Annotated in this window: 104 protein-coding genes, 3 tRNA genes and 1 pseudogene (2 of these 108 only partly in view); 69 read left to right on the top strand and 39 right to left on the bottom strand. The window is 69.6% G+C overall.

The features are described from left to right. Positions 1-251, top strand: partial view of a quinone-dependent dihydroorotate dehydrogenase gene (locus ACYQ1L_RS12175; RefSeq protein ID WP_460004371.1) — the 3' portion only. 772 nt of this gene lie to the left of the window's left edge; only the last 251 of its 1,023 coding nucleotides appear in the window; the start codon falls outside the window, past its left edge; the stop codon is at positions 249-251. Positions 252-340: 89 nt separating this feature from the next. Here ACYQ1L_RS12175 and ACYQ1L_RS12170 read toward each other — a convergent pair whose 3' ends face one another. Beyond that, positions 341-904 (bottom strand): DUF3043 domain-containing protein, encoded by a 564-nt coding sequence (locus ACYQ1L_RS12170; protein WP_460004370.1) that lies wholly within the window; start codon positions 902-904, stop codon positions 341-343. Between the two features lie 55 nt (positions 905-959). Between ACYQ1L_RS12170 and ACYQ1L_RS12165 the strand changes: the two genes are divergently transcribed. The 6 genes from ACYQ1L_RS12165 (at position 960) to ACYQ1L_RS12140 (ending at position 6,424) form a co-directional block, all read left to right on the top strand. Further along, the gene (locus tag ACYQ1L_RS12165) at positions 960-2,375 is read left to right on the top strand and encodes a dipeptidase (RefSeq protein WP_460004369.1); all 1,416 of its coding nucleotides are present in this window, start codon (positions 960-962) and stop codon (positions 2,373-2,375) included. Between the two features lie 78 nt (positions 2,376-2,453). Beyond that, positions 2,454-2,816, top strand: a complete 363-nt coding sequence (gene erpA, locus ACYQ1L_RS12160) for an iron-sulfur cluster insertion protein ErpA (protein WP_159575690.1) — start codon at positions 2,454-2,456, stop codon at positions 2,814-2,816. A 122-nt stretch (positions 2,817-2,938) separates the two neighbouring features. Then, complete coding sequence (ctaC, locus tag ACYQ1L_RS12155; protein WP_159575691.1) at positions 2,939-3,835, top strand: aa3-type cytochrome oxidase subunit II; 897 nt, start codon at positions 2,939-2,941, stop codon at positions 3,833-3,835. A gap of 5 nt (positions 3,836-3,840) precedes the next feature. Next, entirely contained in the window at positions 3,841-5,568 is a 1,728-nt protein-coding gene (gene ctaD / locus ACYQ1L_RS12150) for an aa3-type cytochrome oxidase subunit I (protein WP_460004368.1), read from the top strand. A gap of 3 nt (positions 5,569-5,571) precedes the next feature. Next, a complete protein-coding gene (gene ctaF, locus ACYQ1L_RS12145) occupies positions 5,572-6,006 on the top strand; it encodes an aa3-type cytochrome oxidase subunit IV (RefSeq protein ID WP_460004367.1) in 435 nt (144 codons plus the stop codon). Between the two features lie 184 nt (positions 6,007-6,190). Then, complete coding sequence (locus ACYQ1L_RS12140; protein WP_460004366.1) at positions 6,191-6,424, top strand: histidine ammonia-lyase; 234 nt, start codon at positions 6,191-6,193, stop codon at positions 6,422-6,424. Between the two features lie 13 nt (positions 6,425-6,437). Here ACYQ1L_RS12140 and ACYQ1L_RS12135 read toward each other — a convergent pair whose 3' ends face one another. From ACYQ1L_RS12135 to ctaE, 5 genes are all read right to left on the bottom strand, one after another. Next, a complete protein-coding gene (locus tag ACYQ1L_RS12135; protein ID WP_460004365.1) occupies positions 6,438-6,857 on the bottom strand; it encodes a rhodanese-like domain-containing protein in 420 nt (139 codons plus the stop codon). 90 nt (positions 6,858-6,947) lie between these two features. After that, positions 6,948-8,753: a cytochrome bc1 complex cytochrome b subunit gene (gene qcrB / locus ACYQ1L_RS12130; protein ID WP_460004364.1), complete on the bottom strand. Its 1,806-nt coding sequence runs from the start codon at positions 8,751-8,753 to the stop codon at positions 6,948-6,950. Next, positions 8,750-9,823 carry a cytochrome bc1 complex Rieske iron-sulfur subunit gene (gene qcrA / locus ACYQ1L_RS12125; RefSeq protein WP_460004363.1) on the bottom strand — a complete coding sequence of 358 codons (1,074 nt, stop codon included), beginning with the start codon at positions 9,821-9,823 and terminating at the stop codon, positions 8,750-8,752. The genes qcrB and qcrA overlap by 4 nt, the downstream gene beginning before the upstream one ends. Before the next feature lie 33 nt (positions 9,824-9,856). Then, positions 9,857-10,654, bottom strand: coding sequence for a cytochrome bc1 complex diheme cytochrome c subunit (qcrC, locus tag ACYQ1L_RS12120; protein WP_159575697.1), 798 nt, complete (start codon positions 10,652-10,654; stop codon positions 9,857-9,859). Between the two features lie 22 nt (positions 10,655-10,676). Further along, entirely contained in the window at positions 10,677-11,309 is a 633-nt protein-coding gene (gene ctaE, locus ACYQ1L_RS12115) for an aa3-type cytochrome oxidase subunit III (RefSeq protein ID WP_460004362.1), read from the bottom strand. Positions 11,310-11,490: 181 nt separating this feature from the next. On the opposite strand from ctaE, the gene trpD reads away from it, so the two are divergent. Then, a complete protein-coding gene (trpD, locus tag ACYQ1L_RS12110; RefSeq protein ID WP_460004361.1) occupies positions 11,491-12,555 on the top strand; it encodes an anthranilate phosphoribosyltransferase in 1,065 nt (354 codons plus the stop codon). Between the two features lie 14 nt (positions 12,556-12,569). After that, positions 12,570-13,556, top strand: coding sequence for a PHP domain-containing protein (locus tag ACYQ1L_RS12105; protein ID WP_460004360.1), 987 nt, complete (start codon positions 12,570-12,572; stop codon positions 13,554-13,556). Positions 13,557-13,611: 55 nt separating this feature from the next. On the opposite strand, the gene ACYQ1L_RS12100 is transcribed toward ACYQ1L_RS12105, so the two are convergent. Beyond that, entirely contained in the window at positions 13,612-14,547 is a 936-nt protein-coding gene (locus tag ACYQ1L_RS12100) for a 5'-3' exonuclease (protein WP_460004359.1), read from the bottom strand. A gap of 311 nt (positions 14,548-14,858) precedes the next feature. On the opposite strand from ACYQ1L_RS12100, the gene rpsA reads away from it, so the two are divergent. From rpsA to ACYQ1L_RS12080, 4 genes and pseudogenes are all read left to right on the top strand, one after another. After that, positions 14,859-16,316 (top strand): 30S ribosomal protein S1, encoded by a 1,458-nt coding sequence (rpsA, locus tag ACYQ1L_RS12095; protein ID WP_159575701.1) that lies wholly within the window; start codon positions 14,859-14,861, stop codon positions 16,314-16,316. Between the two features lie 171 nt (positions 16,317-16,487). Next, the gene (locus tag ACYQ1L_RS12090; protein ID WP_460004358.1) at positions 16,488-17,699 is read left to right on the top strand and encodes an MFS transporter; all 1,212 of its coding nucleotides are present in this window, start codon (positions 16,488-16,490) and stop codon (positions 17,697-17,699) included. Positions 17,700-17,759: 60 nt separating this feature from the next. Then, a pseudogene (coaE, locus tag ACYQ1L_RS12085) lies at positions 17,760-18,347 on the top strand (dephospho-CoA kinase); the annotation flags it as partial. A gap of 16 nt (positions 18,348-18,363) precedes the next feature. Continuing rightward, positions 18,364-19,149 carry a GNAT family N-acetyltransferase gene (locus ACYQ1L_RS12080; RefSeq protein WP_460004357.1) on the top strand — a complete coding sequence of 262 codons (786 nt, stop codon included), beginning with the start codon at positions 18,364-18,366 and terminating at the stop codon, positions 19,147-19,149. Here the strand turns inward: ACYQ1L_RS12080 and ACYQ1L_RS12075 are convergent. Then, a complete protein-coding gene (locus ACYQ1L_RS12075) occupies positions 19,146-19,745 on the bottom strand; it encodes a DUF4126 domain-containing protein (RefSeq protein ID WP_460004356.1) in 600 nt (199 codons plus the stop codon). The two genes, ACYQ1L_RS12080 and ACYQ1L_RS12075, sit on opposite strands and share 4 nt — an antisense overlap. 98 nt (positions 19,746-19,843) lie before the next feature. Between ACYQ1L_RS12075 and uvrB the strand changes: the two genes are divergently transcribed. Together uvrB and ACYQ1L_RS12065 are read left to right on the top strand one after the other, a co-directional pair. Beyond that, complete coding sequence (gene uvrB / locus ACYQ1L_RS12070; RefSeq protein WP_460004355.1) at positions 19,844-21,913, top strand: excinuclease ABC subunit UvrB; 2,070 nt, start codon at positions 19,844-19,846, stop codon at positions 21,911-21,913. Between the two features lie 41 nt (positions 21,914-21,954). Then, entirely contained in the window at positions 21,955-22,287 is a 333-nt protein-coding gene (locus ACYQ1L_RS12065) for a TfoX/Sxy family protein (protein WP_460004354.1), read from the top strand. A 71-nt stretch (positions 22,288-22,358) separates the two neighbouring features. Here the strand turns inward: ACYQ1L_RS12065 and ACYQ1L_RS12060 are convergent, their stop codons facing one another. After that, positions 22,359-22,604: a hypothetical protein gene (locus tag ACYQ1L_RS12060; protein WP_460004353.1), complete on the bottom strand. Its 246-nt coding sequence runs from the start codon at positions 22,602-22,604 to the stop codon at positions 22,359-22,361. A 44-nt stretch (positions 22,605-22,648) separates the two neighbouring features. On the opposite strand from ACYQ1L_RS12060, the gene ACYQ1L_RS12055 reads away from it, so the two are divergent. The 11 genes from ACYQ1L_RS12055 (at position 22,649) to ACYQ1L_RS12005 (ending at position 34,734) form a co-directional block, all read left to right on the top strand. Continuing rightward, positions 22,649-23,092 carry a MarR family winged helix-turn-helix transcriptional regulator gene (locus tag ACYQ1L_RS12055; RefSeq protein ID WP_460004352.1) on the top strand — a complete coding sequence of 148 codons (444 nt, stop codon included), beginning with the start codon at positions 22,649-22,651 and terminating at the stop codon, positions 23,090-23,092. A 92-nt stretch (positions 23,093-23,184) separates the two neighbouring features. Continuing rightward, positions 23,185-26,103, top strand: coding sequence for an excinuclease ABC subunit UvrA (gene uvrA, locus ACYQ1L_RS12050; protein ID WP_460004351.1), 2,919 nt, complete (start codon positions 23,185-23,187; stop codon positions 26,101-26,103). Then, positions 26,103-28,079, top strand: coding sequence for an excinuclease ABC subunit UvrC (gene uvrC / locus ACYQ1L_RS12045; RefSeq protein ID WP_460004350.1), 1,977 nt, complete (start codon positions 26,103-26,105; stop codon positions 28,077-28,079). The genes uvrA and uvrC overlap by 1 nt, the downstream gene beginning before the upstream one ends. A 29-nt stretch (positions 28,080-28,108) precedes the next feature. After that, the gene (gene rapZ, locus ACYQ1L_RS12040) at positions 28,109-28,978 is read left to right on the top strand and encodes an RNase adapter RapZ (RefSeq protein WP_460004349.1); all 870 of its coding nucleotides are present in this window, start codon (positions 28,109-28,111) and stop codon (positions 28,976-28,978) included. An 87-nt stretch (positions 28,979-29,065) separates the two neighbouring features. Further along, positions 29,066-30,043 carry a DNA-binding protein WhiA gene (gene whiA / locus ACYQ1L_RS12035; RefSeq protein WP_460004348.1) on the top strand — a complete coding sequence of 326 codons (978 nt, stop codon included), beginning with the start codon at positions 29,066-29,068 and terminating at the stop codon, positions 30,041-30,043. A gap of 197 nt (positions 30,044-30,240) precedes the next feature. After that, entirely contained in the window at positions 30,241-30,867 is a 627-nt protein-coding gene (locus ACYQ1L_RS12030; protein WP_159575712.1) for a superoxide dismutase, read from the top strand. 100 nt (positions 30,868-30,967) lie between these two features. Further along, positions 30,968-31,978: a type I glyceraldehyde-3-phosphate dehydrogenase gene (gene gap, locus ACYQ1L_RS12025; protein ID WP_159575713.1), complete on the top strand. Its 1,011-nt coding sequence runs from the start codon at positions 30,968-30,970 to the stop codon at positions 31,976-31,978. 10 nt (positions 31,979-31,988) lie between these two features. Further along, on the top strand, positions 31,989-33,215 hold the full coding sequence (locus ACYQ1L_RS12020) for a phosphoglycerate kinase (RefSeq protein WP_460004347.1): 1,227 nt from the start codon (positions 31,989-31,991) through the stop codon (positions 33,213-33,215). After that, positions 33,206-34,030 carry a triose-phosphate isomerase gene (gene tpiA, locus ACYQ1L_RS12015; RefSeq protein WP_460004346.1) on the top strand — a complete coding sequence of 275 codons (825 nt, stop codon included), beginning with the start codon at positions 33,206-33,208 and terminating at the stop codon, positions 34,028-34,030. The genes ACYQ1L_RS12020 and tpiA overlap by 10 nt, the downstream gene beginning before the upstream one ends. 99 nt (positions 34,031-34,129) lie before the next feature. Beyond that, positions 34,130-34,378 carry a preprotein translocase subunit SecG gene (gene secG / locus ACYQ1L_RS12010; protein WP_159575716.1) on the top strand — a complete coding sequence of 83 codons (249 nt, stop codon included), beginning with the start codon at positions 34,130-34,132 and terminating at the stop codon, positions 34,376-34,378. Further along, positions 34,378-34,734, top strand: coding sequence for an RNA polymerase-binding protein RbpA (locus ACYQ1L_RS12005; RefSeq protein ID WP_159575717.1), 357 nt, complete (start codon positions 34,378-34,380; stop codon positions 34,732-34,734). The genes secG and ACYQ1L_RS12005 overlap by 1 nt, the downstream gene beginning before the upstream one ends. Before the next feature lie 110 nt (positions 34,735-34,844). On the opposite strand, the gene ACYQ1L_RS12000 is transcribed toward ACYQ1L_RS12005, so the two are convergent. The 3 genes from ACYQ1L_RS12000 to ACYQ1L_RS11990 form a co-directional block, all read right to left on the bottom strand. Next, positions 34,845-36,029 carry a hypothetical protein gene (locus ACYQ1L_RS12000; RefSeq protein WP_460004345.1) on the bottom strand — a complete coding sequence of 395 codons (1,185 nt, stop codon included), beginning with the start codon at positions 36,027-36,029 and terminating at the stop codon, positions 34,845-34,847. A gap of 108 nt (positions 36,030-36,137) precedes the next feature. Beyond that, entirely contained in the window at positions 36,138-36,506 is a 369-nt protein-coding gene (locus ACYQ1L_RS11995) for an A1S_2505 family phage non-structural protein (RefSeq protein ID WP_460004344.1), read from the bottom strand. 50 nt (positions 36,507-36,556) lie between these two features. Then, positions 36,557-36,630 (bottom strand) — tRNA-Gly (locus ACYQ1L_RS11990). Between the two features lie 128 nt (positions 36,631-36,758). On the opposite strand from ACYQ1L_RS11990, the gene ACYQ1L_RS11985 reads away from it, so the two are divergent. From ACYQ1L_RS11985 to clpX, 10 genes are all read left to right on the top strand, one after another. Beyond that, positions 36,759-36,832: transfer RNA gene (locus ACYQ1L_RS11985), tRNA-Pro, on the top strand. A gap of 219 nt (positions 36,833-37,051) precedes the next feature. Further along, the gene (gene tig, locus ACYQ1L_RS11980; protein WP_460004343.1) at positions 37,052-38,524 is read left to right on the top strand and encodes a trigger factor; all 1,473 of its coding nucleotides are present in this window, start codon (positions 37,052-37,054) and stop codon (positions 38,522-38,524) included. A gap of 168 nt (positions 38,525-38,692) precedes the next feature. Continuing rightward, a complete protein-coding gene (locus ACYQ1L_RS11975; RefSeq protein ID WP_159575721.1) occupies positions 38,693-39,292 on the top strand; it encodes an ATP-dependent Clp protease proteolytic subunit in 600 nt (199 codons plus the stop codon). 17 nt (positions 39,293-39,309) lie between these two features. Continuing rightward, complete coding sequence (locus ACYQ1L_RS11970; RefSeq protein WP_460004342.1) at positions 39,310-39,960, top strand: ATP-dependent Clp protease proteolytic subunit; 651 nt, start codon at positions 39,310-39,312, stop codon at positions 39,958-39,960. A gap of 145 nt (positions 39,961-40,105) precedes the next feature. Next, entirely contained in the window at positions 40,106-41,062 is a 957-nt protein-coding gene (locus ACYQ1L_RS11965; protein ID WP_460004341.1) for a sugar-binding transcriptional regulator, read from the top strand. Between the two features lie 41 nt (positions 41,063-41,103). Then, complete coding sequence (gene deoC / locus ACYQ1L_RS11960; protein ID WP_460005813.1) at positions 41,104-42,072, top strand: deoxyribose-phosphate aldolase; 969 nt, start codon at positions 41,104-41,106, stop codon at positions 42,070-42,072. A 13-nt stretch (positions 42,073-42,085) separates the two neighbouring features. Further along, positions 42,086-43,600 carry an aldehyde dehydrogenase family protein gene (locus ACYQ1L_RS11955; RefSeq protein WP_460004340.1) on the top strand — a complete coding sequence of 505 codons (1,515 nt, stop codon included), beginning with the start codon at positions 42,086-42,088 and terminating at the stop codon, positions 43,598-43,600. Beyond that, positions 43,597-44,448, top strand: a complete 852-nt coding sequence (locus tag ACYQ1L_RS11950) for an aldehyde dehydrogenase family protein (protein ID WP_460004339.1) — start codon at positions 43,597-43,599, stop codon at positions 44,446-44,448. Before ACYQ1L_RS11955 ends, ACYQ1L_RS11950 begins: the two co-directional genes overlap by 4 nt. 129 nt (positions 44,449-44,577) lie before the next feature. After that, complete coding sequence (locus ACYQ1L_RS11945; RefSeq protein ID WP_460004338.1) at positions 44,578-45,963, top strand: FG-GAP repeat domain-containing protein; 1,386 nt, start codon at positions 44,578-44,580, stop codon at positions 45,961-45,963. A 171-nt stretch (positions 45,964-46,134) separates the two neighbouring features. Continuing rightward, the gene (clpX, locus tag ACYQ1L_RS11940) at positions 46,135-47,403 is read left to right on the top strand and encodes an ATP-dependent Clp protease ATP-binding subunit ClpX (RefSeq protein ID WP_460004337.1); all 1,269 of its coding nucleotides are present in this window, start codon (positions 46,135-46,137) and stop codon (positions 47,401-47,403) included. A 51-nt stretch (positions 47,404-47,454) separates the two neighbouring features. Here clpX and ACYQ1L_RS11935 read toward each other — a convergent pair whose 3' ends face one another. Together ACYQ1L_RS11935 and ACYQ1L_RS11930 are read right to left on the bottom strand one after the other, a co-directional pair. Then, a complete protein-coding gene (locus ACYQ1L_RS11935; protein ID WP_460004336.1) occupies positions 47,455-49,506 on the bottom strand; it encodes a M3 family metallopeptidase in 2,052 nt (683 codons plus the stop codon). 43 nt (positions 49,507-49,549) lie between these two features. After that, positions 49,550-50,452, bottom strand: a complete 903-nt coding sequence (locus ACYQ1L_RS11930; protein WP_460004335.1) for a LysR family transcriptional regulator — start codon at positions 50,450-50,452, stop codon at positions 49,550-49,552. 87 nt (positions 50,453-50,539) lie between these two features. On the opposite strand from ACYQ1L_RS11930, the gene tdh reads away from it, so the two are divergent. The 4 genes from tdh to ACYQ1L_RS11910 all read left to right on the top strand — a co-directional run bounded on the left by tdh (position 50,540) and on the right by ACYQ1L_RS11910 (position 53,779). Next, positions 50,540-51,583, top strand: coding sequence for an L-threonine 3-dehydrogenase (gene tdh, locus ACYQ1L_RS11925; RefSeq protein ID WP_460004334.1), 1,044 nt, complete (start codon positions 50,540-50,542; stop codon positions 51,581-51,583). 8 nt (positions 51,584-51,591) lie between these two features. Then, positions 51,592-52,770, top strand: coding sequence for a glycine C-acetyltransferase (locus ACYQ1L_RS11920; RefSeq protein ID WP_460004333.1), 1,179 nt, complete (start codon positions 51,592-51,594; stop codon positions 52,768-52,770). A gap of 137 nt (positions 52,771-52,907) precedes the next feature. Beyond that, positions 52,908-53,564, top strand: a complete 657-nt coding sequence (locus tag ACYQ1L_RS11915; RefSeq protein ID WP_460004332.1) for an ArsR/SmtB family transcription factor — start codon at positions 52,908-52,910, stop codon at positions 53,562-53,564. Next, complete coding sequence (locus ACYQ1L_RS11910) at positions 53,561-53,779, top strand: hypothetical protein (RefSeq protein WP_460004331.1); 219 nt, start codon at positions 53,561-53,563, stop codon at positions 53,777-53,779. Before ACYQ1L_RS11915 ends, ACYQ1L_RS11910 begins: the two co-directional genes overlap by 4 nt. A 28-nt stretch (positions 53,780-53,807) precedes the next feature. On the opposite strand, the gene ACYQ1L_RS11905 is transcribed toward ACYQ1L_RS11910, so the two are convergent. From ACYQ1L_RS11905 to ACYQ1L_RS11875, 7 genes are all read right to left on the bottom strand, one after another. Beyond that, entirely contained in the window at positions 53,808-54,068 is a 261-nt protein-coding gene (locus ACYQ1L_RS11905; protein WP_460004330.1) for a hypothetical protein, read from the bottom strand. Beyond that, positions 54,068-56,689 carry a valine--tRNA ligase gene (gene valS, locus ACYQ1L_RS11900; RefSeq protein WP_460004329.1) on the bottom strand — a complete coding sequence of 874 codons (2,622 nt, stop codon included), beginning with the start codon at positions 56,687-56,689 and terminating at the stop codon, positions 54,068-54,070. The genes ACYQ1L_RS11905 and valS overlap by 1 nt, the downstream gene beginning before the upstream one ends. 188 nt (positions 56,690-56,877) lie before the next feature. Further along, positions 56,878-58,569 (bottom strand): phosphoenolpyruvate--protein phosphotransferase, encoded by a 1,692-nt coding sequence (gene ptsP, locus ACYQ1L_RS11895; RefSeq protein ID WP_460004328.1) that lies wholly within the window; start codon positions 58,567-58,569, stop codon positions 56,878-56,880. Between the two features lies 1 nt (position 58,570). After that, a complete protein-coding gene (locus ACYQ1L_RS11890) occupies positions 58,571-58,840 on the bottom strand; it encodes an HPr family phosphocarrier protein (protein ID WP_159575736.1) in 270 nt (89 codons plus the stop codon). A 27-nt stretch (positions 58,841-58,867) separates the two neighbouring features. Then, positions 58,868-60,976 (bottom strand): PTS fructose transporter subunit IIABC, encoded by a 2,109-nt coding sequence (locus tag ACYQ1L_RS11885; protein ID WP_460004327.1) that lies wholly within the window; start codon positions 60,974-60,976, stop codon positions 58,868-58,870. Between the two features lie 25 nt (positions 60,977-61,001). After that, entirely contained in the window at positions 61,002-61,949 is a 948-nt protein-coding gene (pfkB, locus tag ACYQ1L_RS11880; protein ID WP_460004326.1) for a 1-phosphofructokinase, read from the bottom strand. Beyond that, positions 61,946-62,707, bottom strand: a complete 762-nt coding sequence (locus ACYQ1L_RS11875; protein ID WP_460004325.1) for a DeoR/GlpR family DNA-binding transcription regulator — start codon at positions 62,705-62,707, stop codon at positions 61,946-61,948. The genes pfkB and ACYQ1L_RS11875 overlap by 4 nt, the downstream gene beginning before the upstream one ends. A 196-nt stretch (positions 62,708-62,903) precedes the next feature. Here ACYQ1L_RS11875 and ACYQ1L_RS11870 point away from each other — a divergent pair, with 196 nt between their 5' ends. From ACYQ1L_RS11870 to ACYQ1L_RS11840, 7 genes are all read left to right on the top strand, one after another. After that, positions 62,904-64,517, top strand: coding sequence for an ABC transporter substrate-binding protein (locus tag ACYQ1L_RS11870; protein WP_460004324.1), 1,614 nt, complete (start codon positions 62,904-62,906; stop codon positions 64,515-64,517). A 4-nt stretch (positions 64,518-64,521) separates the two neighbouring features. Continuing rightward, positions 64,522-65,496 (top strand): ABC transporter permease, encoded by a 975-nt coding sequence (locus tag ACYQ1L_RS11865; protein WP_460004323.1) that lies wholly within the window; start codon positions 64,522-64,524, stop codon positions 65,494-65,496. Further along, positions 65,493-66,305, top strand: a complete 813-nt coding sequence (locus ACYQ1L_RS11860) for an ABC transporter permease (RefSeq protein ID WP_460004322.1) — start codon at positions 65,493-65,495, stop codon at positions 66,303-66,305. The genes ACYQ1L_RS11865 and ACYQ1L_RS11860 overlap by 4 nt, the downstream gene beginning before the upstream one ends. After that, the gene (locus ACYQ1L_RS11855; protein WP_460004321.1) at positions 66,302-67,822 is read left to right on the top strand and encodes an ATP-binding cassette domain-containing protein; all 1,521 of its coding nucleotides are present in this window, start codon (positions 66,302-66,304) and stop codon (positions 67,820-67,822) included. The genes ACYQ1L_RS11860 and ACYQ1L_RS11855 overlap by 4 nt, the downstream gene beginning before the upstream one ends. A 270-nt stretch (positions 67,823-68,092) precedes the next feature. Next, positions 68,093-69,046 carry a DUF222 domain-containing protein gene (locus tag ACYQ1L_RS11850; RefSeq protein WP_460004320.1) on the top strand — a complete coding sequence of 318 codons (954 nt, stop codon included), beginning with the start codon at positions 68,093-68,095 and terminating at the stop codon, positions 69,044-69,046. Between the two features lie 18 nt (positions 69,047-69,064). Next, entirely contained in the window at positions 69,065-69,559 is a 495-nt protein-coding gene (locus ACYQ1L_RS11845; protein WP_460004319.1) for an HNH endonuclease signature motif containing protein, read from the top strand. Positions 69,560-69,622: 63 nt separating this feature from the next. Then, positions 69,623-69,952, top strand: a complete 330-nt coding sequence (locus ACYQ1L_RS11840; protein WP_026095586.1) for a hypothetical protein — start codon at positions 69,623-69,625, stop codon at positions 69,950-69,952. On the opposite strand, the gene ACYQ1L_RS11835 is transcribed toward ACYQ1L_RS11840, so the two are convergent. Beyond that, a protein-coding gene (locus tag ACYQ1L_RS11835) for an IS5 family transposase (RefSeq protein ID WP_460005812.1) occupies positions 69,933-70,779 on the bottom strand; the annotation gives its coding sequence in 2 pieces (ribosomal slippage) (positions 69,933-70,472 and positions 70,474-70,779; 846 coding nt in all). The two genes, ACYQ1L_RS11840 and ACYQ1L_RS11835, sit on opposite strands and share 20 nt — an antisense overlap. Positions 70,780-70,916: 137 nt before the next feature. Here ACYQ1L_RS11835 and ACYQ1L_RS11830 point away from each other — a divergent pair. Then, positions 70,917-71,811, top strand: a protein-coding gene (locus tag ACYQ1L_RS11830) for an IS5 family transposase (RefSeq protein WP_460003859.1) whose coding sequence is annotated in 2 segments (ribosomal slippage) — positions 70,917-71,273 and positions 71,275-71,811 — 894 coding nt in all. Because the reading frame shifts where the segments join, the coding sequence is not laid out codon by codon here. Positions 71,812-71,900: 89 nt separating this feature from the next. Here the strand turns inward: ACYQ1L_RS11830 and ACYQ1L_RS11825 are convergent. Continuing rightward, the gene (locus ACYQ1L_RS11825; protein WP_460004318.1) at positions 71,901-72,542 is read right to left on the bottom strand and encodes a pentapeptide repeat-containing protein; all 642 of its coding nucleotides are present in this window, start codon (positions 72,540-72,542) and stop codon (positions 71,901-71,903) included. A gap of 312 nt (positions 72,543-72,854) precedes the next feature. Here ACYQ1L_RS11825 and ileS point away from each other — a divergent pair, with 312 nt between their 5' ends. From ileS to ndk, 4 genes are all read left to right on the top strand, one after another. Then, a complete protein-coding gene (ileS, locus tag ACYQ1L_RS11820; RefSeq protein WP_460004317.1) occupies positions 72,855-76,214 on the top strand; it encodes an isoleucine--tRNA ligase in 3,360 nt (1,119 codons plus the stop codon). Next, on the top strand, positions 76,211-77,566 hold the full coding sequence (locus ACYQ1L_RS11815; RefSeq protein ID WP_460004316.1) for a bifunctional folylpolyglutamate synthase/dihydrofolate synthase: 1,356 nt from the start codon (positions 76,211-76,213) through the stop codon (positions 77,564-77,566). The genes ileS and ACYQ1L_RS11815 overlap by 4 nt, the downstream gene beginning before the upstream one ends. A gap of 77 nt (positions 77,567-77,643) precedes the next feature. Continuing rightward, on the top strand, positions 77,644-77,997 hold the full coding sequence (locus ACYQ1L_RS11810) for a DUF4233 domain-containing protein (protein WP_460004315.1): 354 nt from the start codon (positions 77,644-77,646) through the stop codon (positions 77,995-77,997). A gap of 1 nt (position 77,998) precedes the next feature. After that, positions 77,999-78,415, top strand: coding sequence for a nucleoside-diphosphate kinase (ndk, locus tag ACYQ1L_RS11805; protein ID WP_159575748.1), 417 nt, complete (start codon positions 77,999-78,001; stop codon positions 78,413-78,415). A gap of 80 nt (positions 78,416-78,495) precedes the next feature. Here the strand turns inward: ndk and ACYQ1L_RS11800 are convergent, their stop codons facing one another. Further along, positions 78,496-79,122: a vitamin K epoxide reductase family protein gene (locus ACYQ1L_RS11800; protein ID WP_460004314.1), complete on the bottom strand. Its 627-nt coding sequence runs from the start codon at positions 79,120-79,122 to the stop codon at positions 78,496-78,498. A gap of 262 nt (positions 79,123-79,384) precedes the next feature. Here ACYQ1L_RS11800 and ACYQ1L_RS11795 point away from each other — a divergent pair, with 262 nt between their 5' ends. After that, positions 79,385-81,724, top strand: a complete 2,340-nt coding sequence (locus ACYQ1L_RS11795) for an Rne/Rng family ribonuclease (RefSeq protein ID WP_460004313.1) — start codon at positions 79,385-79,387, stop codon at positions 81,722-81,724. A gap of 31 nt (positions 81,725-81,755) precedes the next feature. Here the strand turns inward: ACYQ1L_RS11795 and ACYQ1L_RS11790 are convergent, their stop codons facing one another. Both ACYQ1L_RS11790 and ACYQ1L_RS11785 read right to left on the bottom strand, forming a co-directional pair. Beyond that, entirely contained in the window at positions 81,756-82,376 is a 621-nt protein-coding gene (locus ACYQ1L_RS11790; protein WP_460004312.1) for a TMEM175 family protein, read from the bottom strand. Then, the gene (locus ACYQ1L_RS11785) at positions 82,373-82,669 is read right to left on the bottom strand and encodes a DUF4031 domain-containing protein (protein ID WP_460004311.1); all 297 of its coding nucleotides are present in this window, start codon (positions 82,667-82,669) and stop codon (positions 82,373-82,375) included. Before ACYQ1L_RS11785 ends, ACYQ1L_RS11790 begins: the two co-directional genes overlap by 4 nt. A 268-nt stretch (positions 82,670-82,937) precedes the next feature. Between ACYQ1L_RS11785 and rplU the strand changes: the two genes are divergently transcribed. The 9 genes from rplU to rsfS all read left to right on the top strand — a co-directional run bounded on the left by rplU (position 82,938) and on the right by rsfS (position 89,988). Next, positions 82,938-83,246, top strand: coding sequence for a 50S ribosomal protein L21 (rplU, locus tag ACYQ1L_RS11780; protein WP_201298610.1), 309 nt, complete (start codon positions 82,938-82,940; stop codon positions 83,244-83,246). A gap of 20 nt (positions 83,247-83,266) precedes the next feature. Then, positions 83,267-83,524, top strand: a complete 258-nt coding sequence (gene rpmA / locus ACYQ1L_RS11775) for a 50S ribosomal protein L27 (protein ID WP_159575753.1) — start codon at positions 83,267-83,269, stop codon at positions 83,522-83,524. Between the two features lie 128 nt (positions 83,525-83,652). After that, positions 83,653-85,191, top strand: coding sequence for a GTPase ObgE (obgE, locus tag ACYQ1L_RS11770; RefSeq protein ID WP_460004310.1), 1,539 nt, complete (start codon positions 83,653-83,655; stop codon positions 85,189-85,191). Then, positions 85,188-85,970: a glutamate 5-kinase gene (gene proB, locus ACYQ1L_RS11765; RefSeq protein ID WP_460004309.1), complete on the top strand. Its 783-nt coding sequence runs from the start codon at positions 85,188-85,190 to the stop codon at positions 85,968-85,970. The genes obgE and proB overlap by 4 nt, the downstream gene beginning before the upstream one ends. 48 nt (positions 85,971-86,018) lie before the next feature. Then, on the top strand, positions 86,019-87,317 hold the full coding sequence (locus tag ACYQ1L_RS11760) for a glutamate-5-semialdehyde dehydrogenase (RefSeq protein WP_460004308.1): 1,299 nt from the start codon (positions 86,019-86,021) through the stop codon (positions 87,315-87,317). A gap of 48 nt (positions 87,318-87,365) precedes the next feature. Next, positions 87,366-87,593, top strand: coding sequence for a hypothetical protein (locus tag ACYQ1L_RS11755; protein WP_460004307.1), 228 nt, complete (start codon positions 87,366-87,368; stop codon positions 87,591-87,593). Between the two features lie 9 nt (positions 87,594-87,602). Beyond that, positions 87,603-88,199: a nicotinate-nucleotide adenylyltransferase gene (gene nadD / locus ACYQ1L_RS11750; RefSeq protein WP_159575758.1), complete on the top strand. Its 597-nt coding sequence runs from the start codon at positions 87,603-87,605 to the stop codon at positions 88,197-88,199. Further along, positions 88,196-89,602, top strand: a complete 1,407-nt coding sequence (locus ACYQ1L_RS11745; protein ID WP_460004306.1) for a hypothetical protein — start codon at positions 88,196-88,198, stop codon at positions 89,600-89,602. Before nadD ends, ACYQ1L_RS11745 begins: the two co-directional genes overlap by 4 nt. Beyond that, positions 89,602-89,988 carry a ribosome silencing factor gene (gene rsfS / locus ACYQ1L_RS11740; RefSeq protein ID WP_460004305.1) on the top strand — a complete coding sequence of 129 codons (387 nt, stop codon included), beginning with the start codon at positions 89,602-89,604 and terminating at the stop codon, positions 89,986-89,988. The genes ACYQ1L_RS11745 and rsfS overlap by 1 nt, the downstream gene beginning before the upstream one ends. 25 nt (positions 89,989-90,013) lie before the next feature. Here rsfS and ACYQ1L_RS11735 read toward each other — a convergent pair whose 3' ends face one another. The 4 genes from ACYQ1L_RS11735 to ACYQ1L_RS11720 are packed head-to-tail and all read right to left on the bottom strand — an operon-like array spanning position 90,014 to position 92,829. Continuing rightward, positions 90,014-91,519 carry an alpha-amylase family glycosyl hydrolase gene (locus ACYQ1L_RS11735; RefSeq protein WP_460004304.1) on the bottom strand — a complete coding sequence of 502 codons (1,506 nt, stop codon included), beginning with the start codon at positions 91,517-91,519 and terminating at the stop codon, positions 90,014-90,016. Beyond that, entirely contained in the window at positions 91,516-91,665 is a 150-nt protein-coding gene (locus ACYQ1L_RS11730; RefSeq protein ID WP_460004303.1) for an alpha-amylase family glycosyl hydrolase, read from the bottom strand. Before ACYQ1L_RS11730 ends, ACYQ1L_RS11735 begins: the two co-directional genes overlap by 4 nt. Continuing rightward, positions 91,662-92,618: a TIGR03557 family F420-dependent LLM class oxidoreductase gene (locus ACYQ1L_RS11725; protein ID WP_460004302.1), complete on the bottom strand. Its 957-nt coding sequence runs from the start codon at positions 92,616-92,618 to the stop codon at positions 91,662-91,664. Before ACYQ1L_RS11725 ends, ACYQ1L_RS11730 begins: the two co-directional genes overlap by 4 nt. Positions 92,619-92,628: 10 nt before the next feature. Continuing rightward, positions 92,629-92,829: a hypothetical protein gene (locus ACYQ1L_RS11720; RefSeq protein WP_460004301.1), complete on the bottom strand. Its 201-nt coding sequence runs from the start codon at positions 92,827-92,829 to the stop codon at positions 92,629-92,631. A 126-nt stretch (positions 92,830-92,955) separates the two neighbouring features. On the opposite strand from ACYQ1L_RS11720, the gene fdhD reads away from it, so the two are divergent. Both fdhD and ACYQ1L_RS11710 read left to right on the top strand, forming a co-directional pair. Continuing rightward, positions 92,956-93,846, top strand: a complete 891-nt coding sequence (fdhD, locus tag ACYQ1L_RS11715; protein WP_460004300.1) for a formate dehydrogenase accessory sulfurtransferase FdhD — start codon at positions 92,956-92,958, stop codon at positions 93,844-93,846. After that, entirely contained in the window at positions 93,843-96,224 is a 2,382-nt protein-coding gene (locus tag ACYQ1L_RS11710; protein ID WP_460004299.1) for an FdhF/YdeP family oxidoreductase, read from the top strand. The genes fdhD and ACYQ1L_RS11710 overlap by 4 nt, the downstream gene beginning before the upstream one ends. Before the next feature lie 63 nt (positions 96,225-96,287). Here ACYQ1L_RS11710 and lysA read toward each other — a convergent pair whose 3' ends face one another. The 4 genes from lysA to ACYQ1L_RS11690 all read right to left on the bottom strand — a co-directional run bounded on the left by lysA (position 96,288) and on the right by ACYQ1L_RS11690 (position 101,639). After that, positions 96,288-97,547 (bottom strand): diaminopimelate decarboxylase, encoded by a 1,260-nt coding sequence (gene lysA / locus ACYQ1L_RS11705; RefSeq protein ID WP_460004298.1) that lies wholly within the window; start codon positions 97,545-97,547, stop codon positions 96,288-96,290. Between the two features lie 62 nt (positions 97,548-97,609). After that, the gene (locus ACYQ1L_RS11700; protein WP_460004297.1) at positions 97,610-98,509 is read right to left on the bottom strand and encodes a universal stress protein; all 900 of its coding nucleotides are present in this window, start codon (positions 98,507-98,509) and stop codon (positions 97,610-97,612) included. Beyond that, positions 98,506-100,008 (bottom strand): amino acid permease, encoded by a 1,503-nt coding sequence (locus ACYQ1L_RS11695; RefSeq protein WP_460004296.1) that lies wholly within the window; start codon positions 100,006-100,008, stop codon positions 98,506-98,508. Before ACYQ1L_RS11695 ends, ACYQ1L_RS11700 begins: the two co-directional genes overlap by 4 nt. A 62-nt stretch (positions 100,009-100,070) precedes the next feature. Continuing rightward, on the bottom strand, positions 100,071-101,639 hold the full coding sequence (locus ACYQ1L_RS11690; protein ID WP_460004295.1) for an aminotransferase class I/II-fold pyridoxal phosphate-dependent enzyme: 1,569 nt from the start codon (positions 101,637-101,639) through the stop codon (positions 100,071-100,073). 120 nt (positions 101,640-101,759) lie between these two features. Between ACYQ1L_RS11690 and ACYQ1L_RS11685 the strand changes: the two genes are divergently transcribed. Both ACYQ1L_RS11685 and ACYQ1L_RS11680 read left to right on the top strand, forming a co-directional pair. After that, a complete protein-coding gene (locus ACYQ1L_RS11685) occupies positions 101,760-102,695 on the top strand; it encodes a LysR family transcriptional regulator (protein WP_460004294.1) in 936 nt (311 codons plus the stop codon). A 122-nt stretch (positions 102,696-102,817) separates the two neighbouring features. Beyond that, positions 102,818-102,893 (top strand) — tRNA-Ala (locus tag ACYQ1L_RS11680). A 335-nt stretch (positions 102,894-103,228) separates the two neighbouring features. Here ACYQ1L_RS11680 and ACYQ1L_RS11675 read toward each other — a convergent pair. Next, positions 103,229-103,444 carry an integrase core domain-containing protein gene (locus ACYQ1L_RS11675; protein ID WP_460004293.1) on the bottom strand — a complete coding sequence of 72 codons (216 nt, stop codon included), beginning with the start codon at positions 103,442-103,444 and terminating at the stop codon, positions 103,229-103,231. 87 nt (positions 103,445-103,531) lie between these two features. Here ACYQ1L_RS11675 and istA point away from each other — a divergent pair, with 87 nt between their 5' ends. Together istA and istB are read left to right on the top strand one after the other, a co-directional pair. Beyond that, complete coding sequence (gene istA / locus ACYQ1L_RS11670) at positions 103,532-104,785, top strand: IS21 family transposase (RefSeq protein WP_460004292.1); 1,254 nt, start codon at positions 103,532-103,534, stop codon at positions 104,783-104,785. After that, on the top strand, positions 104,785-105,573 hold the full coding sequence (gene istB, locus ACYQ1L_RS11665; protein WP_460003683.1) for an IS21-like element helper ATPase IstB: 789 nt from the start codon (positions 104,785-104,787) through the stop codon (positions 105,571-105,573). The genes istA and istB overlap by 1 nt, the downstream gene beginning before the upstream one ends. Before the next feature lie 74 nt (positions 105,574-105,647). Here istB and ACYQ1L_RS11660 read toward each other — a convergent pair whose 3' ends face one another. The 4 genes from ACYQ1L_RS11660 to hsdR all read right to left on the bottom strand — a co-directional run bounded on the left by ACYQ1L_RS11660 (position 105,648) and on the right by hsdR (position 112,966). Then, entirely contained in the window at positions 105,648-106,718 is a 1,071-nt protein-coding gene (locus ACYQ1L_RS11660) for an IS110 family RNA-guided transposase (protein WP_460003908.1), read from the bottom strand. Positions 106,719-106,812: 94 nt separating this feature from the next. Beyond that, positions 106,813-107,990 (bottom strand): IS3 family transposase gene (locus tag ACYQ1L_RS11655; RefSeq protein ID WP_460003599.1). Its coding sequence is split into 2 segments (ribosomal slippage): positions 106,813-107,721 and positions 107,724-107,990, totalling 1,176 coding nucleotides; the frame shifts between segments, so codons are not numbered across the junction. 298 nt (positions 107,991-108,288) lie between these two features. Beyond that, positions 108,289-110,547: an N-6 DNA methylase gene (locus ACYQ1L_RS11650; RefSeq protein ID WP_460004291.1), complete on the bottom strand. Its 2,259-nt coding sequence runs from the start codon at positions 110,545-110,547 to the stop codon at positions 108,289-108,291. Positions 110,548-110,593: 46 nt separating this feature from the next. Beyond that, positions 110,594-112,966: an EcoAI/FtnUII family type I restriction enzme subunit R gene (gene hsdR / locus ACYQ1L_RS11645; RefSeq protein ID WP_460004290.1), complete on the bottom strand. Its 2,373-nt coding sequence runs from the start codon at positions 112,964-112,966 to the stop codon at positions 110,594-110,596. Between the two features lie 533 nt (positions 112,967-113,499). Here hsdR and ACYQ1L_RS11640 point away from each other — a divergent pair. Next, positions 113,500-113,612: the beginning of a hypothetical protein gene (locus tag ACYQ1L_RS11640; protein WP_460004289.1), read on the top strand. It continues 361 nt past the right edge of the window; 113 of the gene's 474 nt are visible here — the first part of the coding sequence; its start codon is at positions 113,500-113,502; its stop codon lies off the right edge, out of view.

Here is a 113,612-nt window from a genome sequence, read left to right as displayed (position 1 = left end):
AGGTGGCCGCGGCAGGGGAGGGCGGGCTCTCCGGCGCGCCGCTCAAGGAGCGCTCGCTCGCCGTGCTGCGCCTCGTGCGCGCCGCAGTCCCGGCCGACTTCTGCGTCATCTCGGTCGGCGGTGTCGAGACGGGCGCCGAGGTGCGGGAGCGCCTCGAGGCCGGCGCCACGCTGGTGCAGGGCTACACGGCGTTCCTGTACCGCGGACCGCTGTGGGCGCGGCAGATCCGCGCGGGCCTTCACGCGCGCTGAATCGCGGGCGCGGAGCGCCGCCCAGACGAAGGAAGATCCCGGGCGCCTCGTGCGCGCCGGGATCTTCTCGTCGGTCGGAGGATCCGGGATCAGGCCGGGTACTCGCCGCGCTTGACCTGCGGCTTCGGCAGGCGCATGAAGCGCATCTGCAGGGAGCGCATGGCGGCGTACCACGCCAGGCCGCGCTCGCGCTTGTCCTTGCCGAACTTCTCGGCGATCCGGCGGTTCACCCGGATCCCGAGGAAGACCATGTCGATGATGGCGATCGCGATGAAGCCCCACAGGCCGATGAACGCCCAGTAGGCCACGAGGGTGTTCGGGATCAGGGACACGATGATCACGACGACCATGAGGGCCATGATCCACTCGCTGACGTGCCAGCCGGCGTCGACGTAGTCGCGCACCCAGCGGCGCTGCGGGCCGCGATCGCGGACCGGCAGGTACTTCTCCTCGCCGTTCGCCATGCCGATGCGCTGGCGCTCCTGACGCTGCCGCAGCTCGGCGCGCGCCTGTGCCTTGGCCTCCTTGGTGTCCGGCACCAGCGGACGACGCCGAGCGGCTTCCTGCTCCGCGCGCGTCGGGGTGCGGCGTCCCTTGCCACTCGTCGCCTCTGCGGAGGCGTCGTCGGGTGCGGGGGTGGGAGTGCTGGGCACGAAGGCTCCTGGGTGTCGGGGAAGGCGAAAACGGGTGTTCTCTAAGATTACCTGCATGACTTCTCCCTCCTCCTCGGTCACCGCACCCGGTGACGTCGAAGCCGCCGTCGCCGCCGCCGTCTCCACCGGGATCCCGGCCGCGCTGAGCGACCTCGGAGACCTCGTCCGCATCCCCGGCATCGCCTGGCCGGCGTTCGATCAGACCCAGCTGGTGCGCAGCGCGGCCGCGGTCGCCGAGCTCGCCGAGGGCACGGGCGTGTTCGACAGCGTGCGCGTGCTCCGCTCCGCGATCCCGGGCACCGACGAAGTGGGCCAGCCCGCCGTGCTCGCGCGCCGCGCGGCCCGCAACGGCAAGCCGACGATCCTGCTCTACGCGCACCACGACGTGCAGCCTCCGGGATCCGAGGAGCTGTGGGAGACGCCGCCGTTCGAGCCGACGGTGCGCGATGGCCGGCTCTACGGGCGCGGCGCCGCCGACGACAAGGCCGGCATCATGGCGCACATCGCGTCCATCCGCGCGGTCGCGGAGGCGCTCGGCGACGACCTGGATCTGGGTATCGCGATGTTCATCGAGGGGGAGGAGGAGTACGGCTCGCGCTCCTTCGCCCAGTTCCTCACCGACAACGAGGACGCCCTCCGCGCCGACGCGATCGTCGTCGCCGACTCGGGCAACTGGGACTCCGCCACGCCGGGGCTCACCGTCTCCCTGCGCGGCGCCGTGCGGTTCACGCTGACCGTGCGCACCCTCGACCACGCCTCGCACTCGGGCATGTTCGGGGGAGCGGTTCCCGACGCCATGCTCGCCACGATCCGCCTGCTCGACACGCTCTGGGACGAGAACGGCTCCGTCGCGGTCGAGGGGCTCGCGGTGCGCGACGCGGAGAACCCGCAGTACAGCGAGGCCACGCTGCGGGAGGAGACCGGACTGCTCCCCGGCGTCTCGCCGATCGGCGACGGCACCATCCTCAGCCGCATCTGGAACAAGCCGTCCGTGACCGTGATCGGCATCGACGCGACCCCGGTCGCGGCTGCGTCCAACACGCTCGCCCCGGAGACCACGGTCGTGCTCAGCTGCCGCATCGCTCCGGGGCAGAGCGCCGAGGATGCCTACGCGGCGCTCGAAGCGCACCTGCGGGCGCACGCGCCGTTCGGCGCCGAACTCGCCTTCTCCGACCTGGACCTCGGCAACCCCTTCCTCGTCGACACCACCGGCTGGGCCGTGGGCCTGGCGCGCGGGGCGATGGCGGACGGCTACGGCAAGGAGCCGGTCGACCTCGGCGTCGGGGGATCCATCCCGTTCATCGCCGATCTCGTCGAGCGCTTCCCGGGCGCAGAGATCCTGGTCACCGGCGTCGAGGACCCGCACGCGCGCGCGCACAGCCCGAACGAGTCGCTGCACCTGGAGACGTTCCGGCACGCGGTGGCGACGGAGGCGCTGCTGCTGACGCGGATGAACGAGATCACGCTCTGACTCGATGCCACCCGTGTCCGCGGCGGTAGAATCGAGGGACGGAAACCGTGCCGACGCACGGCCGATCCAAGGAGCGACATGAGCGACATCACCCTTACCCCCGAGACCACCACCGCGCACGGTGTGAAGCTCACCGACGCCGCTGCGGCCAAGGTGAAGAGCCTGCTGGAGCAGGAGGGCCGCGACGACCTCCGCCTGCGCGTCGCCGTGCAGCCCGGCGGCTGCTCCGGCCTGATCTACCAGCTCTACTTCGACGAGCGCTATCTCGAAGGCGACGCCACCGTCGATTTCGACGGTGTCGAAGTGATCGTCGACAACATGAGCGTGCCGTATCTCGACGGCGCCTCGATCGACTTCAAGGACACCATCTCGGAGCAGGGATTCACCATCGACAACCCCAACGCGCAGGGCTCCTGCGCCTGCGGCGACAGCTTCCACTGACCCGCGGAATCACTCTCTCCCACCCCTGCGCGATCCACGCCCAACCTGCGTGGATGGCGTGAATCGGGTGTGAGGTTGCCCTAGACTGAGGTAGCCCACGTCCGTGATCTGAAAGGTGCATCGTGCCCTCGAAACGCCGCCTTCGTTGGGCCGCACTCCCCTTGGGAGTCGCGGCAGCCGTGGCCCTCTCGGGATGTACCCCGCTCATGGAGCGCGGTTTCCTGCCCGGCTTCGATGACGGCTCGCACGCGACGAACCAGACCGAGCGTGTCACGTCCCTCTGGGTCAACTCCTGGATCGTCCTCCTCGCCGTCGGCCTCATCACCTGGGGCCTCATGGGCTGGGCCGCGATCGCGTACCGCCGCCGCAAGGGCCAGACCGGCCTTCCGGTGCAGCTGCGCTACAACATGCCGATCGAGATCTTCTACACGATCGTGCCGCTGATCCTCATCTTCGGGATGTTCGCCTTCACGGCGCGCGACCAGACGATCATCGAGACCCAGTACGACAAGCCCGATGTGTCGATCACCGCGATCGGCAAGCAGTGGGCCTGGGACTTCCAGTACGACGGCACCGAGAAGGACAACTCGGACGCCGTGTGGACCATGGGCGTCCAGGCTCAGCCCGACAAGGCCGGCAACGTCGACCAGTCCGCCCTTCCGACGCTGTACCTGCCGGTGAACAAGAAGGTGCACATCACGCTGCAATCGCGTGACGTGATCCACTCCTTCTGGATCATCGACTTCCTCTACAAGAAGGACATGTACATCGGCAAGGACAACTCCTGGTCCTTCACGCCGACCCGCGAGGGCACCTATCAGGGCAAGTGCGCCGAGCTCTGCGGCGAGTACCACTCGATGATGCTCTTCAACGTGAAGGTCGTCAGCGACGCCGAGTACCAGGCCTACCTGACCAAGCTGAAGGACGAGGGCAACACGGGCGACATCACGGACGCCTATGACCGCCTCACCAACTTCCCCGGCACCGGGAAGCCCACGACCGACTCGGAAGCGAAGTAAGCAGAATGACGAGCACTCTTCCCGACACGTCTGAGGTCGGCGCGCGTCCGACGACGATCCCTCCGCGCCAGGCGGCGCTACTCAGCTCGACCCGCGTCGAGCAGAAGGGCAACATCGTCGTCAAGTGGATCACCTCCACCGACCACAAGACGATCGGGTACATGTACCTGATCGCCTCGGTGCTGTTCTTCCTCCTCGGCGGTGTGATGGCCCTCATCATCCGCGCCGAGCTGTTCTCGCCGGGCATGCAGATCATCCCGACGAAGGAGCAGTACAACCAGCTGTTCACGATGCACGGCACGATCATGCTGCTGATGTTCGCGACGCCGCTCTTCGCGGGCTTCGCGAACGCGGTGCTGCCGCTGCAGATCGGTGCTCCGGACGTCGCGTTCCCGCGTCTGAACGCCTTCGCCTTCTGGCTCTTCCTGTTCGGATCCACCATCGCGGTCGCCGGCTTCCTCACCCCGCAGGGTGCGGCCTCGTTCGGCTGGTTCGCGTACCAGCCGCTCGCGAGTGCCTCCTTCACCCCGGGTGCGGGCGGCAATCTCTGGATGCTCGGCCTCGGCATGTCCGGTTTCGGCACGATCCTCGGTGCGGTGAACTTCATCACCACCGTCATCACCATGCGCGCGCCCGGCATGACCATGTGGCGCATGCCGATCTTCTCGTGGAACACGCTCATCACGAGCCTGCTGATCCTGATGGCCTTCCCGGTGCTCGCGGCGGCCATGCTGGCCGCAGCTGCGGACCGCGTGCTCGGCGCGCACATCTACGACCCGGCCAACGGCGGCGTGCTCCTCTGGCAGCACCTGTTCTGGTTCTTCGGTCACCCCGAGGTGTACATCATCGCGCTGCCGTTCTTCGGCATCGTGTCGGAGATCTTCCCGGTGTTCAGCCGCAAGCCGATCTTCGGGTACAAGACCCTCGTCTACGCGACGATCGCGATCGCGGCCCTGTCCGTGGCCGTGTGGGCGCACCACATGTACGTCACCGGCGGTGTGCTGCTGCCGTTCTTCGCGCTCATGACGATGCTCATCGCCGTTCCCACCGGTGTGAAGATCTTCAACTGGATCGGAACCCTGTGGCGCGGTTCGGTGACGTTCGAGACGCCCATGGTGTTCGCGCTCGGCTTCCTCGTCTCGTTCGTCTTCGGCGGTCTGACCGGTGTCATCCTGGCCTCCCCGCCGCTGGACTTCTTCCTGTCCGACTCGTACTTCGTCGTGGCGCACTTCCACTACGTCGTGTTCGGCACCGTCGTCTTCGCGATGTTCGCAGGCTTCTACTTCTGGTGGCCGAAGTGGACCGGACGGATGCTCAACGAGCGCCTCGGCTACGTGCACTTCTGGATGCTGTTCATCGGCTTCCACATGACGTTCCTCATCCAGCACTGGCTGGGCGTCGACGGCATGCCGCGTCGTTACGCCGACTACTCGGCCTACGACAACTGGACCTGGGAGAACCAGGTGTCCACGATCGGTGCCATCATCCTCGGCGCCTCGATGCTGCCCTTCTTCCTGAACGTGTGGCTGACCGCTCGCAAGGCGCCGAAGGTGACCGTGAACGACCCGTGGGGATACGGAGCCTCTCTCGAGTGGGCGACGTCGTGCCCGCCGCCGCGGCACAACTTCACGTCGATCCCGCGGATCCGCAGCGAGCGCCCGGCATTCGACCTCAACCACCCGGAGGCCGCGGAGCACCCGATTGCCGTGACCGTCGATGGAAAGGCCCACTGACCCATGCGCGACAACATCGTCATCTGGTGGATCCTGACCGGCTTCTTCGTCCTCATGGGCGTGACGTACACGACCTGGAACCTCGTCGCTCACGCCGGCGAGCCGCCCGTGAACGCGATCGAGTGGGTCGGCACCGTCGCCCTGTTCTTCGCGGCCTTCATGGCTGCGATGATCGCGTTCTACCTCGACCGCACGCACAAGGCCCAGGGCGGGACGCTTCCGGAGGACATCCTCACGAGCGACATCGATGACGGCGACCCCGAGCTGGGCGAGTTCAGCCCGTGGTCCTGGTGGCCCATCGTGCTGGCCGGAGCTGCTGCCGTGGGCATGATCGCCCTGGCGGTGGGAGTGTTCCTCTTCCCGATCGCGCTGGCCATCTTCGTGGTTGCGATCGTCGGCTGGGTCTACGAGTACTACCGCGGCCACTTCGCCCGCTGAGCGGAGTTCCGCGAAAGAAGGCCCTGGAGCGCTGCTCCAGGGCCTTCTTTCGATCTTCCCGACGTTCCGCTCTGCCGGTCTCGGCGGGTGGGCGCGTCGCGCGCTCCGCATAGCGCTACTCTGAGGGCAGTCTTCTCAGGTGCGGACCGTGTGCACGGTCGGCCCCCGCGCGAGGAGGAGAACGATGGGCGTGTTATTCCCGGAGGGGGCCGTCTCGATCACGACAGCGGATGGTGACGCGGTGATCCTGCGCATCTGCGACCTGTGCGGCGCGGCCGTCGTGGAGGCCGAGGGAACCGACCTCGCATTCCACAAGCGCTGGCATCGGATGACCGGGACCGGCGACTGGCTCGATCCGGTGACAGGTCATCGCACCGGTCGCAGGAGTCCCTTCTCCTCGACCGACACCTCCGCGTGAGACAGCCGCGGTGTCAGGCGCGGGTGCGGATGCGCGGAACCCCGGTGAGGGGATCGACCGGCCGCCGGTGCACGCCGTCGGCGTCCTCGACGGGATAGCCCTCGCGCGCCCAGTACTCGAAGCCGCCGATCATGAGGCGCACGTCGTAGCCCAGCTTGGCGAACTCGAGGGCGCCCTTGTCGCCGGCGTTGCAGCCGGGGCTCCAGCAGTACACGACGACCGGTGTGTCCAGGGGGATCTCCTGCGGCGCGCGTGTGGCGATCTCGCTGTAGTGCATGTGGATCGCGTCGACGACACGGCCCTGCGCCCAGGCCTCGTCGCTGCGGACGTCGACGACGGCGATCCGCTCACCGGCCTTGCGCGCGGCGTGCACATCGCTGGCGTCGGTCTCGAAGGCGAGCTTGGCGGCGAAGTGTTCGGCTGCGGAGATCATGATGCCAGGCTACCCCGCAACGCGAGGGGGTACGACGAAGGCCCCGTCGTGTGACGGGGCCTTCGATCGTATTCGGGGGAGTGCTCCGCGCTACTCGCCCTTCTTCGACAGCGACTCCGGCGCGAGCGCGGAGCTCGGCGTGTTCGGGGTCTCGCTGACGTGGGAGGTGTCGGCCGGGGCGATCTGGTCCTCGCTCACGCCCGCGCGCGTGTGCGAGGCGACGATCTCCTCGTGCGCGGCCTCGTCCGTGTCATGCAGCACGTGACGCTGGTGTGCATCGGCGGCGGCGATCTCGGCCTGAGTGAGCGGGGAGAGGCGATCCTCGAAGAACCAGCGCGACAGCGAAGAGCGCAGGTTCTCCGTCCACGGGATACGGCCCTTGGCGTTGGGACGCACCACCAGCGGCTCGTACACCTCGGTGTCGACGAGCTTCCAGCGGTCGTACACATCGACCGGCTTGTGCACCTCGATGTACTCGCCACCCGGGAGGCGGACGATCCGGCCCGACTCGTAGCCGTGCAGGACGATCTCGCGGTCCTTCTTCTGCAGGGCGATGCAGATCCGCTTCGTGACGAAGTAGCCGAGCACCGGGCCGAGGAAGAGCGTCACCTGAAGCGTGTGGATGACACCCTCCATCGTGAGCGAGAAGTGCGTCGCGATGAGGTCGGACGACGCCGCTGCCCAGAGCGTGGCGTAGAAGATCACGCCGGCGACGCCGATCGCGGTGCGGGTCGCCGAGGTCCGCGGACGCTGAGCGATGTGGTGCTCGCGCTTGTCGCCGGTGATCCAGGCCTCGATGAACGGGTACACCGCCACGAGCACGATGAACAGGCCCAGGACCAGCACGGGGATGATGATCCCGAACGACCAGGTGTGGTCGAGGAACACGACGTCGAGGTTCGACGGAGCCAGACGCAGCGCGCCGTCGGCGAAGCCGATGTACCAGTCGGGCTGGGTGCCCGCCGACACGGGGGAGGGGTCGTACGGTCCGTAGTTCCAGATCGGGTTGATCTGGAACAGCGAGGCGATCAGGACCACCACGCCGAACGTGATGAACAGGAAGCCGCCCATCTTCGACATGTAGATCGGCATCATCGGGTAGCCGACGACGTTGTCCTCCTCGCGACCGGGGCCGGCGAACTGCGTGTGCTTGTTGATGACCATGAGCATCAGGTGCAGCACGACCAGGCCGATGACGAGCAGCGGGAGGATGAGGATGTGCAGCGTGTACAGACGTCCCACGATCTGGTCACCCGGGAACTCGCCGCCGAAGAGCATGAACGAGGTCCAGGTGCCGATCAGGGGGAGGCCCTTGATCATGCCGTCGATGATGCGCAGACCGTTGCCCGAGAGCAGGTCGTCGGGGAGCGAGTAACCCGTGAATCCCTCGGCCATCGCCAGGACGAAGAGGACGAATCCGATGACCCAGTTGAGCTCGCGCGGCTTGCGGAACGCACCGGTGAAGAACACGCGGAGCATGTGCACGCCGATGCCGGCCACGAACGTCAGCGCAGCCCAGTGGTGGATCTGGCGGACGAGCAGCCCACCGCGGATGTCGAAGGAGATCCGCAGCGTGGAGTCGAGGGCCGCGGACATCTCGACGCCGCGCATCGGGGGGTAGGCGCCGGTATAGTGCGTCGGCACCATCGAGGCCTGGAAGAAGAACGTCAGGAACGTGCCGGACAGGAGCACGACGACGAAGCTCCACAGCGCGATCTCGCCGAGCATGAACGACCAGTGATCCGGGAAGATCTTCCGGCCGAGCTCCTTGACGAAGCCGGACAGGCTCGTCCGCTCATCGATGTAGTTGGAGAGGCCGCCGACGAATCGGCCGCCCAGGGGCGCCTCCGAGGGCTTCTCCGAGGACTTCGGCTCGGTAACAGTTGCGGTGCTCAATGACGCTCCCAGAAGCTCGGACCGACGGGTTCGTGGAAATCGCTCTGCGCGATGAGGTAGCCCTCATCGTCGACCGTGATCGGCAGCTGCGGCAGCGGGCGCGCGGCCGGGCCGAAGATGACCTTGGCGTGCTCCGTGACGTCGAACTGCGACTGGTGGCACGGGCAGAGCAGGTGATGGGTCTGCTGCTCGTAGAGCGCGACCGGGCAGCCGACGTGGGTGCAGACCTTGGAGTACGCGACGATGCCGTCGTACGACCAGCTCTTGCGCTCCTCGCTCTCGATGAGCTGCTCGGGGAGCAGGCGCATGAGCAGGACGATGGCCTTGGCCTTCTGCTCGAGGTAGCCCTCCTCGTGGCCGAGCTTGCTGAGCTCCTCCGGGATCACGTGGACGGCCGAGCCGATCGTGATGTCCGCCGCGCGGATCGGGGTGCCGTCGGGGTCGTGCGCCAGGCGCATGCCCTTCTTCCACATGGTGTGCTGGAGCAGCTTGACCGGCTGGCCCGCGATGGGGTCCTCGGGGGTGTCCTGCGGGGCGAGCCCGCGGAACAGAGCGAGTCCGGGGACCACGGAGGCCACGACGGCGGCGATCAGGGAGTTGCGGATCATCACACGACGACCGAATCCGGACTCCTCGTTCGCGTCGGCGAAGGCCTTGATGGCGGCCTCGCGGGTCGAGTCGCGGCCCCGGGTGGGGTGGCGGTACTCGACGTGCTCGTGGTCGGCCATGATGGCCTTCGACCAGTGGATCGCACCGAGACCGAGGGCGAGCAGGGCGAGGGCGATGCCGAGGCCGATGAACAGGTTGTTGTACCGCACATCGACGAGCGAGCCGCTCTCGATCGGGAAGAGCATGTAGGCGGCGACCGCCCAGATGCTGCCCGCGAGGGAGAGGTAGAAGAGCGTGTAGACCGTGCGGACGGCGGCCTTCATGGCCTTCGGATCCTGGTCGGTGATGCGCTCGCGGTGCGGGGGCAGCCCCGGGTTCTGCGCGGGGTCGCTGACGTCGACGCTCAGCCCGGCCGGTGCCTGATAGGTCCGGTCAAGAGCGTGCGGGTCGTCGTGTGCCATGGTTCTCCTCGTACGTTCTTCGATATGCCGGCGTCAGTTGGACTTCGCCGTGATCCACACGGTGATGGCGACGAGTGCGCCGATGCCGAAGATCCAGATGAACAGGCCCTCCGAGACAGGGCCGAGGGATCCGAGATCCATGCCGCCCACCTGAGTCGCCTTCTGCTGGAAGAGCAGCGCGGAGATGATGTCGCGCTTGTCCTCGGGCGTCAGGTTCATGTTGCCGAAGACCGGCATGTTCTGAGGACCGGTGACCATGGCCGCGTACATGTGCAGGGCGCTGGTCTTCATCAGACCGGGGGCGTACTTGCCCTCGGTCAGGGCGCCACCGGCGCCGGCCACGTTGTGGCACATCGCGCAGTTGATCCGGAATAGCTCGGCGCCGTGCGCCACGTCGCCCTTGCCATCGAGGATCTTCTCCTCGGGGTAGGTCGGGCCGGGGGCCACGGACTGCACCCAGGCGGCGACGTTCTTGATCTGCTCCTCGGTGAACTGCGGGTGCTTCTGGGGGGCCTGCGGTCCCTGCATCTGCAGCGGCATGCGTCCCGTGGACATCTGGAACTCCACGGCCAGCTCGCCGACGCCGTAGAGGCTCGGGCCGGTCGAGGTGCCCTGCAGGTTCATGCCGTGGCATGTCGCGCAGTTCGCCTGGAACAGCTTCTGGCCGTCCTCGGTCGAGACCTCGGCGGTGACGGACGCCGGCTGGGTGGCGGCGAACGCCGCGCTCGCACCCGCGTACACACCGCCGGTGATCATCAGGCCTGCGCCGATCAGTGCGGCCGCGGCCAGGGGGCTGCGACGGCCGGTACGGCGCTTCTTCTCACGTGCCATGTCGGGAATCCGCTCCGCTTTCTTACTTGAGGAAATAGATGACGAAGAACAGCACGATCCAGACGACGTCGACGAAGTGCCAGTAGTAGGACACCACGATCGCGGTCGTCGCCTCCTTGTGCGTGAAGTTCTTGACGGCGAAGGCGCGGCCGAGGGTCAGCAGGAACGCGACCAGACCGCCGGTGACGTGCAGGGCGTGGAAGCCGGTGGTGATGTAGAACGCCGACGCGTACGAGTCGGCCGAGATCGGCATGCCCTCGGCGACGAGCTGCGAGTACTCCCACACCTGGCCGGACACGAAGAACGCGCCCATGGCGAACGTCAGCCAGAACCACGGGACCATGCCCCAGCGCTTGCGGCCCTTGTCGTTCACCGCGGTGTACGGCTGCATGCGCTCCGCGGCGAACACGCCCATCTGGCAGGTGAACGAGGACGCCACCAGGACCAGGGTGTTGATCGCGGCGAACGGCACGTTCAGGTGCTCGGTGCGCGAGGCCCAGAGCTCCGGAGATGTGCTGCGCAGGGTGAAGTAGATCGCGAAGAGTCCCGCGAAGAACATCACCTCACTGCCGAGCCAGACAATGGTTCCCACAGCCACCGGGTTGGGGCGCTTGATCGTTCTCGCCGCCGGGGCATACGTCGCTGAGGTCGTCACCCGTCCATTATGGCCGATCCGCGGCGGCGATTGTCGCACCGGCCGCGGCGGTTCAGTCCGTGCCAGGCTCGGTGCGACCTCGGAACCCGCCGCGAATCCCCTGAGAGCCGCGGGGTTGCGCGGGAGCGGCGGCATCCGGTCGCGGCGGTCACGACTGCATCACATCGATAGGATCGCTGGCATGGCGGAAGCTCTGACCTGGCCCGATGTCCTCTCCACCCTGCTCGCCGGACGCGATCTGAGCGTCTACGAGTCCACGTGGGCGATGCGTCAGGTGATGCGCGGGCAGGCGACCGATGCCCAGCTGGCCGGGTTCCTCGTCGGCCTCCGTGCGAAGGGCGAGACCATCGACGAGGTCGTCGGATTCCGCGATGCGATCCTCGAAGCCGCGGTGCCGCTGCCCGTCTCCGCGGACGTGCTCGACATCGTCGGCACCGGCGGCGACCGAGTCGGCACGGTGAACGTGTCGACGACCGCCGCGATCATCATCGGCGCGACCGGGATCCCCGTCGTCAAGCACGGCAACCGCGCGGCGAGCTCCTCCTCGGGCTCCTCGGACGTGCTCGGAGCCCTCGGGCTGCAGCTCACGCTGGATCCGCAGGCCGTCGCGGAGATCCTCGACCGCACCGGCATCACGTTCGCCTGGGCCGGCGCGTTCCACCCCGGGTTCAAGAACGCGGCCGCGGTCCGCGGCGAGCTCGGCGTGCCGACGGTGTTCAACATGCTCGGCCCCCTCTGCAACCCCGCGCGCGCCGAGGCGAACGCGGTCGGCGTCGCTCAGCTCGATCGGGTGCCCCTCATCACGGGCGTGTTCCGCACGCGTGGCGCCACGGCGCTCGTGTTCCGCGGGGACGACGGCCTCGACGAGCTGACCACCACCGGTCACAGTCGCATCTGGGAGGTCACCCGCGGTGACATCCACGAGCACGATCTGGATCCGCGCGACCTCGGCATCCCGCTCGCGGACCTCGGCGACCTCATCGGCGGGTCGCCCGAGCACAACGCCGGCGTGCTGCGTCGCACACTGGAGGGCGAGCGGGGAGCGGTGCGCGACATCGTGCTGCTCAACGCGGCGGCGGGCATCGTCGCCTACGAGCTGTCGCACGACGCGGCACAGGCTCAGGTGCCCATCGTGCAGCGCCTGCGTGACGCGCTCGCACGCGCCGAGGCCGCCGTGGACGACGGGAGCGCCCTGGGGAAGCTGGACGCCTGGGTGGCCGCCTCCCGGGAGCTCGCCGCGAGCTGAGGTCGGAGGCCGGCATGGACCCGCGGGAGGCGCTGCTCGAGATCGCGCGACTGCTCGAGCGCGAACGCGCGTCGAGGTATCGGGCCAAGGCGTTCCGCACGGCGGCGGCCGCGTACGAGGGCCTTCCGGAGGATGCCCGGAAGGATCTGGGGCGGATCCAGCAGGCGAAGGGCATCGGCGCGTCGACGTTCGAGGTGATCCGGCAGGCGCTCGCGGGCGAGACGCCGTCGTACCTCGTCGAGCTGCGCGGCGAGGTCGAGCCGGAGATCGTCTCGGAGCTGCGCTCGCGCCTGCGCGGCGATCTGCATGCCCACACGGAGTGGTCGGACGGGACGACCCCGATCGCGGCGATGGCGGATGCGGCGCGCGCCCTGGGGCACGAGTACCTCGCCATCACCGACCACTCGCCGCGACTCCGGGTCGCGCGCGGGCTGAGCCCGGAGCGGCTGCGCACCCAGATCCCGGAGGTGCGCGCGCTCGGCGGCGACGGGCTGACTCTGCTCGCGGGGATCGAGGTGGACATCCTCGAGGACGGGCGCCTCGATCAGGAGGACGAACTGCTCGCGGAGCTCGACGTCGTGGTCGCCTCCGTGCATTCGAAGCTGAGCATGGAGCCGGGGCCGATGACGAAGCGCATGATCAGGGCCGTCTCGGATCCGCGGGTGAGCGTGCTCGGTCACGTGACCGGACGGCTGGTCCAGGGGAAGCGGGGAACACGGCCTCCGTCGAGGTTCGACGCGCGCGCGGTGTTCGATGCCTGCGCCGAGCACGGGGTCGCCGTCGAGATCAACTCCCGACCGGAGCGTCAGGATCCGCCCGACGAGCTCATCGCGGTCGCGCTCGAGGCGGGCTGCCTCTTCTCGATCGACTCGGACGCGCACGCACCAGGACAGCTGTCGCTGCTGGACCACGGGGCGCTGCGCGCGGAGCGCGCCGGGGTGCCGGCCGAGCGGATCGTCACGACCTGGGGGCTGGAGAGGCTGCTGCGCTGGGCCGGTTGAGCCGCTGCCGGCATGCCGGATCGGCGCGCTCGACGGGCGGAGCCGCCGGGAGTGCTCAGGCCGTGCGGTTCAGCACCTCGAGCGCCCGGGCCATGGAGGTGCCGAGATTCCAGCGCTCGGAGACGGCCACGGCCGCGGCCGTCTCCGCGGCGTCGAGAGGGCGCAGGCGCTGCTCGGGGACGGCGATGGGCAGGCCCGTCGCGACCCGCACCACCGTGGGTGCCACATCGAGGTAGTCGCCCGCCGCGAGGATCTTGTTCGCGACGCCCGCCGACATGCCCGCCGCGGTCGCGGCGGCCGTGCGGATCGCCGGCAGGTCGCCGTGCACCGCGAGGAGATTCGCGGCTGTCTTCTCGCCGACGCCGGCGACGCCCGGCAGCCCGTCCGACGCATCGCCGCGCATGGTCGCGAAGTCGGCGTACTGGCTCGGCAGCACGCCGTACTTCGCGACGACGGTCTCGTCGGTGACGGTCTCGAGGTTGCTCATCCCGCGCGCCGTGTAGATGACGCGGACGCTATGGCTGTCGTCGACGAGCTGGAAGAGGTCGCGGTCGCCCGTGACGATGTCGACCGGCATCTCGGCGATGGTGGCGAGCGTGCCGATCACATCGTCGGCCTCGTGCTCGGCGACGCCGATGATCGGGATCCGCAGCGCGCCGAGCGCCTCGCGGATGATCGGGATCTGCGTCTCGAGCGGATCCGGGACCTCCTCGATGTCCGCCCCGCCCGGCACGACCTCGACGACCCGATGCGCCTTGTAGCTCGGGATGAGGTCGACGCGCCACTGCGGGCGCCAGTCGTCGTCCCAGCACGCCACGAGATGGGTCGGGCGGTACGCGCCGACGAGCTTCGCGATCATGTCGAGCAGGCCGCGGGCCGCGTTCACGGAGGTGCCGTCCGGGGCCTTCACCGTGTCGGGCACTCCGTAGAAAGCGCGGAAGTACAGGCTGGCGGTGTCGAGCAGGAGCAGCTTCGGCGCGGCGTCGGTCATGCGCTCAGTCTGCCAGGCGAGGGCGGTGCAGCAGGCGAGCCGGTCCCCAGGGCGGCGTCCGCGACCGGGAACATCGGTCGGGGCGCCGATGTTGCAGTGAAGGTGCTGCCCGCATCGGGAGCGTCCGGATCGCCGTGCAGATGCGGTTTCCGGCGCTCTCGGCGACCTGATAGCATGAAGTGTCACCCGTGGGGGCTTCCTCGCGCGTGCGTGACGAACAACACACATCCATTTCGCCGCGATGCGATCCTGTGCTCCGCGAGGAGCGCGCGTCGCGGCCCGAGTATCCATCAACAAGGACAACCCACTACATGACTACCGCAACGGCCGCCCCGGCCACCAAGCAGGTCGCGATCAACGACATCGGATCTGCCGAGGACTTCCTGGCTGCGGTCGAGAAGACCCTGAAGTTCTTCAACGACGGCGACATCATCGAGGGCACGATCGTCAAGATCGACCGCGACGAGGTGCTGCTCGACGTCGGCTACAAGACCGAGGGCGTCATCCCCTCGCGCGAGCTGAGCATCAAGCACGACGTCGACCCCAACGAGGTCGTCTCCGTCGGCGACCAGGTCGAGGCCCTCGTTCTCCAGAAGGAGGACAAGGAAGGCCGTCTGATCCTGTCCAAGAAGCGCGCCCAGTACGAGCGCGCCTGGGGCGACGTGGAGAAGATCAAGGAGAACGACGGCGTCGTCACCGGTCAGGTCATCGAGGTCGTCAAGGGTGGACTCATCGTCGACATCGGCCTCCGCGGCTTCCTGCCGGCCTCGCTCATCGAGCTGCGCCGCGTCCGCGACCTCACGCCGTACCTCGGCCAGGAGCTCGAGGCCAAGATCCTCGAGCTCGACAAGAACCGCAACAACGTGGTCCTCTCGCGCCGCGCCCTGCTCGAGCAGACGCAGTCCGAGTCGCGCACCACGTTCCTCAACAACCTGCACAAGGGCCAGGTCCGCAAGGGCGTCGTGTCCTCGATCGTCAACTTCGGTGCGTTCGTCGACCTCGGCGGCGTGGACGGCCTCGTGCACGTCTCCGAGCTGTCCTGGAAGCACATCGAGCACGCCTCCGAGGTCGTCGAGGTGGGCCAGGAGGTCACCGTCGAGATCCTCGAAGTCGACCTCGACCGCGAGCGCGTCTCCCTGTCGCTGAAGGCGACGCAGGAGGACCCGTGGCAGGTCTTCGCCCGCACCCACGCCATCGGCCAGGTCACCCCGGGCAAGGTCACCAAGCTCGTTCCGTTCGGCGCGTTCGTCCGCGTCGCGGACGGCATCGAGGGCCTCGTGCACATCTCCGAGCTGTCGAGCAAGCACGTCGAGCTGGCCGAGCAGGTCGTCTCGGTGGGCGAAGAGGTGTTCGTCAAGGTCATCGACATCGACCTCGAGCGTCGCCGCATCTCGCTCTCGCTGAAGCAGGCCAACGAGTCGGTCGACCCGTACGGCACCGAGTTCGACCCGGCTCTGTACGGCATGCTCGCCGAGTACGACGAGAACGGCGAGTACAAGTACCCGGAGGGCTTCGACGCCGAGACCGGTGCGTGGAAGGAAGGCTTCGACGCCCAGCGCGAGGCTTGGGAGCAGGAGTACGCCGCTGCCCAGGCTCGCTGGGAGGCGCACAAGGCTCAGGTGCTCAAGGCCGCCGAGGCCGAGGCCGCCGCAGGCGACGACTTCGCGGGTGCGCAGTCGTTCTCGAGCGACTCCGCCGGTGCCGGCACGCTGGCCGACGACGAGGCTCTCGCCGCTCTGCGCGAGAAGCTCTCGGGCGGCAACGCGTAAGCAGCGCTTGACAGAACGGGCCGTCACCTCGCCTTCGGGCAGGGTGGCGGCCCGTTCCGCGTCTGCGCCGTCCTCCCGCGCGGGCAGGGGCTGCGGACGTGTGAGGATGGGAGACATGGATCCGCTCCGCCCGCGTCCCCGTCCAGGCAGGCGCGCTCGGACCCCGGCCCCGTGAGCTTCACCGGCCACGTGCCCGGTTCCGCGGAGTACCGGCGACTCATCCTCGGCCTGTTCTTCGCCGGGGTCGCCACGTTCGCGCAGCTGTACGCGCCGCAGGCCGTGCTGCCGCCGCTGGCCCGTGACCTGGCGGTCTCGCCGGCGACGGCGGCGCTGAGCGTCTCCGCCGCGACGCTGGGCCTCGCCGCCTCGGTCATCGGCTGGTCGGTCGTCGCCGACCGCATCGGACGGGTGCCGGCGATGGCCGTGGGGGTGATCGCGGCGACCGCGCTGGGGCTGCTCGCGCCGTTCGCCGGCCGCATCGTGCCCCTGCTCGCGCTCCGCGGTGCGGAGGGCGTCGCGCTCGGCGCGGTCCCCGCCGTGGCTCTGGCGTACCTCGCCGAGGAGGTGGGGCCGCGCCACGCCGCCGCGGCAGCCGGCAGCTACATCGCCGGGACCACGGTCGGCGGGCTCGCCGGCCGGATCGTGGCCGGGCTCGTGGCGGAGGGTGCGGGGTGGCGGGCCGGCGTGTGGACGGCGACCGCGCTCTGCGCCGTGGCAGCGGCGCTGTTCCTCTGGCTCGCACCGCGGTCGCGGGGATTCGTGCCGCTGCGCACTCGGGGCAGCAACGGCGCCGGGGTCCCGGCACGCCTGCTGCGGTTGCTGCGCTCGCCTCGCCAGCTCGCGCTCTACGCGCAGGCGTTCCTGCTGATGGGCGCCTTCGTCGCGGTCTACAACTACCTGGGCTTCCACCTCGCCGCACCGCCGTTCGCGCTGCCGGCGTGGCTCGTGACGCTGCTGTTCCTCGCCTATCTCGCGGGCACGGCGTCGTCGCCGTGGGCAGGGGTGCTCGCCTCCCGCGCGGGGCGGTATCCGGTGCTGCTGTCGGCGATCGCCGTGATGGCCGGGGGCGCGCTGCTCCTGCTGACGGCGAGCACCATCGCCGTGCTCGCCGGCCTGCTGCTGTTCACGGCGGGCTTCTTCGGGGCGCATGCTGTGGCATCGGGGTGGACGCCGGTCGCGTGCGAGCCGGAGAGTCGGGCCCAGGCCTCCTCGCTCTACTACTTCGCGTACTACGCCGGCTCCAGCCTGTTCGGGTGGGCGCTGGGGGTGGTGTTCGGCGCCTGGGGCTGGACCTGGTTCGCCCTGATCGTGATCGGGATGTGCGCCCTGGCTGCGCTGGCCGCCGGGATCGCGCTGCGCGGAGCGGATCCGTCCCGGGCCTGAGGCCGGGAGCCGCGCCGGGTCGGCGCGGAGCACCTTCGGAGTGCGTGCAAGACTGACACCATGCCCCTCATCGCACTCACCGGCGGAATCGCGTCGGGCAAGTCCACGGTCGCCGCCCGGCTCGCCGAGCACGGCGCCGTCATCATCGACGCGGACAGGATCGTGCGGGACGTGCAGGTGGCCGGCTCGCCCGTGCTCGACCGCATCGCCGCGGAGTTCGGTACCGACGTGCTCCGCCCCGACGGGGAGCTGGATCGCGCCGCACTCGCCGCGAGGGTGTTCGGCGATCCGGAGGCGCTCGGCCGCCTGAACGCGATCGTGCACCCTGCGGTCAAGGCCGAGTCCCAGCGTCGCTTCGTGGCAGCGCTCGACGCGGACCCGACGGCCGTGGTCGTCTACGACGTCCCCCTGCTGGTGGAGGCGCGCGTGGACGACCCCTGGGATCTCATCGTGGTGGCGGATGCGCCCGTCGCGGTCCGGGAGGAGCGGCTGGTGCGGGAGCGCGGCCTCGACCGGGAGGAGGCGCGCAAGCGCATCGCCTCTCAGGTGCCGGATGAGCAGCGCCGCGCCATCGCCGACGTGGTCATCGACACCTCCGGAAGCCTCGACGAGACCCTCCGGCAGACCGACGACCTCTGGCGGCGCCTGCGGTCCGGGGAGCCCGGTGACGGACCTGCTGGCCGCGTACGACGCACAGCTGCGCGGGGCGGCCGAGCTGCGGGGTGCGCGGGACGTGCGCGAGATCGGCCCGGTGGCGGTGGGCGTGTTCCCCGGCGGTGCGGGCTTCGCGAGCTACCGTGATCTCGCCGGTCTGGGAGGGCGGCGGATCCGCTCGCTCGTGAGTCAGGTGCGGGCGCATTTCGCGGCGATCCCGGACGTGCGCACGGCGGAGTGGAAGACCCGCGGGCACGACATCGCACCGGGTCTCGAGCCCGCGCTGCGGGACGCCGGGTTCGAGCCGGAGGAGAGGGAGTCCGTGATGCTCGGCGACGCCGCGCTCCTGGCGTCGGACGTGCCGCTGCCGGACGGCGTCGCGCTGCGTGAGATCCGCGAGGCGCAGGACATCCGGGCGATGAAGCGCATGCAGGCCGCGGTGTTCGGACACGACGACGGCGACGCCAGAGCGGAGCGCACGATCGCGCGGGTGGCGGCGGGCGACGACGTGCTCCTGTGGGTGGCTGAGGCAGAAGGCCGCGTGATCAGCGCAGGGCGCCTGGAGCCCGTCGCCGGCACGGAGTTCGCGGGGATCTGGGGTGGTGCGACCGTTCCGGAATGGCGAGGGCGCGGCGTCTATCGCGCTCTCACGGCACGGCGTGCTCAGGCCGCGCTGGCCCGGGGGCTGCGCTATCTGCACTCCGACTCGACCGAGTTCTCCCGGCCGATCCTGGAGCGCGCCGGCATGCTGCGGGCCACCACGACCACGCCGTACGTCTGGACTGCGAGGGCCTAGTCCACGGGGGATGCCGCCCGCCGGCGTCGGGCGCGCCGACGCACCATCGAGACCACGGCGACGACCAGTCCGAGCAGGAGAGCCGCAGCGACGAGGGGCACCACGATCGCCGTCGCGGCGAGCACGAACGAGGCCACGTCCTCGGCGGTGCTGAGGGCAGGCGCTGCCATTCCGGCGGTGGCCGTGTTCGCGGCGACCCGGCCGGTCGCCTTGACGACGTGAACCGCCAGCGCGATCAGGATCCCCGCCGCGATCGGGATCCAGGCGTGCGTCGAGAAGAACGTTCCCGGATCGTCGACCGCGACTGTCCTCGCGCTCGCGCCCGCGCCGAACGCGATGCCGCCGGCGGCCGGCCGCACCACGCTGTGCACGATGTCATTCAGCGAATCGAGAGCGGCGATCTTGTCGGCGACGATCTCCAGCACCAGCAGGATGCCGATGACCCAGAGCGCGAGGTCGCTGCTCAGCCAGGTCCAGCCCGTGGGGAGGGCGACGGCCGGAAGCAGCCGGGCGGCCAGGCCGAGCAGGAACAGCGGGATCCATGCGTTCAGACCTGCGGCGGCCGCGAGGCTGGATCCGATCACGAACTCGATCACGGCACCACTGTAGGGCGCGGGGGCGGAGGCGGACCCCGCTGTCCGCACCGCGGCCGGATCCGAGCCCGATGTCCGTACCCCCGCCTACGCTGGTAACCATGCAACCCACACGTTCGGTCCGGCCGTTCGAGGTCGTCTCGGAGTACGCGCCCGCGGGCGACCAGCCGCAGGCGATCGCGGAGCTCGCCGCCCGCATCAACGCGGGCGAGACCGACGTGGTGCTGCTCGGCGCCACGGGAACCGGAAAGTCGGCCACCACCGCCTGGCTCATCGAGCAGGTGCAGCGGCCCACGCTCGTGCTCGCCCACAACAAGACGCTCGCCGCCCAGCTCGCGAACGAGTTCCGCGAGCTCCTGCCGAACAACGCGGTCGAATACTTCGTCTCGTACTACGACTACTACCAGCCCGAGGCCTACGTGCCGCAGACGGACACCTTCATCGAGAAGGACTCCTCGGTCAACGCCGAGGTCGAGCGCCTGCGCCATTCCACGACGAACTCGCTGCTCAGCCGTCGTGACGTCGTGGTGGTCTCGACGGTGTCCTGCATCTACGGCCTCGGCGCGCCCGAGGAGTACCTGCGTGCGATGGTGGCGCTGCAGGTGGGGGAGCGGTACGACCGCGACGCACTCATCCGGCAGTTCATCGCCATGCAGTACAACCGCAACGACGTCGACTTCTCGCGCGGCAATTTCCGGGTGCGCGGCGACACCATCGAGATCATCCCCGTGTACGAGGAGCACGCGATCCGCATCGAGTTGTTCGGGGACGAGATCGAGGCGCTGTACTCGCTGCATCCGCTCACCGGCGAGGTGATCGCGAAGCTCGACTCCGTCCCGATCTTCCCCGCCTCGCACTACGTCGCCGGCACCGATGTCGTGCAGCGGGCGATCGGCCAGATCGAGGAGGAGCTCGCGGAGCGGCTCGCCGAGCTCGAGCGCCAGGGCAAGCTGCTCGAGGCGCAGCGGCTGCGGATGCGCACCACGTTCGACCTCGAGATGCTGCAGCAGCTCGGATTCTGCTCGGGCATCGAGAACTACTCGCGGCACATGGACGGCCGCCAGGCCGGCGAGCCGCCGCACACGCTGCTGGACTTCTTCCCCGACGACTTCCTGCTGGTCATCGACGAGTCGCACGTGACGGTGCCGCAGATCGGCGCCATGTACGAGGGCGACGCCTCCCGCAAGCGCACGCTCGTCGATCACGGCTTCCGGCTGCCGAGCGCTCTCGACAACCGTCCGCTCCGCTGGGACGAGTTCACCAAGCGGATCGGTCAGACCGTCTACCTCTCCGCCACCCCGGGCAAGTACGAGATGGGCATCGCGGACGGGGTCGTCGAGCAGATCATCCGCCCGACGGGCCTGGTGGATCCCGAGATCGTCGTGAAGCCGTCGAAGGGCCAGATCGACGACCTGCTCGAGGAGATCCGGATCCGCGGGGCCCGCGACGAGCGCGTGCTGGTCACCACGCTCACGAAGAAGATGGCAGAAGAGCTCACCGACTTCCTCGGGGAGCACGGCGTCAAGGTGCGCTATCTGCACTCGGACGTCGACACGCTGCGCCGCGTCGAACTGCTGACGGAGCTCCGCGCCGGTGTGTACGACGTCCTCGTGGGCATCAACCTGCTCCGCGAGGGTCTGGACCTTCCGGAGGTCTCGCTGGTCGCGATCCTCGACGCCGACAAGGAGGGCTTCCTGCGCAGCGGCACCTCCCTCATCCAGACGATCGGGCGCGCGGCGCGCAACGTCTCGGGTCAGGTGCACATGTACGCCGACACGGTCACCGACTCGATGGCGAAGGCGATCGAGGAGACTGAGCGTCGCCGCGAGAAGCAGATCGCGTACAACACTGCGAACGGGATCGATCCGCAGCCGCTGCGCAAGCGGATCGCGGACATCACCGATGTGCTCGCGCGCGAGGGCGCCGACACCGCGGAGCTGCTGGCCAAGCGCACGAGGTCGGGGCGCGGCAAGTCGCCGACGCCGAACCTCCGCCGTGAGGGCATCGCCGCGGAGGGCGCCGTCCAGCTCGAGGAGACGATCGCGGACCTGTCGGCGCAGATGCTCGCGGCGGCCGGGGAGCTGAAGTTCGAGCTGGCGGCCAGACTGCGGGATGAGGTGCAGGACCTGAAGAAGGAACTGCGGGCGATGGAGCGCGCCGGACACGCCTGAGGCGTGCCGTCCGAGCTGCGGCCGAGGAAGCGGGAGAGGACATGGCGGACGCATCCGTGGTCGAGCTGGCGGATCGGATCCGTGCGCTGCTCGGCGGCGAGGGCGAGATCGAGGAGCGCGCCATGTTCGGCAGCCGGGCATTCCTCAGTGACGGGCGGATCCTGGTCGGCGCGCGCAAGGGCGGAACGCTGCTCGTGCGGGTCGCGGCGGAGCGTGCCGCGGCGCTGCTCACGGAGCCTGGCGTGTCCCGCGCGGTGATGGGCGCGCGGACGATGAGCGACAACTGGCTCGACGTCGCCGCCGACGCGGTCGCCGATGATGCGGTCCTGATGGAGTGGATCGACATCGCCCGGGAGGACGCGGACGCCGTCTGACCGCACCGTTCCCGCCGGGCGCGGTCTGGAGCGTGCCGGACGCGCCGCGTGCGTGCCACGAGCGCGAGCCCTCAAGGGCAGTGCACGAGCGGCTTCGGGCCGCTGCGGTCGATCTCGTGCGCCGTCATCGGGGCACCGCAGAGCGGACACCCGCGCCGGGCCCGCTCGGCCGCGGACGGCGGGGGCGTCGACTCGTACGGGCCGACGGACGCGGGACCCGCGAACCGGATGAGGTTCGTGTTGATCCAGGCGTAGAGTCCGCCTGCCTCGCGGATGCGCTGACGGAGCGAGCGGCGCTCTGCGGATGCGTTCACCATGATTCTTAGTGTACTAACGATTAGGGCATTGATAACATCGGCATGTGAGTGAGACCTCCGCCGACGACCTGCTCCGCTTGGACAAGCAGCTGTGCTTCGCACTGGTGACGGCCGCGCGCAACGTCGTGGCCGTCTATCGCCCGATCCTCGAACCGCTCGGGCTCACCCATCCGCAGTACCTCGCCATGCTGGCGCTGTGGGAGCAGTCGCCGCGCTCGCTCGGCGACCTCGCCGCCGCACTGGCCATGGAGCCGGCGACCGCGTCGCCCCTGGTGAAGCGGCTCGAGGGGGACGGGCTGATCGAGCGGCGCCGCAGCGCCGCAGACGAGCGCCGGCTGGACATCGCGCTGACCGCGAAGGGCGCCGATCTGCGCGAGGCGGCGCTCGACGTGCCCCGGCAGGTGATGGCGCACCTCGGCATGAGCGTGCCGGAGGTGGAAGCCGTCCGGGACTCCCTGACCCGGTTCGCCGGCGCCGTCGACCTCTGACCCCGGCGATGTACGCCGCCGGCGAGCGTGAGGAGAGCGATGCGGAGCCGGCGTCCGGAGCCAATGTCCGAGGCCGCTTCTAGACTTGACGGGTGCCGATCGTACCCGTAACCAGCCCCGGAAGACTCAGCGTCCGAGGCGCTCGTGTCCACAACCTCCGCAACGTCGACCTCGAGATCCCGCGCGACTCCCTCGTCGTCTTCACCGGGCTCTCCGGTTCCGGCAAGTCCAGCCTCGCGTTCGACACGATCTTCGCCGAGGGCCAGCGCCGCTACGTCGAATCGCTGAGCGCCTACGCACGTCAGTTCCTCGGGCAGGTCGACCGTCCGGACGTCGATTTCATCGAGGGGCTGAGTCCCGCGGTCTCGATCGACCAGAAGTCGACGAACCGCAACCCGCGCTCCACCGTGGGCACGATCACCGAGATCTACGACTACATGCGCCTGCTCTGGGCGCGCATCGGCGTCCCGCACTGCCCGCAGTGCGGAGAGCGGATCCAGCGTCAGACGGTGCAGCAGATCGCGGATCAGCTCATGGAGCTGCCCGAGCGCACTCGGTATCAGATCGTCGCACCGGTCGTCACGCAGAAGAAGGGCGAGTTCGTCGACCTCTTCCGCGAACTCGGCGCGAAGGGCTATGCGCGCGCGATCGTGGACGGCGAGCTGATCCAGCTCGCCGAGCCGCCGGTGCTGAAGAAGAGCTACAAGCACGACATCGGCGTGGTGGTGGACCGCCTCGTGGCGGCGCCCGACATCCTCGGTCGCGTCACCGACTCCGTCGAGACCGCGCTGGGCCTCGCCGGCGGCGTCGTGCAGGTGAACTTCGTGGACGAGGAAGGGGACGACGCCTGGCAGTCGTTCTCGGAGAAGCTGGCGTGCCCCAACGGGCATCCCATCACGCTCACCGAGATCGAGCCGCGCACCTTCTCGTTCAACGCGCCGTTCGGCGCGTGTCCCGCCTGCTCCGGTCTCGGCACCCGGATGTCGGTGGACGTCGATCTCATGCTGGGCGATGAGACGCTGTCGATCCGCGAGGGTGCGATCATCCCGTGGACCACCCAGGGCAAGGGGCTGTTCCAGTACTACGAGCGCCTGCTCGAGGGGCTTGCAGCAGACCTCGACTTCTCTCTCGACACCCCGTGGCAGGACCTGCACTCCGACGTGAAGCAGGCGGTGCTGCACGGGGAGAACTACAAGGTCACGGTCAAGTGGAAGAACCGGCACGGCCGCGAGATGCGGTACTCGTCCGGCTTCGAGGGCGTCGTGCCCTACATCGAGCGCCAGTACCAGCAGGCCGAGAGCGACACCCAGCGCAGCCGCTGGGGCGAGTACCTGCGCGAGGTGCCGTGCCCCATGTGCAACGGCGACCGCCTGAAGCCCGAGGTGCTCGCGGTGCGCGTGCACGGGCATTCGATCGCCGAGGTCTCGCACCTGAGCCTCGCGCAGGCGCAGGACTTCATGCAGCGCCTCGAGCTCAGCCCGCGCGAGGCCAAGATCGCGGCGCAGGTGCTCCGCGAGATCCGGCTGCGCCTCGACTTCCTGCTGCAGGTCGGCCTGTCCTACCTGAACCTCAGCCGCTCCGCCGGCTCGCTCTCCGGCGGCGAGGCGCAGCGCATCCGCCTCGCGACCCAGATCGGATCCGGGCTCACCGGCGTGCTGTACGTGCTCGACGAGCCCTCGATCGGCCTCCACCAGCGCGACAACCGCCGCCTCATCGAGACGCTGCTCACGCTGCGCGACCTCGGCAACACCCTGATCGTCGTCGAGCACGACGAGGAGACCATCGAGGCGGCGGACTGGGTGGTCGACATCGGCCCCGGCGCCGGCGTCAACGGCGGCCTCGTCGTGCACTCCGGTCCCTATGACGCCCTGCTGCGTGAGAAGGGGTCGATGACGGGCGACTATCTCGCCGGCCGTCGCGAGATCGTCACGCCGAAGAAGCGCCGGCGGATCGACCGCAAGCGCATGCTCAGCGTCGTCGGGGCGAAGGAGAACAACCTCCGCAACGTCACCGCCGAGTTCCCGCTCGGGGTCCTCACCGCCGTCACCGGTGTGAGCGGATCCGGCAAGTCCTCGCTCGTGAACGACATCCTGTACCGGGTGCTCGCGCAGCGGCTCAACGGCGCACGCACCGTTCCCGGCAAGCACACGAGGGTCACCGGACTGGACAACCTCGACAAGGTCGTGCACGTCGACCAGGCGCCGATCGGCCGCACGCCGCGCTCGAACCCGGCGACCTACACGGGCGTGTTCGACCGGATCCGCACGCTGTTCAGCGAGACCCCCGAGGCGAAGGTCCGCGGCTACCAGCCCGGGCGCTTCAGCTTCAACGTCAAGGGCGGACGCTGCGAGGCGTGCTCCGGAGACGGCACGATCAAGATCGAGATGAACTTCCTGCCTGACGTGTACGTGGACTGCGAGGTCTGCCACGGCAAGCGCTACAACCGCGACACCCTCGCGGTGCACTACAAGGGCAAGAACATCGCCGAGGTGCTGGAGATGCCGATCGAGGAGGCTGCGGAGTTCTTCGAGCCGATCCAGGCGATCCACCGCTACATGAAGACGCTCGTCGACGTCGGGCTCGGCTACGTCCGGCTCGGACAGTCGGCGACCACCCTGTCCGGCGGTGAGGCGCAGCGCGTCAAGCTCGCCACGGAGCTTCAGCGCCGCAGCAACGGCCGTTCCATCTACGTGCTCGACGAGCCGACCACCGGCCTGCACTTCGAGGACGTCCGCAAGCTCCTCGAAGTGCTGAACGGGCTCGTCGACAAGGGCAACACCGTGATCGTGATCGAGCACAACCTCGACGTCATCAAGTCCGCCGACTGGGTGATCGACCTCGGTCCCGAGGGTGGATCCGGCGGAGGCCAGATCATCGCCACCGGCACCCCCGAGCAGGTCGCGCGCAATGCCGACAGCCACACCGGGGCGTTCCTGGCGGAGATCCTGGGAACCGCTCCCGCGGGGGCGCGACCTGGCGCGCGGCGGGTGCTCGAGCGCAAGGCGGGTTGATGGCCGAAGAACTTCCGTACAAGCCGAGGCCGGGGGAGATCCCCACCGACCCCGGGGTGTACCGGTTCCGCGATGCGCAGGGCCGGGTGCTCTACGTCGGCAAGGCGAAGAACCTGCGGCAGCGGCTCTCGAACTACTTCGCCCCGCTGCGCACGCTGCACGAGCGCACCCGTCGGATGGTGACGACGGCGGCGTCCGTGGAGTGGACCGTGGTGCCGACCGATGTTGACTCGCTCCAACTCGAGTACATGTGGATCAAGGAGTTCGATCCGCCGTTCAACGTGCGCTACAAGGACGACAAGTCGTACCCGTTCATGGCGATCACGCTCGCCGACGAGGCCCCGCGGGTGATCGTCACCCGCAACCGGCGGATCCCCGGTGCGAAGTACTTCGGCCCGTACCCCAAGGTGTGGACCGTCCACGACACGATCGATCAGATGATCAAGGTGTTCCCGATCCGCACGTGCAGCGACGCGAGCTACCGCAAGGCGATGGCGACCGGACGACCGTGCTTCCCCGGCCAGATCGGCAAGTGCGGCGGACCCTGCTCGATGACGGTGACGATCGCTGAGCACCGTGCCATGGTCGACGACTTCATCGCGTTCATGGAGGGCGGCGACGAGCGGTTCACGCGCGAGCTGACCCGCCGGATGCGCGAGGCCTCGGCGGCGATGGACTACGAGAGCGCCGCGAAGTACCGCGACCGGCTGGCGTCGATCGACGCGGTGCTGGGCCGCAGCGCCCTGGTGCTGCCGCAGGACGAGGACGCGGATCTGTTCGGCATCGCCGAGGACGAGCTCTCGGCGGCGATCCAGCACTTCGTGATCCGGGGCGGGCGGGTGCGGGGCGTCCGGGCCTCCACCCTCGACAAGGAGATCGACATCTCCGGCGCAGACCTGGTCGACCAGATCCTGCAGCGTGTGTACGGCGAGGCGAGCGGCGACCAGGTGCCGCGCCGCGTGCTCGTGCCCTCCCTGCCCGAGGACTCCGCCGAACTGGAGCAGTGGCTGCGGGATCGCCGCGGCAAGAAGGTCGAGATCGCGGTCGCCCAGCGCGGGCAGCGGGCCGAGCTCATGCGCACCGCCACGCTGAACGCCCAGCAGGCGCTCATCCGGCACAAGACGCGGCGGTCGAGCGACTACACCACGCGCACGCAGGCGCTCACCGACCTTCAGGACGCGCTCGGCCTCGACGAGGCCCCGCTGCGGATCGAGTGCTACGACATCTCGCACCTGGGCGGCACGAACGTGGTCGCCTCGATGGTGGTCTTCGAGGACGGCCTGCCGCGCAAGGATCAGTACCGCTCCTTCAACATCGCCGAGACCACCGACGACACGGACTCGATGTACCAGGTGCTGCGCCGGCGCCTGGCGCACATCGATGCTCCGGAGGCGGAGGAGGAGCCGCTGCTCGGCGAGGACGGCGAGGAGCTGGTCGTGACCGAGCGGCGCAGGCCGCGCTTCGCGTACCCGCCGCAGCTGCTGATCGTCGACGGCGGCAAGCCCCAGGTCGAGGCGGCGGCACGCGCCCTCCGCGACGCGGGACGCGCGGACATCGCCCTGTGCGGCATCGCGAAGCGGCTCGAGGAACTGTGGCTCCCGGGTGAGGAGTACCCGGTCATCCTGCCGCGGACGAGCGAGGCGCTGTACCTTGTGCAACGACTGCGCGACGAGGCGCATCGGTTCGCGATCACGCACCAGCGCAAGCGGCGCAAGCGCGACATCGCCTCGGTCCTGGGCGAGGTGCCGGGACTCGGCGCGGCGCGCATCAAGGCGCTGCTGCGGCACTTCGGATCCGTGGCCGCGCTGCGGCGCGCCACTGCCGAGGAGATCCAGGAGGTGCAGGGGATCGGCCCCGCGCTCGCCGAGGCCATCCGGGTCCATCTCGCCGGTGCGGCAGGGGAGTCCGCGCCGGCGCCGGTCGCGGTGGTCGCCGGATCCGATTCCGGTGCTTCGGCATCCCCTCCTTCTGGCTAGGCTGGACGCGAGCGAGGAGGAGAGCAGACATGAGCGCCGACCAGGGTGAGTTCCTGATCGTCACCGGGATGTCGGGCGCGGGTCGCTCGACCGTCGCGAACGCGCTCGAGGATCTGGGCTGGTACGTCGTGGACAACCTGCCCCCGCAGATGCTCCGGCCGCTGCTCGATCTCGCCAATCTCGGCGGGGCCGCGCTGCCGAAGGTGGCCGCGGTCGTCGACGTGCGCGGTCGCGACCTGTTCGATGGCTTCCCCGGTGTGGCACGAGCGCTGCGCGAGCATGGATCCGTGCAGGTCGTGTTCCTCGACGCCTCAGACGACGTGCTCGTGCGCCGCTTCGAGTCGGTGCGGCGCCCGCACCCGCTGCAGGGTGACGGCACCCTGCTCGACGGCATCCGCACCGAGCGCACCAGGGTCGCACCGCTGCGCGAAGCGGCCGACATCGTCATCGACACGTCGGGCTTCAACGTGCACCAGCTCGCCACGAAGGTCAACGAGGTGTTCGCCGAGGAGGGCGCGGCGCGGCACAAGGTCACCGTGATGAGCTTCGGGTTCAAATACGGGCTGCCCTCGGACGCCGATCTCGTGGCGGACATGCGCTTCCTGCCCAATCCGTTCTGGATCGACGAGCTGCGCGGATCCACCGGCCTGGACGCGGAGGTGCGCGACTACGTGCTCACCAGGGAGGGCGCGCAGGAGTTCCTGGACGCGTACACCACGGCGCTCCGGCCCGTGCTGGAGGGATACCAGCGCGAGAACAAGAGCCACTCCACCGTCGCGATCGGCTGCACCGGCGGCAAGCACCGCTCCGTCGCGATGGTGGAGGAACTCGCGGCGCGTCTCGGGCAGATCCCCGGTGTCGCCGTGACCGTGCGGCACCGCGACCTCGGCCGCGAGTGAGACGCTCCCCGGCGGGTGCACCGCGCATCGGCCGGGTAAGCTGATCCCTTGCGCCGAGATCCGGCGCCGCCCGTGAGAAGGAGACCCGTGGCACTCACCACCGACGTCAAGGCCGAGCTCGTCAGCATCCGGAACGCACCGCCCTCGGTGCGCGTCGCGGAGGTGACGGCGGTGCTGAGGTTCGCCGGGGGGCTGCACCAGATCGCCAACCGCATCGCGGTCGAGGCCGAGGTCGACGCGGAGCTCCTCGCGCGCCGGGTGGCGCGCGATCTCGCGGAACTGTTCGGCGTCCGCCCGGAGATCGCCCCGATCCAGGGTGCGTCCAGCCACGACGGCGCCAAGTACGCGGTCCGCGTGATCGCCGCGGGGGAGACCCTCGCCCGTCAGACCGGTCTGCTCGACCAGCGCCGTCGCCCCGTGCGCGGCCTGCCGAACCGTCTCACCACCGGGTCCCGTGAGGAGCTCGCCGGCCTCTGGCGCGGTGCTTTCCTCGCCGCCGGATCGCTGAGCGAGCCGGGCCGCTCGGCCGTGCTCGAGGTGGCGTGCCCGTCGTCCGAGACCGCCATGGCCCTCGTCGGCGCAGCGCACCGGATCGGCATCGCCGCGAAGGCCCGCGAGGTGCGCGGCATGCCCCGCGTGGTGATCCGCGAGCCCGAGGGCATCCGCACCGTGCTCAGCCTCATGGGTGCGACGAAGACGGCCGCCGCCTGGGAGGAGATGCGCCAGCGCCGCGAGGTGCGAGCGGGCGTGAACCGTCTGGTCAACTTCGACGACGCCAACCTGCGCCGCTCCGCGCAGGCCGCGGTCGCCGCCTGCGCGCGCGTCGAGCGGGCGCTGGAGATCCTCGGCGACGACGTCCCCGAGCACCTGCGCACCGCGGGTGCGCTCCGCCTCGCGCACCGCGATGCGAGCCTCGACGAGCTCGGTCACCACGCCGACCCGCCCCTCACCAAGGACGCCGTGGCCGGCCGGATCCGCCGTCTGCTCGCGATGGCGGACAAGCGCGCCCAGGCGGAGGGCATCCCCGGCACCGAGGCGGCCGTTCCCGCCGGTCTCGACGTCTGACCCCCTCCTTCGCGGGCTTTCGTTCCAGCACGTGGAAACACGCCGGGGCGGGGCCCGCGAAGCCGTCATATCCGGAAGGATCCAGACGATCCGCGCGTTGCCGTCACTAGGATGAATGACGTCCGCCCCGTGTGCACCACCGAGCCTCGGGGGACCGGCAAGCGCCGCGAGCGCGGCGCGGATTGGATGACATCGACATGGCGATCTACACGCTGCCCGACCTTCCCTACGACTACGCGGCGCTCGAGCCGCACATCAGCGGCAAGATCATGGAGCTGCACCATGACAAGCACCATGCCACCTACGTCGCCGGAGCGAACGCGGCGCTCGAGGCGCTCGCCGAGGCCCGTGAATCCGGCAACCTCGCCAACGTGAACAAGCTCGAGAAGGACCTCGCGTTCAACCTCGGCGGCCACGTGAACCACTCGATCTTCTGGACCAACCTGTCGCCGAACGGCGGCGGCCAGCCCGAGGGCGAGCTGAAGGCGGCCATCGACGAGTTCTTCGGCTCCTTCGAGAAGTTCCAGGCGCACTTCACCGCCAACGCCCTGGGCATCCAGGGGTCGGGCTGGTCGGTGCTGAGCTGGGACCCGATCGGCGCCCGCCTGATCATCCAGCAGCTCTTCGACCAGCAGGGCAACACCGCGCAGGGCACCGTGCCGCTGTTCCAGCTGGACATGTGGGAGCACGCCTTCTACCTGGACTACCTGAACGTGAAGGCCGACTACGTCAAGGCCGCGTGGAACATCGCCAACTGGGAGAACGTGGCTCAGCGCTTCGCTGCAGCGCGCGAAAAGACGGACGGACTGCTGGTACTGTCGTAAAAGATGGGCGTCCTGATGGGCGAAAAACCCATCAGGACGCCGTTGTCCGCGTTATCTGCAAGAATCACGCACTTCCTTGAGTAAGAACCAGGAGACTTTCGTGTCTGTCAAGATCGGTATCAACGGCTTCGGCCGCATCGGACGCAATTACTTCCGCGCAGCGCTGGAGCAGGGCGCGGACCTCGAGATCGTCGCGGTCAACGACCTCACCGACAACAAGACTCTCGCGCATCTGCTGAAGTACGACTCCGTGGGCGGCGTGCTCAACGCGGACGTGAGCTACGACGAGGAGAGCATCACCGTCGACGGCCACCACATCAAGGCCTTCGCCGAGCGCGATCCCGCGAACCTGCCCTGGGGCGAGCTGGGTGTCGACATCGTCATCGAGTCGACCGGCTTCTTCACCAACGCCGACCTGGCGCGCAAGCACATCGAGGCCGGCGCCAAGAAGGTGCTGATCTCCGCTCCCGCCACCGGTGACGACGCCACCATCGTCATGGGCGTCAACGAGGAGACCTACAACCCGGAGACGGACCACATCATCTCCAACGCCTCCTGCACCACGAACTGCCTGGCGCCGCTGGCCAAGGTGTTCAACGACGAGTTCGGCATCGTCCGCGGCTTCATGATGACCGCGCACGCCTACACCGCCGACCAGAACCTGCAGGACGGCCCGCACAAGGATCTGCGTCGCGCCCGCGCCGCCGCGATCAACATCGTTCCGGCCTCGACCGGTGCCGCCAAGGCCATCGGCCTGGTCCTGCCGGAGCTGAACGGCAAGCTCAGCGGCTCGTCGTACCGCGTCCCGGTGCCCACGGGCTCGATCGTCGACCTCACCCTCATCACCGACCGCGACGACCTCACGGTCGACGAGGTCAACGCGGCGTACGCGAAGGCCGCCGCCGAGGGCCGCCTGAACGGCTACCTGCAGTACAACGACGACGAGATCGTCTCGAGCGACATCCAGGGCAACCCGTTCTCGTCGATCTTCGACTCGACCCTCACCAACGTCTCGGGCAACCTCGTCAAGGTGTCCAGCTGGTACGACAACGAGTGGGGCTACTCGAACCGTCTGGTCGACCTCACCGAGTACGTGGCCGAGCGCCTCTAAGCTCGTACCCATGACTCTGCGCACCCTCGATTCCCTGACGGAATCGGTCGGTTCGCTCGACGGAACGCGCGTCATCGTCCGTTGTGACCTCAACGTCCCCCTTCGGGACGGGGTCATCACGGACGATGGCCGCGTTCGCGCGTCGGTGCCGACCCTCAAAGCACTCATCGATCAGGGGGCGCGCGTGATCGTGTGCTCCCACCTCGGCCGCCCCGACGGGGCGCCGGACCCGCAGTACAGCCTGGCGCCGGTCGCGACCCGTCTCGGCGAGCTGCTCGGGCAGCCCGTGGCGTTCGCGACCGACACCGTCGGCGCCTCGGCGCAGGAGGCGGTCGCCGACCTGCAGCCGGGCGGCGTCCTCGTATTGGAGAACCTCCGCTTCAACCCGGGCGAGACCGCGAAGGACGACGCCGAGCGCCGCGCGTTCGCGGAGCTGCTCGCCGCATTGGGCGATGCCATGGTGTCCGACGGCTTCGGCGTCGTGCACCGCAAGCAGGCCAGCGTCTACGAGCTCGCCCAGATCCTGCCGTCCGCGGCCGGGCTCCTCATCGAGGCCGAGCTGGATGTGCTGGACCGGCTCACGGAGAACCCGGAGCGTCCGTACACGGTCGTGCTCGGCGGATCCAAGGTCTCCGACAAGCTGGGCGTGATCTCGCACCTGCTGCCGCGCGTCGATCGCCTGCTGATCGGCGGCGGCATGCTGTTCACCTTCCTCAAGGCACAGGGGCACCCGGTCGCCTCAAGCCTGCTCGAGGAGGACCAGCTGGACACCGTGCGGGGCTACATCGCGGAGGCGCAGGAGCGCGGCGTCGAGCTCGTGCTCCCCACGGATGTCGTGGTCGCCGCCTCCTTCTCCGCGGACGCGGCGCACGAGACGACGGCGGCCGACGCGATCGAGGACACCGCGTTCGGTGCGGCGGGCATCGGCCTGGACATCGGCCCGGAGACGGCAGCGCGCTTCGCCGAGGCGATCCGCGGATCCAAGACGGTGTTCTGGAACGGCCCCATGGGCGTGTTCGAGTTCCCGGCCTTCGCCGCCGGAACCCGTGCCGTGGCCGAGGCGCTGACCCAGACCGATGGGCTGAGCGTCGTCGGGGGTGGCGACTCCGCCGCGGCCGTGCGCCAGCTCGGCTTCGCGGACGACCAGTTCGGCCACATCTCGACGGGCGGAGGCGCGAGCCTCGAGTTCCTGGAAGGCAAGAAGCTCCCCGGACTGGAGGTCCTCGGATGGCAGTAGGTGTTGGTTCCGGATCGTCGGCTACGCCGAACAGGAGCCGGACCCCGCTGATCGCGGGCAACTGGAAGATGAACCTCGACCACCTGCAGGCGGTCGCGTTCGTGCAGAAGCTGCATTGGACGCTCAAGGACGCCAAGCATGAGGACGGCACGGTCGAGGTGGCGGTCTTCCCGCCGTTCACCGATCTGCGCAGCGTGCAGACCCTCATCGACGCCGACAAGATCCCGTTCGCCTTCGGCGCCCAGGACCTGTCGCAGCACGACGCGGGTGCGTACACCGGGGAGATCTCGGGCGCGTTCCTCGCCAAGCTCGACGCGAAGTACGTCATCATCGGGCACTCCGAGCGTCGCGAGTACCACTCGGAGAGCGATGAGATCGTCGCGGCGAAGACGAAGGCCGCGATCAAGCACGGCCTGGTGCCGGTGATCTGCGTCGGCGAGACCGCCGAGGACCTGGAGAAGCACGGCGCCAGCGCCGTGCCGGCCGGTCAGCTCGAGGTCGCGCTGCAGGGGCTGGACGCGAAGGCGGACATCGTCGTCGCGTACGAGCCGGTCTGGGCCATCGGCTCCGGCCAGGCGGCCACGCCGCAGCAGGCGCAGGACGTCTGCGCGGTGCTGCGCGGCGTGATCGCGAAGGCCCTCGGCGACGAGGCGGCTGCACGCACCCGGATCCTCTACGGCGGATCGGTGAAGTCGGCGAACATCGCCGGGTTCATGCGCGAGCCCGATGTGGACGGTGCCCTGGTCGGCGGCGCGAGCCTCGTGGTCGACGAGTTCGCCGCGATCGTGCGCTACCAGAAGCACGTCGGGGTGTGACACGCGTCCCCGCCCGAAGGGGCGGGGACGTCTCGACGTATAATTGACCGTTACCCGGGATCCCGCACGCCCGTGCGGGCCCGAGCGAAAGGCCGATCCGTGGATATTCTCCAGTTCATCCTGCAGGTGCTGCTGGGCATCACCAGTGTCCTGCTGACCCTCCTGATCCTGCTCCACAAGGGGCGTGGCGGAGGCCTGTCTGACATGTTCGGCGGCGGCATGTCGTCGGCCGTCGGATCCAGCGGACTCGCCGAGCGCAACCTGAACCGGTTCACGGTGGTCCTGGCCCTGGTCTGGTTCGTCGCGATCGTCGGACTCGGCCTCATCACGAAGTTCGAGGCGATCTGATGGCTACCGGCGGCAACGCGATCCGAGGGACGAGGGTCGGGTCCGGCCCGATGGGCGAGCAGGACCACGGCTACCACGCCGACCGCATCGCGGTCTCGTACTGGGACGGGCTCGGGAACGAGACCGTGCGGTACTTCGCGGCGGGTCTGCCCGAGGAGGAGATCCCGGACATCATCGACCACCCGCACTCCGGCCTGCCGGCCGGACGGGACAAGAACAACCCGCCGGAGATCGCGAAGGCGGAGCCCTACAAGACGCACCTCGCGTACGTGAAGGAGCGTCGCACCGACGAGGAGGCCGAGCAGCTGCTCGGCGACGCCCTCGCCCAGCTGCGGGAGCGTCGAGGCCAGGCCTGAGCCGTTCCGCATCCACGAGAGCCCCTGCGCACGCAGGGGCTCTCGTCATGTCCGGACCGTTCGATGCGGCGCTCTGGTCGGTGCGGGCCGGATGGCGCCGCGTCTGCGGGTCAGCGGCAGCCGGCAGCGGTCTGGACCAGCGAATCCGGGGGAGTGCCGTAGGCGGAGGTGCCGTTGGCGTCGTCCGTGTAGCCCATGCTGATCGCCCAGGCCGTGGCCCACGCCTCGGCCGTGGTCGCGTCCGTCGAGTCGTACATCGTGCGGCAGCGGATCGTGATCGCGTGCCCCACCTCGTGCGCCACGATCGCGTGCGCTGCCTCGCTCGGCCAGTCCTGGGCGATCGAGTTCGAGAGCCGGATCGTGGCGTAGCCGCCGCGGTCGTACCACCAGGACGTCTCACCGGAGAGGTAGCCGTTGGACTCGCCCTTCCCGTTCACGAGGTCCGACCATTCGAAGTCCATCAGGATCCCCGGCGCGAGCGAGCGCGCGAAGGCCTCGAGGTCGAGCCGGGACTGCTGCAGGGGGCCGGACTCGGCGGCAAGAGTGGCCGCGTGCGACTGCTGCAGCTTCTGGACTGCCTGCGCGAGCGCCGCGTAGTCTGCGGATACCCGGGGCTGGAACGGGGACGCGCGCTGCCTGACCTGATCGACCGCGGCCCGGACGTCGAGGACCGCCTCGTTGTCGGCCGGGACGTTGGCGCCCTCGGCGGATGCCGCCCGGTCGGCCGCCGTGCTGACCGCCGCCGATGCCGCAGTGCGCAGAGCGTCCGTGCTTGCGCGGAGGGGGCCCTCCGCGTCGGTGAGCGTCCTGGTGCTGGTGCGAGCGCGAGCGTCGAGCCGCTCGAGCCGGGCTGTCTCGGCGTTCACGTCCCAGAACCAGAACTCCGGCCCGCCGATGTGCGGATGCGCGCCGGGGAGGAGCGCGGTGGCCGCCTTCGCCTGCCGTGCGGCCTTGTCTCCGGCAGCGCTGACCGCCGCCCTGGCATCTGCAGGCAGCAGCCCGTCGTCGGGCACGGTGAGCACCGCGGTCGCGGCGTCGCCGACGCTGCTCGCGCCGGTGAGCGCGGCCTGCAGATCGCGCGACGCGTCGTCCTGCCTTTCGAGGGTGTGGCGCAGATCCGCGCTCGCCTGATCGAAGCGCTGCCACGCGGTCAGCTGAAGGGCTGCCAGGCCGGCGAGCACGAGGACGGCCGCTGCTGCCGAGAGCACCCAGGGGAGGGCGCGCCGCCGCGTCCGCCCGGCCGGCAGCGTCGGGGGCGGGGTCTCTTCGCCCGCCGCAGTCTGCGGCTCGTCCATCGCGGTCCCGTCGGTCGTGCCGGCGCCCGGCGCCAGGGGAGCGGCAGATCCGCCCCGGCGACATGCTCTCACGGACCGGCCTCGACGCGGGCATGAGGGCGGCGTCGTTCAGAGGTAGGGGACGAAGCTGCGCGGAACGGTGACGTTCTCCGGCAGGCCCTTGAACAGGGGAGCGACCTGCTCGGGCCGGTATCCGGCGATCCCGCACCCGACCGGGGTGAGCAGGAACCGCAGTCCGGGGTGGTCGGCGGCATAGTCCGTGAAGGTCCGCGCCTCCGCGGCCAGGACGTCGAGGCCGCTCATCGTGTCGATGGCGTAGGTGCGGCCGTGGTGACCGTGGCCCTCGCCCCACGCCGCGCCGAAGTCGCGGTGCGCGATGAAGGCCGCCCCGCCTCCGTGATGTCCCGCGGCGTTCGACCCGAAGACGAACACCTCGTCCGGTGCGAGCGCCGTGACGCGCTCCGGCGTGATCTCCATGCGTGCTCCTCTCGACGGAGCGAACTCTACGCCGGGAGCGGGGGAAGTGCTGGAGGGGGTGACGGGAATCGAACCCGCGCAATCAGTTTGGAAGACTGAGACTCTACCATTGAGCTACACCCCCGGGCCCTTGCCGAGCGAGGCCGACCGTGACGGAACGTCCCGGTGCATCCACGAGCATACCTGACTGTCGGGGGTGCTCGGTTCCGTTAGACTCTTCAAGGCCGTTCCCGCGCGCGCGGGTTCCTACCCCGGGGCGTAGCTCAGCTTGGTAGAGCGCCCGCTTTGGGAGCGGGAGGTCGCAGGTTCAAATCCTGTCGCCCCGACTGCAGTGACGAGAACGATCCGCAGGATCGTTCGCGTCACTGCACGAGGTCGACAGGCGAGGCTCCAGCGCCGAGGCTTCACGCGTCGCGCATGCGACGTGTGGAGAAGCGTGTGGAGATGCGCCCCGTGCGACGCTCGACCCGAAGGGGTCGAGCGAGCCCCCAAAGCCTCACACCGCGCTCCACCGCGCGGGACATTCACAAGGAGAACACACCAGCATGGCGAACAGCACCGTCGAGAAGCTTGCCCCGACTCGGGTCAAGCTGCACATCACGGTCACCCCCGAAGACCTCAAGCCCAGCATCGCGCACGCGTACGAGCACATCGCGCAGGACGTGCAGATCCCCGGCTTCCGGAAGGGCAAGGTGCCCGCGCCGATCATCGACCAGCGTGTCGGCCGTGGCGCCGTCATCGAGCACGCCGTCAACGAGGGCCTGGACGGCTTCTTCCGCGAGGCGACCCTCGAGCACAACCTCCGCATCGTCGGCCGTCCGTCGGCCGAGGTCGTCGAGTGGCCCAACGAGAAGGACTTCTCCGGCGACCTCAAGGTCGAGGTCGAGGTCGACGTCCGTCCCGAGATCGAGGTGCCCTCGCTCGACGGCATCACGCTGACCGTCGACGCCGTCGAGGCCGACGACGCCGCTCTCGACGCCGAGCTCGACCGTCTCCGCGCCCGCTTCGGCACGCTCGTCCCCGTCGACCGCCCGGTCAAGGCCGGCGACTTCGTCGAGCTCGACCTGGTCGCCGCCATCGACGGCGCCGAGATCGACCGTGCCGAGGGCGTGTCCTACGAGGTCGGCTCGGGCGAGCTGCTCGAGGGCATCGACGACGCGATCGAGTCGCTGACCGCCGGTGAGGACACCACGTTCCGCTCGAAGCTCGTCGGCGGCGACCACGCCGGCGAGGAGGCCGAGGTCTCGGTGACCGTCAAGACCGTGAAGGAGCGCGAGCTCCCGGAGGCGGACGACGACTTCGCTCAGATCGCCAGCGAGTTCGACACCATCGGCGAGCTGCGCGACAGCCTCCGCGAGTCCGTCTCGCAGCAGGGCGTGTTCACGCAGGCCTCCGCCGCGCGCGACAAGCTCATCGAGACTCTGCTCGAGCAGATCGACATCCCCGTCCCGCCGCAGCTCATCGAGGACGAGGTGCACAACCACCTCGAGGGCGAGGGGCGCCTGGAGGACGACGAGCACCGCGCCGAGGTCACCGAGGCCAGCACCAAGCAGTTCCAGACCCAGGTGCTGCTCGACGCGATCGCCGAGGACGCGAACGTCCAGGTGTCGCAGGATGAGCTCAGCCAGTACCTGATCCAGTCCGCGGCGCAGTACGGCATGGCTCCGCAGGAGTTCGTCGAGGCGCTGCAGTCGGCCAACCAGCTGCCTGTGCTCGTCGGCGAGGTCGCCCGCAACAAGGCCCTCGCGGTCGCACTGGGCAAGGTCACCGTCGTGGACTCGAACGGCAAGCCCGTCGATCTGACCGGCTTCGTGGCCGTCGAGGATGAGGCCGGCGAGGCGGAGGAGGCTCCGGCGGAGGCTGCTCCGGCGAAGAAGGCCCCCGCCAAGAAGGCCCCGGCCAAGAAGGCAGCGGCGAAGGCCGAGGACGCGGCTGAGGCTCCGGCTGAGGAGAAGCCGGCCGCCAAGAAGCCGGCGGCGCGCAAGGCTCCGGCCAAGAAGGCTGCGGACGCCGAGTAAGCATCGGATCCGAGGATCCTGAAGGGGGCGAGCGCCGCGCGTGCTCGCCCCCTTTCGCATCCCTGGCTGCGGTCGCGGCGGCGCCTGATATGCCGACGGCGAACACGGCCGGGCGCGTGCGTTGTCGCCGGTAGATTCGAATCACCGAACACGGAAACAGGAGCGGAAATGGCTGAACCCCTGGTCGCGACGAGCGTCTTCGACAGGCTGCTCAAGGATCGCATCATCTGGCTGGGATCCGAGGTGCGGGACGAGAACGCCAACGAGATCTGTGCCAAGATCCTCCTTCTCGCCGCCGAGGACCCCGAGAAGGACATCTACCTCTACATCAACTCGCCCGGTGGATCCATCACGGCCGGCATGGCGATCTACGACACGATGCAGTTCGTGCCGAACGACATCGTCACCGTCGGGATCGGCATGGCCGCCTCGATGGGCCAGCTGCTGCTGACCAGCGGCACCAAGGGCAAGCGCTACATCACGCCCAACGCCCGGGTGCTGCTGCACCAGCCGCACGGCGGCTTCGGCGGCACCGCGAGCGACATCCAGACGCAGGCGCAGCTCATCCTGGACATGAAGAAGCGCCTCGCCGAGATCACCGCGGCGCAGACCGGCAAGACCGTGGAGCAGATCAACGCGGACGGCGACCGGGACCGCTGGTTCTCGGCGCAGGAGGCACTGGAGTACGGCTTCGTCGACCACATGCGCGAGCACGCCAGCGACGTGCACGGCGGTGGCGGCACCGGCGCCGACGGCTCGGACAAGTAAGGCTGGAGAGGACACCCATGTACACACCCACGTTCCGCTCCGCCGGCAACCTGCCCTCGAGCCGCTACGTCCTTCCTCAGTTCGAGGAGCGCACGGCCTACGGCTTCAAGCGCCAGGATCCCTACAACAAGCTGTTCGAGGATCGCGTGATCTTCCTCGGCGTGCAGGTGGACGACGCGTCCGCCGACGACGTGATGGCCCAGCTCCTCGTCCTGGAGAGTCAGGACTCCGAGCGCGACATCACGATGTACATCAACTCGCCCGGTGGCTCGTTCACGGCCATGACGGCGATCTACGACACGATGCAGTACGTCGCGCCGCAGATCCAGACCGTGGTGCTCGGCCAGGCCGCTTCCGCCGCATCCGTGCTGCTCGCGGCCGGCGCGCCCGGCAAGCGCCTCGCGCTGCCGAACGCGCGCGTCCTGATGCACCAGCCCGCGATGGGCGAGGCCGGTCACGGCCAGGCCTCGGACATCGAGATCCAGGCGGCGGAGATCCTCCGCATGCGCACCTGGCTCGAGGAGACCATGGCCAAGCACACCGGCAAGTCGGCGGAGCAGGTCAACCGCGACATCGATCGCGACAAGATCCTGTCGGCCGAGGAGGCGAAGGAGTACGGCATCGTCGACCAGGTGCTGTCCAGCCGCAAGCGCCAGGCGCTGAGCTGACGCGCTGAGCTGCCGACGAGGGCGGTCCGGATTCCGATCCGGGCCGCCCCTTCCGCATTCCGCTCCGGTTGCGCGGGTGAGCGGAGCCCGTTGCTCATATGAGCAGATCTGTGCGCGTGCGTGTGGCGGAGGGTATCCTCGGAGCATGCCCCGTTCCGCCATCGATGACGACGAGCTGCTGGCCGTCCGCGTCGCGGAGCTCTACTACGACGAGGACAAGACGCAGGACGAGATCGGCGGGCTCCTCGGCATCTCGCGCTGGAAGGTCGGGCGTCTGCTCCAGCACGCCCGGGCCGACGGGATCGTGCGCATCGAGATCGTCCACCCACGGGCGCGCAAGCTCGGCATCGAGCGGGAGTTGCGCGAGCGCTTCGGTCTCGCCGATGCCGTCGTGGTGCCGAACGGCTCCAGCGATGCCGAGACGCTCGGTCGCGTGGCGCAGGGCGCCGCCGACCACCTGGCCGCACTCCGCCCCGTGCCGAAGACCCTCGCGGTCAGCTGGGGGCGCACGCTCACCGCGATCGCGGAACGCATGGCCGAGGGATGGGCTCGCGGCGTCACGGTCGTGCAGATGAACGGCGGCGTGAGCGTGAACCGCCGGCCCGGCGGTGCCGCATCCCTCGCGGCGACGATCGCGCAGCGTGCCTCCGGGCACGTCGCGCTGCTGCCGAGTCCCGCCATCCTGGAGCGCCTGGAGACCAAGCAGGCGATCGAGCGCGACCGCACCGTCGCCGGCGTGCTCGATCAGGCCGCGCAGGCCGACGCCTACCTGTTCACCGCAGGTGTCTGCGACGCCGGATCCGCTCATGTCGAGAACGGATACCTGACCGTGCGGGACATCGACGAGCTCGCCCGCCGCGGCGCGGTGGGGGATGTGCTGGGTCGCTACATCGACGCCGACGGCAACATCGTCGACCCCGAGCTCGACGCCCGGACCGTCGGACTGAGCCTCGAACGGCTGCGCGAGGCGCGCACGACCGTCTTCGTCACGGCGGGAGAGGCGAAGCACGACATCGCCCGCACCGTCGTGACCGCGAAACTGTGCACGATGGTGGTCACCGACGAGGCGACCGCCCTGACTCTCCTGGAGCTGGACAAGTGACCGGAACTTCGACCACGACCGACCTCGCGCGGCGCTCCGCACTGGAGGTGCTCGGCGGCGAGCCCGACGACCTCACGCTGCGCCGCTTCTTGCACGGCCTGCCCGGCGTGGACGCTGTGGGACTCGAGCAGCGCTCCGCAGCCCTCGGCACGCGCTCGATCAAGACCACGTCCAAGGCCTGGGCGCTCGACACGATCGTGCGCCTGATCGACCTCACCACGCTGGAGGGGGCCGACACCCCGGGCAAGGTGCGCTCCCTCGTCTCGAAGGCGAAGCTGCCGGACGCGTCGGATCCGTCCTGCCCGTCGGTGGCGGCGGTGTGCGTGTATGGTGACATGGTGCCCTACGCCGTCGAGGCGCTCGGGGCCCGTCACGGGGATCCCGACGACGGCGGCATCTCCGTCGCGGCGGTCGCGACCGCCTTCCCGAGCGGCCGCGCCTCGCTCGCGGTCAAGCTCGCCGACACCCGCGATGCGGTCGAGGCCGGAGCCGACGAGATCGACATGGTGATCGATCGCGGCGCGTTCCTCGCCGGGCGCTACGGGCAGGTGTTCGACCAGATCGTCGCGGTGAAGGAGGCCTGCCGCCGGGAGGACGGCACCTCCGCCTCGCTCAAGGTCATCCTCGAGACGGGCGAGCTGAACACCTACGACAACATCAAGCGCGCGTCGTGGCTCGGCATCCTCGCGGGCGGCGACTTCATCAAGACCTCCACCGGCAAGGTCGCTCCGGCGGCCACGCTGCCGGTCACGCTGCTCATGCTCGAGGTCGTGCGCGACTGGCACCGGCTCACGGGCGAGAAGGTCGGCGTGAAGCCGGCCGGCGGCATCCGCTCCTCGAAGGACGCCGTGAAGTACCTCGTGCACGTCGCCGAGACCGTGGGGGAGGAGTGGCTGCAGCCGCACCTGTTCCGCTTCGGCGCGTCGAGCCTCCTGAACGACGTGCTGCTGCAGCGGCAGAAGCTGACCACCGGCCACTACTCCGGCCCCGACTACGTCACCATCGACTGACGGAGGACCACGCATGGGATTCCTGGAATACGCGCCCGCGCCCGAGTCGCGGAGCATCCTCAACCTGAAGGACGAGTACGGGCTTTTCATCGACGGCGAGTTCGTCGAGGGACGCGGTGCATCGTTCGCCACCATCTCGCCCGCGGACGAGTCGCGCATCGCCACGATCGCGCACGCCTCAGATGAGGACGTCGACCTCGCCGTCGCTGCGGCCCGCCGCGCCTACACCAAGGTGTGGTCCAAGATGAGCGGCCGCGATCGCGGCAAGTACCTGTTCCGGATCGCACGCCTGGTGCAGGAGCGCGCCCGCGAGCTCGCCGTGGCGGAGAGCCTCGACAACGGCAAGCCGATCAAGGAGTCGCGCGACGTCGACGTGCCGCTCGTCGCCTCGTGGTTCTTCTACTACGCGGGGTGGGCGGACAAGCTCGACTACGCCGGCGCCGGCCCGGATCCGCGTCCGCACGGTGTGGCGGGGCAGGTCATCCCGTGGAACTTCCCGCTGCTGATGCTGGCGTGGAAGGTCGCCCCGGCGCTCGCCGCCGGCAACACGGTGGTGCTGAAGCCCGCCGAGACGACCCCCCTCACCGCCCTGATCTTCGCTGAGATCCTGCAGCAGGCCGACCTGCCGGCGGGCGTCGTGAACATCGTCACCGGAGCCGGCGCTACGGGTGCGGCGGTCGTCCGTCACCCCGATGTCGACAAGGTGGCGTTCACCGGCTCCACCGCCGTGGGGCGCGAGATCGCCCGCGCCACAGCCGGCACCGGCAAGGCGCTGACGCTGGAGCTCGGCGGCAAGGCCGCGAACATCGTGTTCGACGACGCGCCGATCGACCAGGCCATCGAGGGCATCGTCAACGGCATCTTCTTCAACCAGGGCCACGTGTGCTGCGCGGGGAGCCGCCTGCTCGTGCAGGAGTCGATCCACGACGAGGTCATCGACCGGCTGAAGACGCGTCTGTCGACCCTGCGCCTCGGAGATCCGCTCGACAAGAACACCGACATCGGGGCGATCAACTCCGCCGAGCAGCTGGCCCGCATCCGCGAGCTCAGCCGGATCGGCGAGGACGAGGGCGCCGAGCGCTGGACCGCCGACTGCGTCATCCCGGAAAAGGGCTTCTGGTTCGCGCCGACGATCTTCACCGGCGTCGAGGCGTCGCACCGGATCGCCCGCGAGGAGGTGTTCGGCCCGGTCCTGTCCGTGCTGACCTTCCGCACCCCCGCAGAGGCGATCGCGAAGGCGAACAACACACCATACGGCCTGTCCGCCGGCATCTGGAGCGACAAGGGATCCCGGATCCTGGCGGTCGCGGATCAGCTCCGCGCCGGCGTGGTGTGGGCCAACACGTTCAACCGGTTCGACCCGTCGAGCCCGTTCGGCGGATACAAGGAGTCCGGCTATGGCCGCGAGGGCGGCAAGCAGGGTCTCGCCGCCTATCTGCGTCCGGCCGGTTCCGCACCCCGGGCGCTGAGCGCGCGGAGCGAGACCAAGGGCGACGTCACCGCACCGAAGAAGGGAGGCGCGGCATGAGCGCGCGATTGACCGTTCCCAAGACCTACAAGCTTTCGATCGGCGGCGCGTTCCCGCGCAGCGAGTCCGGTCGCACCTACGAGGTCACGACCCCCAAGGGGGCGTTCCTCGCCAACGCCGCGAAGGCGTCCCGCAAGGACGCCCGCGATGCGGTCAAGGCCGCGCGCGCCGCGCAGACCGGGTGGGCCAAGGCGACCGCCTACAACCGCGGTCAGGTGCTGTACCGCGTGGCCGAGGTGCTCGAGGGCCGCCGAGCCCAGTTCGTCGACGAGATCGTCGCGCAGCAGGGCGTGTCCGCGGCAGCGGCGGGCGCACAGGTCGATGAGGCCATCGATCTGTGGGTGTGGTACGCGGGCTGGTGCGACAAGTACGCGCAGGTCGCGGGCAACCTGAACCCCGTCGCGGGTGCCTACTTCAACATCTCCGCGCCGGAGCCCACGGGCGTCGTGGCGATCGTGGCGCCGCAGGATTCGGCTCTGCTGGGCCTGGTCTCGGTCGTCGCGCCGGCGCTCGTCTCCGGCAACGCGGTGGTCGTGGTGGCCAGCGAGGACCACCCGCTGTCGGCGATCAGCCTGGCCGAGGTGCTCGCCACGAGCGATCTGCCGGGGGGTGTCGTCAACGTGCTGACCGGTTCTCCGGCGGAGCTGGTGCCGTGGCTCGCCGCGCACGCCGACGTGAACGCGCTGGATCTGTCCGGCGCCGGCGGGATCGACTGGGTCGACCTGCAGATCACGGCGGCCGACACGCTCAAGCGCGTGCTCACGCCGGGCGAGGTCATCGCCTCCCCGCAGCGGATCGCGGCCTTCACCGAGGTGAAGACCGTCTGGCACCCCAAGAGCATGGTCTGAGCGAACGCTCCTCGCCCGGTCGAAGAGCACGAGGGCTCGTCCTGCCTTGCGCAGGGCGAGCCCTTTCGCGACCCGGGCGACGCCCGCGGGGCGTCCGGGCGCGGGCACGGCGGACAATATATTGAATGCGTGGAGCGACTCGTGCATCGGAACTCATGGCGGCGACTGACGCTGGCGGCGTTCGCCGTCGCACTGGTGGTCGCGGCGACCCTGGTGCCGAAGAACGCCGTCGCGGCCACCATGCCGCCGCCCGCGTCGCAGACGCTGGCGCAGCAGATCGTCGGCAGCGGGCTGCTGACCGGCAGCCCCGAGCCCATGGCGCAGATCCGCGGGTACGCGGACGGTGCGGTGACCTCCCATGTGATCGCGGGTCAGGTGCGCGACTGCGTCATCGACCCCGTGATCCTGCAGGCGCTGAAGACCGTCGTCGTCGACCGGAAGTTCACCCTCTACGTCGCTTCTCTCAACAGGTTCTGCACGGGCGAGCTCAGCGCCTACGGCACCGGCAGCTATCACTGGCGTTCCGGGGGCGGCCATGCGATCGACATCTCCCGCGTCAACGGCGTTCCCTCCACCGGCGCCACACCGCAGGACTACGCGCTCATCAACTCCATGTTCACGGCCCTGCCCGCGCCGGCGGGTCTCGGCCAGGCTCAGTGCCGTGCCAGCACCTACCTCCCCGCCGGATGGGTGCAGTTCGACGACTCCTGCGATCACAATCACTTCGAGTACCGCGGCAGCGTCGGATCGCAGGCGCCCAACGCGGCCTTCGACCTCAACGGCGACATGAAGTCGGATCTGCTCGGCGTGCGCGACGACGGCTATCTCGTCGAGTACCTGAGCTACGGTGCGGTCGGCTCGACGAGCCTGATGGCGTATGCCCTCGGATACGGCTGGGGCACGACCACGGCGATCGTCCACGGCGACTACAACGGCGACGGTGCGGGAGACCTGCTCCAGTTCCGTGCCGACGGGAGTCTGTACTACTACGCGGGGAACGACTCAGGGCAGTTCACCGGGGTCCAGGTCGGCGCGGGATGGACTTCCGACTACAGCCTCCTCACGGGCGGAGTCGACTTCACGGGCGACGGCATCGCCGACCTCGTGGCCCGCGGCCCCGATGGGTCGCTGTACGCCTACCCCGGGCTGGGGAACGGCCGCTTCGGCGTGCGCGTCCAGATCGGCTACGGATGGTGGGGCATGACGTCGCTCGTCGCGGGGGACTTCAACAACGACGGGCGGGGCGACCTGATCGCCCGGGACGCGAATGGAGACCTCTGGGCGTACCTCGGCACCGGGTCGGGCTTCACGGCGGCTCGCAAGATCGGCTGGGGATGGAACATCTTCTCGACGATCACGGGCGGCGGGGACTACGACGGAGACGGCAACGCCGACATCATCGGCCGGAACGGGAGCGACCAGACCCTGTGGCTGTATCGCGGAACAGGATCCGGGAGCGTCGGCACGGTGCAGCAGATCGGCAACGGCTGGGGCGGATTCCGGTTCATCAGCTGAGCGGAGGCGTGTTCGCCGGCCGCGAAGCCCCGATGCGGGGCGATCCGTGGCGATACGGCCCGATGTCGGGTGCAGCGGTTAGGCTCGAAGCGCGGCTCCGCCGCACGGTGAACCACGTCGTGATCGCACGCTCTGCGGCGACCGCAGACCCCGTCTCGAAGGAGGACGCACATGGCACGCATCGGTGAGAGCGCCGACCTGTTCAAGTGCTCGTTCTGCGGCAAGAGCCAGAAGCAGGTGCAGCAGCTCATCGCCGGGCCGGGCGTCTACATCTGCGATGAGTGCGTCGAACTCTGCAACGAGATCATCGAAGAGCGCATGGCGGAGTCGGCGAACGGCGAGGTTGCCGAGTTCGACCTCCCCAAGCCCCGTGAGATCTTCTCCTTCCTCGAGGAGTACGTGGTCGGGCAGGATCAGGCCAAGCGCGCGCTCTCGGTCGCGGTCTACAACCACTACAAGCGCGTGCGTGCGCGCGGAACGCTGCAGCCGGCCGAGCAGAAGGCCGACGAGATCGAGATCGCCAAGAGCAACATCCTGATGATCGGTCCGACGGGCTGCGGCAAGACCTATCTCGCGCAGACGCTGGCCAAGCGCCTCAACGTGCCGTTCGCGGTCGCCGACGCGACGGCGCTCACCGAGGCGGGCTACGTCGGCGAGGACGTGGAGAACATCCTCCTCAAGCTGATCCAGGCGGCGGACTACGACGTCAAGCGCGCGGAGACGGGCATCATCTACATCGACGAGGTCGACAAGATCGCCCGCAAGGCCGAGAACCCCTCGATCACCCGCGACGTCTCGGGAGAGGGCGTGCAGCAGGCGCTGCTGAAGATCCTCGAGGGCACCGTCGCCTCGGTCCCGCCGCAGGGCGGGCGCAAGCATCCGCACCAGGAGTTCCTGCAGATCGACACGACGAACGTGCTCTTCATCGTGGCGGGCGCGTTCGCGGGACTCGAGGACATCATCTCCTCGCGCGTCGGCAAGCACGGCGTCGGCTTCGGCGCCCCGCTGCACGACAAGGGCAAGGATCTGGATCTGTTCAGCGAGGTGCTGCCGGAGGACCTGCACAAGTTCGGCCTGATCCCGGAGTTCATCGGTCGTCTTCCCGTCGTCGCCTCGGTCACCCCGCTCGACCAGGCCGCCCTCATCGACATCCTCACCGGCCCGCGCAACGCCCTGGTCAAGCAGTACCAGCGCATGTTCCAGCTCGACGGCGTGGAGCTGGAGTTCGAGGACGACGCCCTGCAGTCGATCGCCGACCTGGCCGTCGAGCGCAAGACGGGTGCCCGTGGTCTCCGCGCGATCCTGGAGGACGTGCTCGGACCGATCATGTTCGAGATCCCCTCGACGGAGGACGTGCAGAAGGTCGTCGTGACCCGCGCGGCCGTCGACGAGGGCGCTCCGCCCACGCTGGTCCTGGCCCGCAAGCGCAAGAGCGCCTGAGCAGCTCGGCCTCGTCGGGGGCGGCGCACCTGGCCGTCCGCCCCCGACGTCTCAGCCGTCCAGTCCGCGCCGCTTCAGCAGCGGGCCGATCTCGGCGTCGCGACCGCGGAAGTCGCGGTAGGCCTCGAGCGGATCCCGGGAACCCCCGACCGCCAGCAGACGGCGCCGGAACCGCTCGCCGTTCGCCCGCGTGAGCCCGCCGTTCTCACGGAACCACTCGACCGTGTCGGCGTCGAGCACCTCGCTCCAGATGTAGGAGTAGTACCCCGCGCTGTAGCCGCCGGCGAAGATGTGCGCGAAGTACGCGGACGAGTACCGCGGGGGCACCGCCGGCTCGGCGAGCCCGATGTCGGCGAGCGCCGCCGCCTCGAAGGCGGCGACGTCGTCGACCGCGGCGCCTGCGCGCAGGGCGTGCAGTGCCTGATCGAGCCATGCGGCGGCGAGGTACTCGCTCGTCGCGAATCCCTGGTTGAACGTCTCCGTGGCCTGCAGGCGTGCGATCACGTCGTCGCTGAGAGGCTCGCCCGTCTCGTGGTGGCGGGCGTAGGCGCTCACGATCTCGGGCCAGAGCATCCACATCTCGTTGACCTGGCTCGGGAACTCGACGAAGTCGCGGAACACCTCGGTGCCCGAGAAGTGCGGATACGTCACGTCCGAGAAGAGGCCGTGCAGGGCGTGCCCGAACTCGTGGAACAGCGTGTTGACCTCGTCGAGGGTGAGCAGCGTGGGCTCCCCGTCGGCCGGACGCGCGATGTTCAGGTTGTTCGCGACGACCGGCAGCGTGCTGCGCAGGGCGGACTGGCTCACGATCTCGTTCATCCAGGCTCCGCCGCGCTTGCTGTCGCGCGTGTAGAGGTCGAGGACGTAGAGGCCGAGCGGCGTGCCGTCTTCCTGGAACACCTCGAACGTCCGGGCTCCCGGGTGGTACACGGGAAGATCGGCCCGTTCCGTGAACGAGAGGCCGTACAGTCGGCCGGCTGCGGCGAACACGCCGTCCTGCAGGACCCGCTCCGCCTCGAACCAGGCTCGCAGGGCCGCGGTGTCGATGTCGTACCGCGCCGCGCGCAGCTTCTCCGTGTAATAGGCCCAGTCATGCGCCTCGAGCGGGAACGGCTCGTCCTCCGTCTCGTCGATGAGCTGTTGCAGCGCCGTGCGCTCCGCCTCGGCGTTGCGCGCCGCGGGCACCGCGAGGTCGCGCAGCATGCGCTCCACGGCCGCGGGGGTGCCGGCCGTCTCGTCCGCCGTCACGGCCGCGGCGTGCGTCGGATAGCCCAGCAGTGCGGCGCGCTCGGCGCGGAGCGCGACGATCTCGCTCAGGACGCCGCGATTGTCATGCTCCCCTCCGCGCGACCCGCGCGACCGCGACGCCTCCATGATCCGGCGCCGGCTCTCCCGGTTCGTCAGCACGGACAGGGCCGGGTGCCCGGTGAACAGCGGCAGCGCGATCAGATAGCCGCGCTCCAGACTCCGCTCCTCGGCGGCGCGCGCCGCGGCGGAGAGCTCGCCGGCGCTGAGGCCGTCCAGCTCCTCTGGCGCGTCGAACACGACCGCGAGCTCGTTCGTGTCGGCGAGGAGGTTCTTCTCGAACGTCGCGCTGAGCGAGGACAGGCGCTGATTCAGATCGGTGAGCCGGACCTTGGCCTCATCGTCGAGGGCAGCGCCGGCGAGGGTCATCTCCCGGTGCCAGCGCTCGACGAGCCGGCGCTGCTCGGGCTCCAGCGGCAGATCCTCGAGCTGCGCCTGCAGTTGCGAGACCCGCCAGTACAGCGCCGCGTTCAGCAGGATCGCGTCGTGGTGCGCGGCCATCAGCGGCGCGAGCTCCTCGTCGATGGTCTGGATCTCGGCCGTCGCATCCGCGGAACTCACGGTGTAGAACGCGTGCGCCACGCGGTCGAGCAGTTCGCCGCTGCGCTCGAGCGCCTCCATCGTGTTCTCGAACGTCGGCATCGAGCGCGCCATGGTGATCCGTCGGATCTCCGCCAGCTGCTCCTCGACGCCCTGCCGAAAGGCGGGCCGGTAGTGCTCCGCGCGGATGCGCCCGTAGTCGGGCACGGCATAGGGCAGCGCGGAGGGCGTGAGCAGCGGATTCGTCTCGACCGTCATTCTCCGAGCCTAGGAGACGGCCCCGGTGGAGTGCTCGCCCGCTTCAGCGGGCGAGCCGCGCCATCACCCGGCCGAGCGCGTCAGCGGCGAGCCGCACCGAACGGCGCCGCAGATTCTCCGGGCGGGCGAGGAGGTCGATCATCCGATTGGTGCTGACGTACTGCAGTGGACGCCGCACCACCGCGTCGGTGCCCGGCGACGTGTAGCGGGGGAGCACGCCGATCACGTCGCCGGTCGCGATCACCGAGGCGGCGACGCCGTAGTCGTTGATGCGGTGCACGATCTCCGCCGGCCGGTTCGTGATCGCGGAGATCGTGCGCAGTACGTCGTCAGGGGAGTAGCCGGCACGGCTGGTCACCCAGCGCTCTCCCGCGACGTCCGCGGGGCGCAGCGACGCGCGCTGCGCGAGCGGGTGCTCGGGGGAGAGGGCGACGTCCAGGGGCTCGGCGGCGAGGGTGAGCACGCGGATCCCGGTCTTCGGCCACGGCGGACTGTGCTCCATGCGGTGCGCCAGGACGAGGTCGTAGCGCGCCGTGAGCGCGGGGAAGTCGCTCTGCGCCACGTCCTCGTCGGTGAAGCGGATCGCAGGGACGTCGGGACCGGATCCGAGCTCGCGCAGGAGCGGCCCGAACAGGGCCTGGGCGGCGCTCAGGAACCCGCTGATCGTGACGACGCCGCCCTCGGCCGCCTCGAACTCGTCGACAGCGGACCGGGCCGCCGCCATGGCGTCGAGCGCGGCAGCGCCCGCCTCCGCGAGCGCCTCGCCCGCGGGGGTCAGCACGAGCGTGCGGCCCTGCTTCCTCGTCAGCGGCGCGCGGACGCCGCGTTGCAGGGCGGCGAGCTGCTGCGACACCGCCGACGGCGTCACGCGCAGGGCGTCGGCGACGGCGGTCACGCTGCCGAGAGCGCCCAGCTCGCGCAGGATCTGGAGCTGCTGCAACTGCATATGACCATTCAAGCATGTAGCGATGCTTAATGATCTCTCCAGGTACTGGGCATTGATCTACAGGGTCGTTCGCGGTGGGATCGAAGCATGAAGGCTCTCTACAAGGACGGCCCGCACGCGGGCCTCGAGCTCGTCGACCGGCCGGACCCCGTGGCCGGACCCGACGAGGTGGTCATCCGCGTGCTGCGCACCGGCATCTGCGGCACCGACCTGCACATCCAGCGCTGGGACGACTGGGCGGCGTCCGCGGTGAAGGCCCCGCTGATCCCCGGTCACGAGTTCTACGGCGAGGTGGTCGAGGTCGGACCTCTCGTGCACGACGTCGCGGTCGGGGACCGGGTCTCGGGCGAGGGGCACATCGTGTGCGGCATGTGCCGCAACTGCCGTGCCGGCCGTCGCCAGATGTGCATCCGCACGATCGGCCTCGGCGTGCAGCGCGACGGCGCATACGCCGAGTACCTCACGCTGCCCGCGACGAACGTGTGGGTGCATCACGCCGACGTGACGCCCGAGCTGGGGGCGATCTTCGATCCGCTCGGCAACGCCGTCCACACCGCGCTGGCCTTCCCGCTCGTCGGCGAGGACGTGCTGGTCACGGGCTGCGGCCCGATCGGGCTCATGGCGATCGCGATCGCCCGGCACGTGGGCGCACGCTTCATCGCCGCGACCGATGTGAGCGCGCCTCGCCTCGATCTGGCCCGTCAGATGGGCGCCGACGCGGTCGTCGACGTCTCGCGGGAGGACATCCGAGACGCGCAGCGTGCCCTCGGCATGCGCGAGGGCTTCGACATCGGCTTCGAGATGAGCGGGGCGCCGAGCGCGCTGCCCGCGATGATCGACAACATGAACCACGGTGGGCGGATCGCGATGCTCGGACTGCCGACCGGCCCGTTCAGCGTCGACTGGGGCAAGATCGTAACCCATATGCTCACGGTCAAGGGCATCTACGGCCGCGAGATGTTCGAGACCTGGAACGCGATGGGCGCGATGCTACAGACGAGCCCGGTGCTGCGCGACGCGATCACCCGCATCATCGCGGAGGTGCTGCCCGCCCGCGACTGGGAGAAGGGCTTCGCCGCCGCGGCCGCGGCGGGCACGGGCAAGATCATCCTCGACTGGACCGAACTGTAGGAGACACGATGTACGGAGCATTCCAGCAGCACCTGGCGGCGGAGCTCGCCGGGATCGACGAGGCGGGCCTCACCAAGCACGAGCGGGGGATCCGCGGGCCGCAGCGGGCGGAGATCATCGCCGACGGCGCCGAGGTGCTCAACTTCTGCGCGAACAACTACCTCGGCCTCGCCGATGACGAGCGCCTCGTCGCCGCGGCGAAGGGGGCGCTCGACGACTGGGGCTACGGCCTCGCGAGCGTGCGCTTCATCTGCGGCACGCAGGAGCAGCACCTCGAGCTGGAGCGGCGCCTGGCGGGCTTCCTCGGCACCGACGACGCGATCCTGTTCTCGTCGTGCTTCGACGCGAACGGCGGGGTCTTCGAGACCCTGTTCACCGCCGAGGACGCGATCATCTCGGACGAGCTCAACCACGCGTCGATCATCGACGGTATCCGCCTCTCGAAGGCGCGCCGCCTGCGCTACCGCAACCGTGACATGGCGGACCTGGAGGAGCAGCTCGCGGCCGCCGCCGACGCGCGGTTCCGGGTGATCGTCACCGATGGCGTGTTCTCGATGGACGGGTACATCGCGCCGCTCGCCGACATCTGCGATCTCGCCGAGCGCTATGACGCGCTCGTGTTCGTGGACGACTCGCACGCGGTCGGCTTCATCGGCGAGCACGGTCGCGGCACGCCCGAGCTGTGCGGCGTCGAGGGGCGCGTCGACATCTACACCGGGACGTTCGGCAAGGCGCTGGGCGGCGCGAGCGGCGGCTACGTCGCGGGGCACCGCGACATCGTCGCCCTGCTGCGCCAGCGCGCCCGCCCGTACCTCTTCTCGAACACGCTCGCCCCGTCGATCGTGGCGGGCACGCTGCAGGCGCTGGATCTCGTCGAGGGATCCGGATCCCTCCGCGCTCAGCTGCAGTCCAACGCCGCCCTGTTCCGCCGCCGGATGACGGAGGAGGGGTTCGAGCTGCTCCCCGGCGAGCACCCGATCGTGCCCGTGATGTTCGGCGACGCGGCGCTGACGGCGCGCATCGCCGCGGAGATGCAGAAGCAGGGCGTCTACGTGACGGCGTTCAGCTTCCCCGTGGTCCCGCGCGGTCTGGCGCGCATCCGCGTGCAGCTGTCGGCCGCGCACACCTCCGAGCAGGTGGAGCGGTGCGTCGTGGCGTTCGTGGCGGCGCGCTCGGCTGCCGCCTGATCGTCGACGTACGGCGCCCCTCCGATCCCGCCTCGCGGCGCCGCGATCGGAGGGGCTTCGGCATGCGGGTACGGGTCTGGTGACCACCGTGCAAAGAAACTCTTGCAAAGAGATTCTTGCAAAGGTATCTTTGCATCATGACCGAGAACGAGACCACCGCCGAGGGTGCGCCGACGGATGAGACGCGCACGCTCGACGCGAGCGCGCTGAAGGCGCTCGCGCATCCGCTGCGCGTGCGGATCCTGGATCTGCTCGCCGAGCGCGGACCCCAGACGGCGAGCTCTCTCGCCGCACTGATCGGGGAGAGCTCGGGCGCGACCAGTTACCACCTGCGCGCCCTCGCGGCCCGCGATCTGATCCGCGAGGTCGAAGGGCGGGGCACGGCGCGCGAGCGCTGGTGGGAGCGTCCCCGCGGGCGGATGTCGTTCTCCGGGCCCAGCGACGAGATGACGCCCTCCGGCCGGGCGGCCGCGCAGATCGTCGAGGACGAGTTCTTCCGCAACCGGCACCAGCGCCTCATGGACCACCTGCACCGCCCGCAGTCGGAGGTGCCGCAGGAGTGGCGCGACGCGGCGCATCACGTGACGACGATGCTCGACATGACCGCCGACCAGCTGCAGGAGCTCGCACGGCAGATCGACGCCGTGGTCGAGTCAGCCGTGCAGCGCTACCGCGGCCAGTCCGGCCCCGGAGTGCGGCGCGTCACCGTCCGTGCCGACCTGTTCGATCTTCCCGACGGCCGCCCCGGGGGCGCCGCGACCCGTCTCACCACCGAGACCGAGGAGCTGTCATGACCGCCGCAACCCTGCACGTCGCCGCGCCCACGTTCATCGAGCGCACCGGTCTCCGCATCGCGGACGCGATCACCGCCCGCGTCCGCGAGCGCATCGAGCGCCGCGCCGAGCGCCGGGTGCTCGCGCTCGATCTGCTGCGGGAGCAGCAGTCGCGCAAGGCCGACCCGTTCCTGCTCGAGCACGCCCTGCAGATGATCGGCTCGCGCTCGCGCTGACGGCGCGTCCGGAGCGGTCGTCCGGCGATCAGTCCTCGAACGGGCGGACGACCACCTCGCCGGACGCGGTGCGCAGCACCTCCCAGCCGGTGTCGAGCTCGGCGATGGGCCGGCCCTCCAGCCAGGTGAGCGTCCAGGTGCCGCGGAGCAGGTTCAGCGCCCCGGTCTGCAGGCTCAGCGTGCCGCCGGCCACGCTGAGCGCCTCCGCCTCGGCGATCGCCGGGCGCAACGCCGCCGGGACCGAGGCGGGCGGCTCGGAGCCCGCGGCCCACCGCGTCCCGAGCTGCATCACGCCCCCTCGATCGGAGCCAGCTCGATCGCCGTGACGGCGAGGTCGTCCGCCTCGACGAACGCGAGCTCGGCGATGCGGCCCACCGCGCGCAGGTCGTCGGCCGCGGCCTGGAGGGCGGCGATGTCGGCGACGGGCGCGGCGATCGTGGCCGAGGACACCGGAGTCTTCTGCGACGCCTTGGCCTCGGTCTTCGCGCGGCGGATGCCGATCAGCGCCTTGCTCGCGGTCGCCAGGATCGCGGGGTCGCCGGCCTCTGTCGAGCCCGGCTGCGGCCCGAGCGGCTCGGGCCAGGCCGCGGTGTGCACCGAGCCCTCCTCGAACCAGCTCCACGCCTCCTCGGTCGCGAACGACACGATCGGGGCGAGGAGGCGCAGCAGCGCGGAGAGGGCGAGGCGCAGGGCGAGCGCGGCGGACGCCTGGCCCACGTTCGTCCGGTCGTAGGCGCGCTCCTTGACGAGCTCGAGGTAGTCGTCGCAGAACGTCCAGAAGAACGCCTCGGTGATCTCGAGCGCCCGGGCCTGGTCGTAGTTCTCGAACGCCGCGGTCGCGTCGCGGATCACCTGGTCGAGCGTCGCGAGCATCGACGCGTCCAGGGCGTGGGTGATCTCGGCGCCCTCGGGCACCGGGAACGACAGCACGAACTTGGCCGCGTTGAGGATCTTGATCGCGAGGCGCCGCCCGATCTTCACCTGCGTGGGGTTCTGCGGGTCGAAGGCCGCGTCGGCGCCGAGACGGCTGGACGCGGACCAGTACCGCACGGCGTCGGATCCGTGCGCGTCGAGGATGTCGGCGGGGGTGACCACGTTGCCCTTCGACTTCGACATCTTCTTGCGGTCGGGGTCGACGATGAAACCGCTGATGGCGGCGTTGCGCCACGGGGTGCGCCCGTCCTCGAGGGTCGAGCGCAGCATGGTGGAGAACAGCCAGGTGCGGATGATGTCCTGACCCTGCGGGCGCAGATCCATCGGCGAGACCAGGTCCCAGAGCTCCTGATCGCGCTCCCAGCCGCCGGCGAGCTGCGGGGTGAGCGAGGAGGTCGCCCAGGTGTCCAGGATGTCGGCCTCGGCGTCGAAGCCCCCAGGCACGCCGCGCTGCTCGGCGGTGTAGCCGGGCGGCACATCGGTGGTCGGATCGATCGGCAGGCTCGCGAGGTCGGGGATGAGCACGCGGTCGTAGTCGCGCTCGCCGTTCTCGTCGAGGGCGTACCAGAGCGGGATCGGCACGCCGAAGAAGCGCTGCCGCGAGACCAGCCAGTCGCCGGTGAGGCCGCCGACCCAGTTCTCGTAGCGGACGCGCATGAACTCGGGATGCCAGTTCAGCTCCGCGCCGTTCGCGAGCAGCTGGTCGCGCAGCGCGGTGTCGCGGGCGCCGTTGCGGATGTACCACTGGCGGGTGGACACGATCTCGAGCGGGCGGTCGCCCTTCTCGAAGAACTTCACAGCGTGGTTGAACGGCTTGCCGACGGCGGTCATCGCCCCGGTCTCCTGCAGCTTCTCCACCAGTGCCTTGCGGGCGGAGAAGACCGTCTTGCCCGCCATGTTCTCCACGTACCAGGCGGCGGCATCCGCATGCGCCACGGAGGCCGGAGCGTCCGGCAGGAAGCGGCCGTCGAGGCCGATCGTGGTCATGTTCGGCAGGTCGCGGCCGTCGGTCGTGCGCAGCTCGCGCCACCAGACGATGTCGGTCACGTCGCCGAAGGTGCAGACCATCGCGGCGCCGGTGCCCTTGTCGGGCTGCGCGAGGTGGTGTCCGTGGATCTCGATGTCGGCGCCGAAGAACGGCGTGCGCACCTTCGTGCCGATGAGGTGCTTGTGCGGGCCTTCGGGGTGGGTGACGATCGCCACGCACGCGGGCAGCAGCTCGGGCCGCGTGGTCTCGATGGTGATGTGACCGGATCCGTCCGCGAACGGGAAGTCGATGGTGTGGTACGAGGCCTGCTGGTCGCGGTCCTCGAGCTCGGCCTGGGCGATCGCGGAGCGGAAGTCCACGTCCCACAGCGTCGGCGCGAGCGACTGGTAGGCCTCGCCGCGCTCGAGGTTGCGCAGGAACGCCAGCTGGCTCTGCCGGATCGAGTCGTCGGAGATGGTGCGGTAGGTCTGGGTCCAGTCGACGCTCAGCCCGAGCTGGCGGAACAGCGCTTCGAACTGCTTCTCGTCCTCCACGGTGAGCTTCTCGCAGAGCTCGATGAAGTTGCGGCGGCTGATCGGCTGCTGGTCGGCGGCCCGGGACGACTTGTTGTCGCCGCCCTCGAACGGCGGCGTGAAATCGGGGTCGTAGGGGAGCGACGGATCGCAGCGCACACCGTAGTAGTTCTGCACCCGGCGCTCCGTGGGAAGGCCGTTGTCGTCCCATCCCATCGGGTAGAACACGTTCTTGCCGCGCATCCGCTCGAACCGCGCCTTGATATCGGTGTGGGTGTAGCTGAACACGTGGCCGATGTGCAGGCTGCCGCTCGCCGTGGGAGGCGGGGTGTCGATCGAGTAGACGCCGTCCCGACCCGTCTGCGCCGCGCGGATCCGGTCGAACAGGAAGGTGCCGTCGGCGGACCAGCGCTCACCCCACTTCGCTTCGAGGCCTTCCAGTGCGGGCTTGTCGGGAATGGCGTTCAACGACGACATGGATCTCCTCGTGCGATGTGTGCGGCACCGTGTGAGCGTGCCTGAGTGTGGGTCGTGGTCCGAGTCTACCCGCGCGGCGCGGCGTGGCCCGCGCGGAGGAAGTGCCGGTGCCGCTGCCGTCGGACACGGAAAGGGGCCGGAGATCGGTCTCCGGCCCCTTCGACTCCTCGGAGCCCCGCTGACGCTCGTCAGAGGATGGCGAGCAGCTCGGGGGACGCGGCCGCGCGGACCGCGTCGCGGGCCTGGACCGCCGTGGCCGCCTCTCGTGCGGCGGCGGCGAGCCGCTGGCAGTCGAGCTGGGTGTGCGCGGCGAGCGCCACCCGGACGGCGGGCACCTTGCCGGGCGCCATCGACAGACTCGTGACGCCGAGCCCCACGAGCACGAGCGCCAGGAGCGGGTCGCCCGCGGATTCGCCGCAGACGCCGATCGGCTTGCCTGCGGCGCGGGCTCCGTCGGCCGCTGCGGCGATCACGTCGAGCACGGCCGGCTGCCAGGGGTCGAGGAGATCCGCGAGCTCGCCCTGCATCCGGTCCGCCGCCATCGTGTACTGGGCGAGGTCGTTGGTGCCGAGGCTGCCGAAGTCGACGGCGCCGAGCACGTGCGCCGCGCGCAGGGCGGCCGCCGGGATCTCGATCATCACGCCGGCCTTGGGCAGGCCGTTCTCGTACACGCGCCGCGCGAACCACGCGGCCTCCTCGACGGTCGCCACCATGGGCGCCATCACGCGGACGTCGGCGCCGGTCTGCTTCGCGGCGGCCGCGAGCGCCTCCAGCTGGGCGTCGAGCAGCTCCGGCCGCTCGGCCGACAGGCGCAGACCACGCCGACCCAGCGCGGGGTTCTCCTCAGGGCCGAGGTCGGCGAACTTCAGCGGCTTGTCCGCCCCGGCGTCGAGCGTGCGCACGACCACGCGGCGCCCGCCGAACGGCTCGAACACGCGCCGGTAGATCTCGGTCTGCTCCGCCACAGTGGGCGCGGTCTCGGAGGAGAGGAAGACGAACTCGGTGCGGAACAGGCCCACGCCCTCGAGGTCCTGCGCGCCCGCGAGCACGGCGTCCTCGACGCCGCCGATATTGGCGAGCAGAGCGATCGCGAGGCCGTCCTTGGTGCGCCCCGGACCGGACGACTCCGCCAGGGCTGCCGCCCGCCGCTCTCGGCGGACGCGCTGCTCGGCGACGAGAGCCGGATCCGGCGCGACGACGACCTCGCCGGTGTCGCCGTCGACCGCGATGAACGTGCCGGGCGCGATCTCGGTGGCGCCGGCGAGCTGCACCACGGCGGGGATCCCCATCTGCGCGGCGAGGATCGCGGTGTGGCTCGTGCGCCCGCCCGCCCTGGTGACGATGCCGGCGACGAGCGCGCGGTCCAGCGTGGCGGTCTCGGCGGGCGCCAGGTCCTCGGCCACGACGATGCTGGGCTCGGTGAAGTCGGGGACGCCGGGCGCCGGCACGCCGAGCACGGCGGCGACGGCGCGGGAGCCGACGTCGCGGAGGTCGGCGACCCGCTCGGCGAAGTAGCCGCCGAGCGCTTCGAACTGCACGACGAACTGCTCGACCGCCGCGGCGATCGCGGTCGCGGGCCCGACACCGGAGCGCACGCCGGCCTGGGCCGCCTTGAGCAGGGACTTGTCGCGCGCCATCATCGCGGTCGCCTTGAGGATCGCCTGCGCGGTGTCCACGACGTGCTCCGCCTTGGCGTCGAGGGCCGCCGCGACATCGGCGAACGCCTGCGCGACGTCCGCCGCGGCCTGCTCGGCGTCGGCGGCAGCCGGCTCGTTCTGCGGCGGGCGGACCGGCGGTGCCACCTGCACCACCGGCCCGTACGCCGTTCCCGGGCTGACGCCGATCCCCTGTCGGACCTCGCCGGGTGCTGCGGTCGTCATCTCACTGCGCGTCCAGGTCGGTGGACAGCAGCGTCACGAGCCGGTCGAGCACGGCATCCGCGTCGGGGCCGTCGGCGGTCAGGACGACCTCCTCGCCGTGCTTCGCTCCCAGGGCGATGACACCGAGGATGCTGGTCGCGTCGACGGCGTCCTCACCGGGGCGGCCGATCTCCACATCGAGCCCGGAGTCCGCGGCCGCCTCGACGAACAGCGAGGCGGGACGGGCGTGCAGGCCGACGGACGAGGCGATGGTGACGGTGCGAGTGGCCATGATGTTCTCCTTCGAATGGATGGTGGTTCAGACAGCGACGGACTCGGCGGCCGACGCCTCGATCTGCTCGACGCGCTTGTTCTGCGACACAGTCTTCAGCACGGTGATGATGAGCGCCATCACCACGACGCCGGCGATCAGCGCCAGCAGGAACAGCAGGGGAGCGCCGATCAGCGGGAGCACCCAGATGCCGCCGTGCGGCGCGCGCAGGGTGACGCCGAACACCATGGACAGGCCGCCGGTCACGGCGGATCCGATGACGGACGACGCGATCACCCGGATCGGGTCGGCGGCGGCGAACGGGATCGCGCCCTCCGAGATGAAGGACAGCCCGAGCAGCCACGCCGCTTTGCCGTTCTCCCGCTCCGGCTCGGTGAAGAGCTTGGGCCGCACGGCGGTGGAGAGCGCCATCGCGAGCGGGGCGACCATGCCGGCGGCCATGACCGCGGCCATGATCTTGAGCTGCGGGGCGTCGGTCGCGGCGCCGGCGGCGGCCAGGCCGGTCGTGGCGAACGCGTACGCCGTCTTGTTGACGGGACCGCCGAGGTCGAAGCCCATCATCGCGCCGAGGACGATGCCGAGCACGAGCGCGCCCGCGCCGGTCATCCCGTTCAGCCAGCCGTTGAGCTGCGTCATGAGCCAGACGATCGGCCGGCCGAGGATCGTGATGAACAGGCCCGCCGTGATCAGTGTCGACAGCAGGGGGATCACGACGACCGGCATCACTCCGCGGACGCCCTTGTGCACCCGCCAGCGCGAGATCCAGCGGGCGACGAAGCCGGCGAGGAAGCCGGTGACGAGTCCCCCGAGGAAGCCCGCGTTCATGGTGGCGGCGATCGCCCCGGCGACGATTCCCGGGACGAGTCCGGGGCGGTCCGCGATGGCGAAGGCGATGAAGCCGGAGAGGATCGGGACGAGGAATCCGAACGAGGCGGCGCCCATCACGAACAGCAGGCCGCCCCACGACATCAGGCTCAGCGGATCGAAGTGCTGGGCGATGTTGGTGGCGTCCGGGGCGGTGAGGTTGTACTTCACGACCTTGAGCGCGCCGGACTCGCCGACCGCGATCTGCGCGACCATGAACGACAGTGCGATCAGGATTCCGCCCGCGGCGACGAACGGGATCATGTACGACACGCCCGTCATCAGCCACTGGCGGATCTTCGTGCCGACCTTGGCGTCGGCTTCCACCTTCGTGGTGAGGCCTCCCGCAGGGCCGGCCGCGGCTGCGGCGGCGGCCTTGCTCGGGTCGGCCGCCCATTCGGCGGCCAGAGCCTCGGCGCGTTCGATGAGCTCCGGGCTGTCGGAGATCGCCTTCTTCACCGGCACGTCGACGGTGGGCTTGCCGGCGAAGCGGCCGACGTCCTTCACCGCCAGGTCGTGCGCGAACACGACCGCGTCGGCCTCCGCGATCTCGGCCGGGGTGAGCGGGGTGGATCCGGCTGAGCCCTGGGTCTCCACCTTGATGGAGTGGCCGGCCGCCTTCGCTGCCCGCTCCAGCGCTTCGGCGGCCATGTAGGTGTGCGCGATGCCGGTGGGGCAGGAGGTGACGCCGACGAGCTTGAGCGGGCGCGCGGCCGCGGCTGCCGATTCGGCGGTGCCGGACGGCGTGGCCGCGGCCGACGCGTCGGACGGGGCATCCGCCTCGGCGGAAGCGGTGGCGGAAGCGGCGGCGGAGGGGGCCGCCTCGTCGAGCTGCACGTGCTCGCCGACGATGGCGACCACCTCGGCCTCGGTCGTCGCGGCGAGCAGCGCGTCTCGGAACTCCGAGCGCATCAGCGCGCGGGCCAGCTTCGGCAGCATCTGCATGTGGGCCTCCCCGCCGGCCTCCGGCGCGGCGATGAGGAAGACCAGCCGGGCCGGGCCGTCCTTGGCGCCCCAGTCGATCCCGTCGCGCGTGCGGCCGAAGACCAGGGACGGCTCCGTGATGGCGGCGCTGCGGGCGTGCGGGATGCCGATGCCGCCGGGAAGTCCGGTCGCCATCTTGGATTCGCGCTCGCGGACGTCGGCCAGGAATCGGTCGAGGTCGGTGCAGCGGCCGCTGGCGACGAGCCGCGCGGCGAGGGTAGCGGTCGCCTCGTGCCGGTCGCTGCCGGTGAGGTCGAGCACGACCTGTTCTTCGTTGATCAGTGCCATGAGGAATTCCTTTCCGGGGGGAGGGTCAGTCCGCGAGGGCGAGTTCGCGGTCGGGGGCGGATGCGACCGCCACGTGGATGTCTCGAAGGTCGGCCGGCGCGGGCACCTGGCTGCCGGGCAGGGCGACGGCGGCGGTTCCCCAGCGCACGCCCTCGGCGAGCGCCTCCGCGGCGGGGCGGTCCGCGCTGAGCGCGGACAGGAACCCGGCGAGCATGCAGTCGCCCGCGGCGACGGTGGATACGACCTCGGAGGCGACGGCGTTCGCGTGCCAGGCCCCCTCGGCGGTGACGAGCACCGCGCCGTCGCGACCGAGGCTCACCGCGACCATGCCGACGCCGCCGCGCTGGAGAGCCTGAGCCGCGTCGAGCACGGCCCCCATGGTGGGCAGGTCGCGGCCGACCAGTTCACCGAGCTCTTCGCGGTTCGGCTTGATGAGCGCCGGCTTCGCGTCGACGGCAGGGGCGAGGGGAGCGCCGGACGTGTCGACGGCGACCCGGACTCCGCGCTCTCGGGCCCCGCGCACGAGCCGGCCGTAGAAGTCCGTCGGCGCTCCGAGGGGAAGACTGCCGCCACCGGAGAGCCAGGCGCCGGCCGGCACGTTCGCCAGCGCCTGCTCGATGAGCGCGTCGACTTCGGCGGCGTCGAGCAGGGGTCCTGGCTCGTTGATCTTCGTCGTGGTGCCGTCGGGTTCGAGCACGCTGATGTTCATGCGCACGCTGCCCCGGATCGGCACGACGACCACGGGCACGGCGGCTGCGCGGCAGAGGGCCTCGAGCATCCCGCCTTCGAGCCCGCCCGAGGGCAGCACCGCCAGGGTGTCCCCGCCCATCGCGGCGATCGCGCGGGAGACGTTGAGCCCCTTCCCGCCCGGATCCACGCGACTGGAGGTGGCACGCTGCACCGCGCCGCGGGAGAGCGCATCGATCGTGACGGCGCGGTCGATGCTCGGGTTGGGGGTGAGCGTGACGATCATGCGATCACGACCTTCGGTCCTGCGGCGCGCAGCGCCTCCACGGCGTCGGGGTCCGCCGCGGCGTCCGTGATGATGGTGTGCACGTCGTCGGCGCGGGCGAAGCGCTGAAGGTGCACCGCGCCGAGCTTGCTGGAATCGGCGACGAGGATCCGGGTCCGCGCCGCGTCGAGCATCGCGCGCTTCACGGCGGCCTCGTCCTGATCGGGGGTCGACAGGCCGTGGTCGGCGTCGAAGCCGTTCGTGCCGAGGAACGCGACGTCGACGGCGAGCTCGGAGAGGGCGCCGATGGCCCACGGCCCGACTGCGGCACCGGTGACGGTCCGCACGCGCCCGCCGATCAGCAGCAGCGTGATGTTGCCCTGCCCGGCGAGGGCTCCGGCGATGATCGCGTTGTTCGTCACCACGGTGAGCTGCGCGTCGGCGGGGATGAGCTCGGCGATCGCGAGGGTGGTGGATCCGGAGTCGAGGAGGATCGTGCCGCCGTCGGGCAGCTCCTGCAGGGCGCGGGTCGCGATCTGCAGCTTCGCGTCCGCGTACTGGCCGATGCGGGCGGTGAGGGTGAGCTCCGGCACGGACCGCTCGGCGGGCAGTGCGCCGCCGTGCACGCGGCGGACGAGTCCCTGCTGCTCCAGGACCGCGAGGTCGCGGCGGACCGTCTCGGTGGTCACGTCCAGGAGTTCTGCGAGGCCCGCCACATCGACGCGCCCGTCCCGCTGCGCGCGTTCGTGGATGCGCTGCTGCCGCTCCGCTGCGTACATCGGGCTCCCTTGCCGTTCTCGGTTCGCCCGCTTCGGGCGTTGAGCTACTTTCCCACACAATCCAACAAGAAACAACATAAAACCAGAAACTGCCCACGGGGGATGACCCCATGCCGCCCTGAGGGGTGAAAGATCCACCGCGTCCACAAACCGATAGCCTGGATTGTCCTGCACACAGCACTCCCGAGGAACCCCCATGCCTGCTCCGCTCCGGCGCCGAATCCTTCCCCTCGCCGCGCTCGCCGCGGCCGCCGCGCTCGCGCTCACGGCCTGCTCGGGCTCGTCCGGTTCCGGTGACGCGAGCGGCGAGCTCGTCTGGGGCGTCGACGGCAGCCTCCTGTCGGCGGGGAAGATGGACCCGCAGACCAGCCAGCTCGACATCACCGCGATGGTGCAGCGCGCCGTGCTCGACTCGCTCGTCTTCCAGAAGCCCGACGGATCCTTCGTGCCGTGGCTCGCGAAGAAGTGGGAGGTCTCCGAGGACGGGACCGCGTACACGTTCCACCTGCGCGACGACGTCACCTTCACCGACGGCGAGAAGTTCGACGCCGCGGCGGTCAAGGCGAACTTCGACCGCATCGCCGATCCCGCGACCAAGTCCGCGCAGGCGGCGAGCATGCTCGGCGGCGAGCTGTACAAGGGCACCGAGGTCGTCGATCCGACGACCGTGAAGGTCACGTTCGCGCAGCCGTACGCGCCGTTCCTGCAGGCCGCGAGCACCGCCCAGCTCGGCTTCTACGCGCCCAAGGTGCTCAAGGAGCACGCGGCGGATCTTGCCGCCGGCGGCAAGGGCGTCACGGTGGGTACGGGGCCGTTCGAGATCTCGTCCTACACGCCGGATCAGGAGATCGTCTACACGCGCAACACGAAGTACGCCTGGGCGCCGGAGGGAATGAAGGCGCCGGCGTTCAAGACGCTCCGCGTGCAGATCCTGCCCGAGGCGTCGGTGCGGAGCGGATCCGTGGCGTCGGGGGAGATCGATCTCGCCTCCCAGCTCCCCCCGAACCTGGTGGCGGGGCTCAAGGGCAAGGCGACCGTGAAGTCGGCCGAGGTGCCCGGCCTGCCGTACTCGCTCTTCCTGAACGAGCGCAACGGAGTGTTCGCCGACCGGAAGGTGCGCGAGGCGTTCACCCGCGCGATCGACGTCGATGCAGCCGTGGACAAGATCTTCTTCGGCCAGTTCCCGCGCGCGTGGAGCATCCTCGGCCCCACCACGCCCGGCTACGACAAGAGCCTGGAGAAGCGCTGGCCCTTCGACAAGGACCTCGCGAACAAGCTGCTCGACGAGGCCGGCTGGACGCAGCGCGGCGCCGACGGCATCCGCACCAAGGACGGCAAGCGCCTCACCGCGAACTGGATCGCGTGGACGCCGGTCTCCGACGACCACGCCGCGCTGGCGAACGCCGTCCAGTCCGACCTCAAGGCCGTCGGGTTCGAGATCACGCGCGAGACGCTCGAGCCGGGCGCCTACAACGAGAAGTACGGCCCGAAGAAGTTCGACATCACCGACTGGGACTTCTCGGGGGTGGATCCGGACCTGCTGCGCAGCCACCTCGCCACGGACGGCTTCCAGAACGCCTCGTCGGTCAGCGATCCGAAGCTCGACCAGCTCCTCAAGGACGGCATCGCGACCACCGATGCCGCGGCACGGGCGAAGGTCTACGCGCAGATCCAGGAATGGAACGCCGAGCAGGACGTGATCGTGCCGCTCTACGTCACCTCGGCGATCACCGCGGTGGGGGACAAGGTGGCCGAGCTGAGCTTCGACATCTACGGCCGTCCGCTGTTCTTCGGCACCGGCGTCAAGTAGTCCCATGCGGCCCCTGCTGCGCCGGCTCGGCGGCATCGCGCTGTCGATCGTGCTGGTGCTGTGGGGTGCCGCGACCCTGTCGTTCCTGGCCTTCCGGGTGCTGCCCGGCGACCCGGTGAGCGTGATGCTCGGCCCTCAGGCGCAGGTGAGCGAGGCGGTGAAGGACCGGATCCGAGAGGACCTCGGTCTCGACCGCCCGCTGTGGCAGCAGTACCTCTCGATGATGGGCGATCTGCTGCACGGCGACCTCGGCACTTCGTATCAGCTGCGGATGCCGGTGAGCGAGGTGATCGGGCGTCAGCTGGGCGCGACGCTGCAGCTGACCGCACTGGCCCTGTCGATCGCGGTGCTGCTCGCGCTCGCCGGGATGCTGCTCGCCCGCCGGCCGCTCGCGCGGGGGATCCTCGCGACGGGCGAGCTGATCGTGCTGTCCTCGCCGGTGTTCTGGATCGGGCTGCTGCTGCTCACGGTGTTCGCGTTCGGGCTGGGGTGGTTCCCCGTCGCCGGGACCCGCACGGGCGCGGGCCTGGTGCTGCCGGCGGTGACCCTCGCACTGCCCGTCGCCGCGCTGCTCGGCCAAGTGCTCCGCGACGGCGTCGAGGCGGCCGAGCGTCAGCCGTGGGCTCTGACCGTACGCGCCCGCGGGGCCGACCACGCGCGGCTCACCCTGCGACACACGCTCCGGCACGGTGCGATCGGAGCGCTCACGCTGAGCGCCTACCTCGTCGGGTCCCTGCTGGGCGGGGCCGTGCTCGTGGAGACCGTCTTCGCTCGGCCCGGGCTGGGTCGGGTCACTCTTGCGGCGATCACCGGCCGCGATCTGCCCGTCGTGACGGGGATCATCCTGTTCAGCGCCCTCGTCTTCGTCGTCGTGAACACGCTCGTGGAGCTCGCCGCACCGCTCCTGGATCCGCGCCTGCAGGTCACGGGCGGGCGGACAGCCGCCCCGGCGCCGGCGCGGCCGGAGGACGCCGCATGACGGCCCTTCGCCGGATCCTGCTCGCGCTCGCGCTGCTCGTGCTGGCGACGGTCGTGCTGGCCGCCGTGGTGCCCGGCCTGCTCGCCCCCGCGGACCCCGTGCAGACCCACGTCCGCGACGCGCTCCTCCCTCCCGGCCCCGGGCACCCCTTCGGCACCGATCAGAGCGGCCGCGACGTGTACGCACGGGTGGTGCACGGCGCCGGGCGGTCGCTCGGCATCGGCGTCCAGGCGACAGCCCTCGCTCTCATCGCAGGGCTGCTCGTGGGGTCGCTGGCGGGCCTCGCGCCGCGGCCCGTGGACGCGGCGCTCATGCGCGCCAACGACGTGCTCATGGCGTTCCCCGAATTCCTGCTGGCGCTCGTGGTGGTGGCGATGCTGGGACCCGGGACGGCGAACGTCGCGATCGGCGTCACGCTCGCGGCGATCCCGGTGTACGTTCGGCTCGCGCGCGCCCAGACGCAGGTGCTGCGCCGGGCGGAGCACGTCGAGGCGGCGCGGATCCTCGGCGTCGGCGCGTTCACGGCGTTCCGGCGGCATGTCCTGCCCGGGGTGCTGGGCTCGCTCAGCGTGCTCGCGACGATCGGTCTCGGATCCAGCATCCTCGCCGCGGCGGGGCTCAGCTTCCTCGGCCTCGGGCCCGCCGAGCCGACGCCGGAGTGGGGCCTCATGCTCGCCGGCGGTCGCAACGTTCTGGGGCAGGCGTGGTGGATCGCCGTGTTCCCCGGGGCTGCGATCACGCTCACCGTGCTCGCGGCGACGTTCCTGGGCCGCACGCTGCGCGCCCGGGCCGAAGGGAGGCGCGCATGAGCGGCTCGATGCGTGCGGTCGGGGCCGCCCTGCGGGTGGAGGATCTGCGCGTCACGATCGGAGGTCGCGCCCTCGTCGACGGGGTATCGCTCGCCGTGGCGCCGGGGGAGTGCCTTGCGCTCGTGGGAGAGTCGGGTGCGGGCAAGTCACTCACCGTCCGGGCGTTGCTCGGGCTCAGCCCGGCCGGCGCGTCCGTGTCCGCCGGGGCGCTCGAGGTGGACGGCGTCGACGCGCGTGCGCTGTCCGAAGGCGCGTGGCTGGCGCTGCGGGGGGCGCGGGTCGCTCTCGTCTCGCAGGACGCGCTGGTGTCGCTGGATCCGCTGCGCCGGATCGGCGCCGAGGTCGCCGAGCCCCTGGAGATCCACGAGTCGCTCACGCGGGCCGAGCGCGGCGCGCGCGTGCAGGAGCTGCTCGCCGATGTCGCGATGCCGGATCCGCAGCGGCGCGCGCGGCAGCGTCCGCACGAGCTCTCCGGGGGCCTGCGCCAGCGCGCCCTGATCGCGAGCGCGCTCGCGGGCCGCCCCGCGGTGCTCATCGCCGACGAGCCCACCACGGCGCTCGACGCCACGGTTCAGGCCCGCGTGCTCGCGCTGCTGCGCCGGATCGCGGACGCCGGCACCGCGATCGTGCTGGTGAGCCATGACATGGCCGCCGTGCGCCGGATCGCTGACCGGGTCGTCGTGCTGCGGGACGGCCGCGTCGTGGAGCAGGGCTCGGCGACCGAGGTGCTCACCGCGCCGCAGGACGACTACACGCGCGAGCTGGTGCGCGCATCCGTGCCCGAGCCCCGGGTTGTGAGCGACGGCGATCGCCCCGCGCTGGCCACGGTGACCAGCGTGGCCAAGAGCTTCGACCGGCCGGCGCTGCGCGACGTGTCGTTCGTGCTGAGACGAGGGCGCACCCTGGGTGTTGTGGGGGAGTCCGGATCCGGGAAGACCACGCTCGCGCGGATCTTGCTGGGGGTCGAGCGGGCGGACGGGGGGACCGTCTCCTGGGACCGCGGCGTGCGGCCCCGGATCCAGCTGGTGCACCAGAACCCGCTCGGCGCCTTCGACCCGCGCTGGACGATCGGCCGCTCGCTGCGGGAGGCGCTCGCGGCCGGCGGCGTTTCCCGCGCCGAGCGCCGGGAACGAGCAGCGGCGCTGCTGCGCGAGGTGGATCTAGACCCGGCGCTCGCCGCGCGGCGCCCGGCCGCGCTGTCCGGCGGACAGCGCCAGCGGGCGGCGATCGCCCGCGCGCTCGCGGCAGACCCTGAGGTGCTGGTGCTCGACGAACCGGTCTCCGCCCTCGACACCACCGTGCGGATGCGGATCCTGGAGCTCATGGACCGGCTGCAGCGCGACCGCGGACTCACCATGGTGCTGGTCTCGCATGATCTCGCCGTCGTCGCGGCGGTGGCCGACGATGTGCTCGTGATGCAGGACGGCGCGATCGTCGAGCAGGGACCGACCGCGGCCGTGCTCGGGGACCCGCAGCACCCGTTCACGCGGGAGCTGGTCGCCGCGTCCGGACACTGAGCGGTCATGCGTACGACCCTCGGCGGGTCACGCGTCCCTGAGCTTGTCGAAGGGCCTGGATGGTCAGACGCTTCGACAGGCTCAGCGACCGACGGCTGGCTTCTGAGGTTGTCGAACAGGGGTCTACTCCGGTCCCTGAGCGAGCCGGAGGCGAGACGAAGGGCGCTGCGTCTACCCCGTAGGATCTTGTGATCTTGTTGTGACCTTTTCTCTATCCGATCAGGTCGTTTTCGGCCCCGGAATGTCGGCGGCCCCGGGTTGACTAAGGGCATGACGAACACGCTCGGCATCGTGGAGGATCCCGGGGTGGACCCGGTGGATCCGGTCGCCGTGCTGGCCATGGTGACGTCGGGGTTGGCGGCGACGGAGGCGTCGATCATCCGGCTGCAGGCGGTGCGGGACGCGCACCTCGCCGTCGCGCAGCGGCTTGCTGAGGACCTCGCTGCGGCCGGCGGCACTTCTGCGGTGCGGGGTGAGGCGGTGGATCTGGCCGTGCGCAGTGTCGCTGCCGAGCTGGCGGCGGTGCTGCACATGTCGGATCGCGTCGTGCAGGGGCGCATGGCACGCGCGGCGGAGCTGATGACCCGGTACCCGATCACGATGCGGGCGTTCAGCGACGCGCGGATCAACGCCGCCCACGTGCGTCTCATCCAAGACACCGCGGCCCGTTTGGACGACGAGGTGCGGGCCGAGTTCGAACGGGGCGCTGTCGCCGCGTGTGTGGGTGAGACGCCGCATCGGGCGAAGCGGATCGTGGAACGCATCGCCGAACGGTTGACGCCGCGCAGCCTCACTGAGCGGCATCGGGAGGCGCAGGAGAAGCGGAGCGTGTGGCGGGAGGAACTCCCCGACGGGCAGAAGGCGCTGGGGCTCATCCACTCGGCGGCGGTGATCGACGGGATCTTCGACCGGCTCACCCAGCAAGCCCGCCTGATCAAGACCGCGAACGCGAAAGCCGCGAAGGACGCGGCCTCGGGAACCACCCCGGACCCGGACGAGCTCGGCGACCCGGACGACGAACGCACCCTCGACCAGCTGCGCGCCGACCTCTGCGCCGACACCCTCCTCACCGGCACCCCGTCCGGGCATGACACGACGGCCGGGCTGCTCGCGGCGATCCAGGCGCGGGTCGAGGTCACGGTCCCCGCGTTCACGGCGATGGCGCCCGATACCGGCACGGCGTGCGCGGGTCCCCGGTCAGCGTTCGGAAGCCGTATCGAGTAACCTGACGAGCACGCCGGCTTGTGGTCGCCGTTCGGGGTCCGCACCGAACAGCCCGCCGAACTCGCCGGCGGGCAACCCATCGACACGGACACCGCCCGCCTCCTCGCCGGCGGCGCCACCGCGTGGGAACGCGTGCTCACCCACCCGGTCACCGGGGCGATCCTCGCCGTCGACCACTACCGGCCCAATGCGGACCTCCGCCGGCTCCTGCACGCTCGCGACGCACGGTGCCGGTTCATCACCTGCGGCCTGCCGCCCATCACCCAGGACCTCGACCACACGATCGACGCCGCGTACGGCGGTCCGACCGAGGAAGGCAACCTCGGCGGACTCTGCCGGAGACACCACGTCCTGAAGCACCAGACCGCGTGGAAGGTGAAGCAGCTCGGCGCGGGGGTCCTGGAATGGACCAGCCCCACCGGGGCGAACTACATCGACCAGCCACCCCCGCCCGTGACCTTCACTCTCCACGAACCGGATCCACCACCCGACCCTGAGATATCCGGCTTCTAGGGCGTGTTGATCAAGAAGGTGCGGGGTGGCCAGCCGCCGCGAGTTGCGCGGGAGAATGGGCGTGTGAAGATCCAGGTGCTGCATATCGAGGATTGCCCGAATTGGCAGGAGGCGGGCGATCGAGTACGGCTGGTGCTCGACTCGATCGGACGGGGCGATGTTCCGGTGGAGTTCGTGTTGATCCGCACCGAGGCTGAGGCGGTGAGCTCTGGTTTCGCGGGCTCGCCCACGATTCTTCTGGACGGTCAGGACTTGTTCCCGTCCCAGGGGAACACTGCCGACTTGGCGTGCAGGGTCTATCTGACCGAGCGCGGCTTTGCGGGTGCGCCGACGGTGGGACAGCTTGAGCGCACGCTGCAGGAGCGCGAAGCGCTCAGCGGAGATCGGTCTTGATCCAGATCAGCGCCGCGGCGAGGCTGACGGCGGCTCGGTAGTTGCGGGCGAGTTTGTCCGAGCGCATCGCGATGCCGCGCCACTGCTTGAGACGGTTGAAGCAGCGTTCTACGACGTTGCGTCCCTTGTAGCGTTCCTTCTGCTTGTCGCCGAAAGCGATCGGCCGGCCCGGCTTCTTGCGGCGGTGCGCGATCTGGTCGTCCCGCTCGGGGATGGTCGCCGCGATCCTCCGGTCGCGGAGCCAGGCGCGGTTCGCCCTTGAGGGGTACCCCTTGTCGGCGAGCACCCGGTCGGGGAGGGTGCGGGGGCGGCCCTTCCCGTCGCGGGGAACGCGGATGTTCTCCAGCACCGCGCTCATCATCGTGGTGTCGTTGATGTTCCCGGCGGTGATCATCATGCTCAGCGGCCGGCCGCGGCCGTCGCAGACCAGGTGCAGTTTGGTCGTCAGCCCGCCGCGGGAGCGTCCGATCCCGTGATCAGGCGGCTCGGACCACGGATTCTTGTGATTCGGCACAGCCCCCTGTGTCCCGGGCGAGGGTCGCGCCGTGCTGATGCACGCGCGCGATCGTGGAGTCGATCGAGACGACCCAATCGATTTCCCCAGCGGCGTCGGCCTGCTTCTGCACCTCGGTGAGCAGCTTCTGCCAGGTGCCGTCCCCGGCCCACCGGTTGAACCGCTTGTAGATCGAGTTCCACTTCCCGAACCGTTCCGGAACGTCACGCCACGGCGCACCGGTCCGGTACTTCCACGCCATCCCCTCGATAGCGAGCCGGTGATCCGTCCACGGCCGCGACCGACCGGTCACCGTCGGCATCAACGGCTCCATCACGGCCCACACCTCGTCAGAGATCTCCTGTCGCGTCACCGTTCAAGACTCACCCACCGAGGAGCGGAACCTCTTGATCAACACGCCCTAGGGCGTGTCTGACAAATTGATCGGTGTGGGCCTGGGAGTCTTGAAGCGTGTCGCGTTTCCAGTTGCTCTCGGATGCTCAGTGGTCGTTGATCGAGGGCATGCTGCCGCGTCCGACGGGCCGGAAGGGCCGGCCGTTCTCGGATGCGCGGACCATGCTCGAGGGGATCATCTACCGGTACCGGTGCGGGATCGCGTGGCGTGATCTGCCCGAGGTGTTCGGGCCGTGGCAGACGGTCTGGACGTGGCATCACCGGCTCGCGACGGAAGGTGTGTGGGACACGATCGTGGCGACGCTGATCGCGCAGGCCGACGCGCAGGGCCTGGTCGACTGGTCCGTGTCGGTGGACTCGACGATCGCGCGTGCGCATCAGCACGCGACGAACACGACGCGTGACACAGGGGGATGGGTCGAATTACACGAATCTGGCCGTCGAGCCGCGTGATCACGGGATCGGGCGCTCGCGCGGCGGGTTGTCGACGAAGATCCACCAGCTGGTCGACGGGAACGGACTGCCGCTGGTCACCGTGATCACGCCCGGGCAGGCCGGGGATTCGCCGATGCTGATCCCACTTCTCGGGCAGCTGCGCGTGGCCCGTCCGATCGGTCGGCCTCGTACTCGGCCGGACGCGGTCCGCGGCGACAAGGCATACTCGTCCCGCGCGATCCGCTCGCACCTGCGCGGTCGCGGCATCAAGGCCGTGATCCCCGAACCCCGCGACCAGCAGGGCCACCGGAAACGTCGCGGCCCACGCGGCGGCAGGCCCGTCGGGCTCGATGCCGACGACTACAAGAACCGCAACGTCATCGAACGCCGCTTCTGCCACACCAAGCAGTGGCGCGGCCTCGCGACTCGCTACGACAAACACGCGATCGTCTACCGCGCCGCCGTCCTCATCCACGCGATGATCGCCTGGACCCAGCAATTATCAGACATGCCCTAGCACCGGACGCCTGAGCACAGCCCCCGACACGGCGCCCGAACCCAAAGACCGAGCGCGTCGATCATCGCCAGGATGCGCCGCGGGACGGTTCAGTCCTGCACATCGATCCCGGCGGCGCGCGCGAGGACCGGGGCGAGCAGCTCGATCTGGCGCTCGGTGAGAGTGGCGCCGCGCAGCGAAGTCACATCCAGGAACGCCAGGGCGTCCAGACCGCGGAGGTCGAGGGAGTCGGCGCGCATGCCGCGTGTGTCGAGCTCGTCGGCGCTGCTGCGCTCGAAGCGCACCCGGGTGACCGTCGCCGCCGGCAGATCCACGGTGGCGAGGGTGCAGTCCGCGATGAGCGAGTCCTGGATCTTCGCAGCCGCCAGGGAGAGGTAGTCGATCCGGGCGTGCTCCAGGATCAGTTCCGCGACATGCGCGCCGGACAGATCCAGGGTGCCGATGCGGCCGCCGGCGATGCGCAGCCTGCGGATCGTCGCGTCCTTGAGGGACAGCTCGGGGGTGCGCGCGTCCACGATCTCGACGTCGAGCAGCGTCGCGCCGGTGAGATCGGCACGGTCCACGGCGCCGGACAGCGAGCACTGCTCGAACTGCGCGTGCGCGAGGTCCTCGGCGAGCGGCATCCGCAGGGCGATGTGGTCGCCGTGACGGCGCCCGCTGGCGTCGTCGAGCGCCGGCAGATCGGGCGGAGATACCCGCGGCGGCTGAGGGCGATCGGTGCTGCGGGCCATGCTGTCAGCCTATGCGCCGTGCGGGCTCCGACCGCCGCCGAGGCGGCGCTAGACTGGATGGCACGAGCACAGATCCGGCCATCACCGGGGAGCTCTCGGAAGAACGCTCCGGTCCACGGCCGGGGTCAGTAGAACCGAGCGGGGCAGGCCCGTCACAGCCGCAGTGAGAGTGGTGTTCCGGTCCAGCGGTTGCTGAGCCTGTCGAAGCACAGGGACCGGAACGCAACGCAGGGTGGTACCGCGGTCCCTTCGCTTGAACCAGCACAGGATCGTCCCGGCGAGCAGCATCCATCACCGACACTGCGAGACACGATGACCTACCCGCGCACCTCCGCTTCGACGAGCTCAGCGACCGGATCCTCCTTCGGCCCGGCCGCCGACGCCGTCACCCCGAGCCCGCGCTTCCCCGAAATCGAGCGCGAGGTGCTCGCGTTCTGGGAAGCCGACGACACTTTCCGCGCGTCCATCGCGCAGCGCGACGGCGCCGAGGAGTGGGTGTTCTACGACGGCCCGCCGTTCGCGAACGGGCTGCCGCACTACGGTCACCTGCTCACCGGCTACGCGAAGGACCTGTTTCCGCGCTTCCAGACGATGCTCGGCAAGAAGGTCGACCGCGTGTTCGGGTGGGACACGCACGGCCTGCCCGCCGAACTCGAGGCGATGAAGCAGCTCGGCATCACCGAGAAAGACGAGATCGAGCAGATGGGCATCGACGTCTTCAACGCGAAGGCGCGCGAGTCCGTGCTCACCTACACGCACGAGTGGCAGGACTACGTCACCCGCCAGGCGCGCTGGGTCGACTTCGAGCGCGGCTACAAGACGCTCGACCTCAGTTACATGGAGAGCGTGCTCTGGGCGTTCAAGACCCTGTACGACAAGGGCCTCGCGTATGAGGGCTACCGCGTGCTGCCGTACTGCTGGCGCGATGAGACCCCGCTGTCGGCGCATGAGCTGCGCATGGACGACGACGTCTACAAGGAGCGTCAGGATCCCTCCGTCACGGTGAGCTTCCCGCTCACCGGGGAGAAGGCGGCCGGCCTGGGGCTCGACGGCGTGCGCGCGCTCGCCTGGACCACGACCCCATGGACCCTGCCCACCAACCTCGCGCTCGCCGTGGGCCCGGAGATCGTCTACGCCGTCGTCCCCGTCGGACCGAACGGAACGTCGGAGGGCGCGCAGGGCGACCGCTTCCTGCTCGCGAAGGACCTCCTCGGCGGCTACGCCAAGGATCTCGGCTACGACAGCGCCGACGACGCGATCGCCGCGGTGTCGGCGACGGTGACCGGCGCCGAGCTGAGCGGCGTGACCTACGCGCGCCTGTTCGACTACTACGCCGACGTCGAGACCTGGGGCACCGAGAACGCCTGGCAGATCCTCGTCGACGACTACGTCACCACCAGCGACGGCACCGGCATCGTGCACCAGGCACCCGCCTACGGTGAGGACGACCAGCGCGTCGCCGGCGCGGCGGGCATCCCGACCATCCTCTCCCTCGATGAGGGCGGGCGCTTCCTGCCGCAGGTGACCGACGTCGCCGGCGAGCTGTGGATGGACGCCAACACGCCGCTCGTGCGCCTGCTCCGCGGGAACGGCCGGCTGCTGCGCCTGCAGAGCTACCTGCACTCCTACCCGCACTGCTGGCGCTGCCGGAACCCCCTCATCTACAAGGCCGTCTCCAGCTGGTTCGTGCGCGTCACAGACTTCAAGGACGAGATGCTCGCGAACAACGAGCAGATCACCTGGGTGCCCGAGAACGTCAAGCACGGCCAGTTCGGCAAGTGGCTCGAGGGCGCCCGCGACTGGTCGATCAGCCGCAACCGGTACTGGGGATCCCCGATCCCGATCTGGAAGAGCGACGACCCCGAGCACCCGCGCGTCGACGCCTACGGCTCCCTGGAGGAGCTGGAGCGCGACTTCGGCCGTCTGCCCCGCAACGCCGAGGGCGAGGTCGACCTGCACCGCCCGTACATCGATGAGCTGACCCGGCCGAACCCCGACGATCCGACCGGCAAGAGCACGATGCGGCGCATCGAGGACGTCTTCGACGTGTGGTTCGACTCCGGATCCATGCCGTTCGCGCAGGTGCACTACCCGTTCGAGAACCAGGAGTGGTTCGACTCGCACTCGCCGGCCGATTTCATCGTCGAGTACATCGGGCAGACCCGCGGGTGGTTCTACCTCATGCATGTGCTGTCGACCGCGCTGTTCGACCGGCCCGCCTTCACCGGCGTGAGCTGCCACGGCATCGTGCTCGGATCAGACGGCTACAAGATGTCGAAGTCGCTGCGCAACTATCCGGACGTGTCCGAGGTGTTCGACCGTGACGGATCCGACGCCATGCGCTGGTTCCTGATGTCGAGCTCGGTGCTGCGCGGCGGCAATCTGTCCGTCACCGAGGAGGGGATCCGCGCCGGCGTGCGCGAGTTCATCCTGCCGTTGTGGAACTCGTGGTACTTCTTCGCCACCTATGCGAACGCGGCGGGCGGCCCTTCGACGGGCTCCGGGTACGAGGCGCGCTGGCGCACCGATTCCACCGATGTGCTGGACCGGTACATCCTGGCGCGCACGGGCGACCTCGTCCGCGGCGTGCAGGAGGACCTGGAGGGCCTCGACTCGACCACGGCCGCGGCACGCCTGCGCGACTTCGCCGAGGTGCTCACGAACTGGTACATCCGCCGCTCCCGCGACCGGTTCTGGGTGGGCGTCGACCCCTCCGACCCGGCGACGACGGAGGCGTTCGACACCCTCTACACGGTGCTCGAGACGCTGTGCCGCGTGGCGGCGCCGCTCGTGCCGCTGATCGGCGAGCGCGTGTGGCAGGGCCTCACCGGCGGGCGCAGCGTGCACCTGACCGACTGGCCGGACGCGGAGCTGTTCCCGCGCGCGGACGACGTGCGGGACGCGATGGACGCGGTGCGCGAGCTCTCCAGCGTCGGCAACGCGCTGCGCAAGAAGGAGAAGCTGCGCGTGCGCCTGCCGCTCGCCCGCTTCACCGTCGTGTCGCCGCAGGCTGAGGCGCTCGCACCCTTCGAGGACATCCTCCGTGACGAACTGAACGTGAAGAGCGTCGAGCTCGTCGCACAGGGCGAGGGCACCGCCGCGGAGTACGGCATCAGCCACCGCCTGAGCGTCAACGCGCGCGCCGCGGGCCCCCGCCTCGGCAAGGACGTGCAGCGCGTGATCCGCGCCGCCAAGGACGGCTTCTGGACTGAGGAGGACGGGGTGGTGACCGCCGACGGCATCGCCCTGGAGCCGCACGAGTACGAGCTCGCCCTGGAGACCTCGGGCCGGCCCGAGGGCGAGGCGCTTGCCGTGGTGCCCTCCGGCGGGTTCGTGCTCCTCGACACCGCCACGACGCCCGAGCTCGAGGCCGAGGGCCTGGCGCGCGACGTCATTCGCGCCGTCCAGGACACCCGCAAGAACGCCGGCTTCGACGTGAGCGACCGGATCCGCCTGCAGCTGCGCTTCGACGACGCGGAGGACGCGGCGGAGGTCCGCAGCGCGTTCGAGGTGGCCGGCGTCGCGGAGGAGACGCTCGCCGTCGAGGCAGACGTCCTCGACGCGGGGACGGAGTTCGCCGCGGCGGAGTTCGTGGCGGACATCGCCGCGGGAACCTACGCCAACCGCGGCGGATTCGCCGTCGCAGTGAGCCGGATCGGAGATGCAGCATGACGGATGACCGGGAACGCGCTGACGCCGTGTACTCCGCCCTGCTGGAGCGGGCGGGGGAGCGGTGGGTCCAGCCCCGCAAGGAGCGCACGGCGCGCCTGCTCGAGCTCATGGACGATCCGCAGAAGACGTACCGCGTCGTGCACCTCACGGGCACGAACGGCAAGACGTCGACCGCGCGCATGATCGAGAGCCTGCTGCGCGCGCACGGTCTGCGCACGGGCCTGTTCACGAGCCCGCACCTGGAGCGCTTCACCGAGCGGATCATGATCGACGGCGAGCCGATCGCCGACGCGGCGGTCGCCGATGCATGGGACGAGATCGAGCCGTTCGCGGGGATCGTCGACGCCGAGCTCGATGCCGCGGGCGACGCCCCGCTGACCTTCTTCGAGCTGCTCACCGTGCTCGCGTTCGTGGCCTGCGCGGACGCCCCGGTCGACGTCCTCGTGCTCGAGGTCGGCATGGGCGGATCCTGGGACTCCACGAACACCGCCGACGGCGACGTGGCGGTGTTCACCCCGATCGATCTCGACCACGCGGATCGCCTGGGCGACACGATCGAGAAGATCGCGGAGGTCAAGGCCGGCATCATCAAGGACGGCGCGGCCGCGGTGTCCTCCCGCCAGACGCCGGAGGCGGAAGCGGTGCTGCGCCGGGTCGCCGCGGAGCACGGTGCGACCATCGCGTTCGAGGGGCAGGACTTCGCCCTCGTGGAGCAGCGCCTCGCCGTGGGCGGCCAGCAGGTGACCGTGCGCGGCCTCGCCGGCGAGTACGTCGAGGAGTACCTGCCGCTGTACGGCGAGCATCAGGGCTTCAACGCGGCGCTCGCGATCGCGGCGGTGGAGTCGCTCATCGGCGGCGCCGGGCGCGCGATCGTCGGCGACGTGCTCGCCGAGGGACTCCAGGGGGCGACCTCGCCCGGGCGGCTGCAGCTGCTCGGAATCGCGCCGACCGTCGTCGTGGATGCGGCGCACAACCCGCACGGAGCCAGGGCCCTCGCGGCGGCCTTGAAGGACAGCTTCGACTTCGACGAGTGGGGTCTCGTCCTCGGCGTCCTCGGCGACAAGGACGCGGCGGGCATCGTCGCGACCCTGCTGCCGTCCGTCGAGCACGTGTTCGCCACCGCACCCGACTCCGATCGCGCCAGCGATCCGGACACGCTCGCCGACCTCGTCGAGGCGGCGGGCGGCCGGGTCACCGTCCACCCCGCCCTCGCCGACGCCGCGGACGCGGCACGGGAATGGGCGGCGTCGGCCGACCGTCGCGCGGTGATCATCGCCGGATCCGTGGTCCTCGCCGGAGAGGCGATCGCCCTCGCCGCCGAGGAGGACTGGAAGAGCGGATGGCGCGCGTGACCGCGGCCGAGAGCAGCCGTCCACGGCCCCGCCGCGCGCGGGCCCCTCGTGGACTCGCGCAGAAACTCGGATCCATCGTGCTCGCGTTCGAGGCGATCGTCGTCGGGCTCGCGGGGCTCACCGTGTTCGGGCTGAAGGCACTCGGACCCGACATCGCACCGTGGTGGGGGATCGTGGGCGGCGGCGTCGTCGCCGTGGCGATGCTCGTCGCCGCCGGACTGATGGGCAGCCGCACCGGAATCGTGATGGGATGGATCCTGCAGGTCATCGTCCTGCTGTCCGCCTTCCTGGTGCCCGCGATCGGACTGGTCGCGATCGTCTTCGGCGGCATGTGGACCTACGCGATGATCGTCGGCGGCCGTGCCGACCGCGCTGCGCGCGCCGCGGCCGCGCACTCCTCCGACCCCGCTCATCCGACAGAGAGTGACTGACATGTCCACCGAAGAGACCCTCGTCCTGGTCAAGCCCGACGGCGTCGCGCGCGGCCTCACCGGCGCGATCCTGGCCCGCATCGAGGCCAAGGGGTACGCGCTCGTCGACATCCGCCTCGTCGAGCCGGACCGCGACCTCCTCGCCGCGCACTACGCCGAGCACGAGGGCAAGCCGTTCTACGAGCCGCTGCTCGAGTTCATGCTCTCCGGCCCGTCGGTCGCGATCCGCCTCGCCGGCAACCGCGTCATCGAGGGCTTCCGCTCGCTGGCCGGCACCACCGACCCGACCACCGCCGCGCCCGGAACGATCCGCGGCGACTTCGGGCGAGACTGGGGCCTGAAGGTGCAGCAGAACCTCGTGCACGGCTCCGACTCGCCCGAGTCCGCGGCCCGCGAGCTCGGCATCTGGTTCGGCTGAGTCCGATCCTCGAAGAAACGCCCTGCCGGTCCCTGAGCTTGTCGAAGGGTCCGACAGGGCGTTTCCTGTCTGGGCGGCTCTCAGCCGCGGACGAGCCGGATCACCTCGCCGATGAGGTCGACGCCCCCGGCCTGCGCGAGGAGCACGATCACGGCGAACGCCAGGATCGACGCGAGCGGCACCCAGATGCCCAGTCCCTGGGCGCGCTGCTGGGCGGTGCGGCTGATGGGGAAGGTGCCGTTGGCGAAGAGCTGGAGCATGGTCGCGAAGAAGGTCGGGATCACGACCACGTAGGTGAGCGCGCACCACGGGCACAGCGTGTGCAGAGCGAAGAAGCTCTGCCCGATCAGCCAGCAGATGAACACGAACGCGCCGGTGATGCCCAGGCCGAACAGCGCCCAGAACCAGCGCGGGAAGCGAGCCCCTGCGAGGATCGCGACACCCATCACGAGCGGGGCCATCCATCCGGTGAGTCCGATGATCGGGTTCGGGAAGCCGAACACCGATCCCTGCCAGGACGCCAGGTTCGCACCGCACTGCACGAAGGCGCTGATGTCGCAGCCGAGAGCGGCCTTGGGGTGCTCCAGCACCTCGAACTTGTCGAGGGTGAGCTGGAAAGCGGCCCACCATCCGACGACGCTCGCCACGATGAGCCACACGGCGTAGCCGACGGGGCGATGGTCCAGGAGGGTGCGCTGTGCAGACATGCCGCGATTATCGCAGTCGTCCTTCTGTGCGGAATGCATGCGTGCGCATCGGATCGCGTCACGACCGGGATCCGCCGCGGATGATGCGATAATGGACGGGTCGGATCGCCACGGCGGCGGACGACGGATACAGACTTCGAGGGCTCCAGCCCTCAGCGATCAGAGCACACGCCGATCGCAGACCGATTGAGTTCGCGGCGCCGAGCGCACCGCACGAGAGAATTCACGACGGCCCGGCCGTCGTGCAGGGAGTACGCCAGAGATGGCCGACGAGAACAATGACAACGCCCCTACCCTCGACTTCGACGCGCCGGCCGCTCCGCCTGCGGAAGCGCCGGTAGCGCCGGACTCCGCGGAGCAGATCGCGGCCGAGGAGCCCACGCACGAGACGGACTCCGCCGTCGCCGAGCCTGTCGAAGCGACCGAGGCTCCCGCAGAGCCGGACGCCGACTCGGTCGAGGCGCCGGAGACGCCCGTCGAGCCGGTCGCTGAGCCCTCGGAAGAGGCCGAGGCCGTCGCGGAGACCCCCGCCGAGCCGGCCGAGACCCCGGAGACGCCCGCCGAGCCGGAGCCCGTCACTGCCGTGAGCCTGGGCCTGCTGCCCGAGGTGTTCGTGTCGCGGGTGTCCACCCAGCTGCACTTCTACGCGCCGACGATCGTCCCGCTGCCGGCGCGGACGCGGGAGAGCCGCGAGGGCGACGAAAACCGCCGCACCCGCGGGCGCGGCGAGGGTTCCGAGCCGCGCCAGCGCCAGCGCGTGGTCGAGTACATCACCGAGCCCAAGGCGATCAAGGGATCCACCCGCCTCGAGGCCAAGAAGCAGCGCCGCCGTGACGGCCGCGATGCCGGCCGTCGTCGGCCGGTGGTCACCGAGGCCGAGTTCCTCGCCCGCCGCGAGGCCGTCGACCGCGAGATGATCGTGCGCTCCAAGAACGGCCGCACCCAGATCGCCGTGCTCGAGGACAACGTGCTCGTCGAGCACTACGTCGCCCGCAACCAGGACGCGTCGCTCATCGGCAACGTGTACCTCGGTCGCGTGCAGAACGTGCTGCCGAGCATGGAGGCGGCGTTCGTCGACATCGGGCGCGGCCGCAACGCCGTGCTGTACTCCGGCGAGGTCGACTGGGACGGCGTCGAGACCGGCAACCAGCCGCGCCGCATCGAGCTCGCCCTCAAGCCCGGCGACCGCGTCCTCGTGCAGGTCACGAAGGACCCGGTGGGTCACAAGGGCGCCCGCCTGACGAGCCAGATCTCGCTTCCCGGCCGCTACCTCGTGTACGTGCCGAACGGGTCGATGAACGGCATCTCGCGCAAGCTCCCCGACACCGAGCGCGCGCGCCTGAAGCGCATCCTCAAGGAGGTGCTCCCCGAATCGAGCGGCGTCATCGTGCGCACCGCGGCCGAGGGCGCGACCGAGGAGCAGCTCACCAACGACGTGCAGCGCCTCACCGCGCAGTGGAGCTACATCCAGAAGCAGGTCGAGACGCAGCAGGCCCCCGCGCTGCTGCACGCCGAGCCGGATCTGCTCGTGAAGATCGTCCGCGACGTGTTCAACGAGGACTTCACCCGGATGCGGATCCAGGGCGCCGACGCCGGCCGCACCATCCGGTCCTACCTGGAGAGCGTCGCCCCCGACCTGCTCGACCGGGTCGAGGCGTACGAGGACGAGCGCGATCCGTTCGACGTGTACCGCGTCACCGAGCAGATCGAGAAGGCCCTGGACCGCAAGGTCTGGCTGCCGTCGGGCGGATCCCTCGTGATCGACCGGACCGAGGCGATGACGGTCGTCGACGTCAACACCGGCAAGTTCGTCGGCTCGGGCGGCAACCTCGAGGAGACCGTCACCAAGAACAACCTCGAGGCCGCAGAGGAGATCGTCCGTCAGCTGCGCCTGCGCGACATCGGCGGCATCATCGTCGTCGACTTCATCGACATGGTGCTCGAGTCCAACCGGGATCTCGTGCTGCGACGCCTCGTGGAGTGCCTGAGCCGCGACCGGACCAAGCACCAGGTCGCGGAGGTCACCTCGCTGGGCCTCGTGCAGATGACGCGCAAGAAGCTGGGCCTCGGCCTGCTGGAGACCTTCAGCGAGCCCTGCGAGGTGTGCGCCGGCCGCGGCGTGATCGTGCATCACGATCCGGTGGTCAAGCATCGAGCCGCCGCCCCGCAGCAAGGCTCCAGCCGTCGCCGCGGCGGGAACGGCAACGGCGGCAACGGCGGGTCATCCGCTCCGGCCGCTGCCCCGGGGAACGGCGTCACGCACGGCATCCCCGAGGGGGCGAAGTCCGCGCTCGCGCAGATCGCCGCGTCGACCCGCGTCGCCGGTGAGACCCCTGCACCGGCGGACGTCCCTGCGGAGGCCGTGGTGGAGGCGCCGGTCGTCGACCGCCCCAAGAAGCAGCGCAAGAAGCGCGGCTCCGATCGCACCAAGGCGCCGCGGACCGAGGCCGAGCAGCTGCTCGACTCCGTTCTGGACGCGCTGCCCGAGCCCAAGGCGCCCGGTCAGGGACGCAACCGGCGCCGCGTGACGACCGCCGCGCTCTCCGCCGGCACCGCCGTCGTGCACACGACCGAGCCCACCTCGCAGGGCGAGCAGGGCTGACGCCCGCACACCGTCCGAGGAGGGCCCGGCGCTACGGCGTCGGGCCCTCCTCGTCTTCGGACGCAGCGACGTCGGCGTGCGCCCGCAGATAGCGCTCCACGCGGCGGTCCGGCACGAGCCAGATCACGGCGACGATCACGTAGGGGACCAGCGCGAGCCACGGCACCACGAACGACAGCCCGAGACCGGTCAGATACAACAGGCGCGAGACGATGCCCTTCAGGTCGTGCCCGAACGCCTCCCGGATTCTCGCGCCGTCGGGTCCGCGCGCGATCGTGCGCTGCAGGATCGTGTAGGCGAGGGCCGCGCCGAGCAGATTCAGGCCGTACACGATCGTGGGCACCTGAGCGACGTGCGACTCCGTGATCCACGCCGTGGTGAACGGGTACAGCGAGAGCCACAGGAGCAGGTGCAGGTTCGCCCACAGCACGACGCCGTCCACCGCGGGGCGGAGCTGGAAGAGGTGGTGGTGGTTGCTCCAGTAGATCCCGACGTAGACGAAGCTCAGCAGATACGTGAGCAGGCCGAGGCCCGAGGTGTGCACCAGGTCGGTCCAGGTGTCGCCCTTGGGCACCGCGAGGCCGAGCACCATGACGGTGATGATGATCGCGAGGACGCCGTCGCTGAACGCCTCGAGGCGGCTCGAGGTCATCGTGCGACCCTGGTGGCGTCGTGCCCGCCGGTGCGGTCGCGGGCGCGGATGCGCAGCCCCGAGGCGATGAGGCGGCGCGTCAGCTCCTTGCCGCCCACGTGCTCCGCGCCCCCTGCGACCAGCCGGTCCAGGGCATCGGCCGGCACGTCGTAGTGGTCCAGGTCGAACGCGCGCGACGGGATCCCGTGGGCCGCGGCGAACGCATGCAGTTCCGCCACGTCGGAGTCGCTGACCAGGTGCGCCCAGAGCCGGCCGTGCGCCGGCCAGATGGGGTCGTCCACGAGTATCGCCATGCGGCGATCCTAGGACGCGGCTCCGGCGGCGGGCGGCATTCCGCCGGCAGCGGAGGAGGATACCGACACGGTCGTGCTCGCTTTGCGAGGGGGCCGAGCTTCCGGTAAAGTAGCTCCTTGGTGCACCGCGCCGGACGCCCCACTCGGCCGCCGCGGGTTCATGCAACTCGCGCCCGCCACTGCGGATCCCTCTGCTGTGGCGCGATGCAAGCACAATCTTCCCGTGAGATTACGGAGCGATCCCGCTCCCCAACGAAACAGGTATGAAGTGGTTTACGCAGTAGTGCGCGCCGGTGGACGCCAGGAGAAGGTCGAGGTCGGCACGATCGTTCAGCTCGACCGTCTGAAGGCGGCCCAGGGCGACAAGGTCGAGCTCTCCGCGGTGCTCCTCGTCGACGGTGACAAGATCACCACCGACGCCGACAAGCTCGCGAAGGTCAAGGTGACGGCCGAGGTCGTCAGCCACCTCCGCGGCCCGAAGATCGTCATCCAGAAGTACAAGAACAAGACCGGCTACAAGAAGCGCCAGGGCCACCGTCAGGACCTCACGCGCGTCAAGATCACCGGCATCAAGTAAGCACGAAGAGGAGCTGAGAAATGGCACACAAAAAGGGTGCGAGCTCGACCCGCAACGGTCGTGACTCCAACGCACAGCGACTCGGCGTGAAGCGCTTCGGCGGCCAGACCGTCAGCGCCGGCGAGATCCTGGTCCGTCAGCGCGGCACGCACTTCCACCCCGGCGTCAACGTCGGCCGTGGCGGCGACGACACGCTGTTCGCCCTCGCCGCCGGCGCGGTCGAGTTCGGCGCGAAGGGCGGCCGCAAGGTCGTCAACATCGTCGCAGCTGCCGAGTAAGGCACAGGCGCCTCAGCCACCGGCTGGGCAGGCTTCGGAAACGGGGCGGGCTTCGGCTCGCCCCGTTTCCATATCCCGGCACGATCTCCGCAAAACCACTGTTCCGCAATCCCCAGGAGGATCCCCGCATGGTCACGTTCGTCGACAGGGTGACGCTGCACCTGCGCGCGGGCAAGGGCGGCAACGGCTGCGTCTCCGTGCACCGGGAGAAGTTCAAGCCTCTCGGCGGCCCGGACGGCGGCAACGGCGGCGACGGCGGCGACATCGTGCTCGTCGCCGACCCGCAGACCGGGACCCTGCTCTCGTACCACCACTCGCCGCACCGCACCTCGCAGAACGGCGGCTTCGGCATGGGCGACCACCGCTCCGGCTACGACGGCGAGGACCTCGAGCTGCCGGTGCCGGTCGGCACCGTGGTGAAGACGACCGACGGCGAGATCCTCGCCGACCTGGTCACGCCGGGGGAGCGCTACGTGGTCGCGGCCGGCGGTCAGGGCGGCCTCGGCAACGCCGCACTCGCGACCCCCAAGCGCAAGGCGCCCGGTTTCGCGCTGCTGGGCACCCCGGGCTTCGAGGGCGACGTCGTGCTCGAGCTCAAGACGGTCGCCGACGTCGCGCTCGTCGGCTACCCGTCGGCCGGCAAGTCGAGCCTGATCGCGGCGATCTCCGCGGCCCGCCCGAAGATCGCGGACTACCCGTTCACCACGCTGCATCCGAACCTCGGCGTCGTCCAGGCCGGCGATTCGCGCTATACCGTCGCGGACGTGCCGGGACTCATCGAGGGCGCGAGCGAGGGCCGAGGGCTCGGCCTGCAGTTCCTCCGGCACGTGGAACGGTGCTCCGCGCTGCTGCACGTGCTGGACTGCGCGACCCTGGAGCCCGGCCGCGATCCGATCAGCGACCTCGACGTGATCCTCGCCGAGCTGGCCGCCTACGAGGTGCCCGAGGGGCAGGTCCCGCTGCTGGAGCGCCCGCAGCTGATCGCCCTGAACAAGATCGACGTGCCCGAGGCGCGCGAACTCGCCGACTTCGTGCGGCCGGAGCTGGAGGAGCGCGGCTTCCGGGTGTTCGAGATCTCCACGGTCTCGCACGAGGGCCTGCGCCCGCTGACCTTCGCGCTCGGCGAGATCGTCGACGCGCACCGTGCCGAGCTCGCCGCGGCGGCGCAGGCGCCCAAGGAGCGCGTCGTCATCCGGCCGAAGGGCGCGCAGCGCGACTTCGAGATCCGCGTCGAGGGCGGCAGCTACGGGAACGTCTACCGGATCCTGGGCGACAAGCCGGTGCGCTGGGTGCAGCAGACCGACTTCCAGAACGAGGAGGCCGTGGGCTACCTCGCCGACCGCCTGGAGAAGCTGGGCGTCGAGGACGAGCTGTTCCGCCTCGGTGCCGTGCGCGGATCCACCGTCGTGATCGGCCCCGGCGAGAGCATCGTGTTCGACTGGGAGCCGCAGCTGAGCTCCGCGGCCGAGCTGATCACCGCGCCGCGCGGCCTCGACTCGCGCTTCGACCCGAACACCCGGCGCACGACCAGCGAGCGCCGCGAGCAGTACCACGAGCGGATGGACGCGAAGGCCGCGGCCCGCGCGGAGCTCGAGGAGCAGCGTCTCGCCAGCCGTGCCGGGGCGGACGACGTCGACGGCGAGGACTCCGGCGAGGAGGCGCTGTGACGGCGCTCACCCGCGCGGACCTGCCCGGGGCCGCGCGCATCGTCGTCAAGGTGGGTTCCTCGTCGATCAGCGGCGACGCCGCCTGGCGCATCCCGGTGCTGGTCGAAGCGCTGGCCGCGGCGCACGCCCGCGGCGCCGAGATCGTCCTGGTCTCCTCGGGAGCGATCGCCACCGGCATCCCGTTCCTGCAGCTGGACGCGCGCCCGACCGACCTCGCCACGCAGCAGGCTGCGGCCGCGGTGGGCCAGAACCTGCTCATCTACCGCTACCAGGAGGCGCTGCGGCCGCACGGCATCGTGGCCGGCCAGGTGCTGCTGACCACGGGCGATCTGGAGCACCCCACCTCGCGCAGCAACGCCCGTCGCGCCATGGAGCGGCTGCTGGGACTGCGCGTGCTGCCGATCGTCAATGAGAACGACACCGTGGCCACGCAGGAGATCCGGTTCGGCGACAACGACCGGCTCGGCGCCCTCGTGGCCCAGCTCATCGGCGCCGATGCCCTGGTGCTGCTCAGCGACGTCGAATCGCTGTACACCCGTCCGCCGTCCGACCCCGCCGCCGAGCCGCTCGACGTCGTCGCCGCCGGGGCGGATCTGTCCGGCCTGGAGTTCGGCGCGACCGTGGTGAACGGCGTGGGCACCGGGGGAGCGGCCACCAAGGTGTCGGCAGCGCGCCTCGCCGCAGAGAGCGGCATCGGCGTGCTCGTGACGAGCGCGGACCTGGTCGCCGAGGCGCTCGACGGTGCCGAGGTCGGGACCTGGTTCGAGCCCACCGTCTGAATCCGTCATCCGGATCCCGCCTGTGCGCCGCGTGGGTACACTGACCGCATGTCCACCGTGATCGCCGACTTCGCCGTGCCCGCCGACGCCTCTGCCGCAGCGGACTCCCCGGAGGCGCGGATGCGTGCCGCCAAGGAGGCGGCCCGAGAGACCGCGCGGCTGACGAGCGACGCCAAGGCGGCGGCCCTCGAGGCGATCGCCGCCGCCCTCGCTGCCGCGTCCGGAGACATCATCGCCGCCAACGCCCGTGATCTGGCCCGCGGCGCCGAGGAGGGGATCGGCGAGGCGCTGCTGGACCGGCTGCGCCTCGACGAGAAGCGGATCCAGGCGCTCGCGGCCGCCGTCCGCGACGTGGCCGCGCTGCCGGATCCGGTCGGTCGCGTGGTCGGCGGGCACCGCATGCCCAACGGCGTCGCCCTCGAGCAGGTGCGGGTGCCGTTCGGCGTGGTCGGCGCGATCTACGAGGCGCGCCCCAACGTCACCGTCGACATCGCAGCGCTCGCCCTCCGCTCGGGCAACGCGGCCGTGCTGCGCGGCGGCAGCGCCGCCCGGGAGAGCAACACCGTGCTGGTGCAGGTCATGCGCGACGCCCTCGCGTCGACCGGTGTCACCCCCGAGGCGATCCAGACCGTCGACGACTTCGGGCGCGCGGGCGCCACCGCGATGATGCACGGTCGAGGGCTCATCGATGTGCTCGTGCCGCGCGGCAGCGCCGGGCTCATCGAGACGGTCGTCACGGAATCCACCGTCCCCGTGATCGAGACCGGCGCGGGCGTCGTGCACATCGTGCTCGACGAGTCGGCGCCGCTCGAGTGGGCGCGCGACATCGTCGTGAACGCCAAGGTGCAGCGGCCGAGCGTGTGCAACGCGGTGGAGACCGTGCTCGTGCTGCGCGGCGCCGCCGATCGCGTCGTGCCCCCCGTCGCGGCTGCGCTCATCGAGCAGGGCGTCACCATCCACGGCGACGCCGACGTGCAGCGACTGGTGCCGTCGGCCGTCCCCGCGACCGACGAGGACTGGGCCCTCGAGCACCTGAGCCTGGATCTCTCGATGCGCGTCGTGGACGATCTGGACGCGGCGCTCGCGCACATCCGGCAGTACAGCACCGGCCACACCGAGTCGATCATCAGCACCGACGCGCTCGCCATCGAGCGGTTCCTGGCAGAGGTCGACTCGGCCGTGGTGATGGCGAACGCATCGACGCGCTTCACCGACGGCGGCGAGTTCGGCTTCGGCGCCGAGGTGGGCATCTCGACGCAGAAGCTGCACGCGCGGGGTCCGATGGGTCTGGCGGAGCTGACCAGCACGAAGTGGCTCGCGCGAGGCGCGGGGCAGACGCGCGGCTGAGGGCTAGACTGGGGAGCTGAGATCCACCCTGATCACTCTGGAGAATCGATGAACCTCGTCGCACAGCTCGTGCAGGCCGCCGCAGAGAACACTGAGCAGAACGGCAACGTGACGCTGGAGACGCTCCCGTTCTTCTTCATCGCTGCCGGCGTGTTCACGCTGCTCGGCCTGGTCGCGTTCTCCTACCGCAACGTCGCCAACCGCCACTCCGCCAAGGCGGAGGCATGGGCGGCGGAGCACGGTCACGAAGGACACGGGGCCGGCCACGGTCACTGAGCTGAGCCGATGACGACCACTCCGGCGCCGCGCATCGGCGTGATGGGCGGGACGTTCGACCCCATCCATCACGGTCACCTGGTGGCCGCCAGCGAGGTCGCGCACTCGTTCGGCCTGGACGAGGTGATCTTCGTGCCGACGGGACAGCCGTGGCAGAAGAGCGGGGTCTCGCCCAGCGAGCACCGCTACCTGATGACGGTGATCGCCACGGCGTCGAACCCGTCGTTCACGGTCAGCCGTGTGGACATCGACCGCGAGGGACCGACCTACACCATCGACACCCTTCGGGATCTGAAGGCCCAGCGGCCGGATGCGGAATTCTTCTTCATCACGGGCGCGGACGCCGTGGCGCAGATTCTCAGCTGGAGGGATCATGATGAACTGTGGGACCTGGCCCATTTCGTCGCAGTCTCCCGGCCCGGTCACGTGCTGAGCACGGACGGTCTGCCCACTGACGACGTCAGCCAGCTGGAGGTCCCCGCGCTCGCGATCTCGTCGACCGACTGCCGAGCCCGCGTCCGCGAGGGAGATCCCGTCTGGTACCTCGTGCCGGATGGAGTGGTCCAGTACATCGCGAAGCATCATCTTTATCGGAGCACGTCATGAGCACATCGGATCAGCCCCAGCGCGTTGCTGATCTGTCAGCTGGCGGCAGCCAGCTGACTCGCAAGCAACTGCGAGAGGCGCGCCTCACCGGATCGACCCCGATCGTCACTCCGGAGGAGGCCGAGGCCGCCCGTCTTCAGGACGCCGCGAACGCCCAGCCCGTCCCCGGGCCGGACGCGGCTCACGCTCCCGTCGCACCCGAGCCGGTCGCGCCCGAACCGGTCGCACCCGAGCCGGTCGCCGAGCCCGGCCACGACGCCGAGGAACCGCTCACCCGCCGCCAGCTCCGCGAGCAGGAGCGGATCCGCACCGGATCCGTTCCCGTGCACGACGCGGCTGCTCCCGTCGCGCCTGTGGTGCCGCCGTCGGTCATCCCGGAGCGGCCGGCGGCGCCGGTTCCGGCCCCCGCGCCCCAGGCCGCTCCCGCGCAGCAGGCGCCCGAAGCCGCTCCCGCGCAGCCGGAGCCCGAGACAGCTCCCGCGACGAACGAGATGATCACCGACGTCCCGCGTCCGGTCTACCCGAGCCGGCGGCGGTCCTATGAGCCCGCCGCCGTCGCGCCGGCGCCGTCGCGCTCCGCCGAGGAGCAGGACGGTGTCGACGACGCCGAGCAGGGCGTCGCCCCGGTCTCGGCCTCCGCGGTCATGCGCGCCGAGGAGGAGACCGGCCGCACCTGGCACGCCACTCCCGCCGCGGAGACCGGCGAGTCGGCCGCTGCCGTCCCCGCGCCCGCCCGCCCCGCAGCCCCCGCGCCCGCCCCGGTCGAGGCGGCACCGGTGGTCGCCGCCACCCCGGAGCCCGAGCCGGAGCCCGAGCAGCCCACCCTGTGGTCCGCGCTCGTCGCCGAATCCGATGCGGCCGGGAAGAATCCGGATGCCGACGTCGCCCCCGCGCCCGACGCCACCGGATCCTCCGTCAACCCGGCTTTCGGGGCGCGCGTGCTCGCCGAGCAGCCGACGTCTCCCGCGATCGACTCGTTCGATGCGCTCATCGTGGACACCAACGGATCCCACTACGCCGCTCCGAACGCCCTCATCTTCCAGAACGCTCCGACAGGGCCCTCCCTGTCCGGCCCTGTCGCCTCGACCGGCGAGATCCTCATCACCGGCAGCTACGAGCTGCCCGCAGGTCTCGGCTCCCGGGGTCACGCCGACGGCGTGGCCGACGGCAAGGAGGTCGACGCCGTGCTGGTCGACGGCGAGCTCGCTCCGGCGTCCTCGCCCACCCCGATCGCGGCCAGCGCCGCCATCGGCACCATCAAGCCGGCGGGCGAGGTCATCCGTCCGCCGGAGCCCGAGAAGGGCAACAAGCTCATGCTCGCGCTCACCATCACCGCCGGCGCCCTCGCCGTCGCCCTCGTCGGCGCGCTCATCGTCGCCATCACCACTGGAGCGTTCTCTTGATGCAGTCGCCCTCCGCCGAAGACATGCTGCAGATCGCCGCCGACGCGGCCCGTTCCAAGGGCGGGGAGGACCTGCTGGCGCTGAACGTCTCGGAGCCGCTTCCGCTCGTCGACATCTTCCTGCTCGTCACGGGGAACAGCGAGCGCAACGTCGCCGCGATCGCCGACGAGGTCGAGGACAAGATGATCGAGGCCGGGTACAAGCGCGTCCGGCGCGAGGGGCGCAGCGAGGCTCGGTGGGTGCTGCTGGACTTCGGCGACCTGATCGTGCACGTCTTCCACGAGGAGGAGCGCACCTACTACGGCCTGGAGCGGCTCTGGAAGGACTGCCCGGTCGTGCCGATCGCCGAGCCCGCCCCGCTGCGCGGCTCGACCGAGCAGGACTGAGCCGGTCGCCGCACACACGGCGAGCTCAGCGCGCCTCCTCCGCGGCACTTCCGGCACGCAGCCAGCGGCCCTCGTAGCCTTCGAGGTCGACATCGAGGCGCCCTGACGACACGTCGATGTCGTCAGGACCGGAGGCGAGCAGGTCGCGCAGCGGCGCCCATCCCCGCAGCTCATCCCACTCGATCCGGGCCCGCGCGGACTCGTCCGCGAGGTTGTGCAGCGCGAGGAACAGGTCGCTCTCGCCGACCGCGGCGTGCGCGAGGATCCCCGGATCGCCGGCGTCCAGGACCACCGTGCGTCCCCACACGATCTCCGGGGTGGCCCGATATCGGCTGATGAGGTGCCGGATCCAGCCGTGCAGCGAGTCGGGGTCGTTCCGCTGGGAACGGACGTTGACCCGATCTGGACCGTACTCCCCCTCCGGGAGCGTGCGCACCAGCCTGTCGGCGGCGGGGGAGAACCCGGCCGTGCGGCCGTCGTGCCACTGCATCGGTGTGCGCACATCGAGGCGCTGTCCGGTGGGCGCGGCTTCGCCCATGCCGATCTCCTCGCCGTAGTACAGCATGGGAGCACCGGGGAGCGAGAACAGCACCCCGTACGCGAGCCGGAGGCGGCGCAAGTCCCCGCCCAGCATGGGCGCGAGCCGGCGGACGACGCCGCGTCCGTACACGCGTGTGCGCTCATCCGGCGCGAACGCGGCGAAGACGCTCTCGCGCTCCTCGGGGGTGCAGAGCTCGAGATTCAGCTCGTCGTGGTTGCGCAGGAACGTGCACCACCCCTGGCTGGCGTCCACCGCCGGACGGTGCGTCAGCGCCCGGGCGAGCGGTGCCGCGGTCTGGGTGGCCAGGGCGGCCATCGCGGCGCTCATCGTGCTGAAGTCGAACTGGAGGTCGAGCTCGGTGCCGGGTGCGCCGAAGTATGGCAGCTGACCGTCGTGGTCGAGGCCCACCTCGCCGAGCAGGACCACGCCCCCGCGGCGGCGCCCGATGAAGCGCCGCAGCTCGCGCAGGAAGGCGTGCGGGTGCTCCTCGTCGGCGGCGCCCGGCGTCTGCGTGAGGAACGGCACCGCGTCGATGCGGAACCCGTCGATGCCCAGCGCCAGCCAGTAGCCGACGATGCGGGCGATCTCGCCGCGGACGTCCGCATTGGCGAGGTTGAGGTCGGGCTGGTGACGGTAGAACGAATGCTGGTAGAACTGGCCGCTCTGCTCGTCCCAGGTCCACGTGCCGTCCTCTTCGCCCGGGAAGACGGACCCCGGATCCGGCGAGGGCTGATCCGACCAGATGTAGTAGTCGCGGAACGGGTTGTCCAGGGATGACCGCGCTTCGCGGAACCAGCGATGCTCGACCGAGGTGTGGTTGATCACCAGATCCGTGATCACGCGGATCCCGCGGTCGTGGGCGGTCCGCAGGAACTCGACGAAGTCGCCGGCCGTACCCAGCCGCGGATCGATGCCGAACGGGTCCGTCACGTCGTAGCCGTCGTCGCGGTTCGGCGTCGGCTGGAACGGCATCAGCCAGATGCAGGTCACCCCAGCTCGGCGAGGTACTCCACGCGCTCGCTGAGCCCCTGGAAGTCGCCGACCCCGTCGCCGCCGGAGTCCTGGAACGTCTCCGCGTCCAGGCAGTAGATGACCGCCGTACGCCACCACAGGTCGCTCAGATCCGCCGCCCTCATGCCGCCTCCCGCAGAGCGGGGAGCAGCTCCTTCTCGGCGCGCTCGAGGAAGCGGTGCTGGTCCTTCCCGACGTGATGCAGGAAGACGCCGTCGAAGCCCCCACCGAGCCGGCGGACGGCCGCGGCGAGCTGCTCGGCGGAGCCGGAGACGAGGACGGAACGACGCAGCTGGGCGTCGTCGGGCGGCCCGAACTCGTCGAACTGGTCCGGCAGGGTGAGGTCCCAGACGCGGTCGGCGGGGACGCTGGCGTGCCACCACTGATCGCGCGCCGCGGCCATCGCCGCCTCGTCGTCGTCCTCCAGGCACAGGTGGACCTGCAGGTACGCGGGTCCCCGGCCTCCGGCCTCCCGATAGGCGGTCTTGACCCGGCTCGGCTCGTCGCTCTGCGGAGCGACCGTGATCCTGCCGTCCGCCCACGACGTCGTCTCGGTCGCGGTGTGCGGGGACACGGCGGCGGCGAACAGCGGCGGTGGCACCTTCGGCAGGCTCCAGATCCGCGCCTGGTGCATCTGGACGGTGCCGGCGGCAGAGACCAGCTTCCCGCGCAGCAGATCCTGCATGAGCGCGGCGCTCGCGTGCAGCCGCCGGTCGCGCTCCTCCTTGGGCGGCCAGGGCTTGGCGATGATGTGCTCGTTCAGCGCCTCTCCGCTGCCCAGGGCGGCCCAGAACCGGCCGGGGAACATCTCGGCGGCTGTGGCGATCGCCTGGGCGAGCACCGCAGGGTGGTAGCGGCCCGCGGGCGAGGTCACCACGCCGATCGGGAACGCCGTCGACGCGAGTGCCGCACCGAGCCACGTCCAAGCATGTCCGGAGTGGCCCTGCCGGGCACCCCAGGGTGCGAAGTGGTCGGAGCACATCGCCGCGTCGAAGCCCGCCTCCTCGGCGCGCGCGATCACCCCCAGGAGCTCTCCCGGGGAGTGCTGCTCGTGCGAGGCATGGAATCCGATCCGCATGCGTACCTCCTCAGGACGCGCCGCGGCCCTCGCCGACGTCGGCGCGCTCGTCGTCCTCGCCCTCCGCCTGGCTCGGGTGCCCGGGCAGGACCGGATCCCTTCCGGTGTCCGGGTGGTCTGGATCCTCGCCCTCGGCCTGGCTCGGATGCCCGGGAAGCGGGATCTCCTCATCGGGTGCGCCGGGCTGCGCGTTCTCCTGCGGCTGGGACATGAGCCACCTCCTTCTCTGCAGTTCCCTCCTGCCCGACGGAACGCTACGTCCGGAGCCGGTCCCGGCCCAGGGGGTTGCCGTGCCGGGGCGTACGCGGTAGGGCCGATACGCGAGTAGGGTCGAGCCGTGGGACGCATCACGACGCGGCGACCGGTGACCAGGATCATGCTGGAAGACGCCGCTGGCAGCGGCACCCGCCGGATCGACACGCTCGCGGTGGAGGAGCCGCTGGAGATCCGCATCGGCGGGGCTCCGCTCGCAGTCACCATGCGCACGCCCGGTCATGACGTCGAGCTCGCCATCGGCTTCCTGGTGTCGGAGGGGGTGATCGCGGATCCGTCGGAGTTCCGCTCCGCCATCCATTGCGGCGGCCCCGGCACGGGCGGTGCCGAGAACACCTACAACGTGCTGGATGCGACGCTCGCACCGGGAGCCCGCGTTCCGACCGGCGACGAAGCCCGCCGCTTCTACACGACGAGCTCCTGCGGCGTCTGCGGCAAGGCGAGCATCGACGCCGTGGAGACGAGCTCCCGGTTCGATGTGGGCGACGACGACACGGTGGTCGAAGCCGACTGGCTCGCGGCGCTGCCCGACCGCCTGCGCGCCGAGCAGGCGGTGTTCGACAAGACCGGCGGACTGCACGCCGCCGCGCTTTTCGACGCGCGCACCGGCGAGCTGCTCGTGCTGCGCGAGGACGTGGGCCGGCACAACGCGGTCGACAAGGTCGTCGGCTGGGCTCTGCAGCAAGGGCGTCTGCCCTTGCGCGACGTGGTGCTGCAGGTATCGGGACGCGCGAGCTTCGAACTGGTGCAGAAGGCGACCATGGCGGGGATCCCGGTGCTGGCCGCCGTCTCGGCGCCGTCCTCGCTCGCTGTCGAGCTGGCGGATCGGGCCGGTCTGACCCTGATCGGGTTCAGTCGCGGGCGGTCGATGAACGTGTACGCGCACGCGCGGAGGATCCGGATCGAGGGCGAGCCGGTCGATGCGAAGGACAGGGAAGGACAGGTGCAGCGGTGAGCGAACGGGCACAGGGCACCGGGGCGCAGGATCCGGTCGCGAAGGAGACGCCGGTCGGAGGCGTCGCCTTCGGGCTGCTGCCGGCGCAGCCGCGCCAGGGCGGCTACGGTCCGGTGGCGAAGGGGGAGTGGTCTCGTACCCCGTACCGCCACCCGGCCGCCGGGTGGGGCGCGGCGATGTCCGTGGGACGCGTGCTGGTGCGCGAGCGCGAGCCGATCGCCGGATCCCAGGCCATGGTCACCATGAACCACGGCCGCACCGGCTACGACTGCCCGGGGTGCGCGTGGCCCGATGACCGCGGCAATCTGCTGCTGGACATCTGCGAGAACGGCATCAAGCACGTCACGTGGGAGATGACGCACAAGCGCGTCGACCGCCGGTTCTTCGCCGAGCACACCGTGACGGAGCTCGCGAGCTGGACCGACTTCGACCTCGAGGACCAGGGCCGGCTCACCGAGCCGATGAGCTACGACCCCGCCACGGACAGGTACGTGCCGATCAGCTGGGACGACGCGTTCGCGCTCGTCGGCGAGGAGCTGCGCGGGCTGGCCAGCCCCGACGAGGCCGCGTTCTACACGTCGGGACGCCTGAGCAACGAGGCGACCTTCCTGTACCAGCTGATGGTGCGCGAGTACGGCACGAACAACCTTCCCGACTGCTCCAACATGTGCCACGAGGCATCAGGACGGGCTCTCACCGCGTCGATCGCGACCGGCAAGGGCACCGTGGACCTCGAGGACTGGGAGAAGTGCGACGCACTTTTCGTCCTCGGCGTGAACGCCGCCTCGAACGCGCCCCGCATGCTGACCGCGCTCGCCGAGGCGGTGCGCCGCGGAGCGCAGGTGGTGCACGTGAACCCGCTCATCGAGGCGGGAGCGACCCGCACCATCGTCCCGCACGAGTTCGTGGACATGGCGCTGTTCAAGAGCACCGACACGAGCACGATGAACCTCCAGGTGCGTCCCGGCGGAGACTTCGCTCTGATCCGCGGCATGGCGAAGGTCGTGTTCGAGGCGGCGCAGACCGATCCCGCCGTGCTCGACCACGCGTTCCTCGCCGAGTACACGAACGCGTTCGAGGAGTACCGCGCGATCGTCGAGGTGACCCCCTGGGACGAGCTGGTGACCCAGGCCGGGCTGTCCGAGGAGCAGATCCGCGCGGCCGCCGCGGTCTATCTCGCGTCGGAGCGGACCGTGATCAGCTGGTGCCTCGGTGTCAGCCAGCACGAGCACGGCGTCGACACGATCCGCGAGATCGTCAACCTGCTGCTCCTGCGCGGCAACATCGGGCGCGAGGGCGCCGGCCCGTCTCCGGTGCGCGGCCACAGCAACGTGCAGGGTAACCGCACCTGCGGCATCGATCACCGGCCGCCGGCCTGGACCGACCGTCTGGCCGAGGTCTGCCGCATCGACCCGCCGCGGCACGGCGGCCTGGACACCGTCGGCACCGTCGAGGGCATGCACGACGGATCCGTGAAGGTGTTCGTCGGCATGGGCGGCAACTTCGTCCTCGCCGCACCCGACACGGTCTACACGGCGGAGGGCCTGCGCCGGTGCCGGCTGACCGTGCAGGTGAGCACGAAGCTCAACCGCAGCCACCTGGTGCACGGCGAGAAGGCGCTGATCCTGCCGTGCCTGGGCCGCACCGAGCGCGATCAGCAGGCCTCGGGTCCGCAGGGCGTCACGGTCGAGGACGCGATGAGCATGGTGCACCTCTCCACCGGCCGCAAGCGCCCCGCCTCGGCGTACCTGAAGTCGGAGCCGGCGATCATCGCGGGCATCGCGAAGGCCACGCTTCCCGAGTCGCGGACGCCGTGGGACGACTACGTGGCCGACTACGACCGGATCCGCGACGTGATGGCGCAGGTGCTGCCCGGATTCGAGGGGTTCAACCAGCTCATCCGCAACCGGCACGGCTTCCGGATCCCGCAGCCGGCGCGCGAACGTGTGTTCCGCACTCCGTCGGGCAAGGCGGAGTTCTCCCTGGCGGTGCTGCCCGATGTGATCCCCGCCTCGGCGGACACCCTGGTGCTGCAGACGATGCGTTCCCACGACCAGTGGAACACCACCATCTACTCGAACAACGACCGCTACCGCGGCGTGAAGAACCTGCGCGAGCTGATCTTCATGCACGTCGACGACATGCGTGACCGGGGCATCGCCGATGGCGGCCTCGTCGACATCGTGTCGACGTCGAAGGACGGATCCCAGCGCTCCGTGCACGCGTTCCGGGCGATCGCGTACGACCTTCCCCGTGGCAGCGCCGCCGGCTACATGCCCGAGCTGAACGTGCTCCTCGGCCGCAAGGACTTCAGCGCGCAGAGCGACCAGCCGCTCATGAAGAGCATCCAGGTCACGGTGGCGCCGACGGCCGCCTGAACGGCGCACAGCACGGAGGGCCGGACGCGCGGTGAGCGCGCCGGACCTCCGTGCCCGCCCGGCTCAGAGGTCCCGGGCGAAGAGGTCGTCCCAGGTCTCGCGGCGGATGACAGCACGGGCCTGTCCGTCGCGCGCGAACACCACCGGAGGGCGCCGGTAGCCGTTGTAGTTGTTGGCCATGGTGTGCGTGTAGGCGCCCGTCGCCGCGACCACGAGCAGGTCGTCGACGTGCACCTCGGGCACCCGGAGCGGGTCGATGAGCACATCGCCCGATTCGCAGTGCCGCCCGACCACGACGACGTCCTCCACGGCTTTCTCGTGCAGGCGCCCGGCGAGCGCGGCCTCGTAGCGCTGCTCGAACAGCGCCACTTCGAGGTTGTCGCCCATGCCGCCGTCGACGGCGACGAACGTCCGTGCGTCGCGCTTGACCGTGGTCACGCTGTAGAGCGTCACCGCGGACCCGTTGACCATGCTGCGCCCCGGCTCGATGATGATCTCCGCGTCGGCGGGGAGGTGGGCGTCCACGGCCGCGAGCAGGGCCTCGACGTACTCGTCCACCGACGCTGGATGCTCGTCGTACGTGTAGCGGGCGCCGAGGCCGCCGCCCAGGTCGTACACGTCGAACGTGCCGAGCGCGGCGAGCGGCGCGACGGCGGCGGCGAGTTCGGACGGATCCATGATCTGCGACCCGACGTGTGCGTGCACGCCGCGCATGCGCAGTCGCGGGCTCGCCTGGATCCGCTCGATCAGCCGCGCCGCCGCCGGCGCCGTCAGCCCGAACTTGGAGCCGACCTGCCCGGTCTGCACGTGCGGGTGCGTCGACGACTCCACCTCGGGGATCACGCGCACCAGCACGTCCTGCCGGCTGCCGGCGGGGACGAGGCGCTCGAGTCGGTCGACGTCGTCCGAGTTGTCGACGACGACGAGACCCACGCCCGCGTCGACGGCGATCCGCAGCTCCTCCGTCGTCTTGGCGTTGCCGTGCACCACCATCAGCGCCGGATCGACGCCCGCCCGCAGGGCGCCGAGGATCTCCCCGCCGCCCGCGACGTCCAGGCCGACGCCCTCCTCGACCATCACGCGCTGCACGGCCGTGGCGGGGAACGCCTTGGTCGCGAAGACCACCCGCGCGTTCGGGCGGCGCGACGTCAGCGCCGTGCGGTACTCCCGAGCGCGCGCCCGCAGCGCAGACTCGTCGACGATGATCGCCGGCGTGCCGAACTCGTGCGCCAGGTCGTCGACCCGGCACCCGGCGATGCGGAGGGTGCCGTCGTCGTCGACCGAGGTGCCGGCAGGGAGGAGTTCGAGGATGGGGTGCGACATGTTCTGCGTCCTTGGCGTCAGGGCGACCGCAGATGATGCGATCACGTCAGGGGAGTGCGGCGTCAGCCGGCGTCCAGGGCACGGCGCGGGACGATGACGACCGGCACCGGGGAGTGACGTACGACCTTCGTCGCGTTCGAGCCGAGGAAGACGCGGGCGACAGGGCCGAGACTGCTGGATCCGACGACCAGCACCTCGTCCGCATCCCACTCCACGTCATCGACGGCCGACTCCCACGTGTCGCCGACCCCGATCACCGTGCCGGCGAGCTGGGGCGCGTGCGGCAGGGTGGAGATCTCGGAGAGGAGCTGGGTGGCGTGCACGTGGATGTCGTCGGCCCACTGCTCGGCGATGCTGCGCTCGGCGTCGAGGCCTGCGCCGGCAGCGCCCGAGACGTTCGGCACGACGGCGAACGACGCGATGCGCAGCGCGGCGCCGACCGACGCCGCCACGGTCGCCGCGCCGAACACGAGGTCGGCGGAGGAGTCCGTGCCGCGGTAGGCGGCGGTGACCCGCCCGACGCGGGCATCGCCGCGGGTGCGGAAACCGCGCGGTGCGATGGCGACCGGCACCGCGGAGGCGTGCAGCAGCGCGTCGCTCTCCGAGCCCAGCGCGATCCGGCCGAGCGGCGCGGCCGACGACGACCCGATCACGATCATGCCGACGTCGTACTGCTCGGCGAGTTCCAGCAGCCCGCGCCGCGCGGACGGCGCCTCGTGCACCACGAACTGCGCGGGCACCGTGTCGCCGAGGACCGCGGCGGCGTGATCGAGCACCGTGTTGGCGGCGTCGCGGGTGAAGGCGTGCCACTCCGCGTCGTCTCGGCCGACCGTCCGCGGCCAGGTCTCCGGGATCACGGTCGTGACGATCAGGTCGGTGTCTGCGGAGCGTGCGAGCATCGCCGCAAGGTGCAGCACCGACGCTGAACGGCTCGCGGGGTTCAGGCCGACGAGCAGGCTCATCGGTCGCCCTCCGTCCGCCGCGCGGCTGCGGCCTGGCGCACCGCATCGGTGCTGGGCTGGGCGACCGCGCTCGTGTACGGCAGATCCGCCGCGGCGACGACCGGGTGGCCGACCGCCAGGGCCGAGTGCTTGCGCCCGTAGAACCAGTAGAAGACCAGGAACACGGCGGCCCAGATGAGGAACACCACGATCGTGATGACGCGCAGCTGCGTGATGATCGCGATGCAGCCGATGATCGACAGGATCGGGATCGTCCAGCCCAGCGGGAGGCGGAAGCCGCGCTCCAGCTCGGGTTCGCGGACGCGCAGGATGATCACACCGATCGACACCACGAGGAAGGCCACGAGTGTGCCGATGCTGGTCATCTCGGCGAGGAAGTTGATCGGCACCACGGCGGCGAGGATGCTCGTCGCGATCATCACGATGACGGTGTTGTTCACCGGGGACAGCGTGCGCGGGTCGACCTTGGCGAAGACCGGCGGGATCATCCCGTCACGGGACATCGCGAACAGGATCCGGGTCTGGCCGTACAGGCAGACCAGGGTGACCGAGAAGATCGAGATGATCGCCCCGATCGCGACGACCGTGCCCGGCCAGCTGGATCCGATGATGTTCTGCAGGATCGCCGCCAGGCCCGCGTCCTGGTTCTCGAACTTCTCCGGGGCCTGGGCGCCGAGCGCCGCGAGGCAGGTGAGCACGTAGAGGGTGATGATGATGCCGAGGGCGAAGATGATCGCCAGCGGCAGGTTGCGCTTCGGGTTCTTCGCCTCGTCGCCGGCGGTCGAGACGGCGTCCAGTCCGACGAACGAGAAGAAGATGATGCCGGCGCCGCCGACGATGCCGGCGAAGCCCGCCGGGGCGAAGTTGTGGAAGTGATCTGCATTCCATCCGGTGAACGCCACCGCGCAGAAGAACAGCACGACGGAGATCTTGACCACGACCATGATGCTGTTGACGAGGGTGGACTCGCGGGCGCCGCGCATGAGCAGCAGGCCGCACAGCACGATGACGATGACCGCCGGCACGTTAACGATGCCGCCCTGCTCCGGTGCCTGGGACAGCTGCACGGGCAGCTGCCAGCCGAACAGGTTCAGCAGCAGCTGGTTGACGTACTGCGACCAGCCGACAGCGACCGCCGCGGTGGAGACGCCGTACTCGAGCAGCAGACAGGCGCCGACCGCCATGGCGGTGCCCTCGCCGAGCGTCGCATACGCGTAGGAGTAGGTCGAGCCGGAGACGGGGACGGCGCCCGCCATCTCCGCGTAGCAGAGGGCGGTGAGGCCGGCGACGACGCCGCCGATCACGAACGACCAGATCACGGCAGGACCGGCGACGGGAACGGCCTGCGACAGGATGAAGAAGATTCCTGTCCCGAGGGTGCCGCCGACGCCGATCATGGTCAGCGAGAAAAGTCCGATGCTGCGTTTCAGGTGCACCTCGTCGGCGCCGACGGGCGTGGTCGGCTTCCGGCGCAGCAGCTGCTGGGCGATGGTGGGCATTCCAGTCTCCTTTGATTGGATGGGTGATCCTGCGCGCTATCCGGGTTCGGCAGGATCGGGGCTCAGTCTTCTCTCGGCACCCGGAACCGCGCTACATCGGGATCGACCGCGCCGCGGACGTATCCGCTGGGAGACGCGGCGACCGCCTGAAGGAAGGCCACGGTCTGCGCCGTGATCTCCTCGCCCGGGATGACGTTCGGGATCCCCGGAGGGTACGCGGCCAGGGTGTCGGCCGAGATGCGGCCGATCGCCTGCGCGGCGGGGACGAGTTCGGTGCCCGCGAAGTAGGCGTCGCGGGGGAGCATGCGCAGTGCGCCCGAGGGGGGCAGCGCGGGGAAGCCGGCAGCGTCGGCCTGAGCGCGCTCGGCATGCGCCTCCTCGGAGTCGACCGCAGTCGACAGCGCGCGATGCACGTGCTCGAGGTCGGGTGTCTTGCCGGCACCGATCAGAGCGACGAGCGCGGTGGCGGTCGAGATCTCGAAGTAGATCCCCTCGACCTCCAGGAGGTGCTGACGCAGCCAGTGGCCGCTCACGCCCGTCGCCGAGACGTCGATGGGGACCCGCAGCGGGTCGGTCGCGACGATGTCGTCGAACGCGCCGAATCCGTCGCTGAGAATCGAGAAGCGCGGATCCGCGCGCAGCGCGGCGCGGAAGGCGTTCGCTCCGGCGATCGACCGGCCGATCTCGTCGGCACCCGTCATCAGCGAGCGCCGCGCGATGTCGAGCGAGGCCGTGAGCAGCGCCGAGGACGACGTCGATGACGTGGTCGAGACGGCGCGTTCGATGAGCGGTTCGAGACGGTCGGCGTAGGGGCCGTCGCCGAGATGAAGCATGGCCGACTGGGTGAGGGATCCCGCGAGCTTGTGCGTGCTCGAGACGACGAGGTCGGCGCCCAGTCGGGTGGGGGATTCCGGCAGGTCGGGGTGGAACCCGAAATGCGGGCCCCAGGCGCCGTCCACGATCAGCGGGGCGCCGTGCGCGTGCGCGACCTCGGCAAGACCGGCGACGTCCGCTACCGAGCCGAAGTAGCTCGGCGAGACGATGTAGACGGCGCTCGCCGGCTGCCCGCGCTGGGCTGTGGTGGTGAGCGCGTCGTCGAGGGCGGCGGGGGAGACGCCGTGGGCGATCCCGTAGCGGGTGTCGACCGAGGGCAGCACGAACGACGGGGTGAGCCCCGCGGTGAGCACCCCGTCGCTGAAGCTCGAGTGCGCACTGCGCTGGGACAGGATGTTCGCGCCGAGGCCCCGCACTGCGAGCGCCGCGATCCTGTTGGCCTGCGAGGCGCCGCCGGCGAGGAACCAGGTGCGCCGTGCGCCCCAGGCGTCGGCGGCGAGCTCGAGTGCCTGCGCCAGCGGCGAGTTCTCGCCGAGGTCGATGTCGTCGAGCAGCATCGGGACGTCGAGCTGCAGCACACGCTCGCCGAAGTACTCCGCGAGACGAGCGCTGATGCCGCGGCCGTTGCCGCTGTGGCCCGGCACCATCAGCTGGATCGGCGCGCGGCTCGCGTGACGCTCCAGTGCGTCGGCGTAGGGCGTCGCATGGTGGCGGTCGGTGTCGGCGCCGAGCGGGATGCCCGGCTCGGACGCGGCCGCGGGCGACGGCGCGACGAGGACGGACTCGGAAGCGTGCATTCCCCCATGGTGAGGCTGCAGCGTTCGTCGAGGAATCCCCCGAAGTTCGCTCGGCCCCCATATCCTGTATGTGACTCAGTGCTCTTGGGAAGCCGGATCAACATAGGAGGTTGGTGTCTCATGGTCGATCTCCGTCAGCTCGAGGCACTCAGAGCGGTCCACGCCGAAGGATCCGTCACGGCGGCCGCGCGCCGGCTCGGCTGGGGGCAGCCCACGGCCGACTATCACCTCAAGAATCTGGAGCGCCTGGTCGGCGCCGAGGTGCTGGTGCGCTCCCCGCGGGGGAGTCGGCTGACACCCGTGGGGATGCTTCTGCTGGAGCGGGCGCAGGAGATCCTCACCCTCAGCGAGCGCGCGATCACCGACGCTCGGGAGCTGACGCAGACCGGCCGGACGCGGCTGCGCTTCGGCACCTTCACCTCGGCGGCGCAGCTGCTGCCGCCCGTCGTGCTGCGGCTCAACGATCAGGGGATCGAGCTCGACGTGGTGCTCGAGGAGGTGCCGTCGCTCGTGGATCGCAGCAATCGCGGCGAGGTCGATGCCGCGCTGGTCTACACGGTTCCCGGGTACGCACTCTCGTTCCGCTCCACCGTGGCGGCGATCGAGGTGCATCGGGATCCGCTCCTTCTGACGCTCCCGGTGGGCCATCCGCTCGCATCGCGCACCTCGATCGATGTCCCCACGCTGCTGACGCTGCACGACGAGCGGTGGATGTTCGCCGCGGCGCCGGGGGACTCCATGGACACCATCGTGGTCGACACTTTCGCCGCCGCCGGTCACACGCTCGAGATCGCGATCCGCACGGACGACTTCCAGGTGATGCTGGCCATGACCGGCGCGCGCATGGGGATCGGCCTGGTGCCCCGCCTCGCCGCCGTCGGAGCGCACCCCGGGATCGTGCTGCGACCGATCGACGATCCGGCGTTCGTGCGATCGGTCCTCGTCGCCGTGCCGGCGGCAGGATCCGCCCGGCGTCCGTCAGCGGCGGTGCGTCAGCTCGTCGCCGCGGTCCGTGACGGCTTCACCGCGCTGCGCGCCGAGGCGGAGGCCGAATGAGGGCCGCGGACGAGTGGTCCGCGGACACGCCCGGCGTCACGGAAACGAGGGCCCGATTCGCATCGGGCTGAGGCCGTGTTGTAAGCTGAGTGAGTTGTCGCGGGAGGCCGCGAACAGCGTCTGGGCCTGTGGCGCAGCTGGTAGCGCACCTGCATGGCATGCAGGGGGTCAGGGGTTCGAGTCCCCTCAGGTCCACCAAAACTCCCGGTAAAGCACCGAAACTTCACTCTCAGATAAGGGAGTTTGAATGTTTGGTAGTCGTTTACTGGACACTTCGCCGAGTAGTCGCAGGACGCTTTCGAGCCTCCTAGACCTATCTGGAAGGTACGCGGTGACGCCCGCGCACCTTCGGTGTATGGACAGCGGCGGCACCTCAGAGTCGGGACTCGGCAACTTCGTCTCGCTGGCCGAACTTGCCGCCGAGTTGAAGGTTTCCGTTCAGACGATCTACGACCTCCGAAGCAAGGGACGCGGGCCGCATGGGTTCCGTGTGGGCACCCAGTTGTCAAGCCCCGGGTTTGGTAGAGGCTCGGTTATACCCGTTCCATCGTTATGAGGGCGGGCAGGTTCGCGTAGTAGTTGGTCTCGGCCTCGACGGGTGGGAGGTAGCCGATCTCGCCATGGAGCCTCCGATGGTTGTACCAGTCGATGTATTCGGCGACAGCGATCTCGAGGTCATTGATGCCTGTCCAGGGGCCGCGGTTGCGGACCAGCTCGGCCTTGAAGAGCGAGTTGAATGCTTCGGCCATGGCGTTGATGCTCCTATTGTCGACGACGCGTGAATACTGACCCTCAGACGTCGGGGAATTTTGACCCCCTCCGACCACTCTTGGAGGGTGATCAGTTTGGAAGATTGGGCGGAGATCCGCCGGTTACATAGGGCCGAGGGCATGCCGATCAAGGCGATCGTGAGGCATCTCGGGGTGGCACGGAACACGGTGCGGGCGGCGCTCGCGTTGGATGTGCCGCCGAAGTATCAGCGGGCGGGTAAGCAGTCGTTGGTTGACGCTGCCGAGCCCGAGGTGCGCAAGCTGCTGGCTGTGGATGCGAAGATGCCGGCGACGGTGATCGCGGAGCGGATCGGGTGGGAGCACTCGCTGACGATCCTGAAGGACCGGATCCGGCAGATCCGGCCCGAGTACGCGGGTGTCGATCCGGCGGACCGGATCGTTCACGAGCCGGGGCAGGCCGCGCAGATGGATTTGTGGTTCCCGGAGCCGCGGATCCCGGTCGGGTTCGGGCAGGCGGGCATGCTGCCGGTGCTGGTGATGACGCTGACGTTCTCGAAGTTCCTGTCGGCGGTGATGCTTCCCTCGCGTCAGGCGGGGGATCTGCTGGCGGGCATGTGGCAGCTGATCGCGCAGGTCGGGGCGGTGTCTAAGACGCTGGTCTGGGATCGGGAGTCCGCGATCGGCGGGAAGGGCGTGGTCACGCAGGCGGCGGCTGCGTTCGCGGGGACGCTCGCGACGAGGGTGGTGTTGGCGCCGCCTCGGGATCCGGAGTTCAAGGGCATGACCGAGCGGAACAACGGCTACTTCGAGACGTCGTTCCTGCCCGGCAGGCAGTTCGCGTCGCCGGTGGACTTCAACGCGCAGTTGGCGGACTGGTTGCCGCGCGCGAACTCCCGCACGGTCCGTTCCCTCGGTGGACGTCCCGTCGATGTTCTGGACCGGGACCTCGCCGCGATGACGCTCCTTCCCCCGCACCCGCCGGCGACGGGGCTGCAGACGAGGGTGAGGCTCGGACGGGACTATTACGTCCGTCTCGACGGGAACGACTACTCCGTTGATCCGCGGGTGATCGGCCGGCTGCTCGATGTCACCGCGACGCTGACCCGGGTGATCGTGATCTGCGAGGGGCAGGTCGTCGCCGATCATGAGCGCTGCTGGGCGAACCATGCTGTCGTCACCGATCCCGTCCATGTCGAGACCGCGAGAGGGCTGCGGGCGACGTTCTCCGCGGCGAAGCGAGACCGCGAGCGTCAGCAGACCCTCGCCCGCCCTGGGGAGCGAGTGATGTTCCGCGACACGTCCGACTACGACGACCTGTTCGGGGTCCGTTTCGACCCGGCCACCGGGGAGGTGTTCTGATGGGCGCCGCGACGGACACGGCCGCAACGCTCGGCTACCTCTCTCGCGCGTTGAAGGCCCCGACCATCGGGCGGGTCTGGGAACAGCTCGCGACCACCGCCCGGGCGGAGGGGTGGTCGCATGAGGAGTATCTGACCGCGGTGCTGCAACGCCAGGTCGCCGACCGAGAGGCCAACGGCACCGCGTTGCGGATCGGCGGGGCGCACTTCCCTGCAGTGAAGACCCTCGAGGACTTCAACGCCGACCACCAGCCCTCGCTGCGCCGCGACGTCCTCGCGCACCTGGCGACGACGACCTGGATCCCGAAAGCGGAGAACGTGATCCTCCTCGGTCCTCCCGGGGTCGGCAAGACCCACCTCGCGATCGCGCTGGGGCACAAGGCCGCCCACGCCGGCTACCCGGTGCTGTTCGACACCGCCACCGGCTGGGTGTCACGCCTGCAGACCGCGCACCAGAGCGGGCGGCTCGAGCAGGAGCTGAAACGACTGCGCCGCTACCGGCTGCTGATCATCGACGAGGTCGGCTACCTGCCCTTCGACGCCGACGCGGCGAACCTGTTCTTCCAGCTCGTCGCGTCCCGCTACGAACAGGGCTCGATCCTCGTCACCAGCAACATGCCCTTCGGCCGTTGGGGCGAAATCTTCAGCGACGACATCGTCGCGTCCGCGATGATCGACCGCCTCGTCCACCACGCCGAGGTCCTCACCCTCGCCGGCGACTCCTACCGCACCCGAGCCCGCCGCGAGCTCCTCAAGACCCCGCCCGCCACCACGGCAGCGGAACACTAGAAACACGACCCAGGGGGTCAACTTTCGCCGACGAAAAGGGGTCAGTTTTCAGCCGTCGTTGACACCTATAGTTGTCAACCCATGATTTCGCCGGTTCTGGGGTCGGTCTTGACGAGGTGGTAGACCTCCCGGATCACGTAGCGCTTCAGGCAGCGGATGATGTCTCGCTTGCTTTTGCCTTCGGCGGTCCGTCGGGCAACGTAGGCGATCGTCGGCTCGTGGAACCGCATCCGGACGATCACAGTCCGGTAGATCGCGGCGTTCAGCTGCCGGTGTCCGCCGTGGTTGATCCGGTGCTTGCCGCTGGTCATCCCGGAGCCGGTCGGGATGGGACTGATACCGGCGAGCTTCGCGAACGCGGCTTCGCTTCTGATCCGCTCCGGGTTGTCACCGGCGACGATCAGGATTTCCGCGGCAGTGTCGACGCCGATGCCGAACTCATCGAGCAGGTGCGGGGCGCGCTGGAGCACGAGCTGCTCGATCTGCGCCTCGAGTTCCTTGATCTCGTCGTTCAAAGCGATCCACCGTTTCGCGATCGAGCGCAGCGCGTGACGGTTCGCGTCCTCGGGTGTCGCCAGCCCTCGAGGACGGAGCGCGGCGCAGTGCCGGGCGACCATCTTCTGTGTCTTCTTCGACATCTCCCGACGGAGGTCATCGGTGGCGTGCACGAGCATCGCCTTGAGCGTGATCATTGCCCCGGTGCGGTCCTTGACCGCGGTATCGTGCGCGACTTTCAGCTGTCGGATCATCTCGACGACGCCGTCCGCGGTCTTCGGGATCGCAGTCGCGAACCCGGCCAGCACAGCCCGGGCGGCGTTCTCCGCGTCGAGGGTGTCGGACTTCCCATTCAACCGGCGCAGCCGCCGGTCAGGCCGGCTGACCTCGATCACCTTGTGCCCGTGACGGCGGACGAACGAGGCGAGAGCGGCTCCGTAGGAACCCGTCCCCTCGATGCCGAACGCGATGATCTTCCCGAAGCCCGTCGCCCATTCCAGCAGCTGCCGGAACCCGGCCGTGTCGGTGGCGATGGTCAGCGTCGCGAGGATCCCGCCGACGGAGTCCATCACTGCGGCGACGTGGATGTGCTTGTGCGTGTCCACGCCGATCACGACGTGTCCGGAACGGACGGTCTCGATATCGGTCATGTGTGCTGTCTCCTTCACCGGTTAGCGTGGTGTCACGCTGTCGCCGGCGGGTGGACAGGACGGGCGTGAAGCAGGAATCGGTGACAGATTCGGTTTAGGCCGCGAGAGATTGCGGCTCGGTTAGCTTGGCTTCGAAGTCGATCGGCGTCAACCCGCCGAGGGTGTCCTGTGCTCGTTGGCGGTGATACTTCCGCTCGATCCAGACGACGATCGCGAGGCGCAGTTCCTGCCGGGTGGCCCACCGCTGCTGGTTGAGGACGTTCGTCTGCAGCAGCGACCAGAACGACTCCATGGCGGCGTTGTCTCCGGCGGCGCCGACGCGACCCATCGATCCGACCATGTCATGACGGCGCAGCTCGCGGGCCATCGCCCTGCTGCGGAACTGGCTGCCCCGGTCAGCGTGCAGGATGCACCCGGCGACCTCACCGCGACGAGAGACGGCGTTGCGGACGGCATCGACGGCGAGCTTCGCGGTCATCCGGTCGCTGATCGAGTAGCCGACGATGCGGTTGGAGAACACATCCTTGATCGCGCAGCAGTAAAGCTTGCCTTCGCTCGTCCGATGCTCCGTGATGTCCGTGAGCCACAGCCGGTTCGGGGCATCGGCGCGGAACACCCGCTGCACGTGATCGTCGAACACCGGCGGGCCGGTCTTCTTGCCCTTCTCACGTCGCCGGCGCTGCGCGGACGAGAGGATCCCGGCCTGCGAGCACAGCTTCCACGCCGTGCGCCGGCTCATCCGCCATCCCGCCCGGCGGGCTTCGTCGGCGAGGTATCGGTATCCGAACGTCGGGTCGTCGTGATGCGCGTCATGCAGCGCGTTGATCCGATACGCGCGGAGCATGTCCGCGTCCCTGACGGGATCGTTTCGCCACCGGTAGTAGGGCTGTCTTGCGAGCTTGAGGACCCGGCACGACACCGTCACGGGAATCCCCGCGTCGGCGAGCTCAGATACGAGCGGGTACGTCATTTTGGGGAGCCACCGAGTCTCAGGTTCGCCTGCGACAGATACGCCGCCGCTCGCCGGAGGACCTCGTTCTCCTGCTCGAGGAGGCGGATCCGCTTCTTCAGTTCACGTGCCTCGGCAGCGTCCGCGGCGGTCTGACCGGGACGGTTGCCTTCCTCGACGTCGGCCTGACGGAGCCAGTTCTGCAACGTCGCCTCGCTGATACCGAAGTCGGTCGCAACCTGCTTGATGGTGACGCCGCTCTCGCGGCTGCGAGCAACCGCGACAACGTCTTCGCGGAACTCTCTGGGATAGGGACCGGGCATGATGACATCCTTCCCGCCAGCGCCTCCCGGCACTAACGATCAGTTGTCACCGATTCGTTCCTCACGCCCGTTTTGTCACCGATTCGTTCCTCACGCCCCCTGGCCGCACGGTGATTGAGCGGGAAGCGCAGACGCAATTACTACGAAGTTGGGTTGTTCAGTACTGCACGCGCGTGGGTGCGATCTGCTTCATGCCGGGGATCGACGCCACGGTTCGTCCAGGTGCTGCGGCGTGTGCCGACCCTCGACACGCGCGCGGCCGCAGAGCGCATGGTGAGGGTTGAAAGCATACGCACGCTTAGAGAACGAGAGCCTCGTTCGCAAGAGCGCGAGACGCGCCGACGGTTGCAGCCCAGAGGGCCTCGTTCTGCCGGTCTACCACGTCGCAATGGGCGTTGATGCTTGTGAGCGCAGCGACTATACGTTTCTGCTCCTCGAGCGGCGGCAAGGGGATCAGCATCGCAGACAGCGAGTCTTTGTTGAGAGTGTTGCCCTTGATGGCGGCCTTCGACGTTCCCATTGGAGCGACAAGAGGAAGAACGCGGGCCAGGTACGCCGTGCACCCCGGGTCATGCGGATTGATCGAAACGATCGCTTCGTTGTGGTAGGCGGGGATGCCGAGCGTGGCGACCTTACCGATCGTGAGCTTGAAGCTCATCAAGAGTGATCCCGCGGACACAGGTGGAGTCTTGAAGACTTCGGAGGCCGCACGATCCGTGATCCGCTTCGCGGTTCGAGCGATGACCCCGCCCGGAGGCATATCGGCAATTGAGACCCATGGGTGTCCTTCAGCGTCGCTCCACATGTCCGGGTCTTTGGTGGAGGGCGTCCTACCCGCGCGGAAGGTCGCGACGTCGGAAAGCGTCGTCCAGATCCACGAGGCCGGTAGTTCCCAATGACCAGGAGCGTTGCCTTCAGCCAACAGAGTATTGCCCAACAACTCGCGTGGATCGCCGTCCTCCGCGCGCTGCTCCGTGAGCATACCTCTCGTCGCAAGTCGAAGCGCGTTGTCCCGGATGACGGAGGCTCCCTCCGGAACGGAGAGCATCAGGTCCAGGTTCTGGAGCATCTGATGGACTCCATGCGTCGCCGTACGAGCGCCCAGCACCCCAGTTAGGTCGCTTCGCAGACCTTGCTTGGCTTCGACCAGCGCCGCCTCCGCCACGGCTCGCGATTGGAGAAGTTCAGCGGCAGGTGCGTCGGCCTGCAACGCTCTGCGCGGATTCGGGAAGTCGAGATTGAAGTTCCGGGCAACGATGTCATCGATTGAGACGCGCCATGCGTTCTCGCTCTCCGAGCGGTCGCGCCACCACCCTCGCTCCCCGGCGAACTCCTCGAAGCGCAACGGCCGAGTTTTGGTGTAGGTCTTCTGACCCTCGGGGTACTGGTGTTCGTAGTACCAAACTTCCTTTGTAGGCGACCCCTTCTCGAAGAATAGGATGTTCGTCTTGATGGTCGTATACGGGGAGAACACGCCGGCCGGCAGGCGCACGATGGTGTGGAGGTTGCATTGCGAAAGCAGTCGCTCCTTGATGCGCGTCTTTGTCCCCTCACCGAACAGAGTTCCATCGGGTAGAACGATCGCGGCCCGGCCGTTCTCCTTCAGCAGCTCCATTACGAGTACCAAAAAGAGGTCCGCGGTTTCGCGCGTCCGGATATCGGACGGGAAGTTGTTCTCTACGCCGTCCTCTTCCATTCCACCGAACGGGGGATTGGTGACAATGATGTCTACCAGGTCAGCTGGCCCGTAATCGCGGAGTGGCCGCGCGAGAGTGTTGTCGTGTTTGATGAAGCTCGGCTCCTCCATCCCGTGAACCATCATGTTCGTCACGCAGAGAAGATGAGGCAGGGCCTTCTTTTCGACGCCTCGAAGGCTCCGCTTAGCGAGCGCGAGTTCTTGGGGCACCTGCGCCTGATTCCGCAAGGCCGTGAAAGCACCGGTGAGGAATCCGCCGGTGCCGCACGCGGGGTCGAGAACTGTCTCGCCCAGCCGCGGGTCGATCATCTCGATCATGAATTGCGTTACCGGCCGCGGGGTGTAGAACTCCCCGGCAGTGCCCGCGCTCTGCAGACCCCGAAGTATTGTCTCGTAGATGTCGCCGAATAGGTGGCGAGTCTCGACCTGGTTGAAGTCGATGTCGTGATTGATCAGGTTTACGACCTGCCGCAGAAGAGTTCCCGACTTCATATAGTTGAAGGCGTCCTCGAACACTCCGCGGAGAATGCTGCCCCGCAGTCGCTGCTTGGGCGTGAGCACTGCGAGATCAAGGTTCTTCAGCGCGGGGAACAGGTGAAGATTGATCAGCTCCAGCAACGCATCGCCCGTCGGGGCATTCTTGCCGAGCGCGTCCTCGTCTGCCCACGCGTCCCATTGGAGCTCTCGCGGAATGGGCGACTCGTACGAGCCGTCTTCGAGTTCCGCCTCAATCTCGAGGTCGCTGAAGATCTTGAAGAACAACAGCCAGCTCAGCTGGCCGATGCGCTGCGCATCGCCGTCGACGCCGGCGTCCTTTCGCATGACGTCCTGCAGTGCCTTGACCGTGGTCGAAAGTGACAACCGGATACCTTTCGGACAGCCGCGAGGCTGAAACTTGATGTGCTGGTTAAGAGACGGAATAGAGCGCACTCTCGAGGCCCGAGAGAGCCTCGCTGTAGCGCTGACGACCGCCGAATCGCCTCACAAGCTCGACGGGTGTGCCGAGCTCAGAGAGTGGACGGACCTTTAGGACCTCTACCTCCTCGATCGAAGAAATCCCGTGGTCGGCGTATTTGTCGAGCAGCGCGTCGAGAACCTCACGAGCGGCTTCGCCGTACTGGGTGAAGACGTCCTGCTTCCGAACGCCTTCGGCTCGTTCGCGTCGAGTCAACGCAGGTTGGTCAAAGGCGACATGGCATATGAGATCGAACGGATCCAGGTCTCGATTGACCGCGTCCGCTAGCGCCTCCAGAATCACGCCGCGCTCTAGAAGAAGCTCGAGGATCACCTCCTTGCGCGCGGCTGCGTTCCAACGGCGGCGAAACCCTTCCAAAGACTCGAACTCATTCAGTACCGCGCGCTTTGTATAGCTCCTGAGCGATTCGGTGACGAGCTTGCCGTCTTTGTCGTAGTACTGGATGCGCTCGGCGATGATCGTGAAGGGCACTCCACTAACGACGAACTTCTTGGCGCCTGCCTCGATCTCACCCGCAGAGTCGGAGTCGTCGCCCGCACTCCGGATGATGGTTTCGATGTCCTCCAGGGCATACTGAGGATCCTCGACCTCGAGAACTTGCCCGCCGCTATCGACCTCGAGTACCTGGGTCGGCGGTCCGTCCCACTCGGGATCCGCGAATAGCTCGGTGTCTTTGCGGAAGTCGATGATGGTGAAGTAAAACTTCCCGTAGTCGGGGCGAAGGCGCGTCCCTCGTCCGATGATTTGCTTGAACTCGGTCAGAGAACGGATTGTGCGGTCGAGCACGATCACTTGACAGGTTTGCGCATCCACTCCGGTCGTCAGCAGTCGCGACGTTGTCGCGATCACCGGATAGCGCTGCTTCGGGTCGATGAAGTTGTCGAGTTCGGCGCGGCCTTCCTCGTTGTCGCCGGTGATCCTCATGACGTAGCGACGATCCTGCAGGACAAGCTCGCGGTTCAGCGGCTCGTTCACAAGCGCTTGTCGGGCTCTCTCGGCGTGATCGATGTTCTCGCAGAACACGATGGTCTTCGCCATTGGATCCGTCTCGTGCTGGAACGCGGAGAGCCGGTGGGCCACAGCCGCGTCGCGTTCCGGGAACACGATCGATCGATCGAAGTCTGACTGGTTGTATATGCGATCCTCGATGACCGCCCCGGCGTCGTCAACGGAGTCAGTTTCAGGTCGCCACCCCTGCAGATCCCAGTCAAGGTCGACGCGGATTACTCGATACGGTGCGAGAAACCCGTCCTCGATGCCCTGTCGGAGAGAGTACGTATAGACCGGTTCCCCGAAGTAGTCGATGTTGGAGACATACTTTGTCTCTCGTGGAGTCGCCGTCATTCCGAGCTGGATTGCCGATTGAAAATACTGCAGTATCTCGCGCCACGCCGAGTCTTCCGCCGCGCTACCCCGGTGGCATTCGTCGATCACGATGAGGTCAAAGAAGTCCGGTGCGAACTTGTCATAGACCGGCTCGCGGTTCTCCGCGCCGACAACGCCTTGATAGAGAGCAAGGTAAATCTCGTAGGACGTGTCGACGCGCCCTGTCGCCGGGTCCACAAGACTACGGTCGAGCTTCGTCATTGCGGACCCGAACGGGCGGAAGTCGTTCACAATCGTTTGATCGATCAGGATGTTGCGGTCGGCGAGGTAGAGGATCCGCTTTGCCTGCCCCGACTTCCAAAGCCGCCAGATGATGTTGAACGCTGTGAGCGTCTTGCCCGTTCCTGTGGCCATGACGAGAAGCAACCGTCGTTCACCGCGAGCAACTGCCTCGATGGTTCGTGACACCGCCAGCTGCTGGTAATAGCGCAGTTCTTTGGCCATCGAACCGGAGTAGCTAGTGGAGGAAACGAGCTGGCGTTTGTCGTCATCGACATTGATCCATCGCAGGTATCGGCTCCATAGCGTTTGCTCACTCGGGAACTCGTCGAGCTCGAGCAACCGCTCCATCTGAGAACTAGTGCCGGAGCGATCGTGGAAAAGGAACCCGGTGCCATTCGAACTGAAGACGAACGGTACGCCGAGCTGGTCGGCGTACGCGAGTGCTTGCTGCATCCCCGCGCCGACCGAGTGTGAGCCGTCCTTGGCCTCGACGATTGCGATCGGAGTGTTCCCGGGGCCGAAGAGCAAGTAGTCAACTCTTCGGCGGCCGCCGCGAGCAACGAGGTTTCCTCGGACGATCACTTTGCCGTCAGTGAAACCGTACTCTCGACGCCACTGGTGTTCCGCCCAGCCGGCGGTTCTGAGTGCGGGCGTGATGAATCGGTCACAGATGTCAGATTCGCTGAGCGTGCTCATCCACGCCTCGTCAGTCTCAGGGGCATGTTCAATCGTCGTTCGAAGCGCAAACCCCGATCTGTTGCCTCGGAGGATCGTCGCGCGCGCGCGAGCAAGCCGAAGTTCATCGCGCCCCTTTGCATTACTGGATCGAATGGCCCCGCGTGGAACTTGGCCAAGGTGGCTCTGCTCGTCAGCGTATCGCGATCGAGTAGCGTCACATTCATCGGCGCTCCGATGGTCCAGTTCAGATCCTCGTTCGAGCACCAGCGAGTGCGGCTCAGGGCCAGGGGATGCGGCATCAGAGCATCGCTCGTTTCGCGCCTAACTTCCTCAGGGTGGCGGAGCTTGCCGGTGCGGGACAGGGTTGCCGTGGTCCAAGGGGCGGGAGATCGGCGAGGTTGCGGCGGCCCTGTCGCTGGCGGGGGGGGGGGGGGGGGGGTACCCGATGCACAGGTCTATGCGATGCCACGGTGTTAGCCGGTAGCGTGGGGCCGGTTACGCCGAAAAGCGAGGGGGCAAATGTGGCGAGCTTGGATGACGCAGATGCAGTCATGAAGAAGCTGGGGGTCGAGTCGCTCGAGAACCTCACGCAGGAGCAGTTGTACGCGCTTGGGATCGAGCTGCCAGAGGTGTCTGAGGAGCTGCGCGGGAAGCTCATCGAAAC

It is taken from the genome of Microbacterium xylanilyticum, assembly GCF_054654695.1.
This window is presented reverse-complemented; position numbering and strand designations above follow the sequence as displayed.

Coding starts and splice junctions, on each gene's coding strand:
- nadD (WP_159575758.1), top strand. CDS start 87,603: ATGACGACCACTCCGGCGCCGCGCATCGGCGTGATGGGCGGGACGTTC.
- ACYQ1L_RS12005 (WP_159575717.1), top strand. CDS start 34,378: ATGGCTACCGGCGGCAACGCGATCCGAGGGACGAGGGTCGGGTCCGGC.
- tdh (WP_460004334.1), top strand. CDS start 50,540: ATGAAGGCTCTCTACAAGGACGGCCCGCACGCGGGCCTCGAGCTCGTC.
- rpmA (WP_159575753.1), top strand. CDS start 83,267: ATGGCACACAAAAAGGGTGCGAGCTCGACCCGCAACGGTCGTGACTCC.
- ACYQ1L_RS11915 (WP_460004332.1), top strand. CDS start 52,908: ATGACCGAGAACGAGACCACCGCCGAGGGTGCGCCGACGGATGAGACG.
- ACYQ1L_RS11690 (WP_460004295.1), bottom strand. CDS start 101,639: ATGCACGCTTCCGAGTCCGTCCTCGTCGCGCCGTCGCCCGCGGCCGCG.
- ACYQ1L_RS11745 (WP_460004306.1), top strand. CDS start 88,196: ATGAGCACATCGGATCAGCCCCAGCGCGTTGCTGATCTGTCAGCTGGC.
- ACYQ1L_RS11910 (WP_460004331.1), top strand. CDS start 53,561: ATGACCGCCGCAACCCTGCACGTCGCCGCGCCCACGTTCATCGAGCGC.
- qcrA (WP_460004363.1), bottom strand. CDS start 9,823: ATGGCACACGACGACCCGCACGCTCTTGACCGGACCTATCAGGCACCG.
- ACYQ1L_RS11950 (WP_460004339.1), top strand. CDS start 43,597: ATGAGCGCGCGATTGACCGTTCCCAAGACCTACAAGCTTTCGATCGGC.
- uvrB (WP_460004355.1), top strand. CDS start 19,844: ATGCAACCCACACGTTCGGTCCGGCCGTTCGAGGTCGTCTCGGAGTAC.
- ileS (WP_460004317.1), top strand. CDS start 72,855: ATGACCTACCCGCGCACCTCCGCTTCGACGAGCTCAGCGACCGGATCC.
- ACYQ1L_RS12100 (WP_460004359.1), bottom strand. CDS start 14,547: ATGACCGACGCCGCGCCGAAGCTGCTCCTGCTCGACACCGCCAGCCTG.
- ACYQ1L_RS11930 (WP_460004335.1), bottom strand. CDS start 50,452: ATGCAGTTGCAGCAGCTCCAGATCCTGCGCGAGCTGGGCGCTCTCGGC.
- lysA (WP_460004298.1), bottom strand. CDS start 97,547: ATGTCGCACCCCATCCTCGAACTCCTCCCTGCCGGCACCTCGGTCGAC.
- ACYQ1L_RS11860 (WP_460004322.1), top strand. CDS start 65,493: ATGACGGCCCTTCGCCGGATCCTGCTCGCGCTCGCGCTGCTCGTGCTG.
- ptsP (WP_460004328.1), bottom strand. CDS start 58,569: ATGACGACCGCAGCACCCGGCGAGGTCCGACAGGGGATCGGCGTCAGC.
- ctaD (WP_460004368.1), top strand. CDS start 3,841: ATGACGAGCACTCTTCCCGACACGTCTGAGGTCGGCGCGCGTCCGACG.
- ACYQ1L_RS12065 (WP_460004354.1), top strand. CDS start 21,955: ATGGCGGACGCATCCGTGGTCGAGCTGGCGGATCGGATCCGTGCGCTG.
- ndk (WP_159575748.1), top strand. CDS start 77,999: ATGTCCACCGAAGAGACCCTCGTCCTGGTCAAGCCCGACGGCGTCGCG.
- rpsA (WP_159575701.1), top strand. CDS start 14,859: ATGACTACCGCAACGGCCGCCCCGGCCACCAAGCAGGTCGCGATCAAC.
- ACYQ1L_RS11870 (WP_460004324.1), top strand. CDS start 62,904: ATGCCTGCTCCGCTCCGGCGCCGAATCCTTCCCCTCGCCGCGCTCGCC.
- ACYQ1L_RS11785 (WP_460004311.1), bottom strand. CDS start 82,669: ATGGCGATACTCGTGGACGACCCCATCTGGCCGGCGCACGGCCGGCTC.
- ACYQ1L_RS11720 (WP_460004301.1), bottom strand. CDS start 92,829: ATGTCCCAGCCGCAGGAGAACGCGCAGCCCGGCGCACCCGATGAGGAG.
- ACYQ1L_RS11865 (WP_460004323.1), top strand. CDS start 64,522: ATGCGGCCCCTGCTGCGCCGGCTCGGCGGCATCGCGCTGTCGATCGTG.
- ACYQ1L_RS12135 (WP_460004365.1), bottom strand. CDS start 6,857: ATGATCTCCGCAGCCGAACACTTCGCCGCCAAGCTCGCCTTCGAGACC.
- ACYQ1L_RS12000 (WP_460004345.1), bottom strand. CDS start 36,029: ATGGACGAGCCGCAGACTGCGGCGGGCGAAGAGACCCCGCCCCCGACG.
- clpX (WP_460004337.1), top strand. CDS start 46,135: ATGGCACGCATCGGTGAGAGCGCCGACCTGTTCAAGTGCTCGTTCTGC.
- tig (WP_460004343.1), top strand. CDS start 37,052: ATGGCGAACAGCACCGTCGAGAAGCTTGCCCCGACTCGGGTCAAGCTG.
- ACYQ1L_RS11685 (WP_460004294.1), top strand. CDS start 101,760: ATGGTCGATCTCCGTCAGCTCGAGGCACTCAGAGCGGTCCACGCCGAA.
- erpA (WP_159575690.1), top strand. CDS start 2,454: ATGAGCGACATCACCCTTACCCCCGAGACCACCACCGCGCACGGTGTG.
- ACYQ1L_RS11975 (WP_159575721.1), top strand. CDS start 38,693: ATGGCTGAACCCCTGGTCGCGACGAGCGTCTTCGACAGGCTGCTCAAG.
- ACYQ1L_RS11695 (WP_460004296.1), bottom strand. CDS start 100,008: ATGCCCACCATCGCCCAGCAGCTGCTGCGCCGGAAGCCGACCACGCCC.
- ACYQ1L_RS11920 (WP_460004333.1), top strand. CDS start 51,592: ATGTACGGAGCATTCCAGCAGCACCTGGCGGCGGAGCTCGCCGGGATC.
- ACYQ1L_RS11875 (WP_460004325.1), bottom strand. CDS start 62,707: ATGTACGCAGCGGAGCGGCAGCAGCGCATCCACGAACGCGCGCAGCGG.
- rapZ (WP_460004349.1), top strand. CDS start 28,109: ATGAGCGCCGACCAGGGTGAGTTCCTGATCGTCACCGGGATGTCGGGC.
- ctaF (WP_460004367.1), top strand. CDS start 5,572: ATGCGCGACAACATCGTCATCTGGTGGATCCTGACCGGCTTCTTCGTC.
- ACYQ1L_RS11995 (WP_460004344.1), bottom strand. CDS start 36,506: ATGGAGATCACGCCGGAGCGCGTCACGGCGCTCGCACCGGACGAGGTG.
- ACYQ1L_RS12105 (WP_460004360.1), top strand. CDS start 12,570: ATGGACCCGCGGGAGGCGCTGCTCGAGATCGCGCGACTGCTCGAGCGC.
- ACYQ1L_RS11855 (WP_460004321.1), top strand. CDS start 66,302: ATGAGCGGCTCGATGCGTGCGGTCGGGGCCGCCCTGCGGGTGGAGGAT.
- ACYQ1L_RS11970 (WP_460004342.1), top strand. CDS start 39,310: ATGTACACACCCACGTTCCGCTCCGCCGGCAACCTGCCCTCGAGCCGC.
- ACYQ1L_RS11760 (WP_460004308.1), top strand. CDS start 86,019: ATGTCCACCGTGATCGCCGACTTCGCCGTGCCCGCCGACGCCTCTGCC.
- ACYQ1L_RS11935 (WP_460004336.1), bottom strand. CDS start 49,506: ATGACGGTCGAGACGAATCCGCTGCTCACGCCCTCCGCGCTGCCCTAT.
- ACYQ1L_RS12165 (WP_460004369.1), top strand. CDS start 960: ATGACTTCTCCCTCCTCCTCGGTCACCGCACCCGGTGACGTCGAAGCC.
- ACYQ1L_RS12020 (WP_460004347.1), top strand. CDS start 31,989: ATGACTCTGCGCACCCTCGATTCCCTGACGGAATCGGTCGGTTCGCTC.
- ACYQ1L_RS11725 (WP_460004302.1), bottom strand. CDS start 92,618: ATGCGGATCGGATTCCATGCCTCGCACGAGCAGCACTCCCCGGGAGAG.
- ACYQ1L_RS11790 (WP_460004312.1), bottom strand. CDS start 82,376: ATGACCTCGAGCCGCCTCGAGGCGTTCAGCGACGGCGTCCTCGCGATC.
- hsdR (WP_460004290.1), bottom strand. CDS start 112,966: ATGAGCACGCTCAGCGAATCTGACATCTGTGACCGATTCATCACGCCC.
- ACYQ1L_RS11660 (WP_460003908.1), bottom strand. CDS start 106,718: ATGACCGATATCGAGACCGTCCGTTCCGGACACGTCGTGATCGGCGTG.
- ACYQ1L_RS11955 (WP_460004340.1), top strand. CDS start 42,086: ATGGGATTCCTGGAATACGCGCCCGCGCCCGAGTCGCGGAGCATCCTC.
- trpD (WP_460004361.1), top strand. CDS start 11,491: ATGGCGGAAGCTCTGACCTGGCCCGATGTCCTCTCCACCCTGCTCGCC.
- ACYQ1L_RS11795 (WP_460004313.1), top strand. CDS start 79,385: ATGGCCGACGAGAACAATGACAACGCCCCTACCCTCGACTTCGACGCG.
- tpiA (WP_460004346.1), top strand. CDS start 33,206: ATGGCAGTAGGTGTTGGTTCCGGATCGTCGGCTACGCCGAACAGGAGC.
- ACYQ1L_RS11700 (WP_460004297.1), bottom strand. CDS start 98,509: ATGAGCCTGCTCGTCGGCCTGAACCCCGCGAGCCGTTCAGCGTCGGTG.
- ACYQ1L_RS11825 (WP_460004318.1), bottom strand. CDS start 72,542: ATGGCCCGCAGCACCGATCGCCCTCAGCCGCCGCGGGTATCTCCGCCC.
- rsfS (WP_460004305.1), top strand. CDS start 89,602: ATGCAGTCGCCCTCCGCCGAAGACATGCTGCAGATCGCCGCCGACGCG.
- ACYQ1L_RS11890 (WP_159575736.1), bottom strand. CDS start 58,840: ATGGCCACTCGCACCGTCACCATCGCCTCGTCCGTCGGCCTGCACGCC.
- ACYQ1L_RS11905 (WP_460004330.1), bottom strand. CDS start 54,068: ATGCAGCTCGGGACGCGGTGGGCCGCGGGCTCCGAGCCGCCCGCCTCG.
- ACYQ1L_RS12030 (WP_159575712.1), top strand. CDS start 30,241: ATGGCGATCTACACGCTGCCCGACCTTCCCTACGACTACGCGGCGCTC.
- ACYQ1L_RS12060 (WP_460004353.1), bottom strand. CDS start 22,604: ATGGTGAACGCATCCGCAGAGCGCCGCTCGCTCCGTCAGCGCATCCGC.
- pfkB (WP_460004326.1), bottom strand. CDS start 61,949: ATGATCGTCACGCTCACCCCCAACCCGAGCATCGACCGCGCCGTCACG.
- ACYQ1L_RS11815 (WP_460004316.1), top strand. CDS start 76,211: ATGACGGATGACCGGGAACGCGCTGACGCCGTGTACTCCGCCCTGCTG.
- valS (WP_460004329.1), bottom strand. CDS start 56,689: ATGTCGTCGTTGAACGCCATTCCCGACAAGCCCGCACTGGAAGGCCTC.
- ACYQ1L_RS11965 (WP_460004341.1), top strand. CDS start 40,106: ATGCCCCGTTCCGCCATCGATGACGACGAGCTGCTGGCCGTCCGCGTC.
- obgE (WP_460004310.1), top strand. CDS start 83,653: ATGGTCACGTTCGTCGACAGGGTGACGCTGCACCTGCGCGCGGGCAAG.
- ACYQ1L_RS11885 (WP_460004327.1), bottom strand. CDS start 60,976: ATGGCACTGATCAACGAAGAACAGGTCGTGCTCGACCTCACCGGCAGC.
- ACYQ1L_RS12140 (WP_460004366.1), top strand. CDS start 6,191: ATGGGCGTGTTATTCCCGGAGGGGGCCGTCTCGATCACGACAGCGGAT.
- ACYQ1L_RS11850 (WP_460004320.1), top strand. CDS start 68,093: ATGACGAACACGCTCGGCATCGTGGAGGATCCCGGGGTGGACCCGGTG.
- ACYQ1L_RS11730 (WP_460004303.1), bottom strand. CDS start 91,665: ATGAGGGCGGCGGATCTGAGCGACCTGTGGTGGCGTACGGCGGTCATC.
- istB (WP_460003683.1), top strand. CDS start 104,785: ATGGGCGCCGCGACGGACACGGCCGCAACGCTCGGCTACCTCTCTCGC.
- uvrC (WP_460004350.1), top strand. CDS start 26,103: ATGGCCGAAGAACTTCCGTACAAGCCGAGGCCGGGGGAGATCCCCACC.
- ACYQ1L_RS11675 (WP_460004293.1), bottom strand. CDS start 103,444: ATGGCCGAAGCATTCAACTCGCTCTTCAAGGCCGAGCTGGTCCGCAAC.
- ACYQ1L_RS11755 (WP_460004307.1), top strand. CDS start 87,366: ATGAACCTCGTCGCACAGCTCGTGCAGGCCGCCGCAGAGAACACTGAG.
- ACYQ1L_RS11800 (WP_460004314.1), bottom strand. CDS start 79,122: ATGTCTGCACAGCGCACCCTCCTGGACCATCGCCCCGTCGGCTACGCC.
- qcrC (WP_159575697.1), bottom strand. CDS start 10,654: ATGGCACGTGAGAAGAAGCGCCGTACCGGCCGTCGCAGCCCCCTGGCC.